Genomic DNA, 115,343 nt, shown 5'->3' with positions numbered 1-115,343 from the left:
TTCCCGGCAACCTCAACCTGGCTCAGCTCCATGAGGTGATACAGGCCTCGTTCGAATGGACCGACAGCCACCTTCATCAGTTCGATATCGGCGGCCTGACTTATGGTGCTCCCGAGTTCGACGAAGGAGACTGGTCTGATCGTCGCACCTTCGAAGCAAGCGACGTCCGCCTGTGTGACTTTGCAACCTATGGTCCAGCGCCGCTCATCATCTTCTACGAATATGATTTCGGCGACAGCTGGATGCATGTCATCGAACTCACCCGCAAAGCAAAAGAACCAGGCGTCAAATATCCGCGCTGTGTCGCCGGATCGCGCCGCGCGCCGCCCGAGGACGTCGGAGGCCCCTCTGGCTACTTCGATTTTCTCGAAGCTTGGCACGACACCCGCCACCAAGACCATAAAGATATGCGTCGATGGGCTGGAAGGACCTTCAACCCCGAACGCTTCAACCTCGACGTCAACAATAAGGCCATCGCCAAAGCCATCAGGCATTCAAAAGGCAGCTATCGCTTTCGTTTCGAACCATGAAATCCGGCCATCTCGTTTGTCGTCACCCGGCTACCGAATTTGTCGTTGCACAGACGGACGAGTTCAAGGCCGACTGCCTTGTGTGGATGTTGTTCGCGGGCAAGAATCTCACCGCAGGGGCAGACGGGTTGCGCTGGAATGATCGGGACTGGTCGCTGGTCAATCACTTCATCCCGTTCTCCGAGGCCGAAGTAGGGGCAAAGGCGCGGTTCGAGAGCGATTTCATGGTGCGCTATATGGCGGGCATGGCGTTCTCGCCGGAAGCCCGCGCGGTGCTGGATGAAGGGCGCAAGCTGTGGGCGCGGTTTCATGCCACGCAGTTCCCCAACCGCATCCGCGAGGAATACAAGCTGAACCGCGCCGATGCCGGATGGTATCAGGTGCGCCGCGCACTAGAGGCTTATGGCGATATCGCTCTAACCGATTTCGATCCATTCAAGGCCGCTTACGCTGCACTCGGCAATAAAGTGCGCCCGGATGTCTATGAATTGGGCTTCCTGCCGAAGTGATGAACTTCTGTGGTCGAAGATCACTTTCACTTTCTCGTTGGCGGAATGACGGCTTTTTAGCAGCCAACATGTAGAGGCAGACAGTGGGCAATCGGCCTAGTTCCTTTCGCTGTTTCTGGCCAAGCGAGCGAAACCACATTGTCGGCTCTTGGCAAAACCTACATACCGACAAATCGTTAACAGACTGCTGCCTAGTCCCAAACCTCGTCTTCCCTGGAAGCCAGTCTAGCACCTCTTGGAATGTCTGTTGCCAAGCAAAACGAAATCGCAGTCGAACGGCGTTAAGTGGCGCAAATGCGCGCTAAGCTTCATCCGCCCAGACCAAGTTCGAAGCCTGCGCCAGCGTTCCGTAGTCGGTTGACCAATACAAGCGAAGCTTGATGCGCCGCGAGTGCCTGTTCGCGCGTGCAGGACTCCTCACCGTAGCGGATCTTCGGCGAGCACTGAATGTCGACGACGAGCTGAGCTTGGTCGAAGGCGACGCCTAGTCCGGCAAGCTGATGGCATAGCTGCTCAAGGTCGTGCACCGGCTTGAAGCGAGCGCCTTTCAGCGCGATCGCCGCCTTCAGAACCTTTTCAGCTGACTGAAGCGATGCCCATTTCGAAGCGCCGAAGTGATCGTGTCTTTCCATCAGGTTCGATACCGCCATCTTTACGTCGTTGCGCGCAATGGCCACCAACTCGCTCTGTGTGCTCACAAGGGTATAGCAGGCAGGCAGGCCGATCTCGAACGCGGACCAAATCGCCAGCAGCGCCTCGTCGGATAGGCTTTTAGCCATCCCCGGTGTCATGCCGTCCACAAGCTGCACGACGTTGGTGGTTGCGGGACCGGGACCGGGACCGATTTGTGCCTTCTGAATCCATTCTCTCTGCGCAGTGAAATTTACACTGCCGAAGAACTGAGGAATCCGCAGAGCGTACAGGTCTCCCTCAAGCAGTAGGACGATCTTTCCCACCGACATGTCAATCTTGATCCGGTTGCCATACGTGTCGTCGTACCATTTGCGGATAGCTCTCGCGAGCGGTCGGTAGCGCTCGAGCTCTGGCGGTCCCCTGACGATCCCATCACCGAGCGGGATCGGGATGTCCCCGTAGCGGATGCTGACCTCGCCAACGGCTGAGATTGGTCGGCTCGGAATGCCCACACCCTCAGCCTTTAGCTTCGCATCGATCCCGCGCATCATTGCTTCGAACGCGGGTCCTTCGGTCGGTACGTCTGTCATGGGCCGAGCTATAGCACGCCCGTGGAATACGGGGAGGCGACTTTCCGCTCACCACCCCATCTCCACCTGGGACGAAACTGGCGGGCAACAGATACCGGACCGGCAGGTTTCGGGAAGTTCCAGTCAGGTCAGGAACGCCTAACAAGGGGCGCGTAGCCGACTGGCGGAAGTTCAATTTCTGAAGGACCGGTTTCGGCATGAGCCGACGCTCCAGACGCCACAGCGGAACGGCTCATTCTGGTCGCGAACTGCCCCAAGGCCGCGTCGAAGCAATGGTGCTATGCAAATTCACGTTCGTCATGTGCAGATTGCCGTGGATTATGGTAGACGCAGATAGATAGAAAAAAATTGTTAGATCGGCGAAAATGGGCATCGCACCGCGCTGCTTTTTTGCTTGCGGGTACAATTGAGGGTATCCACACAAATCATTTTCGACGACTAAGATGTTAAAACAATTGAGTAAATTCTCAATTCGAGTCCTCTTCTGGCACCAATACTGGCTCTGGATACGTCCAGATAAGTCCAGTAAGCGGCTGGTTTCACAGCATTTCTAGACCGAAAATCGCAGACACCGTCCGGCGAAATCCGGCTAAGAGCACCAGCAGCAGCAACAAATGTTGCTCTTTTTGGGGCTCTCGGATCGACCCGGCTTTGCTGGGAAAACGACCATGCTGACCTACATCCTGTTGATTTGCACTGAGAAGTGACCCGGGATTTTCATTGAGAAGTGACCCGGGTGGGCGTGGATGATGTGCTACCTGCGACGAGCAGGGTCAAGCGGGTGATTTGTCCTTTCTGGATTTTGGGGCGGCGGAACTGGCCCTGAAGCGGAAGCTGTCATTGCCTGTTTCAAGGATGTGGCAATGATGCGTGAGGCGATCCAACAGGGCAGTGGTCATTTTGGCATCGCCAAAGATACTGGACCACTCGCTGAAGCTCAGGTTGGTGGTGATAACGACGCTGGTCCGCTCATAGAGTTTGCTGAGCAGATGGAACAGCATGGCCCCGCCTGAAGGGCTGAAGGGTAGATATCCCAGCTCATCAAGGATGACGAGGTCGAGGCGCAACAGACGCTCGGCCAACTGGCCTGCCCTGTTTGCGGCCTTTTCCTGCTCCAACGCATTGACCAGATCGACGGTGGAGAAGAAGCGGATCTTTTTGCGGTGATGCTCAACCGCCTGGACGCCCAAAGCCGTCGCGATGTGGCTTTTGCCGGTGCCTGGTCCGCCGATCAGTACGACGTTGTCGGCGCTATCCATAAAGTCACCACGGTGAAGTTGACGCACGAGCGCCTCGTTGACCTCACTGACGGCAAAGTCGAAGCCTGCCAGATCCTTGTAGGCCGGGAACCGGGCTGCCTTGATCTGATAAGCAATGGACCTGACCTCCCGCTCGGACATCTCCGCCTTGAGAAGCTGGGAGAGGATCGGAACGGCGGCGTCAAAGGCTGGTGCGCCCTGCTCGATCAGATCGCCGGCGGCTTGCGCCATGCCATACATTTTGAGACCGCGGAGCATGACAACCACTGCGGCGCTGGCGGGATCATGACGCATGGCGTAACGTCCTCAGCGTGTCGTAGCGTTCGACATCGGCCACAGGCTCCTGGGTGAGGCGCAGGGCCTGCGGGGCATCGATTGGGGATGCCGGTGGAGCCTTGCCATCGATCAGGCGGTGCAGAACATTGAGGACGTGGGTTTTGGTCGGCACCCCAGCTTCAAGGGCCAGTTCGACGGCGCTGAGCACAGCCTGTTCGTTATGATGTAGAACAAGGGCGAGGATTTCGACCATCTCCCTGTCACCACCAAGCCGCTTGAGCAGATGCCCCTGCAATTGCCGGAAGGCTTCGGGCATTTCGAGAAATGGCGCCCCATTGCGCAAAGCGCCAGGCTTGCGCTGAACAACTGCCAGATAGTGCCGCCAGTCATAGATCGTCTGCCCCGGCTTCTGGTGAGAGCGGTCGATAATCCGGTTGTACTCGCACAAGATCTGCCCCTCGGCCGCGATGACCAAGCGATCAGGATAGACCCGCAGGCTCACTGGCCGGTTCGCAAAGGAGGCAGGCACGCTATAGCCTGTCTCTTATACACATCTAGATGTGTATAAGAGACAGCGACAAAGCCATCGAAGCCTCTTCCCATCGGCATCAGGCTGATGATCTCAGCAGCGTGCACATCGGCAACTGTGCCGGGCAGGACGCCATGCTGGATTTCTCCCCATTGTGCGATGCACCGCTCTTCCAACTAGGCATTGAGGGCGTCAAGATCCGGGAAGTTGGGCATTGGCTGCCATAACCGTCGACGCGCATCCTGAACGTTTTTCTCGATCTGGCCTTTCTCCCAGCCTGAGGCCGGATTGCAAAAATCCGTCTCGAACAGGTAGTGGCTGGCCATGGCAGCGAACCGCGCATTGACCTGTCGGACTTTACCTTGGCCGATCCGGTCTACAGCCGTCTTCATATTGTCGAATATTCCACGCTGAGGCACGCCGCCCAGCACCCGGAAGGCCTGTGTCAGCGCGTCGAACAACATCTCGTGGGTTTGCAACAGGTAGGCTCGCGTGATGAACGCCCGACTGTGGGAAAGCTTGGTATGGGCTACCTGCAGCTTGACGGGCCGGCCATTGAGAAGGGCGTAATCTTCACTCCAATCGAACTGAAAGGCCTCACCGGGCTGGAAGATCAGCGGTACGAATGTGCCGCGCCCACTGGTTTGCTTTTCATATTGGCGTTCGGCCTTCCACGCTCGAGCAAAGGCGGCAACACGGCCGTAGGATCCCTCGTAGCCCAGTTTAACCAGATCTGCATGTAGCTGCTTGGCTGTTCGCTTTTGCTTGCGCGACTTGCCCGATTCCATCCGCAGCCACGTCGTCAATTTTTCGGCAAACTGATCAAGCTTGCTCGGTCGTTTGGGAACCTTGAACGTCGGCTCCACCGCGTCATCGCGCAGATATTTGCGGATCGTGTTGCGCGATAATCCAGTCCGTCGCCTGATCTCGCGAATGGGAATGCCTTGCCGAAAATGCCAGCGGCGGATCACACTGAGTAAGTCCATGTCGATCACTCCGATGCCTCCTGACTGTCAGCCAGGGGCGAGGAAAACATGGGTCAAATCTCAGTGAAAACTTATAACCCTCCCGGGTCACTTCTCAGTGCAAATCAACAGTCAGTGCGTCCTAAGGCTGAAGACACGCCGACAGTTTTATCCTCGCCCGGCGTGGCTCAATATCCAAAGCGCTTCGATCCTCATCGCCCATACCAAAGCATATTGATGTATTGCCGGCAGACAGTTTATGGTACCGCTATCAGAATCAATAAGCTGCTTGATCGAGGGGATGATAATGAAAAGATTTTTGGCGTTCGCGCTGAGTCTGGTGTGCGGCGTGTCTGCGGCGTCGGCAAATGAATGGCCCAATGGGGCCAAGGCGGCCATCGTGCTGACATATGACGATGCGCTGGATTCCCAACTCGACAACGCCGTGCCGGTACTGGACGAGGCCGGGTTCAAGGCCACCTTCTTCCTCGCCAGCGTAAAACCCTCCGCGCTGTCGCGTTGGCGGGATGTGGCGAACGAGGGGCACGAACTTGGTAACCACACCAAATATCATGCCTGCCCAGCTTCCAGCAACGCCACCGATCTCAGCCACACATCCAACGTCTATACAACCGAGCAGATGCTGAAGGAGATTGAGGAACAGAATGTGTTTCTGACCTCGCTGGATGGCAAGTCGACCCATGGGTTCGCGTCGCCATGCGGTCAAACCCTGGCAGGCGGCGTGAATTATCTGGAGGCGTTGCGGGACGCAAAGCTGGTGACATATGTGCGCGGCGTCTACACTTCGCCTGAGAATTTGCGCGCCGACGTCGCAAAGATGGACCCGATGCGCATGCCCTCGCGCGGGTTCGAAGAGGGCGTCACGGGCGCAAAGCTGATCGAGTTCGCCAAAGAGGCGGAAGCCGGTGGCGGCATGGCCGTCTATCTGTTCCATGGTGTCGGCGGCGATTATCTTCAGGTTTCCAAAGCGGCACACCGCGAACTGATCGACTGGCTCGCCGCCCATCGCAGCGATGTCTGGGTGACCACCCTGCAGGGCGCACTGGACTGGGCCAAGGCGCATCCAAACCCCTGAAATAGAGCGCCCCATCAACGGCTCGCGGGGGACGGAGGCAACATAATTGGGTGCGCAAGAGGCTACCATAGCAGCCGTTATCACGGGAAGGCATGTGATTGGCCGGAACGGTTCAAACTCCGCCCCCCTCCCGACTGTGCGACGCAATGACATATGGCAGCGTGGTACGCTGGACTGTGCCGTCCATCGACCTGCCTGGACACACCAAATGAAACGGAGATGCCGATGATCAGGCTCACCGCCCTTGCGACCATCGCATTCACCACCGTTCTGCCTCAGAGCGCCGCCGCCGGGAACGCACGCTTTGACTATTTCAGTTATGCCGGTCGCAGTCAGGAAAGAATTACTCTGGGGCCAAGGCAATATCGCAACCCGATCTTGTCAGGCTATGCACCGGATCCAAGCATCGTCCGCGTGGGGCAGGACTATTATCTGGTCAATTCCAGCTTCACCAACTTTCCCGGCCTACCGATCTATCACTCTCGCGATCTGGTGACGTGGCGCCAGATTGGTAACGCCATAAGCCGTTTCGGCCAGTTCGATTTTTCAAATCAATGGGTTTCGGGCGGCATCATGGCGCCTGACATCTCCTATCATAACGGCACCTTCTACATCGTCTCGACAAATATCCGCAATTTCGTGATCACGGCAAAGTCTCCCCAAGGGCCCTGGTCGGATCCGGTGTGGCTGGATTTTGACGGGATCGACCCGTCATTATTCTGGGATGAGGACGGAACGGCCTACATCGTAAACAATGGCCCGCCCGACGGCCCTGCAAAATTTCCCGGACACCGGGTTCTATGGCTCCAGGCATTCGACCCGGTTGCCAAAACGACGGTCGGGCCGCGCATCCCCCTGGTAGGGGGCGGGGAAAATCCGCCGCATCTGTTCTGGCCAGAGGGGCCGCACATTTTCAAGAAAGATGGATGGTATTATCTGATTGCTGCCGAGGGCGGCACAGGCCCGGACGAGAAACATTCCCAAATCGTTTTCCGCAGTCGCATGATCGGCGGGCCTTATGAGGCCTTCGAGGGCAATCCGATCCTGACGCAGGCCGATCTGCCGGCGACGCGGCCCTACCCGGTCGAAGCTGCCGGTCATGCAAAGTTCGTTACCACGCCGTCAGGTGACTGGTGGGCAGTCTTTCTGGCAGCCCGCGCCTACGCGCCAACCTTCTATAATATCGGGCGGGAAACCTATCTGTTGCCCGTCAGCTGGTCGGCCGACGGATGGCCCACCATATTGCAACATGGGACAGCGATCCCTTTCGCTCTGGACAAGCCAGCATCGGCGGGCGTGACTGAACCCGGCGCACCGCAGAATGGCGATTTCTCCTTTGTCGACAATTTCGACGAAAAGCGTCTGGGTCTGGGCTGGATGGGCATTCGCGTACCGGCCAAGTCCTTTTACGACCTTAGTGAAGGCCGCCTGATCCTGGCGCCGGGTCATCGCTTCGGCGATCTTTCCGCAGCGCCAGCCTTCATTGCGCGCAAACAGGCACACGCGACGGCAGAAGTATCGACTGCGCTGGACTATGAGCCTGACCATGAAGGCGACCGTGCAGGCCTCGTCGCGCTGCAAAGCGATAATGCCTATCTCTTTCTCGGCGTGATCAAAAGTCAGGGCAAGCGGCAGATTGCCGTCATGCGCCGCGAAACGGCGGGCGATCCGCAGGCCGGGAAGGCCGTTTCGTTGGTGGCCCTGCCACGCGGGGCACGGACAGTCCGGCTCAAGCTGACAATCGACGGTGGAGCGCTCAGCGCATCCTATGCCTGGGGCAGGTCGGGATGGAGGCCTTTGCAGACAGGTGGGGACGCAACGTTCCTCAGCACGAAAAAGGCGGGAGGCTTTGTTGGCACGATGATCGGATTGGCGAACGAAACCAATCGGTCGAACCACCCTGCCCCCGCCGCACCTTAGCTGGACACCCGCAAAAACCGGCTAAATGAAGGGAAGGTTGCGCTGATGGCGCAATGACCAAGGTGCAGCGTGCTTTACTTGGCCCTTTTGGTCATCGGATGGGCCATTTTACGGGCGTCTACGGGTTTCAGGGCAGACTCATGCTGTGACGGCACGTCGTTCGTGGAAGATCAGGCGGTCGAAGTTGTAGGCGAGATTGGCCAAAGTGAGTTTCGCCTCAGCGCGCTTGATGCCGATGGTACGGATGAACAGCCCGAACCGGTTTTTCTGATGCGCAAACACATGCTCGACCCTGGCCCGGATCGCAGACTTTGCCGCATTGGCGCGAGCGGTGGCCTTGGGCATCGGCTTTCCCTTTGGCTTGCGACGGTGGATGCGACTGGTCAGCATGCGATCAGCCAGCCATGTTTCGTTGGCCTTGGAGCGGTATGCTGTGTCGGCCCAGACCTCGCTGCTGCTATTTTCCGCGATCACATGGCGCAACATGCGCCCATCGGCATGGGCCGCCGAAGTGACCTCACCGGCACGAATGAACCCATAGCGGCGATCTATGCTGATATGGCTTTTATAGCCGAATACCGGCAAGGCGATCATCGGTAGCGGCTTACCATCCTTGTAGCGGACCTTCCCGCCGATCTTGAGTGTCCAGCGCGCATCTGTGTCCTTCTGTGCCGCCTTGGCCGGGTCGTCGGGCCAGATATCCTGTGCCGATTTGCCATCCTTGATGGCCTGCCGCTCATCATCGGTATTGCGCTGCTTGGGCGCGGGCACCAGGCTGGCATCAATGATCTGGCCGGACATGGGGATGTAGCCCTTCTTGTGCAGTTGCCAGTCGAAGGCCTTCATCACCCGTTTGAGCGTTCCGGTTTCCGTCATCCGGTTGCGAAAATGTCGGATGGTGCTTTCGTCGGGGGTGCGATCGCCGAGTGCAAAACCCAGAAACCGCATCCAACTCAGCCGGTCGCGGATCATATACTCCATCCGCGCATCCGACAGATTGTGCTGGGCCTGCAAAATCAGGATCTTGAACATGGCGACAGGATCAAACGGCGGACGGCCACCCTTGCCCCCATCGCCATAACCCAGCCCCTCGACCAGCCAGTCCCGAAAATACTCAAAATCTACCGTCCGTTCCAGCATCTCAAGCGGATCACCGTGACGGCTCAGCATCTCAAGGTGGTCGTTCAGACTGAAAAGGGACTTCGGATCCATCACAGATCGCCTCCAATGGCTACCCGCTCAATGAATCATCAATGCACCAAATCCGCCAGAGTTTTTGCGGGTGTCCAGCTATATCGCTCGCGGCCGTCACTCTCTGTCCATCCGTCGCCTGTTGGCCATTTCACGCAGAATATGCGCGGGGTCGTCGTCTCGGCCGGCGACATAGACCCATCCTGATGCGGACAGGTTTTGAACTTTCGCAGTCCAAACCTGTCCGAGCCTCATGACGGCCGCGCAAATCTGCGCTGTCACCCGAAAACGTCTGATCGAGGCCGATAGCCCATGCGCCCTTGTCGGGGACGTCCTAATACGGGTGCCGGATCAAAGCCGCGATGGTCAGCTCCCGGCTCTCTCAAGTTTCACCAGCAATACATCATTGCTTCGGAGCGGAATGCTGCGGCGCATGCCGCCATCTGCGCCCACCTTGACAGTCTGGTCAATCTCCGGCGCGTCACTGGTCAGACCCTGCAAAGTGCTGATCTGGTCCGACGTCAATTTGTCAGGGCGGCCCCATTCCATATATTGCGTATAGGGGTCATTGGCCTTGTAACCAGTGCGATAGACCCGCAACCTGTAGCTGCCCGGCTTGAGCGAAGAGAGTTTCAGGTCAACCGGCGCCAGATTCGTCGCTGGATGGACCTTGGTGAAATAGGGGCGGTTGCTCTCTTTCTGGTCGGGGATCGTATAATTCCAGATCACCCCGGCGAAATTGTCTCCATCGCGCGTCAGCCAGGATTCCTGGTCGCTGTTCCGCAACTCCTGCGAACCCAGCGCATGCAGATATTTATAGGCGAAGAAGGCAGATTTGCGGATGCCTTCCCGGTTGACGAGGCCAAAGCCACCATGGAATGGCGTCGGCGGCGGACCGGCTTCCTCGAACAAGTCGGAATAGACCCAGTAGCTCATCGACTGGGCGTCCTTTTCCGTCCCTTTCAGCTTGTTGAGGATGAAGGGGGCGCTCAGATAAGCATCGTGAATGGGGTCACGCGGATTATAGCTGGTGCTCCATTCCGTAATGTAGAGCGGCAGACCCGGCTTGGATGACGCATCAATCTGGCTGCGCGCCCTGCGTATATCGCCGATCACGGCATTTCGATCTGGCACCAGCTTGTTGTCGCCCTGGCCCTTTTCGTCGAGGAAGCCCCCCGCGACACCATAGGTATGGGTGGCGATGAAATCGACGGGGAGCCTGTTCGCTTCGGCATAGGCGATGAATTCGGGAATCCATGCAACGCCTGCGGTAGCCGGACCGCCAACTTTCAGCGCGGGGTTTACGCCCCTTATGGCCTTCACCGTTTCCCCGTAGAGACGGAAATAGGCCTGCTGGTCGGCATTGACCCAGAACCCGTCGAGATTAGGCTCGTTCCACATTTCGAAGCGCCAGCTTTCGACCTCTTTCCTGCCGAAATTGGCCTCCAGATTCTGGACGAAGGCCGTGATGAAGTCGGACCATTTCTTCCAGTCCTTGGGCGGCGACACATTGCCCCGCCAGTAGAAGATGGTGCGGTCCTGCGACGCCAGATCCTTGGGCATGAAGCTTACTTCGATCATCGGCTTGAAACCGGCCTTCAGCACCTCGCGGTACACCTGGTTGACCCGATCGAAATTATAATAGGGCCGTCCGTCAATCTCGCGATAAGCATCCGTATATTCGGTAAAAATGCCGTGGAAGCGGATATATTCGAAACCAGTCTCGTCATGCACCAGGCGCATCTGGTCCTGATTTTCCTTGCGCAGCAACAGCCCTGCATGACCGGACCCCACGCAATCCCGCCAGACCGTGCTCATAGGCCCGGAAATCGACTTCATGTTGGCAGAAATTATGCGCGTGCCCTGTGCCGACGCCTGCGCGGACGTTAGCGAGACTATTGCCGCCATCGTCACGATCGTTATTTTCCCGGCGAGAGATTTCATTGGAAAGTGCCTTTCATTCATTCTGAACTGAAAGAGAAAATCTCTCTTCCATGTTGCCAAGCCTACATCGCGCCGATGATGCGGATGTCGGCAACACCCGCAGCAGCGCCAGCCGGCGCCATGATTTTCATCCGCAGGCGCGATCCGACGACCCGTTTCACATCGATGATCCGCTTCTGCGCGGTCTCAGTGGTTGCCGATTGATCGGCCACGACGACCCACTGTCCATTCTGATCTTCCACCTCAGCAACGAAGCGATAATTGCCGGGCTGTGGGAAAGTGATTTCCAGCTTTCGGAACTGCAGAATCTTTTCCGGACTGACCGAAACCCATGGCGCATCATCGCCCTTCGCCGCCATCCACGACGTTCCCGGATCGCCGTCATTGACCAGTCGGGATGAATGCCCCTGTTCACTGGAACTCGCGCCTGTCGGGTTATCCTTCCCAAAACTGGCATCGGGTGCGAACATGAATTCAGCGTCGGTTCGCTTGGCTTCGGTATAAGGTCGATCGGGCGCAATCGGCGTTACTCCGGGGACGAATGCCGGTCCGCCGATCGTTTCGATCGTCAGTATTGCGTCCTTGAGGCCGGGCGAACGGGCGCGCAAAATACTCTTCCCGGATTGCCAGCTCCGCATCGTGATGGCCGCTTGCCCATCGCGGATGGGAATGTCGCTGTCAGGCGCAAAGCGGATCGTCCGGCCGGTGGGCAATTCGCCCGGCCCCGATTCGATCGACAGCGTTACAGGCGGGCTGTTGCTCAGCGCGCGGCCCTGCGCGTCGAGCACGGTGACCACCACATGCACGTCATCGGTCCCATCGGCCCGTTCGATTACTGCGCTGTTAGACGTCAGGCGCAGCGCCGCTGGCTCACCTTGTACAGGCCATTGGGGCGGCGCGACGCCGCGATAGGCCTGACGGTACCAATAATAGCTGCGTTTGGGCAGGCGGGCATAGTCGACCACCCCCATGGATCCGAATTTGCGTCCCACGATGGAGCCGTGATCAAACCCGGCCCAGACAGCTTCACCCGACCGCCACCCTAGGCGCCAGGGGTAATCCCCTTCCCCCTCCGCCGCGCCGGGCGTTCTGGGCAAATCGCCCCAGCCTGGATCGAATTCGCCGGGCCTATCCAGCATGGTGGAGCCATATTCCGACACCATGTTGGGAATGCCCGGATTGGGGAAAAGCGCAGCCCCGTCGCCATTATAACCGGCCACATCGCCCAGCTTGTCGATCTCACCGCGCTGCGCGCCACCGATTGCGGCGGGCCTTGCCGGATCGAGCTTATGGCTCAATGCGACCAGATCTTTCAGGAAATGCCGCACCTCCGGCATGACCTCGCCCGCCGAGAAGAATGGCTCGTTACTCACGCTCCAGGCGATGACCGACGGATGATTGCGGGATATGCGGATCATCTCCCTCAACTGCTGCTTGACGCTCTCTTCAAAACCCGCCTTGTATCTGGGATCGACCGGGTAGGCGCTGGACATCCAGCTTCCGTCAGGCCCGAAACCGCCAATCCCCCAGAACGACGCTTCGGACCAGAACAACATGCCGATCTGGTCGGTTGCCTCGGCGAAATGTGGATCGTGGGGATAGTGCGAACCGCGGATGAAATCGAAACCGGCATCCTTCATCATTTGCACGTCGCGTTCCATGGCGCGGTTGGACACGGCATCGCCCCAACCAGCCTGGTCCTGATGCACATTGGCGCCCTTCAAATAGCGGTGTTTCCCGTTCAGGAAAAAACCGCGATCGGCGGTCCATTCAAACCAGCGGAACCCGAATGGCGTTTCGTATCGATCCACCGACCGGCCATTGGCCAGCACCGTGGTCACCGCCTTGTAGAGGATGGGTGTTTCCGGGCTCCAAAGTGCTGGAGCCATGATCGGCCCGGACGACTGGCTCAACGTGGCGAGCGCACCGGCTTCAAGCCGCCGTCTGCGATCGTTCATCGTTGCAACGATCTTGCCCGTCTGATCGTGAATATCGGTGCGCAGCGATACGGTCACGGCCTTGCCGCTATCATTGCGCACTTCGGTATCGATCGCAACGCTGCCGCTTCGTTCAGACAGTGCAGGCGTCGTCACTCTGGTTCCATACCAGGCGACGTGCACCGGATCGGTCGTCACCAGCCAGACGTCGCGATAAATGCCACCCTGAAACACATGCTCGCCCGCTCGTGGGGCGAGGGTCGGATCCCATAGATTGTTGACGCGCACCGCGATGCTATTCTCGCCGGTCCTCACGGCCGATGTTATGTCGACGGAAAAGCCTGTATAACCGCCGCGATGACGCCCGACAGGGGTGCCGTTGACGAAGATTTCAGCGTCCTGAAAGGCACCCTCAAACTCCAGGGCGATCCGTCGGCCGCGCCATGCGGCGGGCACGGTCAGACGTTTCCGATACCAACCATAGCCGGTGTAGAACTGAGACGCCTGGAAATATGGGATGCCAAAGCTGTGCGGCAGGCCGATAGGCTGCCACGCTCGATCGTCATATCCCGCCTCCTTGGCACCGGGCGCATCGCCAATTTGGAAGCGCCAGTCGGCGTTGAAATTGCTGCGCTGGCGCGTGATCGACGCCGGTCTTTCTTCACCGGGGCGACTGGCGGCCTGCACCGACATGACCGTAGCCATGCCAAGAAGCGCCGCTGCTGGCGGCGTCAACCATTTCCTTAATCGATTCATCGGCCTCTCCGCCGCGGATAGCAGAACGCCTGAAGAATCGGGCGCAGCCAACCAGAGTGTAGACCGCTTTACGGCGCAGGCGTTTCTCGCTGGGTTTCGAGCACCTGGGGATCGCTGGCCAATTGGTGGATATAGTTCCGACGCGCATCGGCGCCGCCCTTCATACTGCTATATTCGTTGCGCTGATCCGCGGTCAGGACGATTTTGTTGTAACCCAACTTAAGCATGCATTTGCGCACGACCGTAAACATCATTTCCTTGTTTCGCGCATATTGCTGCTCCGGCTGGGCAGTCGCAATAACAGTCTGCTGGTCGGCAGCCTTGCGTGCAGCAACATCCAGCCCGTTCTGAACTCGTACACTGTCCAAATCAGGTCGGCCAAACTGACTGGAGCCATCGGTCAATGCGGCCATTGCGGAAGCGTCGATTGCCTCCAGTTGCTCCGACGCCCGCGCCAGTGTTTTGACTTCCTCCGTATTATCGATGTTCACCGCCAGACCCTGCATGCCGCATTCCAACGCATCGGCGCTGAACTGTTCACGACCGACACCGGCTTTGGCCCATATGGTGCTTGGAGCTGATACCTTGGCGCTAACACCGGTGACCGGCACGGCAAGCACAGTGACGCATGCCAGAAGTCTCAAGTTTAGAGACCCGGCGCGATTTCTGAGACGATGGTTCACAATATCTCCATTAAGATCAGTGAAACTCCGCTGCGACAAGGAGGTCGCGGAACGGTGCTGCAGGCAGGGTAATCGCCACAAGGTCATATCAATCAAACTCCAATTGAGCCGCCTTGCAGTGGCCATCAATGAAATCCCGATGCGACGTGACCGCTCGCGCCGAACGCACAATCTCCTCACGACGCAGTTTCATACCGTTACGGATCTGGTCGAGCGGGTGCTTGTCGGCCGATACGGAGTAGCGAGATGGCACGAGGTTGTTGCCCAACAAGATGGCGACCCAACTCGGCTCCATGTAAGATTCCAAATCTCCCAACGGAATTTGCCCGCTTGCTTTCCAGATTTCGATCTTGTGCCGAAGACTGTCGGGAATTTCGATATTGCGGCACGCGGCCCATAACGGCTCGGGACGGCGCGAAAGGTAATAATGAGCAATGATAAAATCGCGTATCCGTTCGATCTCAATGGTAGAGAGTCGGTTATATTCGTTGCGCAAAACGGGGTCGATGACCCGTTGGGGGAAGTATCTGAGCAACTTCAAAACACCCATAACGATCAATTGTATTCCCGTGGACTCCAAAGGCTCAAGAAAACTGGAGGCAAAGCCGATCCCCACACAATTGCGGTTCCAGAACTGCTTGCGATGCCCGGAGGTAAAGCGGAACAGCCGCGGCTCGGCAAGCGGTTCGCCGCAGATGCTACCCAGCAAGTCATCCCGCGCCGCGTCGTCGCTCCAGTAATCCGAACTATAGACCATGCCATTGCCGTTGCGATGCTGCAGCGGGATGGTCCAGCGCCACCCGCCGGCGTGCGCGGTAGACCGGGTAAACGGCATGGGGGTGTCAATGCGGGTTGACGGCACAGCAATGGCGCTGTTGCATAGCAACCAGTGCGACCAGTCAACAAAAGGCGTGTCCAATGCTTTTCCCAGCAATTCGGACGCAAATCCGGTGCAGTCCAGAAAGAAGTCGCCGGGAATCGTTTGGCCATCGGCAAGATGGATAGCGGAGATGTTGCCGGATTCGGGGTCCAGGTCGAAATGCGTCATCTTGCCTTCGATACGCTGCACACCCAGTTCGGTCGCGACGTCACGCAGATAACGGGCATATAGTCCGGCATCAAAATGATAGGCGTAGTGATAGCGTTCGTTGTGCGGGGCGAAATTGTTGTTTTTCCCGACGGCATAGGCAAATGAATAATCCTCGATCGGATAATCTTCACCTGATTGGCGCAATCTCAGCCAATAGTGGTGGGTCGAAATTCCTTCGACAGGGTGACCAAAATCGCTGAATGCGTGGAAATGGCGGTTTCCGGCAGTACCCCAGTCGCAAAATTCAATGCCCAGCTTGAAGGTTCCCTGGGTGCTGCGAACAAAATCGAATTCATCAATGCCGACCATGGCGTTGTACTGCGCCAGGATAGGGACCGTTGCTTCGCCAACGCCGATAGTACCGATCTGCTCCGATTCGACCAGAGTGATGCGCGTTTGTTCGCAATCAATTTTCTTGGCCAGCAACGCGGCCGCTATCCACCCCGCCGCACCACCACCCAGAATGACAATATCCCGAAGATGACCACTATTCATAAACATGCCTTACCATGAATATCTCAGTGCCTTTATCGAACAGGTATCAAGGGTATGCGGCATTCGAAATATCGGTCAATGTACATGCCATGCGGCTATGCTTACGAGTCGATATACCTAAACAAACCAATATACGAAACTGAGGAGGGCGCCCTATCAAGAAGCGCCCTCCTCCTCTTCAAGCCGTTAGAACCTCACTCTTATGGTGAGATCATATCGCTGATCGCTAACATTATAGTCGTACGGTACGAGAACGCCCGGTACAGGCTCCTGATATGTTCTCGAAATCGTGTTAAGAATGTTGTTCGCGCGGAACGACAACGACACCTTGTCACTCACCTTGTAATCCACGCCCAGATCCAGATAACCGGCCGCCGCAGTCCACGCTGGAACCATGTTGTACACAGGCCACGAATGATCGGCATCGAAGTTGGTCGGGCTTGTATTGAGCGTGTAGGGGTTGTTGCCGCTCGTCGCATAAGACAACGGATTAACATTAGTCGACAGCAATGCCTTGTCACGCCAGTTATACGCCAGACGGACATTGAGTTTGTTACGGCTGTACAACAACTGGATGTTGTAAGCCCATTTCGACAATCCGGCATAAGGCAGGTTGGGATAGGTCTGCGGCACCGTGCCGTCCGGATTGAGACCGCCGTTGGGCGTGGCAGGGCTCAACATATTGTTAGCCTGTTGGGCCGGGTTCTTGCTGTCAATGTAAGTCAGGTTTGCCTCAATGCCAAACCCGCTAAGCAATCCTGGCAGCTTGTCGAAGAATGTCCGTCCGCCAATCTCAAAACCCTTGATATAGGCTTTTTCCGTCGCGGTTCTGTTTTGCAGATAGACCCACGGAACGTCCAAAGTCGTATCCGTTTCCACCCCGCTTGGGCCACCTTCTATTGCCGTCGCCGGAATGGGAAGATTGTTGGCAATGAACGAATAGAACTGCGGGTGGTCCTTGATCTGCTTGGCGAACACATCGAGATAGATGAGGCTGGATGATGACGGATAGTATTCGAACACCAGATCCTGGCTCGTGATCATGGTCGGCTTCAGCGTTGCACCACCGCTGTTGACTACAACACCCGTGAGAATGTTGGGCGCTTGCGAATTCAAGGGATTCTCGAGTGAGCGGGCAGTGATCGAGCCGCCCGCACGAATGTCATTGAGATTCGGCGGAGCAGACGCCAGCGACGCCGCACCGCGAACAATGAATTTGTCAGTCACGTCAAACTTAATATTGAACGAAGGCAGAACGCGGGTGTAATCATAGCTGCGTGTCTGCATGCTATAAGCTTCGGTTAGCTTATAGAGCGTCGGGAATGTCGTCGCACCCTGAATACCTTTTGATGCGTTAAAATATGCTGTACTGTCTTCTTCGGTCAAAGCAAGATTAGCTGTTAGCGGTGTGTGCAGAAGACCACTCGCTCGTATTGAATCACGGAATATACGAACGCCGATATTGCCCGAGAATCGCGGAATAATTCCGATACGATCATGCGCGAAACTGGCCTGGACATAGGCAGCCATATTTTTGACGCGGGTATTGGTCTTATTAAGACCTTGATCGATATATTTTGTCCAATAATTCTCTGGCGTGTCTTCTGTTACATTGCCGTTAGCGTCCGTCTCAGGCAACTGGCCATTATACTTCTGGAGTAAATAGTACCAATCGTAACTCTGCATGAGCGACTTGCTGGGAACCAATAGCTGTGCCGGAACGGCCCCTCTGCCGCCGAAGTAGTTCGGGAATCGTGAAATATTATAGTCCGACGGTGAGACATTTGGGTTGTTGAGAAATTGAATGTTACCCGGCCCCGCCTCAGCCCATTCCGGCCCCAGCGGTTTCCTCAACCACGGCTGACTGAGGGGTGCATAATATGTCCCTATGAAGTTGTCGTTTTCGTTGCGCCTGGAGGCACGAACACCAACCCCGATCTTGCGCAGAAATCCACCATCGCTGACCCTGTATTCAAGGTCGAGATTGCCCGCCAGCATCGTTCCTTTATTATGGGGTTCACGATAAGACATACTGCTGAGATATGCCGTGCTCGGATCGAGCAAACCGTCAGTGGACAAACCGGATACGGCTGGCAGCGATCCCGTCAGGTCAACATCCATCGAACCAACCAAGGGGCTGTCCTGGGAAATGCCGACAGACATGCTCTTCCCAATCGAGGTGGAACGGACATATTGCACGCCGCCACGCACCGCCAGCCGGTCAGCAGGGGTCCAGACGAAACTTTCCGAAATATCCAGTGTGGAATTCTTGGTATGCGATGTCGACGTCCTGCCGCTGGGCTGCAGTGATGTGTTGGGGGGGGTGCACTGGGCCAGAATCCTCCCATCCCATCCTTCGGTAGGATTCGACGGATCGATACCTGCATTAGCCGTCCAGTCCCACAGGACCGACGATGCGGGAGTGCCATAGGTAGCGCCGCAATCTATCTGATAATGGGCGGGCAGCCAGCTACCGAACGTCGTGTTGTCGAACAGCTTTGCCTTGCCAGTAGATAGCGCGGCGAGCGTTCCCTTCCTGAAGGCACCATTGGCATCATATTCGACCGGGCTGCCAGGCACCGGCATAACCGCAATCGTCGCGGATGGTCTTTTGCCCAAGGAACCGCTGATCCCATAACTATCGTCGATATATTGCGAGAAGAATACCGTGTTGGTCAGCGTAAGGTTGGAAGACGGCTTCCACTGAATGGCCTGGTAGGCACCGTAACGGTCGCGCTTGCTCCGGTTGTAGTTCCAGTTAAACGAACCAGGAATAAAGGCCAGACCATCCTCACGCACGGAAGTCGGCGCATATTCGCCAAACATGGCGCCTACCTGGAGATTGCTGCTCTGCTGATACAGACGGCTGAATGCCAAATCCCACAGCACGCCAATTTCGCCAATCCCGGTATCGAAACGCTTGGAATACATTGCGGAAATGCGGGGCGAGTTCTTTTTCACCTGAGTACCGTAGCTGCCGCCCAAGGTGAGGTTGAACTGGGTGTCCTTGAAATCGAACGGCACATGCGTGCGAAGATTGATCAAGGATGCGCCACCTTCGATCAGATCGGCGCGTGCCGCCTTGTAAACGTCAACCCCCGCCATCAACTCGGGCGTGACCTCGTTCCAACTGATGGAGCTTGCACCGTTGGCGCTGAACACCTGCCGTCCGTTAAGCATGCTCGAATTGAAGGGCAGGCCGCGCACGGTAATTCCCGACCCCTCGATCTGGAATGCGGTATTACCGCCGTTTGCCCCCGCGAAGCGAGAGATCGAGACACCCGACACGCGCTGAAGAACTTCGGTGACCGAATTGTCGGGCAGTTGGCCCGCGTCGTCGGCAACGACGGAATCAACGATCGTGTTGGAGTCCCTCTTGATGCTGATTGCGTCTTTCAATGCTTGCCGGCGCGCCGTGACGATGATCGATTCATCGGTCGCCCCGGCGTCGGATGCCTTGGTCGCACCAGCATCTTGCGCATAAGCGGGCAACACGAGCCCGGCTCCGCATATCGCGAGCGCTACGCTGCTGACACCAACCGAAAATTTCTTCGCAAACATCGCCGCCTGCCCCTCCCAGAGTGTGATCTTTATTGTCCCGTTTTTACGCTGAACCATTCTCTGATCCTGCTATTTGTCTGACTAGTCAAGATAGAATCTGATAGCGGTACCAAAACATTTCCAAATTGTTCCAGAAAATGTCGATTTCTACGCGCAAGTCGCTGAATTTCGCCCGCCAGCCTTCAATCTGACTGCCTGTCACCCGCGCGAGTCGCGCGGCGTCGACATGGCGACGGATCAGTTTCCCTGCCCCGCCGGTCGCCCCACAATCACGCCGCGGCCATGCGGCGCGAGATAGACCGTCCCCGGTTCGACCATGTCACCTGCAATCGCCCTCAATTCGCCATAACGGTGCGCGTCGTCATTGATGCGGACCCAGTTTGCGCCCGTATCGTCCGACCGCCACAATCCCTCGGCGCCCTTAACCTTGCCCCACAGATAAATGGCAGGGTAATTGCCCTTGACCATTGGCGCGCCGAATGAAATTGCCCAGGGTTCATCTACATTGCGGATCTGGGCCATTTTCGACTTGCTGTCTGGCGAATGGAACAGGCCGATCGACGTTGCCAGCCACAGGTCGCGGACGCGGCCCGGTACTACGGCAAGCTTCGCCTGCTGCCAGGGCTCAAGCTTGGGGAACCCTTCGACAAGGACGTTGAATTGCGCGCCGCCGTCGCCGCTCGCGAGGATGCGCGAGGTCGACCGGTCAAATACATAGAAAATGCGATCATATGTTTTGTCGGCAACGGGTTTGAGCGATTGTTCCTTGTCCACCGGCCATCCAGCGGAACGCTGCCAGCTTTTCCCGCCATCACCCGAATAATAGGCGCCGTCCTTTTCCGGTGCCCAGACCAGCGCGGTTCCACCTGCGGAAATCGCGATGCTGCCGGGGTTGCGCCAACCTTCCCCCTGCGCGGGTTTCCGGTAGGGAGTCGATGCAAAGGATTCCCACGTCACGCCACCGTCGCGCGAATGAAAACCGTTATTCGGCGAGTTGGCGGTCGTCCGCACAACCATATCGGGCTTCAATCCTGCATAATCGACGCTGAAAACATTCTCCCTGTTCGGAGTGAACAGGCGCTTCGATGGTGTTTGCGTCAGGTCATCCCACGCCCCGCCAGCGATGTCGCCCATCGCGGCCATCACCCGCGCACCGCGGGTCGGCGCAACCAGCTGCAATGTCGCGGTTTCTTCAAGATTGTTGACCGCGAAGTCGAAATCGACCTTCTGGTCCCCCTTTGCCGATGCAAAGTTGCGGCTCATCCAGACGCCGTAACCCGTGCCGTACACCATCTCGTCGGGATTGAAGGGGTTGAATTTCAGGTCTGAAATCCAATGGCCCATTTTATCCTCGCCATTGAGGTAATTGACCAGCCAGGGATAGTCGTCGGGCCGGTGTCGCGCCTTTCCCTGCATGCCGGTCCAGCTTTCACCGCCGTCACGAGACACGTAGATGTCGTCACTTGGAAACCAGCGCCCCAGGGTCGAAACAGCGACAGTTCCGTCGCGGGCAACGTCGATGCCGGAAAATCCGCCGGATGCGTTGGAACCCGGCCCCTTGGGCGTCACATCGCGCCACTCGCCGCTCTTGGCATCGCGTTTCCATACCGCACCCTTTTGGGCATTATTGGGGTTGATCGTTCCTTTGCCATCGCCCGTGGAAAAGGCGACGTACAATGATCCATCGGGCGCAAAGGCCAGTCGTTGCGGCACCATCGCCGGCGGCCCCGCCACAGGCTTGAACGATTGCCCCCCATCCTGGCTCAGCATGAGGCCACCCTGGCCATCGGCGGTCCCGGCCCACAGCGACGAGGCGTCAACCGGGTCGGCCGCGACCAGGCTGAACGAGCGCAAGCCGGCACCCGTACGGGCGAAGCTCTGTCTCTTATACACATCTAGATGTGTATAAGAGACAGGCATGAGGCCACCCTGGCCATCGGCGGTCCCGGCCCACAGCGACGCGGCGTCAACCGGGTCGGCCGCGACCAGGCTGAACGAGCGCAAGCCGGCGCCCGTACGGGCGAAGCTCCGCCCGCCGTCGACGCTTTTCCACAACCCGTCTTCGTTTGAACCATAATAGAGGGTGTCGGGATTGCGCGGATCGACGACCAGGCGTTCACCACTGCCGCGTCCGTCTGCATTGCCGCCCACATGAATCGGCAGTTCGGCGACCTGCCACGTTTTGCCGCGATCATTCGAACGCAGGATTGCGCCCTTGCGCGACCATTGGTTTAGCCCGTATAATTCCTGTCTCTTATACACATCTAGATGTGTATAAGAGACAGGGGCCATTGGACGCGGATCAAGGGCTTCATTTCGACGACACGGGCAGCGATCTTGATGAGGTGCAGGCGCCTGTCTCTTATACACATCTAGATGTGTATAAGAGACAGGGGCCATTGGACGCGGATCAAGGGCTTCATTTCGACGACACGGGCAGCGATCTTGATGAGGTGCAGGCGCCTGTCTCTTATACACATCTAGATGTGTATAAGAGACAGGGGCCATTGGACGCGGATCAAGGGCTTCATTTCGACGACACGGGCAGCGATCTTGATGAGGTGCAGGCGCCTGTCTCTTATACACATCTAGATGTGTATAAGAGACAGGGGCCATTGGACGCGGATCAAGGGCTTCATTTCGACGACACGGGCAGCGATCTTGATGAGGTGCAGGCGCCTGTCTCTTATACACATCTAGATGTGTATAAGAGACAGGGGCCATTGGACGCGGATCAAGGGCTTCATTTCGACGACACGGGCAGCGATCTTGATGAGGTGCAGGCGCCTGTCTCTTATACACATCTAGATGTGTATAAGAGACAGCGGTGACATGGCGGCGCAATGTCGAGGTCGGCGCGACGCCCAGGAGATGTGTATAAGAGACAGGCCCAGCAACGCACGCGTATCAGGCAGGTTCTCCAGTCGCGAGATCGTCGGCTGCGAACATAGCGCGCGATCCGAAGGTGCCAGATCAAGGGCCAGCTTGAACATCGGGTCGACGCGCAGACTGGAGGCGTCATTGCCATCCTCGTAACCCGCCGCAATCATCATCAGCCGGAAGCGGATAATGTCGGTAAGGCTGTGGGTGATCAGATCCGGCGCGCGGGGATCTTTGATGCAGGCCGCCATGCGATCCGCAACGCCAACGCGCTGCTCCACCTCGCGCAACAGCAAAATCCCGCCGTCTGACGATAGCCGACCGCCGTCAAATCTGACGTCCAACCGCTTGCCCGAAACAGGTGACAGACCACGTAGCGGCAGCGTAGGATCGTCCATGGCGGGTGTAGCTTTCTTGAAATGACGTTGATCGGATTAGACAACCAAATCATACGTTAAATCAGATGCTTACGCTCCATCCGCCAACCCCCGATGAATTATACGGGTTAGATAGAGGCCGCAGGCGGCATAGACACGGTCGGGATTTGCGGGATCAAGCGCAATGCCGAGCACGCCCATAAGATCGCCGTCCTGGCGGCTCAGATGATCCAGCAGCGGCAACCAGCGCTTTGCTTCATAATCATAACGATAAAGTCCGCCGATATCGGTGCGCGTATAGAGAATATCCTTGGCACGCGGATGGTACACGAACCCGTCGACATAGCCGCCGCCGCCAAAGGGCACCGTCTGCCAGGCATAGGGTGTTGCCTTCTGCGCCGATGACGGCGCGGCGGTGAGCATGCTGGGCAGCAGGACAGCACATCCCAGCAAAACCTTGCCTGACCAACGGCGTGTACCTTCGATTTTCATTGCATGCTCTCCCCAATCATTATGTCACTCTGTTTATTCCGGATCATTCTTGCGGCCGGTCGAGCTTTGAAAACGGATGCGTCTTTTTATAGGTTGTTGGAAAGGCACCGGTATCGCGCGTCGGCCTGAATGCCCTCCCGCCCACATCGCGATGCCAGCGCCGATGGTCATTCGATCGGCATGGAAAACCCCGTCGCAGGCAATTCCGCTTTGTTATAGAGGTTCACGATCGGGCTGGCCTGCCACAGATAGCGAACCGTGCGAGCGCTGGCATCGGCGGGCAGCAAGATGGTGTCCTCGCTAAGATCGCCATTGACGAACCGGCAACTGGATGTGGCGTCGCATAGCTCAAATCCGATCGCGGACCCGCCGCCGACAAGCTTGAGCGGGCCATGGGCGAAGCGAACGGCGATCCCCTTTGCCGTGCGCGTGACGGAAATCGGCGAGGGGCCCCGATCCTCGACAGCTTCGCCGAGCGCGATATGCCGCGCGGCCAAGGCAAGCCGCTTGCCTACATCCTGCTTGTTGGTCGGGTGGATATCGGTGACCTGGCCGATATCCACCGCGCTCGCCATGCCCACTTTGGGATCGGCATCGGCAACGCGCCGCTGAACATCGCGCAACTGGCCCCATGAATCGTTCGAAGGCGTGGAGGCAAGCGGTCCGAAATTGGCGAGTTGCACCATCAGGAAGGGAGATGTTTCGAACCGCTTGCGCCAGTCGGCGATCAGCAAGGGCATCAACTCCGCATACCCCTTCGCGTCCCCCGCATTGGCTTCGCCCTGATACCAGGCAAAACCCTTCAACGGATAGCCGCCCAGCGGCGCGATCATGCCGTTGAACAGTGTCGTACGACCTGCACCCCCGGTCCACGGCACGCTTGGCGGCGCCTCGCCGTTCTTGAGCGGCCGCCCCTTGGCAAAGGTCCAGTCGGAAAGCGGCAGCACCGTGCCGTCGCCCAGGGTCAGCGTACGCGCCGCATCACCCACCAGGCCGCCACCGCCGCCCGTGTCGACGACCGTCACGTCGATGATATTTTCTCCAGCCTTCAACGCGCCGGCAGGCACCTCATAATCCCGCTTCTTCTGCCAACCCTGGTCGGCACCCACGATCTTGCCGTTGATCCGCGTTACGTCGATGTCGTCGACCGCTCCAATCACGATCCGTGCGGATTTTGCCGCTTGCGCCGCGGTCAGCTTCACACGGGCACGGTAATAACCAATGCCATCGAAGGTCGCGAGCGAGGCGTCACCCCATTGTTCCCACATCTGCTTGTTGGGAACCGTGCGCCAGGCCGCCTTGGCAGGGGCCGTGGCATCGCCACCCAACCACTGCTGCAACAGTTTGGCCCAGCTACTTGCGGCGATACCCGCATCGCGGGCATATTCGTCCATCAGCGCAAGGTCTGCGCGATAGCGCGGCACTGTCTGCAACGCATCGCGACTGATCCATTCCTCGATCGGCGACCCGCCCCAGCTTGCCGCGATCAGACCGACGGCAATTTTCTGCTGTGCCTGGAGTTCACGACCCATGAAGTAGCAGACAGCCGAAAAATCGGCCACGCTCTCCGGCGCTGAACGTTGCCAGCCCGTTGCGGCTGAAAACCTCGGTTGGGGCTTGGCGCTCGACTGGCGCGGCACGTTGAGCAGCCGCAGCATCGGGCGATTGGAATAAGGCACTTCGAAAGCGGCATTGGTTGCATAGCGAACCGCGAATTCCATGTTCGACTGGCCTGAACAGAGCCAGACATCGCCGACCATGAGGTCATCCAGGCGCTGCTCTTCGCCGTTGCTGCTCACATTCATGACATAGGGGCCACCCGCCTCACGGCTGGACAGGGAGACCTGCCACCGGCCTTTACTGTCGGCCTTGGCGGTATGTGCCTCGCCATCGAATGTGACACTGACGGTGCTCCCCGGCTCGGCGGTGCCGCTGACCGGGACTGCCCGGCCGCGTTGCAAAACGGCGTGGGACGAATAGACCGGGTCAAGGACAAGCGGCGCCGCATGGGCGGCTGCCGGCAGTGCGGCCAGAAGGATTGCCGGAACGATCTTCATAACGTGCCTTTCATGCAAAGAGCGGTTGCCGGCGCACATCAAGGTCGTGCGATTGCGATCCATCCGCGCCCTATGTCCTCTTCCTATGCCCTAGCTTATATGGTAGCGGTACCAACAATAGCCGTCTGCACGCAAGCGGAAATTGAAGGGAGCGGGTCTGAAATGTGGAAGATTGGTCGGCGCGATTTGATCGCTGGCGCTGTTGCGATGAGCGGCGCTGCATCGGCGCATGCCGCAACGTTTAAGCCGAACTGGTCGTCTCTTGTCGCGGGTTGGGACACCCCGGAATGGTTCCGCGATGCCAAATTCGGAATCTGGGCGCATTGGGGGCCGCAGTGCCAGCCGGAAGCGGGCGATTGGTATGGCCGCCTGATGTATGTGCCCGGAAGTCCCGCCTACAAGCATCATGTCGCCAATTATGGGCATCCGGCCGATACCGGCTTCATGGACATTATCGGCAAATGGAAGGCCCAAGCATGGGATCCGGCGGCATTGTTGCGGCGCTACAAGCAGGTTGGCGCGAAATATTTCATGGCTATGGCGGGCCATCATGACAATTTCGACCTGTACGACAGCGCGCATCACGCGTGGAACGCAACGCGGGTCGGTCCAAAGCGGGACATCGTAGGGGGTTGGGAAAAGGCGACCAGAGCCGAAGGCCTGCCCTTTGGCGTCAGCAACCATATCAGTCATGCCTGGCACTGGTATCAGACCGGCTATGGCTATGATGCGGAGGGCGCCAGGGCAGGAGAGCGCTACGACGCGTTCAAGCTGCGACGCGAACAAGGCCATGGCAAATGGTGGGATGGACTCGATCCCCAGGATCTCTATACCGGCCCCAGCTTCGTGGCACCCGACGGGATCGCCAGCAATGCCTCGATGGAGGCGTGGCATGAGGTGCACGACGGGCGCTGGTTGGAACATGCTGCCTCGCGGAACCCGGCGTTCATCCAGAAATGGCTCCTGCGCCAGAATGACCTGGTCGATAAATATCGACCCGACATGATCTATTTCGACGACACCAGAATTCCGTTCGGAACCGTGGGGCTGGAGGCGATCGCGCATTATTACAACCGCGCCATCGAATGGCATGGCAGTCCCAACGTCGTCCTGACGTCGAAACTGCTGACCGACTATATGCAGGGCGGGTTGATGAATGACGTCGAACGCGGCTTTTCGCCCGTGATGCGCGCGCAGCCATGGCAGACCTGCACCTGCATCGGCGACTGGCATTATAATCGCGCGCGCTACGACCATAAATATTATGTTCCGGCGCAAAAGGTCATCCAGCGCCTGTGCGACATCGTCTCGAAAAACGGCAATCTCCTCCTTTCGGTCCCGCTCCGGGGTGAAGGCACGCTCGACGGTGAAGAGGAAAAGATTCTCGACGGTATCGCTGCATGGCTGCAGATCAATGGCGACGCCGCGATTTTCGGCAGTCGCCCCTGGCGCATCTTCGGCGAAGGGCCGACAGACTTGCCCGGTGGCAAGATGGAGGAAGACAAGGCCAGCGACTTCACCCAGCAGGATGTGCGCTATACCGTCAACAAGGGCGCGCTCTACACCGTGTTGATGCTCTGGCCCAAGAGCACGCTGCGTATCGCGTCGCTGGGTCGTCGTGCCTTGGGTGGTGCCTCGATCGCAAAGGCAGAACTGGTAGGCGGCGGCAACCTTTCCTGGAAGCAGGAGGAGGATGCACTGGTGCTGACGCTCCCGCCGGCCAAGCCCGGCCAGATGGTTCCCGTCGTCCGGTTGCGCGGCGAGGGGCTCACCAGTCTGGCCTGAGCACGGATTTTGAGGAACACATGAAAGAGCCGGGCGCGACAGCATCGCACCCGGCTCTTTCACTATATGCCGTTATGCAAGGATGGCGGGATGGTGTCGAAGCAACGTCCCGCCAGCACCCGCCATCAGGGCTTGCGCACCGTGACCGCGCTTCCGTCATAGACGATTGCGCTTTTCCCATTTTCCGCGAAGTCGACTGGCCGGGACGTGCCCTTGTCATAAAACCGGACGGAAATGGCACGCTTGGAGGTCATGCCGCCATGACCGCCTTCGCGCTTGCCGATGGTCAGTTCGCCCTTAGCCTCGTTCCACTGGATGGGAATGCGCGTATATTCGCCGCGCTTATACCCTTCGCTGGTGCCATCATCTTCATAGAGCGAGAAACTGCCGTCAGCGCCGGTGAATATGTGCAGCACGATGGGACCATCGGGCTCTTCGCGGGTATATTCGATCTCTGGCCCGGTGGGCACGATCGAACCGGAGCGCACGAACAGCGGCATGCGTTCATAGGGCGCTTCAGCACTGATTTCCTGACCGCCCTTGTAATAGGCGCCGCTGTTGAAATCATACCAGTCGGCACCGGCTGGCAGATAAACCTTGCGGCTGCGGGCCTTGAACTCCGTCACCGGCGCCACCAGGAACGCACCGCCGAACATATATTCGTCGTTGATGTTGCGGGCCTTGAGGTCGGCAGGGAAATCCATGACCAGGCCGCGCATGATCGTGCCGTCCTTCTGCCATGTATCGCCCGCCAGCGTGTAGATATAGGGCATCAGCCGGTACCGCAGCTTCAGATACCATTCCATCGAAGAGTACATGGGCGAGCCGGCGGGCGCGATTTCGTATATCTCGCGCTTGGGGGCTTCGCCGTGGCTGCGGAACAGCGGCGTAAAGGCGCCGAACTGGAACCATCGCAGATTGAGCTCCCGCCATTCGTCAATATGGGCGGGATCCTGCTTGGTATAGCGATCCTCCAGCGCGAAACCGCCTATATCGTGCGTCCAGTTGGGAATGCCCGACATCGACAGATTGACGCCCGCGGATATCTGGTCCCTGAGGTCGTCCCAGCGCGATGCGACGTCGCCGGACCAGACCGCTGTTCCAGCACGCTGGATGCCCCCGAAGCCGGACCTGGACAGAATGAACGGACGCACATTGGGTTTCGAGATCAACTGCCGCTGATAGACGCCTTCGCTATGCACCAGCGGGAAGCTGTTGAAGAGCGCTGCCCCCGGTCCTTTCGCAGTCGGGCTCATGCGGTAGGCGCGTTCCTCGATCGAAAGGTTCGAGTGGAAATCCGGCTCGTCCGCGTCGAGCCACCAGGCATCGAAGCCCAGATCGCCCAGATTTTCGCGGATTTGCCGCCAGTAAATGTCCTGCGCCTTGGGATTATAGGGATCGTAAAAGGCGTTAGCGTAACCCGGCCCGACCCAGTCGCGGTACATTTTCGATATATATTTCGGATCCTTTGATTCGCCGGGCCGCTGCTCGACCATGCGGCGGTAGATGCCGCCGATCTTGTCGAGTTCCTTGTAATTGTCCGTCGTCGGATAGAATTTCGGCCAGACCGAAATCATGATCCGCGCGTTGAGCGCATGGACCTCATCCACCATGCCCTTGGCATCGGCAAAGCGCGTCTTGTCGAAACAATGGCAACCCCAATTAGGATCCTCCCAATAGCGCCAGTCCAGGACGATATTGTCGAGCGGCAGGTTGCGGCGGCGGAACTCGCGCACGACGTCCAGCAGTTGATCCTGCGTTTCGTAGCGCTGGCGGCTCTGCCAGAAGCCATAGGCCCATTCCGGCAGCATCGCAGACTTGCCGGTGAGCTTGCGATAGCCAGCGATCGCGCCGTCCATGTCCTTGGCCGCGGTCACAAAATAATCGACCGCCTGTCCCAGTTCGGACGTAAAGGAGAGCGAGTAACGATCCGCATCGGGGATCGGATCATTGTGGACGAGCGCGATATAACCCGCATTGGGCTCCCATTCGACCCGGATGTCGGCGGCCTTGCCCGCCGTCAGCGGCACGTCGAAATTATGATACCAGGGGTTCCAGTTCTGGCGCCAGCGTTCCAGCACCTCCTTCCCGTTGACGAACACCTTTACATAGCTCGACGAATAGAGGCGGAAGCGGTGGAGGCCGCTCTTGCCGGGCGTGACCTTGCCGGACCAGATCACCCGCTGCGTCTGGACCGCGTTGCCGGCGGTGTTCTGCCCCGCGGTCGAGGCGACGGTCTGCGCCTTGGCGGCTTCGGGCCAGCGCATATTGTCGCGGATATACTGGTAATTGATGACCTTCTCGCTCTGCGTGACGGCCAGCCTGTCGCCCAGATAATATTGGGCGGTCCAGCCGGGCTTGCCATCGGTGCCCACGATCTTCAGGCCGTCGCCTTCGCTGCCTGCCAGGGCGTAGGACTTGGGGTTGCCGAAACGGGTGATCGAATTATTGTTCCAGAGCAGGCCATAGTTGCGCGTCGAAACGACGAATGGAACCGCAATGTCCATATTGTGCTGGGCAAGTTCGACGTCCTCGCCACGATAGTTCATCTGCCCGTTCTGGTGCTGGCCAAGGCCGTAAAAGCCTTCGTCCGTCCCCCGGTTGAACTGCTGGCGAACGGCGAGAAACTTCTGCCCCTCGACCGTCTTGGGCTCGAATGCGGCGCGGGACGATTCACTCAGAATGGCCTTGCCGCTACCGTCCAGAAAGCTGACCTGACCGCTGGTCAGATTGACGCGCGCGGTCGCCGAAGGGAGCTTGAGCGTAACCGTGCCTCTGTCCTCGCTGACCACAGGGTTGCCGTCCGGCTTGGCCGTGACCATCACACCATCGGACACGGCCTCGAAATTCTCGTTAGGAATAGCGGTGACGCGAAAAGCCTCATCGCCGAACGCAAGAATACGGACCCGCTTGGCGGGGCCCTTGTCGGGCGATACGATGATGCCGTGATCGACCTTCTGGAAACTGCCCGCGAGTGCGGCGGTGCTCGACGTCGCAAGCAGCGCGCAAAGGGCGAGGCGGGAAAGCGTTTTCATTATCCTGCTCCGGTTCTTCAATTGGGATTCCCGACGGGGATAGGCGGCGTGCCCTTGTAGGTTGCGAGGGTGACACGAAGGACTTGCTCGCGGTCTGTGAAATTCAGGCCATAGTCGGTGGAATCGCCGTTCCACACGCGACGGAAAACCCATTTGCCCTTGTCGAAATAGCCTTCCTCCACGCGCAGCGTCATCATCGATTCAAGCGGCGCGGGCTTGGCGAGGCCGAAATAGACGCGGGAGTGGAAACCGGTGACAAGGAATTCATTCTCGCCCAGTTGCGCCACCGCCACGCCGCCCGAAGGCTGCGGATTGCCGGTGGGCTTGTCGGTGCCGAACTGCCACTGACCGAAGGTGACGGTCATATTATATTTGCCCATGGCGATATGCTGGGTGTGCTCGGCCTTGGGATCGGTAGGCTCTGCGACGCCCCAGGTCTTGCCCTGAGCCGCCCAGGCAGCCCATTCCCGCTGCATCGGCCCAAACAGGCGATAATTGCGCGCAAAGGGTTCGATCGTCTCGTCGTCTAGCTTTTTCGCGCCCAACGGGAAATTTTGATAGCCCGTATAATCCATGCCGAAGGGTGCGAAACCGATCGCCCCCTTGCCTACGGTCGGGAAGAAGAAGCGGGCGAAGTCCTTGTCATTGCCGGTTTCCGGCACGAACAGTGCATTGTCGGGCCGGTCATAAAAGTTGAGATACGCCATATAGTCGGCATGATCGCGCGCGTAGATGTCCGGCGCTACGATATCGATCGCCGGAGCGGCGGCCTTGTAGACATCAATGACATGATGCACCGGCCCGCCGCTGGCATAGGTCATCGCCGGCTGGCGGCCAGAAGCTGCGGCCAGCGCAGCGTTCATATACATGGGCAGCGCTTTCACCGCCTTGCCTGCGGCGGCGATCTCGCTGGTATAGCTGGCGATCGACCAGGCATGGAAATATTCGTCTGCATCCGCGCCGAACACATTGCGCCATGTGCCGGGCTTTTTCTTCATCTGCTTGACCAGCGGCGCGGGAACCGGTCCGTCAAACAGCTTCTGAGCGACAGGCGAGAAGTCGCGCACGCTACCATAGCTGCCTGCTTCATTTTCCGGCTGCACCATGATCACGGTGTTTTGCGGGTCGTTCTGCTTGAGATATTCCATCAGCTTGACGAAGGCGCGCTTGTCCGCCTCCAACGTCGTGCGATAGTGCGGCGAGAGCGCGTAATGCACCTCTCCCTTGGCGTTAATCATGCGCGGAAAGCGTTTCTGGTTCAGCTTCACCCATGAAGGCGCGTAGCTGGGCGCCGTGTTCTTCCATGTGCCGAACCACAACAGCACCAGTCGCACATTATGCTCGCGTGCCTGGGGCAACAGGGCGTCGAGGAAGGAGAAATCGAATTTGCCCTCTTCCGGTTCGATCTGTTCCCAGCCGACAGGCACTTCGACCGTATTGGCATGCATTTTTTCGATCGCAGGCCACACTTCGGGCAGCATGGCGGGATAGTTGGCGCTGTTGTTGACTTGCGCGCCCAGCATCAGGAAAGGCGCACCGTCTACGATCAGCGCATGCTGGCCGTTGCGGCTTTCCAGGCGCGGCAGCGCATTGCCCTCGGCGGCCATCGCAGCGACCGGCACGCATGTGGCGGCAATCGGCAGCAGCCAGCTGGTCCATCGGCGCATGGGAAATCTCCGTTCCATGATCTTACGGCTGTGACGGGCAGACGCCGCCAGGCGCTTGGGTGGCAAGTTCGATTTCGGAGAAGGAAATCGTCAGGGGACCGGCAGAAGACAGCGTCCACACAGGCTGGAGATGCGCCATGTCGGCCCCCCTTTCAGCGAAGCATTTCAGCGGAATCCGAACCGTGCGCCAGCCCGCCCCGGCCTTGAAGATCTCATCCGCATTCACCATGCCCTGACCCATGCCCAGCTTGATGCTGCCGCCCGCGGGGGTGTCGACGCGATAGGTCATCTTGAGCATCATTTCCGCGCTGGATTCAAAACGAAGGTCGACGCCCTCGCCGTCGATGCTTGCCTTGGCCATGGCACCCGCGTTCCAGCTGAGCTGAATCGCGCCCTCCTGCCGACTGGCGGAATCGACCGGACGCTGGGTAATGCCGGCGCCCAGAGCGAGCGAGAAGGGCGCATGCACCCGACCGTCCGCGAAATAGCGGCTCTTGTTGGCAGGCGTCGCGTCGATGCCTGCCACTTCACTTAGCTGACCGACCTTGCCAGGCGCCGCATAGCTGAGGCCATGGTTCAGCGGGAACAGCGGATCATAGCCTGCCTGTCCCTTGTTCAGCGTGAACTGCGCGGCGGTCTTGGGCCAGCTGTAGGACAGTCGACCGGTGAAATCAGCCCTCGGCTTGCCCTTGGCATCGCCGATCAGCACGTCCGCAATGCCGCCGCCTTCGCTGCCAGGCAGCCAGGCCGCGACGAAGGCGTCGGACTGGTTCAGTTCGGGATTGACCCATAGCGGCCGCCCGGACAGGAACACCGACACCACCGGGATACCCGCCGATTTCAGCTTCTTGAGCAGCGCTAGCGATTGTTTGTCGCCCGCCTCGAACTCCAGGCTGCGTAGGTCGCCCAGGCCCTCGGCATAGGGCTTTTCGCCGAACACGACGATGGCAAGGTCGGGTTTTTGAGTGAAGCTTCCGTCAACGCTCAGGGTTGCGCTGCCGCCACCGGCCTTCATCGCTTCGGCAATGCCCGCATAGATGGACTGCGCGTTGGGGAAATCGGCGTTCGTATTGCCATCACCCTGCCACGACAGCGACCAGCCGCCCGATTGCTGCGAAATATCGTCTGCCGCGCTGCCTGCGACCATGATGCGGGCAGAAGCCTTGACCGGCAAAACGCCGTCATTCTTGAGCAGGACCAGCGATTTGCGCACCGCCTCGCGAGCGATCGCCCGATGCGCGGGCGAACCGATGACATCGGTACGCGCTTCATAGGGGCGCGCAGGATCGAACAATCCGGACTTGAACTTCACGCGCAGGATACGGCGCACCGCATCGTCCACCCGCGTCATGGGGATCACGCCATCACGGACCTGCTTGACCGTGGTTTCGAACAGACCCTTCCAACTGTCCGGAGCCATCGCCATGTCCAGACCGGCATTGAAGGATTGCGGGCAATCCGTCGCGGTGCAGCCTGGCACTTGCGCATGGCCGTTCCAGTCGCCGATGATGAACCCGTCAAAACCCATGCGCTGTTTCAGCACGTCGGTCAGCAGGCTTTTGTTGCCATGCATCTTGACGCCCTGCCAACTGTTGAAACTGGCCATGATCGTGCGGGTCCCGGCCTTGATCGCGGGTGGATAGCCAACGGAATGAATGGCGATCAATTCGCTTTCAGGAATATCGGTATTGCCCTGATCCACCCCGTTCAGGGTGCCGCCGTCGCCCAGAAAATGCTTGGCGCTCGCGGACACATAGCCGTTTTGAAGCTTGCCCTTCCCCGGCGCGCCCTGAAGCCCCTCAATCATCTTGGCGGAGTAAGCGCGGACAAGCGCCGGATCTTCCGAATAGCCTTCATAGGTCCGCCCCCAACGATCGTTCTGGGGGACCGCCAGCGTCGGAGCAAAGGCCCAATCCATGCCGGCGGCAGCGGTTTCCCGGGCGGTGGCTTCACCGATTCGGCGAATCAGGTCAGGGTCATGTGCGGCGCCAAGAGCGCTGTTATGCGGAAACAAGGTGGCACCGACGACATTATTATTGCCATGCACCGCATCGATCCCGAACATGATCGGAATGGGCTCATGCCCCGGCCGCTTTTCCATCGCGATCGCGTTGAATGCCTGGGCGGTCTTGATCCACGGTCCGGCCGCCGAACGGTCCGGCGCGTTGATCGGCGGCGAACTGCCACCCGCCAGGATCGAACCTAGCGGATATCGACGCAGATCCTCGGGCTTTATCGATGCCGTGTCAGCCTGGATCATCTGCCCCACCTTTTCCTCGAGCGACATGCGCTTCAACAGGGTGGTGATGCGGGATTCGGTTTTTGCGTCGATCAGACCCTGGCTCTTGGCCTGGGGCCAAAGTGCCGGGTGGGCTTTACCCGGCTCGGCTGACTGCGCACCGGCGGACGCCGCCCAAAGCGCAAGACTCGCCGCGGACAAGGAGACGCCAAGCAAGGCGGTTTGCGCACGATTCAATAGCATTTCACTCACTCTCCCTTGAGCGCCATTCTGCAATTCTTATTACTCATACTTATTAAATGATAGCGCTATCAAGTAAAAATCTGGATTTGCCGCTTCTGTCCGACCTGGATCAGGCCCCATCAGATGGATTTGTGCGGCGTGTTTCGTCCCGACAACCGCTCGGAGCGGATACCGTGCGCAGCGCATTGGGTATGGATGAAGCTCTGGTCGGCAAACAATGTCCGTGCAGCTTTTGGCCCAACGGCTTACGATCGCTTCACTTTTTCGCTGATCCGGACTGCGGCGCCTCCCCTGAGTGGACTTCTTGATTATCGAATGATACCGATACCATTAATGGCGTCCGGGTCAACGACCTATACGATTGCCCTCATATCCTTCGCCATCACAGGCCTTGTTCAGAGAAAAAAGCCCGCGAAGTGGGTTTGGGGAGATAATTATCGCTATGTCCTGCAGCATCGGCAACGTCATCGCCCGGCATCTCAAGCTTCTGCTGTCGATTTTTCTCGGTCTTTCTGGCTTGTTGGCAATGGACGAAGCCTTGGCGACGGAGCGCGGAAGGACGCCAATTGACGCCGTCTGGTCCTTCCTGCGCGCAGATGCGCCCGACGCTGCGTCGCCAGATTTTGACGATTCAGGCTGGTCGCGGGTAACCCTGCCCCACAGCTTCAATGGCAGCGATGGCGATGATGGCGGCAGCTATTATCGGGGTCCGGCCTGGTATCGCACGAATGTAGTGATGCCGATAAAGGCGTCCGATCGCCGTTACTTCCTGGAATTTGACGGCGCTGCGCTGGCCACCGACCTATGGGTCAACGGTCACCGGATCGGTCGGCACGAAGGCGGCTATGCCCGCTTCCGTTTCGATGTCACCGATGCGTTGCAGGCTGGCCGCAACAGCGTCGCCGTCCGCGTGGATAGCACCCGCCTGCCCGATATCGCTCCGCTGGGTGGGGATTTCACGGTTTTCGGGGGGCTATACCGCCGCGTCTGGCTGGTATCGGCCGATGCGCTGCATTTCGACATGAAGGATAGCGGCGGTCCCGGCGTCTATGTCTCCACACCCGACGTAACCGCGGGCGCCGCCCGGATTCGCGCGCGGTTGCGGCTGGCCAATGATATGAAGGCCGACGCAGGCGTGCGCTTTCATATAAGCCTGCACGATGCCGATGGCCGCGAAGTCGCGCGTGCGGAAGACCGGACCCGCTTGCGATCGGGCCGCACGAGCGAGGTGACAGCAGACATGGCGCTGTCAAACCCGCACCTCTGGAACGGCATCGCCGATCCCTATCTCTACACGGTCGTGGCGACCCTGTCCGACGCCAGGGGCAAGGTCCGCGACCGTATCGAACTGCCGCTCGGCATCCGCTCGATCGAGGTGACCGCCGACAAGGGGCTGTTGCTGAACGGCAAGCCCTATCGCCTCCATGGCTTGAACTATTTCCACGCCCAGCGGCCCGGCCGGGGAACAGCCGTCACTGACGAGGAAATATCCGATGACATGCAGATCATCGCCGATATGGGCGCGACCGCGGTCAGGTTCGTGCATTACCAACACCCTCAGCGCGCCTATGAAGAGGCCGATCGCCGGGGCTTGCTGGTGTGGACGGAAATTCCCCTGAACGGCGTGATCGATACGGGCGAATCTTTCGAACGCAATGTGGTTCAGCAGATGCGCGAACTGATCGCTCAGAATGCCCAACATCCGTCCATCGCAGTCTGGGGGCTTGGCAACGAAGTTTATGAAGTGAGCGACGATGTGCTGCGCCTGCTGCGCGCTGCGCAGGCGACGGCGCAAGCCGCCGATCCGTCGCGTCCGACCAGCTATGCGCATTGCTGCCAGAATGACGACAACCCCAAGGCGCTCGTCGCCGACCTCAGCGCCTTCAACCGCTATTTCGGCTGGTATCCCGACCAGAAGGGCTCACTGGGCGAATGGGCGCGGAAATTCCATGCCGCTTTCCCCGACCGTCCTTTTGCAATTGGCGAATATGGCGCGGGTGGCGGTATTCGTGCGCAGGAAAGCGACCCCGCCCCACCTGTCACGACCAGCGCCTGGCATCCCGAACAATATCAGGCGCTTTCCCATGAACAGAGCTGGCGCGGAATCCGGGATCTTCCCTATCTGTGGGGCTCCTTCATCTGGGTCGCCTTCGATCTGGCCTCCGATGGGCGAAGCGAAGGGGATCGTAGCGGCATCAATGACAAGGGGTTGGTGACATATGACCGCGCGGTCAAAAAGGACGCCTATTACTGGTATCAGGCAAACTGGTCCGACCGACCGATGCTGCACCTGACCGAACGCCGCCACAGCTACCGGACGCGGGATCGGGTGACCGTCCGCGCGTACAGCAATCAGCCGTCGGTTCGCCTGACCGTGAATGGTCGATCCTATCCCGAAGTCCCCGTGGTCGATCATGTGGCGACCTGGACCGACGTGGCCATGACGCCGGGAAGCAACCGGATCGCTCTGTCGTCGGGTGACCTGCGGGACGAGGCCCTCTGGACCTATGACCCTAACGCCCCGCTCCCCAATCTGCCGGTCGGGAATGTCGATCCTCCGGCCAGGCAATGATGGCGGGCGGCGGCCGGATCGCCGCATGGCACGGCGAACGGTCCGCATCTGCGAGGATGGGAAATCATACCCGCGGATAATCGTACCAAATGACAGGAAGGCCGCCATGCTGACTGAGCATGGCGGCCTATTTTGTTGCGTCGGAATGGTTCAGGAAACGGGCCTGATGTGGATGGCAGCACCGCCCCCAGCGCTCATCTGGACCGACAGCGTATCGCCGCTGGTGACCTGCCGCGTCGTGCGATCCACCATGTTGGGCGAGGCGCCGTCCTGCCAGACCGTCGCTTCAAAACGTCCCGATCCCAGCAGGGAGAGCGGAATGTCGACGCGCCGCGCGGTTCCGTTCGTCATGGCCCCGATATACCAATCCCTCCCCTTGCGCCGGGCGAGGACGATATGGCTTTCCGGCGTGCCTTCGATGAAGCGGGTTTCGTCCCACGCGGTCGGCACTTGCTTGATGAAATCGAAGCCGCTGGCATTCACATAGGCTTCGGGCGCATCCGACACCATTTGCAGCGGACTGTCATAGACCACATACATTGCCAGCGCCTGGCCGCGACTGTGCTGCGATGTCGGCATGGAGCCGTCGCGCGGTCCTGGCGCTGTTGCGCCATTGCGGAACCCGCCCGGCGTGTAGTCCATCGGACCCAGCAGCATGCGCGTATAAGCGAGCCTCACATTATGGGCCGGGTTTACGCGGCCCCAGGCGAACTTGTCATGTTCCGCACCCATCACGCCCTCTTGCGTGATATAATTTGGATAGGTGCGCTGAAGTCCCGAAGGCGGGAATGCGCCGTGCATGTCTAGCAGCATATGTCGCTTCGCCGTGGCCTCCGCGACCCGCACATAGAAATCGACCATCTCCTGATCGTCGCGGTCCATGAAATCGACCTTGATGCCCTTGATCCCCCAGCGCTGATAGAGGTCGAGCGCCTCGTCGAGCCGCGCATCGAGGGGGAGCCAGTGCACCCACAGCAGCAGGTCTACGCCCTTGCCCCGCGCATATTGCACAAGGGCAGGAATATCGATGCCCGCCTCCGCGCGGGTGATGTCATTTTCAGGATGGGGCCACAGATCGCAACACTGGCCGGTCTTATAGGCCCAACCGGCGTCGATCAAAAAATAGGGAAAGCCCGATTGCGCGGCGAAATCAATGAAATGCCGATAGCGATCCATGGTAGGGGGCGGTGTTTCCATCGGGCCCGACCACCAGTCCCACGCCGCCTTGCCCGGCTTGACCCAGGAAAAATCTCCACTGGCCTGTTGCGACAGATTGCCCACGATCGGGGAGGCGATCAGGTCGCCTGCGCGGTCGCCCGCCATGATGACACGCCAGGCGCTGTGCAGGCCGTCAGGCGATTGCACCGCCACATAGGGGCGTCCCTTGCGCGGGAACAGGCGAACGTCGAGGCCGCCTGCGACCGGCTTCAGAGCAAAGCCGGCATAGCCGCCTATGCCGGCCTGGGTAAGCGCGAAATGCGTCTTGCCCGATGCGGACGCACAAAGCATGGGAAGATCGTAGAGCTTCGAGCGATCCAGCGCGGACACCGCCTTCAATTGCCACGGCCGTTCGTGCGAGCCTGTCAGTTCCGAGACTTCGCATTGCGGATCGCCGACCAGGCGGAACCCGGTTTCCTCACCGGCAATTTCCACAGGCTTGCCGCCGGGCAAGACATAACGGAAGGCCACCCCTTCATTATAGGCGCGCGCTTCGATCGACAGCGTCCGGCCGCCTGCCGCACGTTCGCGAAAGCGAATGACCGCACCATTATAATGATCCCTGGCCTCGCTCGCTTTCGTGGCGACGAGGGGAATGGTGCGGTCCACCCGTTGCTTCGCGACATCGACGAGCGTCAGCGGCCCAAAGTCCGGTTCATTGGCGATGTCCAGGCCCAGCGGCGCGTCCTTGACGATCATCTCGCCCTTGCGCGTCACCGAATAGCTTTTGCCATCCGGTGATACGCTGATGGCAATGCTATGATCGGGCGACAGGATGGCGACGGGCGCTGCTGCCGCCAGTAGAAGGGGAATCATCACGATTGTCCTTTGGTGGAGCTCAGGCTGGCGTGTCGCACCAGTTAGCGAATGGGCCTGATGTGGATGGCAGCACCGCCCCCAGCGCTCATCTGGACCGACAGCGTATCGCCGCTGGTAACCTGCCGCGTCGTGCGCGCCACATCGTTGGCCGAAGCACCATCCTGCCAGAGCGTCGCTTCAAAGCGACCGGCCCCCAACAAAGACAGCGGGATTTCGACGCGCCGCGCAGTTTCGTTGGTCATGGCTCCGATATACCAGTCCTTCGCCTTGCGACGGGCAAGGACAATATGGCTCTCCGGCGTGCCATCGATGAAGCGCGTTTCGTCCCAGGCAGTCGGCACCTGCTCGATGAAATCGAAGCCGCTGGCGTTTGCATAGGCTTCCGGCTTGTCCGACACCATCTGGAGCGGGCTGTCATACACCACATATTGGGCCAGCGCCTGTCCGCGCGTATGCAGCGTCGTCGGCATGGACCCATCGCCCGGTCCTGCGGCCTTCGCGCCGTTGCGGAACCCGCCAGGCGTGTAATCCATCGGCCCCAGCAGCATCCGCGTGTAGGCCAGCTTCACATTATGGGTTGGCGTTATGCGACCCCAGCCGAACTTGTTCCATTCAGCGCCCATCACGCCTTCCTGCGTGATATAGTTGGGATAGGTGCGCTGAAGCCCCGAAGGCGGGAAGGCGCCGTGCATGTTGAGCAGCAAATGCCGCTTTGCCGTCGCTTCCGCCGCGCGCACATAGAAAGCGACCATCTCCTGGTCGTCGCGCTCCATGAAATCGACCTTCACGCCCTTGACCCCCCAGCGCTGGTAGAGGTCGAGCGCCTGCTCCATGCGGGAATTGAGATGCGCCCAATGCACCCACAGCAGCAGGTCCACGCCCTTGCTCCTGGCATATTGCACCAGAGCGGGGATATCGATGCCGGGTTCGGCGCGGGTGATGTCGGTATCCGGGTTCGGTTCGACCCCGCAGCACTCGCCCGAATTATAGGCCCAGCCAGCATCGACCATGAAATATTGAAAGCCCGATTGCGCCGCGAAATCGATGAAGCGGCGATACCGATCCATGCTCGGCTTTTCCGACGTCGACGGACCGGACCACCAGTCCCACGCCGCCTTGCCCGGCTTTACCCAGGAAAAGTCACCAGTGGCCTGCCGCGACAGATTGCCGATGATGGGGGAGGCGATCAGGTCGCCTGCACGGTCGCCGGCCATGATGACGCGCCACGCGCTATGAAGACCATCAGCAGAGCGGACAGCCACATTCGGGCGATCCTTGGGCGAAAACAGATGAACGTCTAACCCGCCCTCGACCGGCTGCAACGCCGAGCTTGCATAGCCTGCAATCCCCGACTGGGCGAAAGCGAAATGGGTCCGTCCGGTGGATGAGGCGCAGACCATGGGCAGGTCATAAAGCTTGGCCCGATCAAGCGCCGCGATCGTCATCGAATTCCATGGCAACTCGTGCGAACTGGCAAATTCGGTCACCTCGCAGCGCGTGTCGCCAGCCAGGCGAAAGCCGGTTTTTTCGCCAGCGATGGCAACCGGCTTGCCGCCGGGCACGACGTAACGGAAGGCGACACCCTCATTATAGGCGCGCGCCTCGATCGACATGGTCCGCCCGCTGCCGCCCTTTTCGCGAAAACGGATGACAGCGCCGTTATAATGATCCCTGGCTTCGCTCGCCTTCGTGGCGGTTAGCGGAATGGTGCGATTGACCGCCTGCTTACTGGCATCGACGAACTTGAGGTTGGAGAATTGCGACTCATTCGCCATCTCTAGGCCCAGCGGCGCATTGCGGATGATGATTTCACCCTTGCGAGTCACCGAATAGCTTTTGCCGTCGGGGGCGACGCTGATGACGATGCTCTTGTCGGGCGACGCTACGGCCACCGGCGCAGTCGCGGCTGCCAGCAAAATGGGGATCACGTCCGTCTTCCTTTCCTTATTCGTTTATCACTGCCGCCGCGGGATATTGACTTGCGCCGACGCGGTTTCGGGCATGTCCTTCTCTCCCCCTGGCGCGCACCATTCCGTCGGAACATTGCGCAACGATTTTGATCTAGCTGGCGGTCAGGGCGACCTTGGGTGCCGGAAGGCCCGGCACATCCACACGGAAACTGAAAAGGTCGCCCGCACCAGGCTGCTGCGCACGTTGGGCCGCCGACAAACCCTTGTGCGCCGTCGTTGCATAGGCCGTGCAAAGATCCGCACCGCCGAACGCGATCTTCGTCACATTGGCCACGGGGAAGCTGACGGTGTCCAGCAATTCTCCTGTCGGGGCATAGCGATGGGCTTTCCATCCACCGAAAAGGCCGATCCAGATGCAGCCTTCGGAATCGACGGACGGCCCGTCGGGATACCCTTGTGCGGGGTCGATGGTGACAAGACGGCGTTGAGAAATAGGCAAGCCGTCATCGCCCAGCGTACAGGCGTAGATGGATCCACCCAGCGTATCCACATGATAGAGGGTGCTGCCGTCAGGGGACAATGCAGGGCCGTTCGTGATCGCGCAGGGCGCGATGGTCGTGGCGACGACTTTCCCGTCAGCGAAGCGGTAAACGCGGCCCGTCGCCCGCGTCTCGCCATCATCCATGCTGCCGAACCAGATGGCGCCAAAACGATCGATGACTGCGTCGTTCAGCCGGTTGCCGGGCTCGGACGCTTCTGGCGCGGCGAGCAATTCAAAGCTGCCACTTGCCGGATCGAACATATGGATGCCGCTTTGCAGGCCCGCCACCATCCGTCCGCTGTCGGTCGGAAAAATCCAGCCGGGCTGGGCAGGGGCATTCCAGCTTTCGAGCCGATCCGTCCCCGGATCGAAACAATGGATTTTTTGTTCCTTGATATCGACGAACCAGAGCTTGCCTTCACCCTCGGACCAATAGGGTCCTTCGCCCAGCGTCGCGCCGACCTTGCAAGCCTGTTCGACAGGGCCAGGCATCAACGCCAGCCCGCGTCGACAAAATATTCATGGCCCGTGCACATGCGCGCATCGTCAGAGGCAAGGAACAGGGCGAGCGCGGCGACATCATCGGGCTGGATTCGATCCTTGAGGCACTGGGCTGCAACGATCTCCTTTTCGCCCTCCGGCGTGTACCATTGCATCTGGCGCGGAGTCTGGACATTGCCGGGAACGATCGTGTTGACGCGGATATTGTCCGGCCCAAGATCGCGCGCCAGTGCGCGGGTCAAACCCTCGATCCCCGCCTTGGCGGTCTGGTAGAGTACAAGGTCGGCCAGCGCGAGATGCCAGCTGATCGAACCAAGGTTGATGATGGCCCCGCCACCCGAACGCCGCATTCCCGGAACAACCGCCTGCGCCGCGAAGAACTGGTGTCGCAGGTTCACGGCAATGCGGTCGTCCCAATATTCGGGGGTAACATCGTCAATGCTGTGGCGGTCGTCATTGGCAGCGTTGTTGACCAGAATGTCGATTGCGCCCTGTTCCCGTTCAACATCAGCAATCGTCTGCCGGATCGCTTCGATGTCGCGCAGGTCGCAGTAGCGGTACAGGGGGGCGTGCGCCACGTCGCCGCTCAGCCGTTCGACAAGATCGTGTGAAGGGGAATCGAGAATGTCGATGAACAAGACCCTGGTACCTTGACGGGCAAAGGCTTCCACCAGCGCCTCTCCGATACCGGCGCCGCCGCCGGTCACAAGCACATGCTTGTCCGTCAGGCTGGGATAGACAGCGCGCACAGCTGTCGGGGTCTTGAGCTTCAACAATGATGGTCTCCGGCAGAAACGGGGAATTGGATTGGACGGGCCGGGCGCATGTCAGGCATGGTCCTGCATGACATGCGGCTGCAACAACCCACGGCCAGCAAGGTTAGCCATCAACGTGGCGATACCCGTCGTCCAGGGCGGCGCGCTCTTCGACGTCGTGACGCGATTGACCAGGGTACCGAGGCGCTCGGAGGAAATACGCACGACGTCGCCGGTCCTGTGGGTAAAACCGCGGCCGGGCACGTCGCGGTCCTGCGTCGGCGCGAACAATGTGCCGAGCATCAGCGCGAAGCCGTCGGGATATTGATGTTCGCTAAGCGCCTGACGGACGAGTTCTTCGGGATCGCGGCTGATTTCGCACATGGAAGAAACACCGGCCAGATGATAGCCGTCGCTGCCCGTGATCGTCAGTTCCACCACCGCATCGCGCACATCATCCATCGTAAAGTCCTGATCGAACAACCGGATGAACGGACCAAGCGAGCATGACGCATTATTGTCCTTTGCCTTGCCCAGAAGCAGCGCGCTGCGTCCCTCGAAATCGCGCAGGTTGACATCGTTACCCAGCGTCGCGCCCATGATACGCCCGCGCGGATCGACGATCAGGACGATTTCAGGTTCTGGATTGTTCCATGATGAATCCGAACGCACGCCGATGTCATCACCCCAACCGACGGTCGAAAGGACGGGAGCCTTCGTGAAAATTTCCGAATCCGGGCCGATCGCGACTTCCAGATATTGCGACCAGAGGCCCTCATCCGCCAATGCGGTCTTGAGCGCAGCCGCCTCTGCCGAGCCCGGTACGACGGAACGGATGCTACCCCCGATCCGGTCTTCCAGCTTGGCGCGCACCGCCGCTGCGGCATCGGCGTCGCCACGGGCCCGTTCTTCGATCACCCGCTCCACCGCCGAGACGGCGAAGGTCACACCTGCGGCCTTCACGCATTGCAGATCGACGGGCGAAAGGATTTTCAAGCCGGGCAGCAAGTCGTCAAGCGCGCCCAGATGGTCGCCCGTTGCGGCGGCGGGATCAGGCATGGCCAGCAGCGCGGAGACGGTCGGTGCCGTGGTCGCCACATCATAGACCTGGCCATCGCGGATGAGGATCGGTGACGGTCCCGCAACTGTCGCAATTCGCCCGACAAATACCGCCGACCGCCAGTCGGCGCACAGCAAATCTGCCGCTGTGGAAGCGTCCTTCACCTACTGTTCCTCCCGCTAGACATTATGATAACGCTACCATTTCCTGTGTGTACGTCTTTTGTCAAGAGAATTTCAATTTCGGCCTTGGACAGGCCGATCCGTTCAGCATCATCGGTGCGGCCTGACGGTGCGTTGGATTCATCGATGCCGGTTCGCTTCGGCCGGTTCCCGCGCAGCCCCCGGATCGGCCATCAAGAGCCGAAGCTTCGGCGCCGCCAGCGGGATGCTCAGCATCGTGCTGGCAATTGCCATCAAAAGCAGGGCGGTAAAGCTTTCCGGCGAAATGATCTGCCGGTCCAACAGGATGTTGGCGAAGATGATCATGATCAGCGCCTTGGTCTGGAGCAGCCAGCCGATAAGAGTGGCTTCGCCCTTGCGCCATTTCAGGACGCGGCCCGCGCACCACAAACCCAGCAGCTTGCCGCCAACGGAAGCGATCAGCAGCAGCGCCGCCGCGCCGAAAACGGCGATGCCCCCGACGTCCCACTGCGTCTTCAACCCCGTGCTGAGGAAAAAGACCGGCATGACCGCCAGCAGGACATGATCGCGGAAGAGGTCCATTCGTTCCCGATCGAACCATTCCGCATCGAGCACGGCGCCGGCCAGGAAAGCCCCGACCATGAAATGCAGTCCGCACCAATCCGCCGCGAACCCGCAGGCGGCGAGCCAGACAAGCGCGCCATACCAGCGATCGCGCTCAGCCAGTCGCGGGACCACCCGACGAACCAGCCATGCCGCAGCAACGAAGGCCATGATGAACATCGCTTGCCGACCGATGCGATCCCAGTCGAGAAGGATCAGCGCCAGCACGCCCCAGATAGCGATATCATCCAGGCTGGCATAGCGCAGGATCCGCTGGCCCAGGGGCTCTCTCAAAATTGCGAGCTTTTCCAGAAACAGGACGAGGATAGGAAGCGCCGTCACCGCACAAGCCATGCCGATGCCGAGCACAACCTGCCAATCTTCGCCAAGTGGGCCGCGCCAACCGTCGTCAAGCGCCAGCAGCACCAAGGCTGCCACGCATCCCAACACAAGCGGTACCATCAGCGCCAGGCCGGACGTCACACCCGTTTCATAACGATGCCGCCACGCATGTCTCAAATCTAGCTCAAGGCCGGCAATCCATACGAATATCATCACCCCCCACCAGGCAATGCCGTTCAACGCCGCTACCACTTCGGGCCGAAATACGAAGCTGTAATAATCAGGGAAGGCCGCACCGATGACACCGGGGCCAAGCACCACACCGCCGATGATCTGCATGACGACCAAGGGCACATAATAGTCGATACAGGCGATGCGCCAGACGAGATAGGGGATCGAGAAAATGATCAGCAACGCGATGAGAAAGACCTCCGTCGTGGACATGGTTCCGTGCATGCGTGCTGCCCCTCCCAGGACGCCGGTCAACAGGGAGTCCCACGGATCGGCGCGCCAATCGCCCGTCCTCGACTCGGTGTTTATTTCTCGTACAAAATGTCAGGCAAAATGCATCAGTTTTTTGCTGTGGTAAGGGATCGAGATGACGTGAAAGGATGCTGCATGATCCACATACTTCGTCGAGAGCTTTGACCAGGGGATCATAAAGCCTTGGCGGGGATCAGGGTGCTGACTCAAACTCGTCTGGCCATGTTCAATCCTGTCCAGCTACAAATTCATTTTGTGCGCCAGTTCGTCCAAATTGCGCCGTAATGTCGGAGTTATCATCCAACTATGGAGGAGTCGAATGGTCGGTGGTAATCATCGGGATGTCATAGTCGCCCTCTTCCGAAGGAGCTGATGCCTGCCACATGGGTGAGCAAAGTGAATTGGGACATCGCGCTGCGCAGGCCAGCGGGGGTATCAGTGATTGGCGACCGCGACCGGCTGGACCAGCCCCCCCGGCTTGGCGGCTTCATTTTCCACCAGCAGCGTCACAATCCGTTCGCCATTCCCCGGTGGTAGCGGAATGGCCAGCGCAGCCTCGTCATATCCCGGTTTGGTCGCGACCTGCCTGCCGTCCAGCCAGATTTCCGCGCGACCGATGATCCCGCCGAATTTCAGCGTGCCGCCACGCGCCTGCACCCTGCGGCGCGGCGTGAAGCTTGTGCGCAGCACGATCCAGCGCTTGTCTTCCGGGGCGGCCTGAAGCTCGCCCGCGCCCAGCCAAAGCCAGCTGTTCATGTCGGTTTCGGCAGGCTTCATGTTCGGATCAGGCTTTTCGGGGAAAGTGGGCGACTGGCGCCAGCCCTCTATCACCTGCACCGACGCCGTCGGCGGAACCTGAGCGCGTGGGGTCGCTGGAAGGCGGCCTATGCTAGTCCGCGCTGGGCGCAGACCTGGCGCGTTCACCGTCACCACCAGTGGCCCCGCGCCCGCCTGCGTCTGCACGATCAGCTGCGCCAGCCCGTTGAACAGACGGCGGCTCTTACCCTTTTCCGCCTCATGACTGTTGGGATCACCATTGCCGTGCCCGATAATCTCCCCGCCCGAAATCGTGAAGCTGACCGCCAGGTTCGCGGTGGCGACGTGGCGTCCCTTGGCATCGATCGCGTCGATCGTGATCGGCTGCACGTCCTCGCCGTCGCCGGCCATCAGCATCCGGTCTGGCGTCACGCGCAATGCCACGGGCGCACCTGTCGTCTCCACCACCGCGCGCGTGACCTCCCGCCCGCCGCGATAGCCGATCGCCTCGATCCGCCCCGGCGCATAGGGCACTTGCCAGCGCGGCATCTCGAACCGATCGACGTCCTGCTCGCCTATAGTCTTGCCGTTAAGGACGAGCCGCACCCGATCCATATTGGTCAGCACCATTACCGTGACAGGCTGTCCCTCGCGCCCCGGCCAGTTCCAGTGCGGCACGATGTCGATCAGCGGCTGGTCGTCCACCCATTGCGCGCGATGGAGCAGGAAAGCCGTCTTGGGAAAGCCGCACAGATCCATGATCCCGAAGAAACTCGACGCCGACGGCCATTCATAGGGGGAGGGCTCGCCGCGATAGTCGAACCCGGTCCACACAAACGCGCCCGCGACGAAGGGGCGGGTGGCGATCGCCTTCCACGCCTCGCGATGCGTGTTGCCCCAGCTTGACTGCACATCGTCATAGGAAGCAAAGATATGCGCCGCCGGGTCGCTTTCATAGGCGCCGCGCGTCATGAAGGCGCTAGTATCCTCCGAACTGATCATTGGCAGGTGCGGATTGGCGGCATGGAACCGGTCATATTCGCCGGGCTGGTAGTTGAACCCCACCACATCGACCGCCTGACTGACATTTTTCGGCGCATAGAGGCCCGCGTTCATTGCCGCCGTGACGGGCCGGCTGTCGTCCAGCGCCTTCACCTCGGCGACCATGCGGCGGACCATTTCGTAGCCCGCTTCGCTGCCCTGCATCGGTTCTTCGTTGAACACCGACCAGATGAAGACGCTCGGCCGGTTGCGGTCGCGCCGGATCAGCCAGCGGAGTTGCTCGATATAGTCAGGGCTGGTGTTGAAATTGCGATTCTCGTCCATGACGAGCATCCCCAGCCGGTCGCACGCATCGAGCAGCTCGGTCGGCGGCGCGTTGTGCGAGCAGCGAATCGCGTTCGACCCCATCGCCTTCAGCCGCCCAATCCGCCATTCCCACAGCGCATCGGGAACGGCGACGCCCACGCCCGCATGATCCTGATGATTGCAAGTGCCCTTGATCTTGAGCGGCTCCCCGTTGAGGAAAAAGCCCCTGTCGGCGTCAAAGTGGAAGGTGCGAAAGCCGATGCGCAGGGTGCGCCGGTCGTCCGGCTGACCCTCGCGCGTCAGACGGGCGCGCAGCGTGTAGAGGTTGGGCGCATCGGCGGACCAGAGCTTGGGATCTGGTACCGCCAGAGCAAAATGGGCTTCCCGCCTGGCCAGGGGCGGCACCGTCACCCCGGTGCTTCCCCTGTCTCTTATACACATCTAGATGTGTATAAGAGACAGGTGTAGAGGTTGGGCGCATCGACGGACCAGAGCCTGGGATCTGGTACCGCCAGATCAAACTGGGCTTCCCGCCTGGCCAGTGGCGGCACCGTCACCCCGGTGCTTCCCTGTGCGACCACGCGGCCTCCGGCGTCGGTCAGTTCGACCGAGACAGTCGCATTTGCCTCTGCCTTCAATATGTTGCCCAGCGTCGCCGTGACGGGCACGCTCCAGCGACCGTCCGGCCCCAGCCGTGGATCGGCATGAATGCCATCGGTCTCGATATAGACGGGCGGACGCTTCGCCAGCCACACATGGCGATAGATGCCCGCGCCTTCATACCACCAGCCTTCCATCTTTTCCGCATCGACGCGCACGACGATGGTATTCAGATGATCGCCAAAGCGCGCGGTGGGAGTCAGGTCGAGATAGAGGGAATTATAGCCGCTCCAGTTATGCGCGATGACCGAACCGTTGAACCAGATCGTGGCGTTGGTCGCGATCGCGGCGAACTGCAACTCGATATATTTGCCCCGGTCCTCCGGCTCCAGCCGCAGGGTGCGCCGATACCAGGCATAGCCGCGTCGACGGTATCCCTGCGACGGGTTGGCGTCTCTGTCGAACGGCATAGCCACCGCCCAATCATGCGGCAGGTCGACATTCGGCCAGTCCGAATCGTCGAAATTGGTTGCCGCCGCGCCTTGCGCCTGCCCTGCCTTGGCGTTGGAATAGCTCCAGCCATGGCCTTTGATCTCAGGAGCGGGGATGTCGCCCTGATGGAATTGCCAGGCGCGATCCAGCAGCAGGCGTCCCGGCTCATCAGGCTCCGGACGGGGGGGCAGGACCGTTCGTGACGCTGGCATCGGCAGGCCCGGATGCGGACCGGTCCTGACACTGGCCGCCTCGACTCCCGCCACAGGAGCCATCGCGGCGACCGATCCCGCAGCCACCATGAATTCCCTGCGTTTGAGGACAATCGGCGACTGGCTGCCCGACACGGACTTTCCTCTCAAACCTGTTATTTCCTGTCTGGCACGGCGAAGGATCAAAGCTGCTGTGGCGGGAAAATGCCGTGCCGGGCGGCGAAGGCCGCAAATAATGTGGGCCATATGGACGCGGGTTCGCTTGCCGGTAAACGCACGCCGAATCCGTGCCCGCCATGTTCGAAGACATGCAGCGCGACTGGCCGTGCCTTGGCTTGCATCGCCTGAAACAGGGCGATGCTGTTGGCTACCGGCACCGCTCCATCGTCGGCGGCATGCATCAGGAAGACCGGTGACGTGTCATCCGTGACCCGCAGTTCGACCGATCGCGCCTTGCGGGACGCTTCCGTCGGGTTCTGACCAAGCAGGGCCGCGCGCGACCCTTCATGCGTGAACGGCGCATCGACGCTGATCACCGGGTAGATGAGGCCGGCAACATCGGGCCGCGCCGAAAGGCCATCGGCGGCATCGACCGGAGCATAGACGGGCTCGGCATGGCATGTGGCGAGCGATCCTGCCAGATGACCGCCAGCCGAAAAACCAAGCACCCCCACGCGCTCCGGCATGATGCCGAACTGCTGCGCCCGCGACCGGATCAGGCGGATGGCCCGCTGCGCGTCCTGCAAGGGCACATTTTCCCGCTGCCGCCAGCCTTCGCCCGGCAGACGATACATCAGGATGAACGCGGTCACCCCTTGCGCATTGAGCCAGTCGGCCTGGCTGACCCCTTCATTGTCGTAGGACAAGAACCAGTAGCTTCCGCCTGGAACGACCAGCATCGCAGTACCGTTGGGATGTTTCGGGCGGCGCACGACCAGGAAGGGCCGATCGATCCCGCTGATCCAGCGGTCAGGTTTGGCGGGATCACGCGATTGATCCTCAACCTTGCGGGCGATCTTGTTTCCGGATGCACTGGGTGGGGAAGCGGGCCACAGGTCGATCACTTCGTCGGCGGGTGCCGAGGTCGCGTCCGTCAATGTGGTGTAAATTCGGGTGTGGCCAGCGGGCTGCATTTTCAGGCGGCCTTGGGTGTAATCTGTAGCGGCTGAACCTCCTCGATTGTTGGTGTGGTAAGGGCGGCCATGCCCTCGATTTGCATGTAGCGGTGCTGGAGCTGGTATTCGTCGTTCTGCTCAAGGAGGACGGCGCCGACGAGGCGGATGATGCTGTCCTCGTTGGGGAAGATGCCGACGACGTCGGCGCGGCGCTTCACTTCCTTGTTCAGCCTTTCCAGCGGATTGGTGCTGTGGAGTTTGACCCGGTGCTGCTCGGGGAAGGTCATGTATGCGAGGACGTCATGCTCGGCATCGTCCATGCACGCGCCCAGCTTTGGCCAGCGGGCGCGCAACTGATCAGCGACCTGNGTGCTGACGCCGGCGATCCATGCCTCCTGGATGACCGCGACCAACGCCTTCTCGACGGTCTTCCTGGGCTCCAGAAAGCCGGGAAAGTAGGCGCCGGTCCTCAACTTGGGGATCTTCAGGTTAAGCGTGCCGAGCCGGGTATCAAGGCTGCGGTCACGGTAGCCATTGCGCCAGGTCGTGCGCTCGCCGGAGCGTTCGTGCCGGCCAGCGCCAACGAGACCGTCGACATCGGCCTCCATAATGATCTGCAGCACGCTCTCGGCGATCGTGCGCAGGAAATCTCCATCTCCGGTCTTCGCCATCAGTTCAGCAAGCGGTAGTCTGTCGTCGGTCATCGGGATCAACTCCTCGGTGGGCGTGTGAAGTGTGGTAACTCCACCTTACCGATGAGCCCGGTGGCCACCGAGATCGAAATCGCATGGGGTGGGGCATGCCCCACCCCATGCGACAACCTCAATCTACACCGGAAATTACACCACGAGCGCGGACGCTAACGGTGCCGACTGCGCCAACGCCCGTACGGGCACCGTCGCCAGAGCCGCACCGGCACCTATCACCATACGTCGGGTGATCGTCATACTATCCTCTCTGTCGGGTGGCTAACGGTGATGACCGCGCCCGTCCGATCCAGCGCCCATCACATTTACGGGCGAATATATTTGTATGAGTATAACTGGATGGCAAGTTCGTCAATATGAAAGCCGACCGGTTGGCATGCATTTGGTCTCATACCGGGTCGATGATTGCACGCGCCATATCAGCGGGATGTGGCAACCCGCTCCCCACAGGCGTATGGCTAATATGCGTCAATTAAGATCCCTTGAATGCCTATGTCTCCATTATTCAACCGTCGCTCAACAGCGTGTTGCCCTCGGCCCTGCGGTTTTTGCTCTCACCTTGAACTGACGTCTCAGTCATGACATAGCCGGAAAAACTACTCATACAATTTGAGGGTCAGGATGCGGTATCGGTTACGCTTGTCTGTGGCGATTGTTGGTCTAGCGCTTGCGCTGCCAGCAGCGGCCGAAGAGGTCCATAGCGGGCTTACCGCGACCGGCGAGATCGCCAATGTCGCGATTGCGTCCTCGCCCGCCTTCCATTTCGTCCAGTTGCGCAACGGCGTTCAGTTTCAACTGAACGGAACGGTCAAGACGGTCCTTTTCTACGGGCCGGACGTCGTGCGCGTGAATGCAGGCCTTGGCCAGTCACACTGGGGCCAGCCAAGCCTGGTCGTCACCCAAGCGCCCCAGCCAGTCCGCTTTGCCGTGGCGGAAACGGACGCAACGCTGAGCCTGACTGGCGACAAGGTGCGGGTGGCGATCGACAAGCGCGACGGGGCGATCAGCTTCTTCGACGCAAAGGGCCGGCTGCTGACGCGCGAAAAAGCCGGCGCGCCGCAGTCCATCACCGCACGCACCGTCGCTGACTCACCGACCTATGAGGTCGAGAATCGCTTCACCTTGAAACCCGGCGAGGGCATCTACGGCTTCGGCTTTACCGACGATGCAGAGGTGAACCGGCGCGGCAAGGATCTGCTGCTCGTCCAGACCAATATCGGCATCATCATCCCCGTCATGCTGTCGACCGAAGGCTATGGCGTCCTATGGGACACCTATTCGCAAATGCGCTTTACCGACAATGCGCAGGGCGCGCGCTTGTGGGCCGAGGACGCGCCGGGCGGCGTCGACTATTATCTGATGGCGGGCGACAGCATGGACGATGTGGTCGGCGCCTATCGCCGGCTGACGGGTCAGGCGCCCATGTATCCCAAACAGGCGTTCGGCCTGTTCATGAGCAAGGAGCGCTACCCGACGCAAGACCGCCTGGTCGAGGTCGCCCGCACTTTTCGCAAGGAAGGCTTCCCGCTCGATTACATCGTGCAGGATTGGCAATATTGGGGCAGCGACAAGGATGGCACCTGGTCGGGCATGATCTGGAACCCGGAACGCTATCCGGACCCCGAAGGGATGACGCGGGCGATCCACGATCTCCACATGAAATTCATGATCTCGATCTGGCCGTCAGTGGGCAATGACACGGCGCTGGCGAAGGAGTTGGACCAATATGGCCTGCGCTTCGCCCCGCTGCACTGGATTTCGAAGAAGGCGCGCGTCTATGACGCCTACAGCGCCAAGGGACGCGAAATCTATTTCAAGCACATCAAATCGGGCCTGCTCGACAAGGGCGTCGACGCCCTGTGGATGGACGGAACGGAAGTGGAGACAAGCTCCGCCATGTGGGACCCCCACTCCAACGTCGTCGATACCAAGGCGCTGGGCCGCAACGCCATGGGCGATTTTTCGCGATACCTGAACCCATATACGCTGCTGACGACGCAGGGCACCTATGACGGCCAACGCGCGACAAGTGACAAGCGCGTACTGACGCTGACGCGATCCGCCTGGGCGGGCGCACAGCGGACGGCGGCGGCATCCTGGTCCGGCGATACAAAGGCAAGCTGGGATACGCTCAGGAAGCAGGTCGCGGGCGGCGTCAACGTCACCGTTACCGGCAACCCTTATTGGACGCAGGATATTGGCGGCTTTTTCGTCGATGATTTCCCCGGCGGCGAAAAGAACCCGGCCTACCGCGAACTGTTCGCGCGCTGGTTCCAATATGGCGCCTTCAATCCGTTGATGCGCGTGCACGGCACCAGCATCGAGCGGGAACCCTATATCTTCAAGGATATGGACCCGGCGATGTACAAGTCGCTGCTGGACACCGTCCATCTGCGCTACCGCCTGCTACCCTATATATACAGCCTAAGCGCCAGAGTGACGTCGGATGGCTATACGCTGATGCGACCGTTGCCGATGGACTTTGCGAACGACCCGGCAACCTACGACATCAACGACAGTTTCATGTTCGGATCGTCGCTGCTGGTCCACCCCGTCACGCGGGCCATCTATCATATCCAGCCGCCACCACCCCCGACGATCCCCGCGGCCTATCTGCGCACCGGGGACGGCAAACAGGGTTTGAACCTGCAATATTTCCAGGGTCGCAACTTCGACGCGCCCAGGGGGACCGGGCAGGTCGACGAGCGGGTCGACCATATCTGGCCGGGACCGCCGCTTGCGGAAATGCCCGCCGGACTTACCGCCCTGACCGACTTTTCGGCGCGTTGGGAAGGGGAGTTGGTCGCGCCAGAGGACGGCGAATATGAAATCGGCCTGTCGGGCGATGATGGCTATCGCCTGTTTCTGGACGGCAAAAAGGTCTTGGATGACTGGAACGACGGGCCCAATCGCTATGCTGGCGTGAACCGCGTGCTGCGCAAGGGGCAGCGCGTCCCCATCCGCATCGACTATTATCAGGGCGGGGGCGGTCGATCGCTGCGGCTGGCATGGCGCACGCCGGGCGAGCTGCGGACCATGGCGGCGACCAAGCCGGCGCAAGACCTGTCGATGACCACCTACCTGCCCAAGGGCAGCGACTGGTATGATTTCTGGACGAACCAGCGCCAGGCGGGCGGGCAAAGGGTAACGCGCGACGCACCGTTGGACGTCATTCCCTTGTACGTCCGCGCCGGGTCGATCATCCCGATGGGGCCGATCGTGCAATATGCGACCGAAAAGCCGGACGCTCCGCTGGAAATACGGGTCTATCCCGGCGCAGACGGCCGCTTCACCATCTATGAAGACGATAATGAGACCTACGCCTATGAGCATGGTCAGTCCGCCCGTTACGATTTGCACTGGAACGATGCGAAGCGGACGCTGTCCATCGGCGCACGGCAAGGCAGCTTTCCGGGCATGATCCGGCGGCGACAACTTAATATCGTCATCGTCGATCCTGCCAATGCGACGGCCATAGCCCCCGCCCGCGCTGACCGCAGCGTCACCTATGACGGGCACGCGATGACGTTGCGGTTCGGCCATTGAGGGCAACCGCACAGATCCAGGCGCCCATTCAGCAATGAAGGAGATGGGGGCGAACTCGGCTTGCGCTACGATGGCGTGGTCCACGGGGTAAAACTGGCAGAAAATGGCACTAGTCGGCTCACGCTGTCGCAATAGCGCAATTTCATGTTCAAAGATTTTGTCTGAGTATTTACAGACCACCCTCGCGCAGATAGACTCGGCATGATCTCGACAATGCATGGCAGAGGATTTGGATGAGCAGCTTTTCGCGGCGCGGGGTCCTTGCAGGGATGACCGGCCTGACCACCATGGCCAGCGCCGGACTGGCGGCGGAGGAGGTTGGCCAGTTGGCTGCGGCCAACGGGCCCGCCAAGCCCTTTCCCCTGTCGCAGGTCCGCCTGAGGCCATCCATTTTTCTTGATTCGGTCGAAGCCAACAAACGTTATCTGCTCTCGCTCGATCCAGACCGTTTGCTCCATAATTTCCATCTGTTCGCCGGTATCGCGCCCAAGGGTGCGAAATATGGCGGCTGGGAAGCGCAGGGAATCGCCGGACACAGCCTGGGCCATTATCAATCCGCGCTCAGCCTCGTCTTTGCACAGACGGGCGACAGCCGCTTTCGCGACCGTTCTCTCGCCATCTCGGGCGAACTGGCGGCGGTGCAGGCGGGACATGGCGACGGCTATGCCGGGGCAACCACGGTCGATCGCGATGGCAAGACGGTGGACGGCAAGGCTGTGTTCGAAGAGCTTCGACGCGGAGACATTCGCACATCCGGGTTCGGGCTTAATGATGGCTGGGTGCCCATCTACACCTATCACAAGGTCTTTGCGGGCGCGCTCGACTCCTATCTGCATTGCCAGGACAGTGTCGCACTTGATGTCGCGATTGGCCTCGCCGACTATCTCGGCACTATTATCGAAGGGCTGAGCGATGATCAGGTTCAGCAGATACTGGTCGCCGAACATGGCGGTATCAATGAAAGCTATGCCGAACTTTATGCGCGCACTGGCAACGCGCGCTGGCTGAAGATTGCGGAACGCCTCCGCCATCGCGCGGTGCTCGATCCGCTGGCGCAAGGGCGCGACGAACTGAACGGAAAGCATGCCAATACCCAAATTCCCAAGCTGATCGGCCTGGCACGCCTGTACGAAGTCGCGCCATCGGAACAGCATCGCCATGACAGCGCGGGGGCGGCCATGTTCTTCTGGGACACGGTGACGCGCGACCACAGCTATGTGATCGGCGGCAATTCCAACTATGAACATTTCGGGGAGCCGCGCAAACTTGCGGGACGATTGGGCCAGCAAACCTGCGAGGCCTGCAACAGCTACAATATGCTCAAGCTCAGCCGTCATCTTTACGGCTGGACCGGGGATGCGCGCTATTTCGACTTTTACGAGCGCGCCCATCTCAATCACATCATGTCGCAGCAGCATCCTGCGACGGGGATGTACAGCTATTTCACCCCGCTTGCGTCCGGTTTCGGTCGCGTCCGTTCCACGCCCGACAATTCCTTCTGGTGCTGTGTCGGCTCCGGCATGGAAAGCCATTCCAAGCATGGCGACAGCATCTGGTGGCATCGGGACGACAGGGTGCTGGTCAACCTTTACTACCCTTCCTCGCTCGACTGGACGGAAAAGGGCGTCCAGATCGAAATGGACACGGGCTTCCCCTTCAAGGACAGGGTGCGCATCCGTCTGGTCAAAGCGAATGCCGCCGTCGACCTGGGCCTGCGCGTGCCGCTCTGGTGCGCAGCGCCCCGGATCAGGATCAATGGCAAGCCCGCGCGGGCGAAGATCGCGAACCGCTATCTGATGCTGGACCAATTGGCAGCGGGCGATGTCATCGACCTGACGCTGCCAATGAGCCTTCATCATCAAACAATGCCCGACGACGACCGCATCCTGGCCTATCTCTACGGGCCGATGGTCCTTGCCGCCGACCTTGGCCCGTCCGACAAGCCCCGCGATCAATATTTCGATCCCGTGGTCGTTTCCGGTAGCGCCAAAGACGGTGTGCGCCAGGTCGGCGGGGAGCCCGTATTTGCGCTTGGCGGCCAGAGCAGGCCGGAAGAGTTGATGCTCAAGCCCTTTTTCAATCAGCACGACAACCGCACTGCCGTCTATTTCCGCCACTTCACCCCGACGCAATGGACGACGGCGGAGGCCGGCTATCTGGCGAACGCGCGAGAGCAGGCCGAAGCGCTGGCGCGAACCATCGACACGATCCGCTTAGGGGAAATGCAGCCAGAGCGCGACCACGCCTTTTCCGGCACGCCCAACACAGGGACGGTCGAGCATCTCGCCGAGCGCGGCCGCGTCGTCATGAAAGGCTTTTTCCAGTTCAAGCTGGCGATCCGGCCTGGGCCGGTCGAACTGCGCGTGGTCTATGCCGGGCCGGATCGCCACAGAGACTTCGCCATCCTAGTCAACGGCGAACCGCTCGTCAGGGAGAGGCTGGCCGGGCAGCCGACCGTTCAGCGAAACATCGTCAGCTATTCCCTGCCCGATCATCTGCTGAGCGGCCGCGACATCACCGTCCGTTTCGAGGCGAGCAGCGACCAGTGGGTGACCGTCTATGAATGCAGGACCGTTGCCGGCGGGAAAGCGCCATCAACCTGACATGCCACGGCGGTCTGAAGCGATTGCCAAGCGTTGGGCCGCAAAGCCGGAAACCATCATGAGAGGATTTAGGACATTGAGAAACAGGCGTTATTCCGGATCGATCCTGACAGCCATTGCCGCACTGGGCGCAATAGCATCGGCAAGCGCATGGGCCGGTTCTTCGCAACCGGCCGGGTTTCGCTGGGAATCCTCTCTTCCGCTGATTACGCCCCCGGCGGATGGCGCGCCGGGCTTTCACGGCGTGAAAGACCCGTCGATCGTCTATCATGGCGGCAAATATCATGTCTTTCTGACAACAGCGACGAGCAATGGCTGGGGGGTCTCCTATACCTCGTTCGCAGACTGGAAAGACGCACCGAAAGCGCCAATCGTCGGGCTGGAAAAGGCACCGATGGGGCCGGGCTATCGCGCCGCGCCGCAGGTCTTCTACTTCGCGCCACAAAAGCTGTGGTACCTGGTCTATCAGGGTGGGGATCCGCTCTATTCGACCAGCAGCGACATCAGCGACCCCACTTCGTGGAGCGCGCCCAAGCCCTTTTACGATACAGTGCCCGAAATCGTGAAGCAGCCGAACGGCAAGCCGGGATGGCTTGATTTCTGGACGATCTGCGACGACCAGAACTGCTATCTCTTCTTCACGAACGACAATGGCAGCTTCTACCGCGCCGAAACATCGCTGGCGGAATTTCCCAAGGGATTCCACAACACCACCCGCGTCATGGAAGGCAGGAAGGAAGATATATTCGAAGCCAGCAATACCTATAAGATCGCCGGCACGAACAACTATCTGACGCTGATCGAAGCAATTGGTCCCAAGGGCCGCTATTTCCGCGCGTGGACCAGCGACAGTCTGGCCGGCGAATGGAAGCCGCTAACCCCGGACCCGATGAATATATTCGCCAGTGCCGACAATGTGCGCTTCAAGGGCCGGGTCTGGTCAGAAGGCGTTTCCCACGGTGAAATGATCCGCTCGACGAGCGATCAGACCATGGCGATCGATCCCTGCAAGCCTCTCCAGTTTCTCTACCAGGGGCTCGATATGGAGAAGGGCAAGACATATGAATATATCCAGTTGCCCTACAGGCTCGGCGTGATCACTGCCAAGGGTCCCAATCCGATAAGCAGAATGTGCCCTAAATAACCTGCACCTCACCGCGCCTGCCGTAAGAGATTGTAGCAGGATAGGGTTCGGAGCGTAATAACATCGTCACATCGTCTTGGGACGCATGGAGCCTCAATTAGAGGCTCCATGCGATCGACAATATTGGCAGGTCAATCACGTCGCCTGGCACAGCGCCTCTATCGCGGGGTCGCCAGCAGGATCGAGGCAGGCGTGGTGACGTCGATTGTGCAGTCGCCAGTCAGCAGCAGGCAATCGCCCTTCGCCCATACCTCCCCATTGACCGTCCCTGCCCCGCTTAGCGGCGTGAACCACATCTGCTTGCTATCGGGCAGGCTTGCCGACTTTTCGCCGTGCCAATGCACCAGGTCGAGCGTGAACGGCGCCTTAGTATCGGCGATAATTTGGCGTTCAGTGCCTAACGGCGCTTCGATTAGGTCGCGCGCATATGGCGCAAGGTGGCTCACGGCAGCACCATCCTCAAGATGCAACGCACGCGGCCTGCCATAATCATAAAGCCGGTAGGTGATGTCTGCATTTTGCTGAATTTCAACCAAGGTAATGCCTGCCCCGATCGCATGAACCGTCCCTGCAGGAATGAAATAGCAATCGCCCGGTTTCACCGGCTTCCAGTCGATAAGCTGTTCGATCGATCCATCCGTCGCGGCCGCGCGAAACGCCTCGGTCGTCATGGGGCGGATCAAACCGATCCCCAATACTGCACCCGGCTCGCAATCCAATATATACCAGATTTCCTCCTTCCCCCGACGCAAGCCCTTGGCCATGGCCTGCGCATCATTGGGGTGAACCTGGATCGACAGCCTTTCACTGGTAAAGATATATTTCACCAGTAGCGGCAAATCCTGTCCATCTGGACCTTCAAACCACACTTCCCCGATCTGCCGGCCTTCGGTCGCTGAGAAAATGGAAGGGCTGTCTCTTATACACATCTGTGTATAAGAGACAGACCTTGCGCCATATGCGCTGTCTCTTATACACATCTGTGTATAAGAGACAGACCTTGCGCCATATGCGCTGTCTCTTATACACATCTGTGTATAAGAGACAGATCTGGACCTTCAAACCACGCTTCCCCGATCTGCCAGCCTTCGGTCGCTGAGATAATGGAAGGGAGGTCCGTCCGACCCCACGGCTTTTCGACATAATGTGTGCGAAGCTTCAGCATCAATATCCTGTCGGGCTTTAGTCCCGATTTCCAACATGGTGCGACAATAGGAGATGCCCGTTTCGCTATCAACAAATGACGGGATTAAACCCGTTGGGCAGAGGGCGTCGTCATTTCTCACCCAAACGGCATGGTGCACGACAGGTCCAGCGGCCGGTCGTGCATCATCTCAGACGGTGTGATGCAATCGTCGGGCGGAGGATCAATCCGATCCGAACAGGTCCCGGGTGAAGATCTTGTCCGCCACATCGGCAACGTCCGGCGTCATGCGGTTGGCAATGATGATGTCGCAATCTTCCTTGAAGGCAGCCAGATCGCGTACCACCTTTGAGCCGAAAAATTGATCGTCTGCCATCGCGGGTTCGAAAATCACCACTTCGATACCCTTTGCCTTGATCCGCTTCATGATGCCCTGGATCGAAGACTGGCGGAAATTGTCCGAACCCGCCTTCATGACGAGACGGAAAACACCGACTTTCCTCGGCCCCTTGGCGATGATCTGGTCGGCCAGGAAATCTTTGCGGGTGCGGTTGGCGTCAACGATCGCGCGGATCAGATTCTGCGGCACTTCGGAATAATTGGCGAGCAACTGCTTGGTATCCTTGGGCAGGCAATAGCCGCCATAACCGAAGCTGGGATTGTTATAGTGCGACCCTATGCGCGGATCGAGGCCAACGCCCTGAATGATCTGGCGCGAATCCATGCCGTGCGCGATGGCATAGCTGTCCAGTTCGTTGAAGAAGGCGACGCGCATGGCAAGATAGGTGTTGGCGAACAGCTTGATCGCCTCAGCCTCGCGGGGATCAGTGAACAGGATTTCGACGTCGGTTTTTTCCGCGCCCTGCAACAGCATATCGGCAAAGATGCGCGCCCGTTCTGACCGTTCGCCCACGATAATGCGCGAGGGATGAAGATTATCATGCAACGCCCGGCCTTCACGCAGGAATTCCGGGCTGAAGATGACTTGTTCGGTCGCCAGGCGCTTGCGCACATCTTCGACGAAACCGACCGGGATCGTCGATTTTATGACGACCGTGGCAGCGGGGCTGCCGACCTTGGCTGTCTCGATCACGGCTTCGACCGAGGATGTATCGAATTTGTCGCTGCTCACATCATAATTGGTGGGCGTAGCGACGATCACATAATCGGCGCCGTCCAGAGCCTCCTGCGGATCAAGCGTCGCGGTAAGGTTGAGCGGACGAGTGGCAAGGAATTCTTCGAGTTCAGCGTCGATGATCGGCGACTTGCGCGCATTGAGCATGTCGACCCGTTCAGGCGTGATATCGACGGCGACCACCTCATTATGCTGCGCCAGCAACACTGCATTGGAGAGACCCACATATCCAAGCCCAAAAACCGCGATTTTCATCTGTCGTCGCTTCCTCGCATTGCTCAAACCCGGTGAAACCTACGTCGTCACCCAAATAATGATTCATGTCCTGCATAGGCATTTTACATCAAAAAAAATACGCAAGCGTTACTGCGCTGCACAATATCCAGCCAAAAGCACTTTGATCAGACAATATGCCTTGGCTGAGACGGGTGTAGGATGAACCGAGGGCCGTCCGCCATTTGCTATTTCAAGTCGGGATCACAGCGCGATGTGGGAACGTCACTCCATTCACAGCGCGCAAGCCATGCGCGACCACATACAAATATCATGCAGTTGAAATGCCCTCCGTCTCGAATCTTAACGATGTCCGGCAATATCGCTATCAACTTCACGACCACCAGCGAGTCGACGGACGATCGAACACGCCGCCTGGGCGTCAAACAATCTCCATGGCATCACCAGGTTCCAGCAGCGGCAGCAATTGCACCATGTCACCGCGTTCCATCGCAACACAGCCGGCGGTCGGCCGTCCTTCCGACAAATGGAAGAAGATCGCGCTGCCCTGCCCTGGTATCGGCGGCCTGTCATTATGGCCCAGAATGACGATCACATCATAGGCGTCGTCGGCGCGGATCAGATTTTCGGCCGAAAAGCCGCGCGGCAAGCGAACCGGGCGGTTATAGGCGGGATCGGCCGGGTCATCCGACCAGCCATCGCCTGCCCGCACCCAGCGCCATGGCAAGCGGATGCCCGCCGGATCGATCCTGCCGGGTCGCAGCAATATGCCCCGGATCGGCCAGACGCCCAGCGGGGTGCAACCATCGCCCTCCCGCTTGTCACTCGCGGCACAAGCGCCGCTCCGGCCGATGGCGCAGGGCATGGCGATCGTGCCGAAGCTCAGGCGGCCCGCGCCGCTATCGACGCGGATCAGCCTCATAGCTGGTGGCCGGTCCGGTCGCGCTTGGTGGCAAGATAGCGTTCATTATGCGGGTTGGTCGGCAGGATGATCGACAGTCGTTCGGCCACGCTGATCCCCGCCGCCTCCAGCCCCGCCACCTTTTGCGGATTGTTGGTGAGCAGGCGGACGGTATGAACTCCGATCAGGTCCAGCATGCGCGCCGCGACCGAAAAATCGCGCGCATCAATGGCAAAGCCCAGGCGGACATTGGCATCCACAGTGTCAAAGCCCTGATCCTGCATCGCATAGGCGCGCAATTTGTTGACGAGGCCAATGCCGCGCCCTTCCTGCCGCAGATAGAGCAGCACGCCCCAGGGCGCGTCGGCGATCTGGTGAAGCGCCTCTTGCAGTTGCGGGCCGCAATCGCATTTCAGGCTGCCAAGCACATCGCCGGTCAGACATTCGCTGTGGAGGCGAACGACGGGGGGCGAGGAGTCCCGTTTGCCGACAATCAGTGCGACATGTTCGCGCGGTTCATCTGGACTGCGAAAGGCAATGATTTCCGCGCTTTCGCTGGCCGACACCGGCAGTCTGGCACGGGTGGCGATGGCAAGGTGGATGGCATTGTCATAGGCGTCGATCGCATCGACGCTGACGTCGATGTCCCCGTCGCCGTCGCCATCCAGCGCGAAATAGGCAGGGAGGATGCCCGCAAGCCTGTCTCTTATACACATCTAGATGTGTATAAGAGACAGGTCGGACGGCTTGCCCCCGTTGCGCGCGGGTTCGACGACGCGGTGGGAGATGTGTATAAGAGACAGGTCGGACGGCTTGCCCCCGTTGCGCGCGGGTTCGACGACGCGGTGGGAGATGTGTATAAGAGACAGGTCGGACGGCTTGCCCCCGTTGCGCGCGGGTTCGACGACGCGGTGGGAGATGTGTATAAGAGACAGGCCTGAAACGGTCCCTTGAGCGGCGACGCAAGGTCCAGCACGGGATCGGATATGGCGGTCGCGACATCGGCGTCGATCCATGGCGCGCGGGCGATCATCACGGGCATGTCGGGATCGGCCGCCGCGATCTGGTTGGCGAGTTTGAGCGTCTGGCCACGCGCGGCGGAGATCAAAATGTCGGCTTTGCCCGCCGGATCGAAATCGGCCAGCGTTACCGCGTCAGCGCCCTCCACTGCCATCAGCCGCAGCGCACCGTCGGCGGCCGACACCCGCACCGCCCAGCCACGGCGCAGCGCGTCGATAGCGCGCGCCGCGTCACGCCCTGTCGCCCGCACACCCATCAGAAGGCGAAGTCGGTGATGATGGGAATATGGTCGGACGGCTTGCCCCAGTTGCGCGCGGGTTCGACGACGCGGTGGGCGACCGCCTTGTCGGCGACGTCGCGGGTCATCCACATATGGTCCAGCCGCCGACCGCGATCGGATTCGGCCCAGTCCTTCGCGCGATAGCTCCACCATGTATAGAGCCGCGCCGGCGCGGGATGGAAATGGCGGCCAATGTCGACCCAGTCGTTCGATGCCTGAAGGCGGGCGAGCGTTTCGCATTCGATCGGCGTGTGGCTGACGACATTGATGAGTTGCTTGTGGCTCCATACGTCGCATTCCAGCGGCGCGATGTTGAAATCGCCGGTCAGGATGGTGGGCTTGTCAGCCAGCGTCGACGACCATTGGATCATGCGTTCGAGAAAATCGAGTTTCTGGCCGAATTTGGGATTCTGATCCCGGTCGGCAATGTCGCCGCCAGCGGGGACATAGACATTTTCGATCCGCACCCCATTGTCGAGCCGGACGCCGACATGACGGGCTTCGCCATTGGCCTGCCAGTCGAGCCGGTCATCCTCGTAAATCGGCACCCGGCTCATGATTGCGACGCCATGGTGCATTTTCTGCCCGTTCAGCACCTGATGGACATAGCCCAGCCGGCGGAACATATCGGCCGGAAAAGTCTCGTTCACCACCTTGGTTTCCTGAAGGCACAATATGTCGGGCGCTTCCTGGGTCAGGAATTGTTCGACAATGTCGATACGCGCGCGAACGCTATTGATGTTCCAGGATGCGATGGAAAGAGTGTCGGCCATGGTCCGGCACTAGGGGCGTAATCCGCAGCTTGCAAGATCGCTGCTCGGCCATGGGCTGCATGGATCGCGGACAAAGTAAGACCCCCGCTCCGGGGGCATGGAACGGGGGTCTCGATCGCGCCCTTGAAGCGCTATGCGACGGGAGGAGTATGCCGGGTAACAGGGGGGAAATCCCGGTTGGCCTCTCGCCGTGGAGTTCTAGATAGCGCTCCGGATATGAGCGGCAGATGAACGGAAAGCCAAGTTTTTCCGTCCATCGTGCAGGGCGCTCGTTTCAGCCGCCTGCGGAGCGGCCCTTTGGCCGGGGATCGGTCCAGCGGAACGCGGAATCAGCGACCGGTACGCCATAGCGCTGGTTCGAAAGGCGGATGGCCGTGCGATTATTCTGCGAATCGAGCGCAACCCAGCCATAAAGTTGCAGGCCAGCCGGGCTGGCCGCGTCCCGCCGGAAAATCATGGTGATCGTGCCATATTCGGGCCGCTTGGGATCGCGCGCCTCCACGCTCAGGATCGACGGGTCGCCGGTCGGCACGACCTTGCCATATTTGGACAGATCCTTGTTCGGATCGAGCAGCGCGCCCAGCGGAGAGTTGCCGATCGGCCAGCGCTGCACCTGCCGCACTTCATAATCGATCATGGTCAGCGCCTTGCCGTCGCCAACGATCAGCAGCGGCACGCCCTTCTGATATTGAAAACGGATCTTTCCCGGTTGCTTGAGCGTCAGCTGGCCGGTCAGCGTCTGGCCGTTGCGATCGGTCTGGCTGAAATCGGCAGTCATGCTGGTGACCGCGCGGATATAGGCGTTGACCCGGCTCAATTCGGATTGGTCCTGCTGCGCAAGCAGCGGCGCAGCGAGCGGGACGGCAAGCAGGACAGGCGCGACGGCCAGCGCGAGACTGATGCGCTTCATGGAATATTCTCCGGTTGTTACGGATGCCGTGTAGAACGAAGCGATTGAACGACCTGTGAACTCCCCCGTTCCCTGCCGTTCAGCCAGACAGTCCGGTCAGGCTATAGCGGATTGCCATTTTCATCGCGGAGAACTTCGCGGCGGCCGACATGGTTGGGGGGACCGACCAGTCCTTCTTCCTCCATCTTCTCGATCAGGCGCGCGGCGCTGTTATAGCCGACGCGGAGCTGGCGTTGCAGCCAGCTGGTCGAGGCTTTCTGGTTTTCGAACACCAGCTGGCACGCCTTGCGGAAGAGTTGCGCGTCGGGGCTGTCGTCGCCCAAGTCCACGCCATCGAGTGCGAAGCTGCCTTCTTCCGGTTCCTCTGTAACGGCCTGGATATAGTCGGGCTGGCCCTGCGCGCGCCAGTGATCGGCGACGACGCGGACTTCATCGTCGGACACGAACGGGCCGTGGACACGCATCAACCCCTTGCCGCCGTGCATGTAGAGCATGTCGCCCTTGCCCAGCAATTGTTCGGCGCCCTGTTCGCCCAGAATCGTGCGGCTGTCGATCTTCGACGTTACAAAGAAGCTGATCCGGGTCGGCAGGTTGGCCTTGATGACGCCGGTAATGACGTCGACCGAAGGGCGCTGGGTCGCAAGGATCAGGTGGATACCGGCCGCGCGCGCTTTCTGCGCCAGACGCTGGATCAGGAATTCGACTTCCTTGCCCGCGGTCATCATGAGGTCCGCCAGTTCGTCCACCACGACCACGATCTGGGGCAATGGCTGGAAATCGAGCTGTTCTTCCTCATAGATCGGCTTGCCCGTTTCGGGGTCATAGCCGGTCTGGACCCGTCGGCCGAGCGGCTTGCCCTTGGCCTTCGCCGCGCGGACCTTTTCGTTGTAATTGGCCAGGTTGCGGACGGAGATGGACGCCATCATGCGATAGCGGTCCTCCATCTGCTCGACCGCCCATTTGAGCGCGCGGATCGCCTTTTGCGGTTCCGTCACGACCGGGGAGAGGAGATGCGGAATATCGTCATAGGTCGACAGTTCCAGCATCTTGGGGTCGATCATGATCAGGCGCAGCTGATCCGGGGTCATGCGGTAAAGCAGCGACAGGATCATGGCGTTGAGGCCGACCGACTTGCCCGACCCGGTGGTGCCCGCGATCAGCAGATGGGGCATGGGGGCAAGGTCGGCGATGATCGGTTCGCCGGAGATATTCTTGCCCAATATGATCGGCAGCGTGCCTTCGCCGCCAAATTGTTCGCTGGTGATCAGTTCGCGGAAGGACACGCCTTCGCGATGGGCGTTCGGCAGTTCGATGCCGATGACGGTGCGGCCCGGAATCGTCGCGACGCGGGCGGAGAGCGCCGACATGTTGCGGGCGATGTCGTCGGCCAGCGCGATCACCCGGCTGGCCTTGATACCGGGGGCTGGTTCCAGTTCATACATGGTGACGACGGGGCCGGGGCGAACCTCGACGATATTGCCCTTCACATGGAAGTCGTCGAGCACGGATTCGAGCAACCGGGCATTGCGCTCCAGCGCCGCCTTGTCGATCTTGCCGCCCTGGCTGACCGGAACCGAGTTGAGCAGGTCGGGCGACGGCAGCGAGCTGTGGCCGAACAGGTCGTCCTGGCTGACCGGGGCCATGGGCCGCTGGGCCGGTGCGGGCTTGGGCGTCTGGATGGTGATGGGCGGCTTGGGTTCGTTCGACACGGTCTTGCGCGGGGCGATGACCCGTTCGCCGATCACTTCGTCCTCATCGTCATCCTCAGCACTGCTGCCGGCAAGGCCGAGGCTGGGCCGGGGCAGGCTAAGCTTGGGCAGGGTCGGGCGACGGAGCGCCAGGATCGGCTTTTCCAGCGCCAGGCTGCGATAGCAGGCGAACAGGCCGCCGATCATGGCGAGGATGACGATAGCGCCGATGATCCACGGCTGCGCCACCGGCACCTGCGTGGTCAGGCTGATGATCCCCTTGGCCGTGACGAGCGCGATCACCCCGCCCCAGCCAGCGGGCAAGCCAACCAGCGGATTGCTCTGAAACAGGGCCAGCGCGATCCCGATCAGGATGATGCCAAACAGGCACTGGCCAAACTGGCCCTTCCACGCGCTCATATCCTGATCGCCCCACAAGCGGCGCGCGGTGATCGCCATCAGCGGCAGGATCAGCGCGATGGGCACGCCCAGCAGCCAGAGCAGGAAATCCGCGGTCCAGGCACCGGGCGCCTGCATGACATTGGCGACATGATCGCCCGCCACGGTGTTCATCGACGGGTCGCTGGGCGTATAGCTGAGCAGTGCCAGCGCCAGGAACAGGGTCGCCAGCATCAGCGCGATCGCCCCGATCAGCGCACCGCTGCGAAGCAGGCTGCGCTTGAGCATTTCGCGCCATTCGGGCGTGCGCTTCACTGTGCGGCTGACAGCCATCTTAACCCCATGTCCCCCAAATGTTCCGTTTGCGCACATTGCGCCGAGCGGGGAGTCGGCGTCAAGGGTGCGCGCCCACGGCTCGTCCCGCCCGATCCGTAACATTCCGTATGGCGAACGGGGTTCGCGGCAGGGCAGGAACAGGCCCGAAAGGAATGTGCCATGATCGCCGAATATTTCCCCACCGTGGTTGCCCTGTCGCTGGGCGCCTTTGCCGCCATGCTGATTTTCGTCAGCGTCGAGGACGCGATCAAACGCTGATCGCTGCCGTGGCGGCAAGCGCGCGCAGGGCTTCCCCATCGAGCCGCTGGACCGTCCATTCATCCATCGGCTGCGCGCCGATCGCGCGGTAGACCGCGATGGCTGGCGCGTTCCAGTCCAGCACCGACCATTCCAGCCGGGCGCAGCCGCGCTCCAGCGCGATCTGCGCCAGCCGCGCGAGCAACGCCCTGCCCGCGCCGACGCCGCGCGATTCCGGCTGGACAAACAACTCCTCCAGATAGAGTCCCGGTCGCCCTTCAAAGGGCGAGAAATTGTGGAAGAAAAGCGCGAAGCCGATGGCTGCGCCGCCCGATTCCGCCATCAGCACTTCGGCCATGGGACGCGGGCCGAACAGATAATGCGCCAGCGTCGCCGGGTCCGCCTTCACCGCATGGGACAGCCTTTCATAGTCCGCCAGCGCGCGGATGAAGCCGATGATCATGTCGATGTCGTCCGGCATGGCGGGGCGGATGGTCAGGGTCATTCAGGCAGTTCCCGGTTCGACATGGGCGATGGCGGCCCGCTTGCCGCGCGCGGTGATCAGGCAGGCGGCGATGATAAGGGCCGCGCCCGCCACTGTGGTCAGGGTCAACCGCTCGCCAAAGGCCAGCCAGCCGACGACGGCGGCCCAGAGAAAGGCGCTATATTCGACCGGGATTAGCCGCTGCGCCTCCGCGCGCGCATAGGCCCAGGCCAGTGCGGCGAGCGAGGTGAAGGCAAGACCCGCCGCCAGCAGGATCAGCGGTATGGCTGACGGAACTGGCAGTCGCGCGTAAAAAGGCGCGCCGATGGCGAACACGCCCAGCATGACAAGATGCTGGAAGAAGGCGACCTCGATCGGCGAGGCGCGCTGCGCCTGCTGGCGTTGCAGGATGAGGTTCCAGGCGAAGAGCACCGCCGACGCCAGCACCGCCAGCGCGCCAAGCAAGGCGTCGCGATCATAGCTGCCCTGCAAACGCCCCGACAGGATCACCCCTACCCCCAAAAGCCCCAGCAGCGACGCGAAGATCGCCTGTCGTCCAATGGTTTCGCCCAGCAGCAGGGCAGCAAGATACAGCGCGATCAGCGGCGCGATGAAGGATAGAGCGATCGCTTCGGCCAGCGGCATCCGCATGAGCGCCCAGAAGAACAAGCCGGCCATCAGCGCCACGGCCGACCCGCGCAGCAGGTGCAGGCGCAATACCATGGCGTCGGGCCAGCGCTGGCGGGTCATCAGCATCAGGCCAAGCCCCAGCAGCGTCCCGGTCAGCGCTCGCCAGAACAGGGCGTTATAGAGGCCGATGGCGAGGCTGAGGCCCTTCATCGCCGCATCCATCACGGAAAACAGCGCGACGCCCATGCAGCAGACGGCAAAGGGAATGAGAAATGCGCGCGATGACGACATGGCGGCTGCGATGCCCGGCGCTATTCCGCCGCCTCCGCCTTGCCTGCGTCGGTCATGTCGGATTCGGCGCTGGCCGCCTCGATCTCGGCGGCCTTGGTCTCGACCAGCCGGACGATATGATCGATCATATTTTCGTCCTGGATGGTGTGGTCGGTGACGCCCGACAGATAGACCATATGCTTGCCATTGCCGCCGCCGGTGAGGCCAATGTCGGTCTCGCGGGCTTCGCCGGGACCGTTGACGACGCAGCCCAGGACCGAAAGCGAGAGCGGCGTGTGAATATGCTGGAGCCGTTCCTCAAGCGCCTGGACCGTGCGGATGACGTCGAATCCCTGTCGCGCGCAGGAGGGGCAGGAGATCACCTTGACCCCACGGGTGCGGATGCCGAGCGATTTGAGAATCTCATAGCCGACCCGCACTTCCTCTTCCGGTTCGGCGGACAGCGAGACGCGGATCGTGTCGCCGACCCCGGCCCAGAGCAGGTTGCCGATGCCGATCGCGCTCTTGACCGTACCGCCGATCAGCCCGCCGGCTTCGGTGATGCCAAGGTGCAGCGGACAATCGACCGCATCGGCCAGTTGCATATAGGCAGCGACCGCCAGGAACACGTCGCTGGCCTTCACCGCGACCTTATATTCATGAAAATCCTGGTCCTGCAGCAGCTTGATATGGTCGAGCGCACTTTCGACCAGCGCTTCGGGGCAGGGTTCACCATATTTTTCGAGGAGGTCGCGCTCCAGGCTTCCTGCGTTGACGCCGATGCGAATGGCGCAATTGTTCGCCTTTGCCGCGTCCACCACTTCCTTGACCCGCGCGGACGAACCAATGTTGCCGGGGTTGATGCGCAGGCAGGCCGCGCCCGCATCGGCGGCTTCAAGCGCGCGCTTATAGTGGAAATGAATGTCGGCAACGATCGGCACGCGCGCGGCGCGGACGATCTGCTTGAGCGCTGCGGTCGATTCCTCGTCGGGGCAGGACACGCGGATGATGTCGACGCCCGCCTCCTCGCAACGGCGGATTTGGTCGATCGTGCCCTTGATGTCGTGGGTCAGCGTGTTGGTCATGGTCTGGACCGTGACCGGCGCGCCGCCACCGACGGGCACATTGCCGACCATGATCTGGCGGCTGTTGCGCCGCGCAATGTCGCGCCAGGGGCGCAGGCCGGGATTATGGTCGGACATCTGTAAGCGGCTCCATCAATATGGAGCCGCTATAGGGATGTTTGGTGACGGTTAAAACCGTTGCTGTTTTTTGTTTCAGCCAAGCCGAAACGCGCAGCGCTGACTCGCTGGTGCGGCCCGTCAAAAACGGACCGTCAGGGACGCGGCCAACTGGTCCGCATTGCCGCTGGCGCTCGACAGGGTCGTGGTCGTCACCGTGGCAGGCGCGGGATAATAATGATCCGGGCGAATGATATTCGCCTTTTCCACGAAGGTATGCGCGTAGCTGAGGTTCAGCGCCATTGCGGACGACATGTTCCAGGTCGCGCCACCGCTCAGCCAGACGCGGTCGCCATCGGGAACGCGGGTGGTGAGAAATTGCGGATTGGTCGGCGTGCGGTCGAACATCGTCCCCGCACGCAGGGTCAGCCGGTCGCTGACATCATATTCGCCGCCAGCGCTGACGCTGTAGCTGTCATGATAATGCATTTCCTTGACCGAAGCGCCGGTGGCGGTGTTGATGGTGATCGCCCGGAACACCGACCAGTTATACCAGCGCGCGGTCAGCATCGCCCGCAATTTCGGGGTCAGCCGGTGCATCATGCTGACGGTCACGATGTCGGGCAGTTCCAGCGGGGCATTGGCGTCGAACGTGCCGTTGGCGGCGGCAAGCGGCCCCACCAGTCCCGAAATCGTCTGGTCGCCCTTCAGATTGTGGGTCATGCGCGAACGATAATGGACGCCGAAATTGGTATCGCCGGTCGTGTAGAACAGGCCCGCATTCCAGCCGACCGACAGATCGTCCCCCTCGACCGAGGCATGGCCGTCGGCGAGCAGCGGGGACAGCTGGGGCAGCGCGTTGGTGAGCTTCACCTTGACATATTGCACGTCGACGCCGCCGCCGATGGAGAGGTTGTCGGTCAGCTTATAGGCGGCAGAGGGCTGTATATTATAGGTTTTCAGGTCGGTGTGCAGAGAATCATAACGGCCGAAATAGCTTTCGTCATAATCCAGCTTCAGGCCGAAGGGGGCGTTGACGCCCAGGCCAAGCCAGAGCCGGTCGCTGACCTGTGCGGTGGCATAGAAGCTGGGAATGGGAATGACTTTGGCAAACGGGTTGCCGCCATCATTGCCGGTGACCGGCACCGATACAGGCAGGCCCGGCACGGAACGGCTCGACCCGCGATTGCTCTGCTGCGCGCTCGCCGACAGGATGACGCCGCCTACCGACGTCTGGATGCCCGGCAATTGAGTCATGGCCGATGGGTTGAAATAGATGGTCGATGGATCATCGCCCGCCGCCGCACCGCCCGACAGGGCACGCCCGGTTTCCTTGGGCGATTGTTCCTGAAGATAGAAGCCGCCCGCCAGCGCCGGGACCGGGGCTGCCAGCATGCCTGACAGGAGGAAGGGAAGAAGGCGACGGCTAAACGACATGGGCGATCCTCTTTTGACTATCATGCCGACGCCGTCACGCTGATGCGCGCACAGGTCGACTTTGCGCAGCGCGGATAGCAGCATCATGGTTAATTTCCAGTATCAGGCCTGTCCGATTCATCGCATTTACAGGTGGTTGCGTGGGTTGGGGGCGGCCGGACGCTACGGCAGGCCCGCGCGGCGACTGGACAAAAAAAGCCGCCCCGAAGGACGGCTGTATAAGTTTTAGGAGAGGATGCCTGAAAGGCGAGTTTCTTTTGCGGCGCAGCGACGATTGTTGCAAATGCGAAATATGATGGAGTGATTGCATAAAATGCAACGACGACTGCGTTGTCAGCTTTCCGTAAGGGAAAGGCTCAGGATGATATGATAGCGATATCGAATTTTTCGGTGTCGGCTCACGCCCCCAAGCCGACGTAAGGCCGGCTGATCCCCGATTCGTGCAACTGGGCGTCGATCTGGGCGACAAGCCGCGCCAGCCCCGCCTGATCATGCGATTCGGCGCGGGCGACCAATGCCGCCTGCGTATTGGAGGCGCGCAGCAACCACCAGCCATCGGCCGTGCGGACGCGGGCACCGTCGATCGCGTTCACATCGGCGCCCGCCCCGCGCAGCCGGGCCAATATCTCGTCGATCACGGCGAATTTGCGATCCTCCGCCACGGGAAAGCGCAGCTCCGGCGTATTGGCAAGCTCGGGCATCGCGCCGCGCAAATCAGTGACGCTGCGACCGGGGCGAGCGGCACGGATCAGGCGGACAGCGGCATAGAGACCGTCGTCATAGCCATAATAATCGTCGGCGAAGAAGAGATGCCCGGTCATCTCGCCGCCCAGCGGGCTGCCAATCTGCTTCATTCTGGACTTGATATGGCTGTGGCCAGTTTTCCACATATCGGGGCGACCGCCCAGCGTGGCGATGCCGTCGAACAGTGCCTGGCTAGCCTTCACATCAGCGACAATCGCGGCGCCGGGCCGCTTTTCCAGCACCGCCGGAACGAACAGGCCCAATAGCTGATCGCCCGCAATCACCCTGCCCTGCCCGTCTATCACGCCAAGCCGGTCGCCATCGCCATCGAAAGCCACACCGAAATCGAGTTGCTTGGCAAGGACAAGGGCGCGCAGGTCGGCCAGATTCCGTTCCTCGGAAGGATCGGGATGATGGTTGGGAAAATGGCCGTCTATGTGGGTGAAGAGCAGATGATGCTCACCGGGCAGGCGCTGCACCAGCTGCTCGACCACCTGCCCGGCCGCGCCATTGCCCGCGTCCCAGCCGATGCGCCAGCCGCAGCCGTCAAAACCATCGACCAGCCGATCGACATAGCGGTCGATGATCGACAGGCTCCGGCTCTGGCCAAAACCGTCGTCCCAGTCGCCCGCCCCCGCCATGACGCCCAGTTGCCGGATGGCCTCGCCGAAAAAGGGCGCATGGCCCTGCACCAGCTTGAAGCCATTTTGATCGCCGGGATTATGGCTGCCGGTTATCTGAATGGCGCCGTCCACCTGGCCGACCATTTCGGCATAATAGAGCATCGGGGTCGGTCCCACCCCGATGCGCAGCACGTCGATGCCGCTGGCGCACAGCCCGTCGACCAGCGCCTCTTCCAGCATGGGTGAACTCAGCCGCCCGTCATAGCCCACGGCGATGCGCGATCCCCCTGCCCGCGCGATGACCGTGCCGAAGCTGCGCCCCAGCGCCCAGGCGTCGGCAGCGTCCAGCGTTTCGCCGACCGTGCCGCGCATATCATAGTCGCGCAGCAGCGTCGGATCGAACCGGTGAGTCAACGCTCCGCCTGATGACGCAGCAACAGGTCGCGGGCAGCGTTGATCTGGGCCGCCAATGCCTCCGTCCCGCCCTTGTCGGGATGGACCGAGGCGATCAGGCGGCGATGGGCGGCGCGGATCATGTCCGCATCGGCATCGGGCGCGACGCCCAGCAGGGCGCGGGCCTGGGCAATATCCTGCGGCGGCAGGGGCTTGGGCGTGGCGGTCCTGCCCTTGCGGCGCAGCTTGCCCTGCCCTGCGAAAAACAGCGCCGCACCGATCAGCATGGGCGCGCCGATGACCGGCTTGCCCTTGGCCGACAGCACTGCGCCCACCAGCGCCGCCCCCAGCGCCATTCCGTCCTTTGCGCTCATGCGTTGCAGCCTTCCTGTCCAGATCAGCCAGCCCGCAAGGCCCGCCAGCAACAGCGCAAGCCAGCCCATCAGGCCGCGCCGATCAAGTCCATGGAGCCGACGCCGCTGCGTTCGGGAAGCGCCAGGCCCGCTACCATTTCGCGCAACTCCTGCCGCGCGGCGATGTGGCTGACGCCCAGTTCGCCCAGATGCCCCTTGTCCAGCAAGGTCAGGCCGGACGGGAACAGTTCGCGGAAGATCACGCGTTCCGACAGGCCCGGAATGACGCGGAAACCGACGCGGCGGGACAATTCCATCAGCGCGTCGCCGACCCGCTTCTTGTTGCGGGCATCCTGATGTTGGACGCGGTTGCGCAGCACGACCCAGTCGATCGACACGCCATCGGCCTTGGCCCTGGTCTTGCGCGCTTCAAAGATGAGTTCGGAATAGAAGGACAGGCGCTTGACCTTGAAACTTTCCGCATCGACCTGCCCGATCAGGTCGAAATCGACGAAACTGTCGTTCATCGGCGTGACCAGCGTGTTGGCGCGGGCGGCCATGTGGCGGGCGAACAGATCGTCGCGGCCCGGCGTGTCGACGATCAGGAAATCTGCGTCCTGCGACACGGCGGCGGCTTCGGATTCCAGCGCGTCGATACTGTCGCCCTTCAACACCGTAAAGCTGGGCGCGACCAGTTCGATGCCGCGACGGCGCGCGGTTTCGGCGCGGTTTTCCAGATAGCGGGTGACGGTGCGCTGGCGCGGATCAAGGTCGATCATGCTGACGCGATGGCCCAGCGCCGTCAGCGCGATCGCGGTGTGGACGGCCGTGGTCGATTTGCCGGTTCCGCCCTTTTCATTGGCGAACACGATGAGATGTGGCTGCGAATTGGCCATTGGACCCCTGATAACCCCGTTATTGTCGCAATGATTCTTGACCGTCCAGCGACTGCGCGCCTAGCAGGACGTCCTTGTCACCCCTGCCCTTATCGGAGCCGTTCCTCCCGTGCAAACTCTGTCTGACCTGCCAGCGCTGCGCGCTGCCATCGCCGCGCTGAAAAGCGACGGAAAGCCGCTGGCGCTGGTGCCGACCATGGGCGCATTGCATGACGGGCATATGGCATTGGTCGAGGAAGCGCGGCGGCACGGGCGGCATGTCGTCGTGTCGATCTTCGTCAATCCCAAGCAGTTCGGCCCGAACGAGGATCTGGCCGCCTATCCGCGGCGCGAGGCGAAGGACGCGCAGATGCTGTCCGCCGCCGGGGTGGACATTTTATGGGCGCCAACGGTTGACGTCATGTATCCGGCAGGCTTTGCCACCAATATCAGCGTCAGCGGCGTCAGCGAAGGATTGGACGGCGCGGCGCGGCCGGGTCATTTCGATGGCGTGGCGACGGTGGTGACCAAATTGTTCAACCAGGTCCGGCCCGACGTCGCGATATTCGGCGAGAAGGATTATCAGCAACTGGCGGTCATCCGGCAGATGGTGGCCGATCTGGATCTGGGCATAGAGATTATCGGGCTGCCAACCCAGCGGGCGCAGGACGGCCTGGCCCTGTCATCGCGCAACGCCTATCTGAACGATGAGGAACGCAAGGCGGCGCTGGCCTTGCCACGGGCGCTGGGCGAGGCGAAGCGGCAGATGGAAAAGGGCGGATCGGTCGAGGAAGCTCTGACCAGAGCCGGCGCGACGCTGATCGCCCAGGGCTTTGATCCGGTCGACTATGTGATGCTGTGCGATGCGGTGACGCTGGAGCCGATGCATGTACTGGATCGCCCGGCCCGGCTGCTGGGCGCGGCGAAACTGGGCAGGACGCGGCTCATCGACAATATCGCCGTCGATCCAGCCTAGATACTATCTCAACCGGATCAAAGTGAAGTCATTCCGCTTAACTTCGCACTTTTCCCGGTGAATCGGACATTTTATTGCGCCGGGCCGATCCTATCGGAAAGCGACCGGGGGATGATAGCAGGGCGGCAGAGTGTAGGACAGTTTGCCCCTCCCCTGCCCCAAAGCCCGTTAGAAGGGCTTGACGATCACAGCGATGACGATGACCGCGGCGGCGATGCCGGGGACTTCGTTGAACAGGCGCAGCTGGCGGTCGGTCAGGGTGCGCTGTCCCTTGGCCAGTTTCCTGGCATAGCCAGCGATCCAGCCATGATAGGCCGACAGGCCCAGCACGAAGAGCAGTTTGAGGTGGAACCAGCCAAAGCTCCACGCGCCAATCTCCACCATCAGCATCAGCCCGAAAATCCAGGTCAGCACCAGCGAGGGGTTGAGGATGATCTTGAGCAACCGCTTTTCCCGATCGATCCATTTGCGATCCTCGTCCGATCCCGGCGCGCTTTCCTGATGATAGACGAAGAAGCGCGGCATCATGAACAATCCCGCCATCAGGAAGATGACGAAAATCACATGGGCAGCCTTCACCCAGAGATAAGCGGCACCAAGATAAGCCATCAGACGCCCTTTCCGTTGCGGACATAGGCGATCAGCGCCTCGACATGCGCGATCGGCGTGTCGGGGAGGATGCCATGGCCCAGATTCATGATGTGCGGCCGGTCGGCGAAGGCCGCGCGGATATTGTCCACCGCCTGTTCGACGGCCTGCCCGCCTGCGATCAGCGCCAGCGGATCGAGATTGCCCTGCACCGCCAGCCCCTTTGGCAGGACGCGGTTGGCCCAGTGGGGATCGACCGTTTCATCCACACCGATCGCATCGACCCCGGTGCCAGCGGCATAATCGGCGAGCTTCGCGCCTGCGCCCTTGGGAAAGCCAATGATCGGGATAGCAGGATGCAGCGCCTTCAACTTGCGCACGATCGCGGCATTGGGCTGGATCACCCAGCGGTCGAACTGAAGCGGGGCCAGGCTGCCGGCCCAGCTGTCGAACAATTGCACCGCTTCGACTCCGGCATCGATCTGGCCCGACAGATAGGTGACCGTCGCATCGACAATGGCATCGATCAGCGCGCCAAAGCGGACAGGATCGCCATAGGCGAGGCGACGGGCCGCGCCCTGATCCTTGCTGCCCTGCCCTGCGACCATATAGGTGGCGATGGTCCAGGGGCTGCCTGCAAAGCCCAGGAAGGTGACGGAAGGGTCGAGCGCTGCCTTGACCTGCCGGACCGTCTCATAGACCGCGTCGAAGCGGCTGAAATCGGGTTTGAGGGCGGCAAGGTCGGTTTCAGCGAGGATGGGCGCGAGACGCGGGCCTTCGCCAGCCTCGAACCACAAATCTTGTCCCATGGCGTAGGGGACGATCAGAATATCGGAAAAGAGGATCGCCCCGTCAAAGCCGAACCGGCGCAGGGGTTGCAGCGTCACTTCGGCAGCGGCGGCGCTGTCATAGACGAGTTCGAGGAATCCGCCCTTGTCGGCCCTAAGCGCGCGATATTCGGGCAGGTAGCGCCCGGCCTGGCGCATGAGCCACATGGGCGGCACGGCCGGACGGTCGCCAGAAAGGACGCCAAGCAGAGGCTTGGTAGCAAGGACCGGCGGCGCGTCGAGGCTCATCTATTCTCTCTTAATATAGGATTCAGAAGGATGATGGAGATAGTAGGGACGTTGGCAGCGGGGTTTATGCGCTGTGCCCGGATTTGCCAACAGCTTGACTCCCCTGCCTGACGCTTTGCCGTCCGAGTCAGTCGCTCTATCCCCGTTATCCACAGCCTGTGGATGAAATTATCGGTCTGTTGGGGGTCTGTGGATAAGATTCCGGGCTTCGTGGACGGAGCGAAAGGCGGGATTTTGTCCCCAACTCCTCCCTTGCTTTATCCACAGCCTGCCCACACAGATATGGGCCATGTCGCGCATCCACCTGCACCTTCTGTCGGACTCCACCGGTGAAACGCTGGAGAATATAGCCAAGGCCGCGATCGGCCTGTTCGAAAATGTGGAAGCGATCCGGCATTTCTGGCCGATGGTGCGATCCGAAGTCCATCTCGACCGGATCATGCAGGAAATCGCGGCCAATCCGGGGCTGGTGCTGTTCACGCTGACCAACCATATGTTGCGGCGGCGGCTGGAAACGCGCTGCCGGGCGCTGGGCCTGCCCCATGTCGCCGCATTGGACAGCGTGGCGGACGCGCTGTCCAACATATTGGGGCAGGAAACGCGGACCCGGCCGGGGCGCAAACATATATTGGACGAAGCCTATTTCGCCCGGATCGAGGCGATCCAGTTCACCATCGCCCATGATGACGGCGTGGGCCATGAAAATTGGGAGGAGGCCGACATCGTGCTGGCGGGCGTGTCGCGCGCGTCCAAGACGCCGACGTCGATCTATCTTGCCAATCGCGGTTACAAGACCGCCAACATCCCGCTGGTGCCGGAATCCCCGCCGCCCAAAAGCCTCTATAGCCTGAAACATCCGATGATCGTCGGCTTGACGGTCAGCCCGGATCGGCTGATCCAGATACGGCGTAATCGCCTGCTCTCGCTCAATCAGGCGCCGGAAACCGCCTATGTCGATAATGAGAAGGTGCAGGAGGAACTGGCCTTTGCCCGGCGCATGTTCGCCGACAATGGCTGGCCGGTGATCGACATGACGCGCCGGTCGATCGAGGAAGCGGCTGCGGCGATCATCAACCTGTTCAACGACCATGTTCTGGATGAAGGGGCGGCATCATGATCGTGCTGGCGTCGCAAAGCGCAAGCCGCCGGGCGCTGCTGGAGGCGGCGAAGATAGAGTTCGAGGCGCTCTCGCCAGGCGTGGACGAGGAGGCGGCCAAGGAGGCGTTGCGCGCCGACGGGCTGGACGCGCGGGCGCTGGCCGATGCGCTGGCGGAGTTGAAGGCGCTCAAGGTTTCGCGCCGGGTGCCGGGCGGGCTGGTGCTGGGGTGCGACCAGACTTTGAGTCTGGACGACGGGTCGATGATCGACAAGGCGGTCGACCGGGCGGACGCGGCGCGGATACTGCGCCTGCTGTCGGGGCGGGTGCATCATCTGCACAGCGCAGCGGTGATCGTGCTGAATAGCGAACCGATCTGGCGGCATGTCGAGCGGGTGCGGATGACGGTGCGGCCATTGTCCGACGCTTTCATCGACGCCTATCTGGAGAGCGATTGGGAGGAATGCCGCTGGTGCGTGGGTTGTTACCGGATCGAGGGGCCGGGGGCGCAGCTGTTCAGCAAGGTAGAGGGCAGCCAGTTTGCGATTCAGGGCTTGCCGTTGCTGCCCCTGCTTGACTTTCTGCGCGTGCGCGGCGTTCTGGCGGCATGACCGACACGCTCCCCTATGCCGAAGTGATTGGCGACCCGATCACGCACAGCAAATCGCCGCTGATCCATAATTTCTGGCTGAAGGCGCTGGATATAGAGGCGGAGTATCGCAAGACGCATGTGACGCCCGACGGGCTGGCCGCCTATTTCCTGCAACGGCGCGCCGATCCCGACTGGCTGGGTTGCAATGTCACCCTTCCGCACAAGATTGCGGTGATGGACTATACCGACGATCCGGGCGGGGTGCGCGCGCGGATCGGGGCGATGAATACGATCGCCAGCGAAACCGGCGGGCCGCTGATCGGCACCAATACCGATGCGGGCGGCTTCCTCCAGCCCCTGCTGCGCGACAAATGGAAAGGGCAGAGCGCCGTGCTGATCGGCGCGGGCGGCGCGGCGCGGGCGATCCTGTTTGCGCTGTCGAGCCTGGGCGTGGCCGACCTGACCGTCATGGTGCGCGATGTCGCCAAGGGGCAGGCCTTGTTCGACCGGGCGGGGCTGAAAGGTCGTGTCATCGGCATGACCGATCCGCTGCCCGCCTGCGACCTGCTGGTCAACAGCACGTCGCTGGGGATGGTCGGCCAGCCGGTGCTGGACCTGGACCTCACCCCCCTGCCCGCCAGCGCGACCGTTTACGACATTGTCTATGCGCCGCTCGAAACGGATTTGCTGAAGGCGGCGCGGGCGCAGGGTCTCAAGACACTCGACGGGCTGGAAATGCTGATCGGGCAGGCGGCGCTGGCCTTTGACATCTTCTTCGATGCGCAGGCACCGCGCGAGCTGGACGAGCAATTGCGCGCGTTGCTGCTGGCGGCGGACTGACGGATAGCGTCATGAAGATTTACGGCCTGACCGGATCGATCGGCATGGGCAAGTCCGCGGTCGCCGCGATGTTCCGGCGAGAGGGCGTGCCCCTGTTCGATGCCGATGCGGAAGTCCATCGGCTGCAAGGGCCGGGCGGCGCGCTGATTCCCGCGATCGAGGCGCGCTTTCCCGGCACGACCGGACCCGATGGCGTGGACCGGGCGAAACTGGGCGCGGCGGTCTTTGGCCACCCCCATGAACTCAGGGCGCTGGAAGCGATCGTCCATCCGGCGGTGCAGGCGGCGCGGCGCAGGTTCCTGCAACGGCACCGCTCGCGCCGTTTCGTGATTCTCGATGTACCTCTGCTGTTCGAGACCCATGGGCACAAGCGGCTGGCCGGTGTCATCGTCGTCACCGCGCCGGCGTGGAAACAGCGCAAGCGGGTGCTGGCGCGGCCGGGCATGACGCCCGCCAAATTCCGCCGGATCGTCCATCTCCAGACCCCCGACGCGGAAAAAAGGCGGCGGGCCGATCATATCATCCACACCGGCACGACCTTTACCCAGACTCGCGCGCAGGTGCGGCGTCTGGTCGCTTGCCTTGGGGCAAAGATAGGCCGATAAGGGTTTGCCCAAGAGTCGATATGAAGAGGGCGATGCGCGAGATTATTTTCGATACCGAAACGACCGGATTCGATCCGGCCTCCGGCGACCGACTGGTCGAGATCGGCTGCATCGAACTGATCAATCGCGTGCCAAGCGGGCGGACCTTCCATGCCTATTACAACCCGCAGCGCGACATGCCTGCGGCGGCCGAGGCGGTGCATGGCCTGTCGTCGATTTTCCTGAAGGACAAGCCGCTGTTCGCCAGCGGCGTGGACGAACTGCTCGCCTTTCTGGAGGATAGCCCGCTGGTCGCGCATAATGCGCGCTTCGATTTCGGCTTCCTGAACCATGAATTGCGGCTGTGCGGGCGGCCCGACGTGTCGATGACGCGGATGATCGACACGGTGGCGATCGCCCGGACGCTGCATCCGGGCGCCAAGCACAGCCTGGACGCGCTCTGCACCCGCTACGGCATCGATCGCAGCCATCGCATCAAGCATGGCGCGCTGCTGGACGCCGAATTGCTGGCGCAGCTTTACATCGAACTGACCGGCGGCCGTCAGATCGGCCTGGGTCTTGCACAGGAGGAGGAAAAAGCAGCCATCGACGGGGAACTTGGCGCTGGCGCCATGGTTCGCCCTGTTCGTCCCGCGCGCGTTTTTGCAGCGAGCGCGGCGGAGCTGGAACGGCATGGCAGGTTCATCGCGACCCTGGACAAGCCGATCTGGCTGGAGGAGGCGCAGGCGGGCTGACACAAAAGCCCGTGCCCGTGCCTCCAGTTTATCCGGGCCGCTTCCTGCGACCCGGCAAGAATAAGGAGAAGGCATATGGATATTCGTGTTTCCGGGCATCAGGTCGACACGGGCGATGCGCTCAAGCAGCATGTCGCAGACCGCATGGAGGCGATGGCCGAGAAATATTTTTCCCGCACGATTTCGGCCCATGTGACCTTTCGACCCGCGCCGCACGGCGCCTTCCACTGCGACATCATCTGTCATGTGATGACCGGCCTGATCCTGAAGGGAGCAGGCGAGGCGCAGGAGGCGCATCCGTCCTTTGACCAGGCGGCGGACCGGATCGAAAAGCAGCTGCGCCGCTATATGCGCCGCCTGAAGGACCGGCACAGCCAGGCCAGTGCGGCCGAAGCGCAGCGGGTCAGCAGCTTGAGCGTCGATGATATTGACGGGGCGGGCTACACCATCTTCGCCTCGCCCGCGGACGAGCAGGAGGAGGTCGAGGATTCCCCGCTGATCGTTGCGGAAACGCGCGTCGATATTCCCGAAGCCAGCGTGTCCGACGCGGTGATGATGCTGGACCTGCGCAACACCAATGCGCTGCTGTTCGTCAATGCCGGCACCGCGGCCTACAACATGGTCTATCGTCGCCATGACGGGACCATCGGTTGGGTCGAACCGCGCATGACGGCGCGCTGAACCAGCCAGTCGCCATGGGCCGCCTGTTGACCTGATGGTGCAGGCGGCTTATGGGGCCGGGCTTTCTATTCCCCGATCACCGCGCATCTAGACCCCAGGCTGAGCGCGGCTCGGCTGGTTCGGACAGACCATGGTTGATTTCCACGACATCGTTTCAGCGGACGCGCTCGCCACCGGCCTGACGGTAAACGGCAAGAAGCAGTTGTTCCAGAAGATCGCGACGCTCGCGGCCTGCGCCTATGGGTTGGACGCCGACGAGGTTGGCGACGCCCTGTTCGAGCGGGAGCGGCTGGGTTCGACCGGATTTGGCGGCGGTGTCGCCATTCCCCATGCCAAGATTGCCGGGTTGGACCGGATGTGCGGGCTGGTCGTGCTGCTTGATCCGCCAGTGCCGTTCGATGCGGTCGACGATGCGCCGGTCGATATCGTCTTTGCGCTGCTGTCGCCGGTCGATAGCGGAGCGGAACATCTCAAGACGCTGGCGCGGGTCTCGCGCTATCTGCGTGACGACAATCAGGTCGCGCGGTTGCGCGGGGCCAAGTCGGACGCGGCGCTGCATGCGCTGCTGGCCGGTGGCGGGGCGCGTGACGCTGCCTGAGTCAGGCACGCCCGCAAGCGGCGAGACCGCGCATTTCCGTGCGCTGGAAAATCTCTATCGCTCTGCGCCGATCAACCGGCTGTTCCGGTCGGATATCGCGATTCAGGAACCGGGGCGTTGCATCATCGATTTCGATGTCGATGAAAGCCAGTTTCATGCCGCCGGGGCGGTCCACGGCACCGTCTATTTCAAGATGCTGGACGATGCGGCCTTTTACGCGGCCAACAGCCTGGTCAGTGACCGATTCCTGCTGACCACCGCGTTCAACCTGCTGTTCACCAGGCCGATCGCGCCCGGTCGGATTCGGGCCGAGGGACGGTGGATCAGTGGCAAGCGCCGCGTCTATGTGGCCGAGGCCAGCCTGATCGATTCCGATGGCGAGGAGGTCGGGCGCGGCACTGGCACCTTCATGCGGTCGCAATTCCCGCTGTCATCGCTGCCGGGATATGGTGGCTGAGTCGCAGGGTGGCGCGCGGCTGACCAGCGCGATCCTGGTCAATGCGCTGGTGCGGCGCACCAATGCGGCTGGCGGCTTTGCCACGATCATCGTCAAGGGCGACGAAACGAGCGGCGTCATATTGGTTCAAGCCCTTGAAAAGGGAAAAGAAACTGGTTTGTTCGAGCGTGTATCGAACTTTGCCGGCGGCTATGCGTTGATGCGCTGTGGACCGTCCCCGGAGGATGGCCCGGAGGCGCTCGCCACCTATGTGGCGCGTCGGCGCAGGTCGGACCCCGACCTGTGGATAATCGAACTCGATATCCCGGAAGCAGAACGGTTCGCCGCTGAAACGATCTGCTGATCGTTGACTTAGTGCAATGGTCCGTGCAGAGGCCCCGCCAACGCTGAACGCGCAGGTTGCTGCATTCGTCCAAGGGGGGCGGATTTGGTAAACACGCAGACGGGGGGCGGCCAGACGTCAAGGAATATGGGTATAAGACGACGTCCAAGGCCAAGAACCGCACGTTTTTGAGTCATAATGAGTTTTCGATTGAGGGCCGCGATCATCGTGGCATTTGCGCTGTCCGCTACAGCGGCGGTGACCGCTTCCGACATGTCGATCGCCGGTGAGTCGATCCATTCGGTAGCCTCCCTGTCCAGCGGCGACGCGCCGACGACAGCGCCTGCGGCCGCACAGAAGCCCGCAATCACTTTTGCCGCGCCGCGCGAAATCGTGCAGCCGCTGGCTTCGGCCTCCAAGGCCGATCTGACCTATTCCACCGAATCCGACATGCAGGCGAGCAGCCTGGCCGCGCTGGTCGACGCCCATGGCGACGCCGAAGCCGTGGACGGCGACATGAAATGCCTGGCCGGAGCGGTCTATTTCGAATCCAAGGGCGAAAGCCTGGAAGGCCAGCTGGCCGTGGCACGGGTGATCATCAACCGCGCCAAATCGGGCCGCTTTGCCGACAGCCTGTGCGGCGTCGTCTATCAGCCCAGCCAGTTCAGCTTCGTGCGCGGGCATGGGATGCCGCCGATCCGCATGGAAAGCAACGCCTGGCGCGAGGCCGTCGCCATCGCCCAGATCGCCATGGACGACAGCTGGAACAGCCGGGCCGAAGGCGCCCTGTTCTTCCACGCCCGCCGCGTTTCGCCGGGCTGGGGCAAGGCCAAGCTGGCGATGATCGACAATCATATCTTCTATCGTTGAGCGACGGCGCGCGATTGGCGCGCTTCCTTTGGGGTGGATCATGAAAAGAAGGCCGGTTCGGGTTCTACCGAATCGGCCTTTTCTTTTGTTCCTGACTTGTTCTAAAGTCGCGCCATGAGTAGCGCCCCGATCGAAAGCTGTTCCCCCCTGACCGACGGCACCGCGCTGGCGGTGGCGCGGGGGACGTTGCGGCTGTTTTTCCGCCACGACATGAGCGGCATAATGGAAGTGCCGCTGCCCAACGGGCGGCGCGCCGACATCATGGCGATCGACGGGGCGGGGCGGCTGACGATCGTGGAGATCAAGTGCAGCCGGGCGGATTTGCTGGGCGACATGAAATGGCCCGATTATTTCGACTATTGCGACCGCTATTATTGGGCAGTGCCTATGGGGTTCGACCTGTCGCTGTTCGACAGTGAATCGCTGTGGCCCGCGCGCACCGGCCTGATCGTCGCGGATCAATATGACGCCGAACTGGTCCGTCCCGCGCCGATCGAGCCATTGGCCGCGGCCCGGCGCAAGGCGGAGACATTACGCTTCGCCCGGCGGGCGGCGCGGCGGCTGACGGCGATCAACGATCCCGATCATGCGGCGGAGATCGGCTGGTAGGCCGGGCTTTAGCTCAGAATACCGGACCCTGCACCGGGCCTTTGGGCGTCGTGCTGGTCTTGGCGGCGGCGAGCGCTTCGGCAAGGCCGGGCGTGCGGTTGTCCCGGTTGGCATAGTCGCGGGCGGACATGCCGGCGATGGAATCGCGCTTGTCGGGATCGGCCCCCTGCGCTACGAGCAGCCGGACCAGCCCCAGATCGCGCAGTTGCACCGCGCGGATCAGCGGGGTTTCGCCGCTACCATTGGTCTTGTCCACCTGCGCGCCGCGCGCGATCAGCGTGCGGGCGCCCTCTTCGAACCGGCCCTGCACCGCCTTCATCAGCGGGGTGTTGCCTTCATTGTCGGTCAGATTGGGGTTCGCCCCCTTGGCCAGCATGAAGGCGAGCCAGGTGGCGTCGCGCCGGGCGATGATGATGTGCAGCGCGGTCTCACCCGATGTGACGTCGCGGCTGTTGACCACGGTGGAGCCGGGCTTTTGCAGCAAGTCTGTGACCTTCTGCCCGTCGGCATCCTTCACGGCCTTCAGGAAATTATAATTGTCGGAAAATTGTGCCTGCGCGGCGACCGGGGACAGCAGCGCCAGCGTCAATGCGGCGGCGCGCCCCAGACCCATCCATGCGCTCAACCCGGTCTTGCTCATCATCTGCCCCGTATCATTTGCAAATCGGCCCATAGCAAGGCATGGCTGGCGGCACCATGAACAAAGCAAAGATTGCGATCGCCCTGCCGCTGCTGGCCCTGCTGGCTGCGTGCAATATGGGGACGGACGGGAACGCATCAAGCGGCGATAGCGCGCAGGGCGAACTGGCGGGCGCGCGGATCGGCGCGCCTTTCACCCTGACCGATCAGGATGGCAAGCCCAGAAGCTGGGACGATTTCAAGGGCCAGTATCGCCTGGTCTATTTCGGTTACACCTATTGCCCGGATGTCTGCCCGGTCGACCTGCAACGCATCATGCAGGCGTTCAGCCAGTTCGAAAAGGCGCAGCCGGCGCTGGCGGCGAAGGTCCAGCCGATCTTCATCAGCGTCGATCCGGCGCGCGATACCCCCGCGGTCCTCAAACCCTATGTCGCGGCTTTCCACCCGCGCCTCATCGGCCTGACCGGCACGCCGGAGCAGATCGCCAGGGTCGCCAAGGATTTCGTCGTCCTCTACAATGTGGAGGGTAAGCCGGGGGACAAGGATTATCTGGTCAGCCACAGCCGCACGCCATATCTGTTCGATCCCGACGGCAAGCCGGTTGCGCTGGTCCCGGTCGATGATCCGGGCACGCCGGACGTGGACGAAGGCGCGCCGGACAAGGTGCTGGCTGCCCTCAGGAAATGGGTGAAATAGGGCTTGGACTTCTGGGAAAAGCCTCTCCACACGCTGGATGCCGCCCAGTGGGAGGCATTGTGCGACGGGTGCGGAAAATGCTGCCTGCACAAGGCGGAGGATGAGGATACGGGGCATATCTACCCCACCAATGTCGCCTGCCGCCTGCTCGACCGCCATAGCGGCCAATGCACCAGCTACAGGAACCGCCGCAAATTCGTGCCCGATTGCGTGCGGCTGACCCCGGCCAAGGTGAAGCAGATCAGCTGGCTGCCGCGCACCTGCGCCTATCGCCTGCGCGAGGCGGGCGAGCCGTTGCCCGACTGGCATTATCTGGTCTGCGGCGATCGGGAAGCGGTGCATCGCGCGCAGGAATCGGTGCGCGGCTGGACCGTGGCGGAGGCGGAAGCGGGCGACCTGGAGAATCATCTTGTCGACCGGGACATCTGATCCCGACGTCGCGATCCTGATCGACGGCGTGGCGATGCCGGTGCGGGTGCGCCGGTCCGCACGGGCGCGCGCCTACCGGCTGACGATCGACGGCGCGCGCGGCGAATTGCGCCTGTCGATGCCGGTGCGGGCGAACCTGAAGCGCGCGCTGGGCTGGGCGCAGCAGCATGAAGGCTGGGTGCGCACGCAAATGGCGGCGCAACCGGCGATCACCCTGCTGGACGATGGCGCGACATTTCCGCTTGAGGGACGGGACGTCCGCATCTGCTGGATCGAGGGTGCGTCGCGTACGATCCGGCTGGCGGACGACCGGCTGATGCTGGGCGGGGCGGCGGAGTCGGTCAGCGCGCGGGTGCAGCGCTGGCTGGTGGCGCGGGCGCGGGCGGTGCTGGAGACCGAAACGACGGAACTGGCGCGCGAACATGGCCTGATCGTCGCGTCGGTGGGCGTGGGCGATCCGCGCAGCCGCTGGGGCAGTTGCACTTCGTCCGGTGCGATCCGCTATAGCTGGCGGCTGATCCTCTGCCCGCCCGATGTACGCCGGTCGACCGTGGCGCATGAACTGGCGCATCTGCTGCATATGGATCATAGCGCGGCCTTTCACGCGGCGCATGCGCGAATCCTTGGGGCGGACCCCCGGCCTGCACGGGCGTGGCTGCGCACCAACGGGGCGGGGCTGCACCGCTATCGGGCCTGAGCCGATGGCGCGCCGGAAACGCTATCTGACCGCCACCATGGCGGACGGCTATGTCAAGACGATCGGGCCGACGGCGGACCCCTTCACCCATTATTGGCGGATCGTCGCGGTGCTGGACAATGGCAAGACGGAAGTGTTCTGGGGCCATGTGCGCTCGCTCGCCGAGGCGAAGAAGAAGCGTGGGGCAGCGGAGGACGGCGCGCGGATGCGGGGCTGGAAAAGCTATGCGTTCGAGATTGCGGAACTGGTGGAGACGGAGACAGCGCCTAAACCCGTTCGTGTCGAGCGAAGTCGAGAAACGTAGCGCACAGGTTTCTCGACTTCGCTCGACACGAACGGGTTTAGGCCTGTCTCTTATACACATCTAGATGTGTATAAGAGACAGGATCCATATGCAGCAGATGCTGTCCCTTATACACATCTAGATGTGTATAAGAGACAGGTGCGCTACGTTTCTCGACTTCGCTCGAAACGAACGGAGTTGGGTGTTTCTATCCCCGATGCGGCCACACCCCTGATCCGTCGGCGGCGCATGCATGGGCCGCGTCGCGGGGATAGGGCAGGCCGCAGGCTCGGCAGGTCACATAGTCGCCAACCTTGAGGCCATGGCCCACCGCCACCCGTTCATCGAACACATAGCAATCCCCCTGCCAGCGGCTATCGCCTTCGGGCATTTCCTCCAGATAGCGCAGGATTCCGCCCTTCAGGTGGAAGACATCGTCGAAACCGCGCGACTTGACCAGGGCGGTGGATTTTTCGCAGCGTATGCCGCCGGTGCAGAACATCGCGATCTTGGGACTGCGCCCCTGTGCCTTCAGGTCGGCGGCGAACGCGTCGAACCAGCCGGGAAAGTCGCGAAAGGCGCGGGTGCCGGGGTCGATGGCGCGATCGAAGGTGCCGACCGCGACTTCATAGGCGTTGCGCGTGTCGATGACGATCGTGTCGGGATCAGCGATCAGCGCGTTCCAGTCGGCGGGGTCAAGATGGGTGCCGGCCTGGTTCGCCGGATCAAGATCGCCCACGCCCAGCGTCACGATCTCCCGCTTTACCTTCACCTTCATCCGGGCGAAGGGCGCGGCCTGCGCGGTTGCATATTTGACGTCCAGATCGGCGCAGCCGGGCAACTGGCGCAGATGATCGATCAAGGCCGTAATCGCGTCCGCACGGCCAGCGACCGTGCCGTTAATCCCTTCGCCCGCGACGATCAGCGTGCCGCGCATGTCGAGCGCCCCACAGAGGGTGCGCAGATCCGCCGCGATGCCCTGGGGATCATCGAAGGTGGCGAAGCGATAGAGGGCGGCGACGGTGAAAGGCGCGGTATCGGACATGGCGGCGCTATAGGCGTTCATCGGCCCTCTTGAAAGCGGGACTGCATCGGCGCATAGCCGGGCCATGGTTCCCCTTTCGTTCGCTGGTGAGGCGTTTCTGGCGCTGCCGCAGGCTGCGCTCTTCTGGCCCGCGCGCGCGGCCTTGCTGGTCGCCGACCTGCATTTCGAGAAAGCGAGCTGGTATGCGCGCTTCGGCCAGTTCCTGCCGCCCCATGACAGCGAGGCGACGCTGGACCTGATCGAGGGGCTGGTGGCGCAGACGGGCGCACGGTCGGTCTGGTCGCTGGGCGACAGTTTTCACGATGCAGATGGCGCCGCGCGGCTGGACCCGCGCGCGCGCGAACGGCTGGTTTCCCTTACGGAAAGGCTGGACTGGACCTGGATTACAGGTAATCATGACGTCGGCGTGGCGGACATGCCGGGAGGACGCAGGCTGGTCGAGGCGGAACTGGGCGGGATCATCCTGCGCCATGAAGCGCAACCGGACGATCCACGGCCTGAAATCTCCGGCCATTTCCACCCGAAATTCCGCCTGTCGGTGCGTGGACGCCATGTCGCGCGCCGCTGCTTCGTGGAGTCGTCGACAAAGCTGATTCTACCCGCGCTGGGCGCGCTGACGGGAGGGCTGGATGCGGGTCATGGAGAGATTCGGCGGGTGGTGGGACCGGGTGCGAGCGCTTTGGTCCCTGTTTCTGACCGATTGTTACGCTTTCCGTTATCGTAAAGAAACGCTACGGAAACCGGATTTTAAGCTGTTGCTGATAGGCAACAGGGTGTGAATATCACGCCACCAGACATCGCAAAAGGCGCAGAAAAGCTAGGCTCTCTTGCCTTCGCCCTGCTGTGGCATCATAAACTAGGGCAGCACCCGATACGTCGAAAAGGCGTGCGGGCAGGAGAGGAACGACCATGATGACAGACAAGAGCCTTTGGCTGACGACCGCCGGCATGATCGCATTGACGATGGCGATGCCCGCCGCCGCACAGGACACGACCGCGCCGCAAGCCGCCGTCGATCAGGACAGTGCGGAAATCATCGTGACCGCCACCCGGCGCGCGAGTCCCCTGTCCGACGTGCCGATCGCGGTGTCCGCCGTCAGCGCGCAGGCGATGCAGAATAGCGGCGCCAGCGACATCCGCACATTGAACCAGCTGGCCCCGTCGCTGCTGGTGTCATCGACCGGATCGGAAGCCAATGCGTCGGCGCGTATTCGCGGCATCGGCACGGTCGGCGACAATCCCGGCCTGGAAAGCTCGGTCGCGGTGTTCATCGATGGCGTGTATCGCTCGCGCACCGGCGCGGGCCTCAACGAACTGGGCGAGATCGAACGGGTCGAGGTGCTGCGCGGGCCGCAGGGGACGCTGTTTGGCCGCAATGCGTCGGCGGGCCTGATCAACATCATCAGCAAGGCGCCGGAAAACACGTTCAGCGCCAAGGGTGAGATCACCTACGGCAATTATGACTATTGGCGGCTGTCGGGCCGTGTCACCGGGCCGGTGGCCGATGGCATCGCGCTCAGCCTGGACGGGGTATGGTCCAAGCGTGACGGTTTCTACAAGCTGGTCGACACGGCCGGGAACAAGGTGGGCGACACCAATGACCGCGACCGTTATTTCCTGCGCGGACAGGCGCTGATCGAGCCGAACGACGATCTGTCGATCCGTCTGATCGGCGATTATACCAATCGCGACGAAAGCTGCTGCGGCGCCGCCTATACCGAGGCGCGCGAACGGACCCCGGCGGCAGGTGGCGGATACAACACCGCGCCGTTCAACCGCATCGCCGCGATTCTGGCTGGGCAGGGCAGCGTGATTGCGGCCGACCCCTATGATCGCGAACTGACGATCACGCCGGGTCGCGACTATGTGAGCAAATTGAAGGACTGGGGCGTGTCGGGCGAGGTCAATTATGACCTGGGCGACGTGAAGCTGACCAGCATCACCGCCTATCGCGATTACAAGTCGAGCGACTATGGCGATTATGACTATAACCGCGCCGACCTGCTCTATCGCGATCCCAATACCTATCGCCAGTTCAAGACCTTCACCCAGGAATTGCGGGCGCAGGGTTCGGCCTTTGGCGACATGCTCGACTGGCTGGTCGGTGGCTATTATGCCAATGAACGGCTGACCTTGCAGGATAATATCCGCTTTGGCGCGGATTATGGTCGCTTTGCCGCCTGCCGCCTGATGGCAGGGGCTGGCGTGAACAGCAATTTCCCGGCGTCGACGCTGGCTGCCTGTGGCAGCGGGCTGGCGACCGGCGCGCTGATCACGGGCACGCAGGCGAACCTGAACGCCGGGCTGAACGCCGCTTTCCTCAACGCCGGCCTGCCAGCGCCGGTCGCTGCGGGGCAGGCGGCCGCGATCTCGACGGGTCTGGGCAACGGTCTGCGCGCGTTGGCGGCGATCCCGTCGGGCACGGGCGACATTGCGTCCATCTATCGCCAGAAGAGCGAGAATTGGGCGCTGTTCACCCACAATATCGTGCACATCACCAAACGGCTCGATCTGACGCTGGGCCTGCGTTACACGCATGAGAGCAAGACATTCTCCGCCGATTTCAACAATAACAACGCGACCTGCGCCGCATTGCAGCCCGGACTGGCGCCGATCGCGACCAATCCGGCGCTGGGCAGCGCGGCGGCACTGGCGGGTGGCATATTGACGCTGGGATGCCTGGGCAACGGATCGACCACGCTCAATGCGCTCGACCTGAACGACAAGATCAGCGACGGCGAATTTTCCGGCACGGCGGTCCTGTCCTGGAAGGCGACCGACGACCTGATGGTCTATGGCAGCTATTCCAAGGGCTATAAGGCGGGCGGCTTCAACCTCGATCGCTTCCAGCTGGGATCGACCGGGCTGAACGTCATCCCCGCCGTGTTCGCGCCGCGCACCAACGCCGACGTGACCAGCCTGCGCTTTGCCGCGGAAAAGGTGGATTCGTTCGAGGTGGGCCTGAAATATAGCGCGCCCAAATGGAGCGTGAACCTGGCCGGCTTCCGGCAGGAGTTCAAGAATTTCCAGCTCAACACCTTCAACGGAACCAGCTTCGTCGTCCAGAATATCAATGGCTGCGACAGTGCGCTGAGCGCGGCGCGGACCTGTGCGGCGGGGGATGTCGGGCCGGGCCTGATCAGCCAGGGTGTCGAACTGGAATGGTCGGTGACCCCGGCGCGCAATTTCCGCGTGGCGGGCGGCGCAACCTATGCCGAAGCGAAGTTCGCCAACCGGCTGGTGGGCAGCGGCAATGGCGCGGTCCCGCTGGACCCCGCCCTGTTCCTGCTGCCCGGCTCCATCAACAGCAACGCGCCCAAGATGGTGACGACCGCCAGCATGGCATGGACGCCCGACATCGGGACGAGCGGCCTGTCAGCGCTCTTCTATGTCGATGGCCGCTTGACCAGCGACTATAATACCGGGTCGGACCTGTTCCCCGAAAAGCGGCAGGATGGCTTTGCCATCGTCAACGCGCGCGTCGGTATCCGCGGTCCCAACCAGCGCTGGGCGGTGGAGTTCTGGGGTCAGAATATCTTCAACCAGGACTATACCCAGGTGTCGTTCAGCAGCCCGCTCCAGTCGAGCAGCCCGGCAACCTCCACCACCGGCCAGTTCGCAGCGGGCGCGCCGATGGCGAACCAGCTGATCTCCTCCTACCTCGCCGAGCCGCGCACCTACGGCATCACGCTCCGGGGGAGTTTCTAAGCATCCCCAGCCCGCTCCGGGGAACGGGGCGGGCTGGCGGGGGACGATCCCCGAACAGGGCGGTGCCGACGCGAATATCGGTCGCCCCCAGCATGATCGCGGTTTCATAATCGCTCGACATGCCCATCGACAGGCGCGGGAGGCTTTCTTCCCGCGCCATTTTTGCGAGCAGCGCGAAATAGGGGGCTGGCTCCACATCGGCGGGCGGGACGGCCATCAGGCCGAGCAGCGGAATGTCGGCGGCGCGGGCGGCGGCGATCAGCGCGGGGGTGTCGGCGATCGCGCAGCCCCCCTTTTGCGGCTCCGCACCGATATTGACCTGAACATAGCAGGGGACGCGCTTGCCCTGCGCGTCCATCGCCTTGGCCAGCGCACTCAGCAGCGAAGGGCGATCAAGGCTGTGGATGACATCGAACAGGGCGACGGCATCGGCGGCCTTGTTGGATTGCAGCTGTCCGACGAGATGCAGGCGAATGTCGGGATGCGCCTGTCGCAGCGCGGGCCATTTCTCCTGCGCTTCCTGCACCCGGTTTTCGCCGAACACGCGCTGCCCCGCATCGATCAGCGGCTGGATGGCGGCGGCATCCTTGGTCTTGGATATGGCGATCAGGGTGATGGCGTCCGCGGTCCGGCCAGTCAGGCGGGCGGCCTTGGCGATCTCATCCTGAATGGTGGCCAGGCGGCTGGCGGCGTCCTGGGTGGCAATGCTGCTGTCTGTCGTCATGCGCGCTGCTATAGGGCAGGGTCATGACCTGTCGCCACCGCAAAAATATGCCGCTGATCTGGCTGATGACCGACGAGCGGATCGGCGAGGCGGCCTTGCTGGCGGCCGCGGCGCGACTGCCCAGGGGGCGGGCGGGAATCATCTTTCGCCATTACAGGACGGCGCCGGGCGCGCGGCGGGCGCTGTTCGATGCGGTGCGGGCGATCGCGCGGCGGCGGCGGCTGACATTGCTGCTGGCGGGGACGGCGCGGCAGGCCGCGGCCTGGGCAGCGGATGGCTGGCACGGGCGCGACGTACGCCGGGCAGGCCGACCGATGCGGCACAGCGCGCCGGTGCATGACGCGCGGGAGATGGCGGCGGCGCGGCGGGGCAGGGCGGACATGGTGCTGCTGTCGCCCTTATTTCCGACACGCTCGCATCCGGGTGGGGCGAGTTTGGGTCGGGTGCGGTTTGCTGCCTTGGCGCAGTGGGCGACGATGCCGGTTGTTGCGCTGGGTGGCGTGACGCGCGAGCATGGCCGGATGTTGCGCGGCATCGGGGCTGCTGGATGGGCGGGGATTGATGGATTGGCTGGGTAAACGGGAGATAGTTGTGGGCTTCGCAACGGATTTGCGCACAATCATCCTTCAGGAACCGCTGCGTCGCCATGCATTGGAACTTGTTGCATCTCTGGCGTTGCCTGATTGCTGGATCGGAGCCGGATTTGTGCGCGATACCATATGGGATCATTTGCACGGGCGTTCCGTTGCGATGCCGACGGGCGACGTGGACATTGTGTGGTTCGATCGCGCGCACAACAATTCGGCCCATGACCGGGCCATAGAGAAAGTGTTGCAGGCGCGGACACCGACCATAGAATGGTCAGTCAAGAATCAGGCGCGTATGCATCTGCGCAATGGCGATGCACCCTATGAAAGTGTGGGCGATGCCATGCGATTCTGGCCGGAAACAGCGACAGCAATTGCCGTGCGTTTGTCGGGAAATGATTTGGAGATCAATGCGCCGCTAGGGCTGAACGACCTGTTTCAACTGCGCTTGCGACCGACGCCATGTTTCGCATCGGTTAAGCGCGGAATTTTCGAGCAGCGGGTGGCAGACAAGGGATGGCTTAGTCGCTATCCGCGCGTGCGGATAGCCGAAACCTCAGCCGATCAGAATTTGAAGACGGTGCCCAGATAGACGGCCTGGCTGTCCTGGCGGTCGTCGGTCATCGGGGTCAGGCGGCCTGCGACGCTGTTGTTGTAGCGCACGCCTGCGGTGACGTTCAGGTTGCGCGTCAGCGAATAGGAGCTGGCGAGATCCAGCGAATAATCCTTGTCGGCCGCCGGATTGCGTGTCGCGGCAACCGCGTCGCGGCGGGTTTCGATCAGCATCTTGGTGCTGAACCGATCCTTCTTGCCGCTATCCAGCGAGAAATTCTTGGCATCGACCATGGTTTCGACCGGCACCGGATCAAGCGCCTTGCGGCCGATCGCTTCGGGCAGGGCGAATTTGCGCCAGCCATGCGCGCCGTTCAGGCTGAAGGCCACGGGCGCGATATTGACCGGGGTCAGGGTGGTGTTGACCGCAACGCGATCATTGTCGCCCGCGCGGACCATCACGGTGATCGCCCGCTGGCCGCTGAGCGAGCCGCTGGTCGGCGTGAAGCGGAAGCCCTGACGGCTGGCCGACGCTGCGATCTTCGCATAGGCGGCGGCAAGGCGCGGGTCTTTGGTCGTGGGCGTGAAAGAAGAGATGCTGCCCAGCGCGCCGAGCGAAACCGGCGATTGCGTGCGCACCAGATCGGTCGCTGCGCCGATGGCAGGAGACAGCATGAAGCCAGCCACGGCAACCGCCGCGCCCGCCAATGCCAAATGTCCCCTATTCACGCGCATGATTCGATTCTTTCCCCGCCACTTATATTGCACAACGCTCTACACGTACAAAGCCGCCACTGGCTAGTGCCACCCCCTTCTTGCACCCCTTTTTGTCAGAGATGTTGCACGGAACACACAGGCGCGCAGAATGATCCGTGCCGGATCGCATGCGCCGTCGCCCGCCGCCCCTTGCTCCTTGGCGCGGGACCACTATAGAAGGCGCGAGCATTTTTCGTCTTTTCAGCTAGGACATGCCTGATGGCCAGCCGCCTTTTTCGTTCCGTTTCCGCAGGTCTGCTGCTGACCGCCCTGTTGCCGCTGGCCGCCTGCGGTGGCGGGGCCAAGGACCGGCCCAAGGCGGATCTGGCCGCGTCCAGGGTCACCACGATCGGCGTCAACGCCTATCTGTGGCGCGCCAGCCTGGACACGCTGTCCTTCATGCCGATGGTGCAGACCGATTCCAACGGCGGCGTCATCGTCACGGACTGGTATGCCAATCCCAACAGCCCCAATGAGCGGATGAAGCTGACCGTGTCGATCCTGGATCAGGATCTGCGCGCCGACGCGCTGCGTGTCGCGGCCAGCCGTCAGGTGAACCAGAATGGCCAGTGGATCGACGCCCCGGTGAAGGCGGCGACGGTGCAGAAGCTGGAAGAGGTCATCCTGACTAAGGCCCGCGACCTGCGCCGCACGGCGATTTCCGGCTGATATTTCTTCGCCCGGGTTTTGCGTGCGCGAAGCCCCGGTTTTTCGACGGTTCGGGGCTGGGCTTGCAAAGGCCCAGCCCCCTCGCATTTGGTAGGACAGGACATGCAAAGGCGCTTCAATCCGCTGGAGGCCGACGCCCGCTGGCAGGCGATCTGGGACGAGAAGCAGAGTTTTCGGGCGGACGATGCTTCGCCCAAGCCGCGATCCTATGTGCTGGAGATGTTCCCCTATCCGTCCGGGCGCATCCATATCGGCCATGTCCGCAACTATTCGATGGGCGACGTGCTGGCCCGGTTCCGCCGGATGACGGGGCATGAGGTACTGCACCCGATGGGCTGGGACGCCTTCGGCATGCCGGCCGAAAATGCCGCGATGGAGAAAAAGGTTCATCCGGGCAAATGGACCTATGAAAATATCGCCAATATGAAGGCGCAGCTCAAGAAACTGGGCTTTGCGCTGGACTGGAGCCGGGAACTGGCCACCTGCCACCCCGATTATTATGGCCATGAACAGGCGCTGTTCCTGGACATGCTGGACGCAGGGCTGGTCTATCGCAAGGAATCGGCGGTCAACTGGGATCCGGTCGACATGACCGTGCTGGCCAATGAGCAGGTGATCGACGGCAAGGGCTGGCGATCGGGCGCGACGGTCGAGAAGCGCAAGCTCAATCAATGGTTCCTGAAAATCACGCAATTTGCCGATGATCTGCTGGAGGGTCTTAAAGGTCTGGACCAGTGGCCTGACAAGGTCCGCACGATGCAGGAAAACTGGATCGGCAAGTCGGTCGGGCTGCAATTCCGCTTTCAGCCGGTCGCGCCGTTCGATAGCGAGATCGAAGTCTATTCGACCCGGCCCGACACGATTTTCGGGGCGAGCTTCGTTGCGATCGCGGCGGACCATCCGGTCGCGCAGCAGCTGGCGGCGGACAATGCGCAGGCGCAGGCCTTTATCGATCTGTGCAAGGCAGGCGGCACCACGGCGGCGGAGCTGGAAACGGCGGAAAAGCTAGGTTTCGACACCGGCCTGACCGTCACCCATCCGTTCGATCCCGAATGGCAACTGCCGGTGTTCATCGCCAATTTCGTGCTGATGGACTATGGCACCGGCGCGGTGATGGGCGTTCCCGCGCATGACCAGCGCGACCTCGACTTCGCGCGCAAATATATGCTGCCGGTCGAGCGCGTGGTCGCAGCCGAGGGGGACGAAGCAGCGCCGATCCACGACGAAGCCTATGTCGGGCCGGGCAGGCTGGTGAACAGCCGCTTCCTCGACGGCATGGCGGTCGAGGAGGCCAAGGCCGCGGTCATCGCGCGGGCCGAATCCGAAGGATGGGGCGCGGGCAAGACGGTGTTTCGCCTGCGCGACTGGGGCGTGTCGCGCCAGCGCTACTGGGGGACGCCGATCCCGGTGATCCATTGCGCCGATTGCGGCGTGGTGCCGGTGCCCAAGGCGCAATTGCCGGTGGTGCTGCCCGACGATGTGACGTTCGACATCCCCGGCAATCCGCTCGATCGCCATCCGACCTGGAAGCATGTGGCGTGCCCATCGTGCGGCAAGCCGGCGGTGCGCGAAACCGACACGCTGGATACGTTCGCCGATTCAAGCTGGTACTTCATCCGCTTCGCCAGCCAGCCCAAGGACAAGCCGTTCGACCGTGCGACGGTGGAGCAGTGGTTGCCGGTCGGCCAATATATTGGCGGGGTCGAACATGCGATCCTGCATTTGCTCTATGCCCGTTTCTGGACGCGTGCGCTGCAACATATGGGGCAATTGGGTTTTGCCGAACCCTTTACTGGCCTGTTCACGCAGGGGATGGTGACGCATGAGACGTATGCAGCCACATATTTTGGCGAGGATGAGCTTGCCCCAGGCGCTTTGATGCGTTGGCTCTCACCTGCTGAGGTGGGGAAAAATCCTGACGGGAAGTGGTACGAAATAGCGACTGGGAAGGATGTTATTCGGGGTCGCGTCGAGAAAATGTCCAAGTCCAAGAAGAATGTCGTCGATCCCGATGACATCATCGCCCAATATGGCGCAGACGCGGTGCGGTGGTTCATGCTGTCGGACAGCCCGCCAGAGCGCGACCTGCCCTGGACCGAAAGCGGGATCGAGGGATCGTGGCGCTTCATCAACCGCTTGTGGCGGTTGTTCGGGCAGATCGAGGCAGGGGCCGAAGGCCAGGACAAGGCGCTCGACCGCAAGCTGCACCAGACGATCGACGGGATCGCGAAGGACATAGAGGCGCTGTCCTTCAACAAGGCGGTCGCCAAGATTTACGAACTGGCCAACGCGGTTGAAAAGGCGGCGCCGTCCGCGTCGCGCAACGCCGCCATTCGTGCGCTGGCGCTGCTGGTCGCGCCGATGACCCCGCATCTGGCGGAAGAAGCCTGGGCGGATATGGGCGAAACCGGCCTGATTGCCGACGCTGCCTGGCCCGCGGTCGATCCGGCGCTGCTGGTGGATGACGAAGTGACCATCGCCTGCCAGGTGATGGGCAAGCTGCGCGACACCATCACCGTGCCCAAGGGGACTGCGAAAGACGAGTTGGAGCGTCTGGCGCTGGCCGCGCCCAATGTCATGCGCATTCTGGACGGGGCGACGCCCAAGAAGGTCATCGTCGTGCCGGATCGTCTGGTGAATCTGGTTATCTAACAATGTCCGTTCGGGCTGAGCCTGTCGAAGCCTTTTCCTTCTTCAGTAGAAGAACGGCCCTTCGACAAGCTCAGGGCGAACGGTTATGGAGGTTGGCATGAAATCTTGGCCCCTGCTCCTGAGCCTTCCGCTCCTCCTCACCGCCTGCGGCCTGCGGCCGGTCTATGGCGGGGGCGCGAACGGGGCGGTGGCGCAGACGCTGGGCCATGTCGATGTTCAGCCGATCGCGGGCAAGAATGGCTGGCTGGTGCGCAATGCGCTCAATGACCGGCTGGCCGCGATGCAGCAGGGCGGGTCCGGGCCGCGCTACAAGCTGGTGGTTAAGCTGGACGACCAGATCAGCGGTTTCGGTCTGCGGTCCGACGCCGCCGTCACCCGCGAACGCCGCACTTTGCGCGCGCGCTATCAACTGGTGGACGAAGCGACCGGCGCGCAATTGCTGGACGACAGCGCCGGATCGGACGCGGGCATCGACGTCACGTCCAGCGAATATGCGACGATCGCGGCGGAGGATACCGCGCTGGAACGCCTGTCGCAGACCGTGGCGGACCAGATCATCGCGCGGCTGGCGCTCTATGCCAGCCGGGACGCCGCCCCTTGAAGGCCAATCGCGGCCAGATTGAAAAGGCGCTCGACGCGCCATCGGCGGCGCTGCGCTTCATCCTGCTCTATGGCCCCGACGAGGCCGCCAGCCAGGTGCTGGTCCGGCGGCTGGAACGGGCGATGGGGCCGGGGGCGGAGCGGGTGGACCTGGACGGGTCGACGCTGCGCGACGATCCGGCCCGGTTGGCGGACGAAGCCGCATCCTTTTCCATGTTCGGCGACAAGCGCTGGATTCGCGTGCATGGCATGGGCGAGGAATCGCTGCCTGCGCTGACCGCCCTGCTGGAGGCGGAGGCGGCGGGCAATCCGGTCATCGCCGTGGCGGGCGCGCTGAAAGCCACGTCCAAGCTGCTCAAGCTGCCGCTCGATCACAAGGGGGCGCTGGCCTTCGTTTCCTACCAGCCCGATGCGCGCGAATCGGAGCAGATCGCGATCGGCATCGCGCGCGAAGGCGGGCTGCGGCTGTCGACCGAACTGGCGCGGCGGATCGTCGACCTGGCCAATGGCGACCGGGCGCTGATGAGCGGCGAGGTGGAAAAGCTGATCCTCTATCTGGATGCCGCGCCCGACCGCCCGCGCGAGGCGACGGCGGAAGCGCTGGACGCATTGTCGGCCGACAATCCCGATACGGAGGTCGCCCCCTTGGTCAATGCCGTGCTGGGCGGTGACCTGAAAGCCATGCACCGCGAACTCACCAGCCTGTCGGAGGTTGGCGCAAGCATGGCGTCGGTCATTCGACCGCTGCTGACCCGCGCCATGTTGCTGGCCAATATCCGCGCCGATTTCGACAGTAGCGGACGGCTGGAAGGCGCGGTCGAGGCGGCGGGCAAAGCGGTATTCTGGAAGGAAAAGGGCGTGGTCACGCGGCAGGTACGGCTGTGGGACGCAACCGGCATCGCCCGTGTCATCCAGAGGCTGGCGCAGGCCGAGCGCGCGACCCGGTCCGGCCGGGGCACGGGCGACCTGCTGGTACGGCACGAATTGTTGACGATCGCGCGGCAGGCGGCACGGGAACGATAGACGCCGACGTGCGCTTTGGCGAATAAGACAGGGTAGAGCGTGGCCATGTGCCAGCGCGCAACAAAGGCAGCGCATCATTTCGTCCACCGCCACCATCCAAGCCATCGGCACAGCCGTCCCCGCCACTGACGTCCACCCGGCCTTTATCGACTGGGCAGGCGCGCGCATAACCGACCCGCGGGAGCGGGCGCTGTTCATGCGAATGGCGCAGCGCAGCGGCATCCATCATCGCTGGTCGGTGCTGGACGGCGGCGGCGGATCGCCGACCGCGCAGGGCGGCTTTTACGGCGACGCCTGGCCGACGACGGCGCAGCGCATGGCCATCTATGCCGATGAAGCGCCGGCCTTGGCCGCGCGGGCTGTGGCGGCGCTGGGGGATCAGGTCGCGATCGACGGCATCACCCATCTGGTGGTCGCCAGCTGCACGGGCTTTACCGCGCCGGGCATCGACCAGCAGTTGATCAGGCTGTTGGGGCTCGATCCTTCGGTCGAGCGGCTGATGGTCGGCTATATGGGTTGCTATGCCGCGATCGTCGCATTGCGATCCGCGCGGCATATCGTGCGGTCCGAACCGGGCGCGCGGGTGCTGGTGGTGTGCGTGGAACTGAGCAGCCTGCATTTGCAGGCGAATGCGGAGGTCGAGCCGTTGCTGGCGATGCTGCAATTTGGCGATGGCGCGGCGGCGGCCTTGGTGAGCGCCGCGCCGGGCGGCATCGCGCTGGACCAGCCCTTTGCCATGACCGTGCCGGATACGGCGGGCCTTATTCGCTGGGATCTGGGCGACCATGGCTTTGCGATGCATCTGTCGGGCGAAGTGCCGGGCGCGATCGCGCAGGCGCTGGCGGGAACGGTGACGCTGCCGGTTCCGGCCGACAGCGTCGACATGTGGGCCGTCCATGCCGGGGGACGATCCATTCTGGACGCGGTGGCGCGCGCGCTGGACCTTGCCCCGGACGCGCTGGACCATAGCCGTGCGGTGCTGCGCGCGTTCGGCAATATGTCGTCGGCGACGCTGATGTTCGTGCTGGCGCGGATATTGGCCGGGCAGGCGACGGGGCAGGGCGTTGCGCTTGCCTTCGGGCCGGGCCTAGCGGCGGAGGGGTTGACCTTTCGCCGCGAAGCGCCATGAAACGGTCGCTTGCCGACGAGCAGATGGACGCAGCCGACCTGCCTGCCAATGTCTATGCGCAGGTGCTGGCCGATCTCGACCGGGTGAACCGGGTGACGATGGCGGCGCGGCCGACGCTGGCCTTTCTGGATCGCGCTGTGACCGGGCCGTTCCGCCTGCTGGACGTCGGCTATGGCGATGGCGGTATGCTGCGGCAGGTCGCGCATTGGGCAAAGCGGCGCGGCATGGCCTGCGAACTGGTGGGCATAGACCTTAATCCGCGCAGTCAGGCCGTGGCGCAGGCGCGGACCGATCCGGCCATGGCGATCGACTATCGCACCGGCGACTATGCCGCGCTGGCGCATGAACCATGGGACATACTGATTTCCAGCCTGGTGACGCACCATATGGACGATGCGGAGCGGCTGGCGTTCCTGCGCTTCATGGAGGATCAGGCGCGCATGGGCTGGTTCGTCAACGACCTGCACCGCCATGGCTTTGCCTATCATGGCTATCCCTGGCTGGCCCGGCTGTTGCGGGTGCATCCGATCGTGCGGGCGGACGGCCAACTTTCCATCGCGCGAAGCTTCGTCGCCGCCGAATGGCGGGCGATGCTGGATGCGGCGCATATCGGCGACGCGCGGATCGCGCGCGTTTTTCCGTTCCGGCTGTGCGTATCCCGGCGCCGATAATCGTCGGCGCGGGGCCGGCAGGCGCGGCGGCGGCCATGCGGCTGGCGCGGGCAGGCGCGGCGCCGTTGCTGATCGACCGGCAGACTGTGCCGGGCGATGCGCTGTGCGGCGGGTTCCTGAGTTGGGCGACAATCGCGCAGATCGAGGCGCTGGGAATAGACACGGCGGCGCTGGGCGGCCACAGGGTCGATAGGCTGGCGCTGTTTGCGGGCGGTCAGGAGATCGTCCTGCCGCTCCCTGCCGCGGGCATGGGCCTGTCGCGCCACCGGCTCGACACGATGTTGCGGGCTGCGGCGCAGGAAGCGGGCGTTGCGTTCCGCCTGGGTCGCGCGGTGCGGACGCTGACGCCCAGCACGATCACGCTGGACGATGGCGACGCGATCGACTGGGACAGCTTATTCCTGGCGACGGGCAAGCATGACCTGCGCGGCGCGGCGCGGCCCCATGGCGGCGCGGACCCGGAACTCGGCCTGCGCCTGCGCCTGCCGTCCAGTCCTGCGCGGCACCGGCTGATCGGCAGCCGGATCGAACTTCATTGGATCGATGGTGGCTATGTCGGGCTGTTGTTGCAGGAGGATGGCAGCGCCAATCTGTGCATGGCGGTACGCAAGAGCGCGCTGGCGGCGGCGGGCGGGCGTCCGATCGCCCTGATTGCGCGGCTGGCCGACCTCTCGCCCGCATTGGCCGACCGGCTGGGCGCAGTGCCGGACGATGCGCAGGTCGATGCGATTGGCGATGTGCCCTATGGCTGGCGCGCGACGACAAGCTGGCCGGGGCTTTACCGGCTGGGCGATCAGGCAGCGGTGATCCCGTCGCTGGCGGGGGAGGGGATCGGCATCGCGCTGGCCAGCGCGGCGGCGGCGGTGGCGCGCTGGCAGGGGGAGGGGCGCGATGGCGCGGTCCGCTATCAGAGGGATTTTTCCCGTCGCGCGATACTGCCGCTGCGCGCGGCGGCCGGGTTTCGCGCGCTGGGACGCTCGCCGGGGCTGCTGCGACTGCTGACGGCGACGCCGGGTGCGGCACGCCTGGCGATGCGGCTCACCCGGATCGCGGATGCTTGATCGGCGCGCTGCCAGCGCCCATATTGCGGCCATGGACAAGATCAATCTGACCGATGCCGAATGGCGCGAGCGCCTTTCCCCCGACCGCTATCATGTGTTGCGTGAGGGCGGGACGGAGCGGGCCTTTACCGGCAAGCTCAACAGCAACAAGGCCGACGGCGTCTATTATTGCGCCGGCTGCGGCGCGGAACTGTTCGACGCGGAAGAAAAATATGACAGCGGGTCGGGCTGGCCCAGCTTTACAGCGCCCGTGGATATCGACGCGGTCGAGGAAATCCGCGACACCAGCCATGGCATGATCCGTACCGAGGTGCGCTGCGCGAAGTGCGAGGGGCATCTGGGCCATGTGTTTCCCGATGGTCCGGGCGTCAACGGTCTGCGCTACTGCATGAACAGCGCTTCGCTGGACTTCAAGCCGCGCGACGGCGACGCGTAGCCGTTCGGCACGAAATGCGCTTTGGCGCGCAATTTCATGGATGGATCGTTCATCGCCCGTAAAGCGGCCATCGTCATGGAGACGATCTTGGCAATTTTCCGGGCGGGACGCATGAAACATGCTGGCCGGGGCCGGGATTAGCAGGTATCCGGGGCGCACAGATGGCAGGATCAGGCAAGAGCAAGGGCACGCCGGGCAAGGCGAAGCGATGGCTGGTTCGCGGCCTGAAGATCAGCGTCGCGGCGGGTGTCGCCGGGCTGCTGGCGGTGGTGATCGCCGTCGTCATCGCGATGCAGTCGCTGCCCGACTATAATAGTCTGAAATCCTCCCCCAATGGCCAGATGATCCGCGTGCATGCCGCCGACGGTAGCGTCATCGTATCGCTGGGGCCAAGTTTCGGGCGCTGGATGGATTATGACCAGATCCCCAAGGTCATGGTCGACGCGATGATCTCTACCGAAGACAGGCGTTTCTACCTTCATCCCGGCGTCGACCCGATCGGCATGGCGCGCGCGGCCTGGGTTGCGGTGGAAAATCGCGGCAAGGGCCGCCGCTGGCAGGGCGCATCGACCATCACCCAGCAGGTGACGCGCAACATCTTCCTGAACAACAGCTATAGCTGGGGCCGCAAGGTGCGGGAAATGGTGCTGGCGATGGCGCTGGAGCGCAAATTTTCCAAGCGCCAGATCCTGGAACTCTATCTGAACAAGGTCTATTTCGGCGGCGGCGCCTATGGCATCGACGCGGCCAGCCGCAAATTTTTCGGTCACTCCGCCACGACGCTCGACCTGCCCGAAGCCGCGATCATCGCGGGGCTGGTCAAGGCGCCGTCCAGCTATTCGCCCACCGCCGACGCCGAAGCCGCGATTGGCCGTGCGGGCGTGGTGCTGGACCTGATGCGCGACAATGGCGTGATCAGCGCGTCGGAACGGGCGGCGGTCGACATGCAGGGGGTGAAGCTGGCCCCCGAACCGCCGCAGAACAGCGTGCGCTACTTTACCGACTGGGCGCTGCCCCAGCTCGACGTGCTGATCGACGAGCCGAACGAGCCGCTGGAAGTCTATACCACCATTGACCTCAACATGCAGAAGGCGGCGACCGCCGCGATCCAGGCCAATGTGCCCGCGGGCACGCAGGGTGCGCTCGTGTCGCTCGACCGGGACGGGGCGGTGCGGGCTATGGTCGGCGGCCTCGATTATGTGACGTCCAATTACAACCGCGCGACCACTGCGACGCGCCAGCCCGGATCGGCGTGGAAAATCTTTGTCTACATGGCCGCGCTGGAGGCGGGCTATACCCCCGACACCGGGATCACGGACGAACCTGTCGACATTAACGGCTGGAAGCCGCGCAACAGTTCGGGGCGTTTTTCCGGCGATATCGATATCCGCACCGCCTTTGCCTATTCCATCAACACGGTCGCGGCGAAGCTGGGCGTTGAAGTCGGCTTTCCGACCGTCGCCGACATGGCGCGCCGTTTTGGCATCACCACGCCGATCAACACCCATCCGTCGATGGTGCTGGGCACGTCGGACGTGCGCCTGATCGATATGACCCGCGCCTTCGCCTCGATCGCGCGCAAGGGGATTGCAGTGACGCCCTATGGCATCACCAAGGTGACGACCGCCGACGGGCGGCTGTTGTACGAGCATCAGGACGATACCAGCCGCGTGCTGGTCGCGCCCTGGGTCGCGGCGGGGATGACGGATCTGATGCAGACCGCCGTCAGCACCGGCACCGGCAAGGCGGCGCAGATCGGACGGCCCGTGGCGGGCAAGACCGGCACGACCACCAGCAACAAGGATGGCTGGTTCCTGGGCTTTTCCAGCGGCGTCACCACCGGCGTATGGATGGGCCGCGACGATGCCCGCGCGGTCGGCGGGTTGCAGGGGGGCGCGCCCCGGCCCGCGCCTTTGCCGACTATATGAAGGTCGCGGTCGCCAAACGTCCGGTCGAACCGTTCGAAACCGAAGTGACCTTGCCCGAATGGCAATTGGAGCCGGACGCCGAAGCCTATTATGGCAGCCCCGACAATGGCGTCGATGACGGCATGATGGTGGATGAGAATGGCTTGCCGATCGAGCGCGCCCGTCCCGCGCAGCCTGATCCGCGCGACGATCAGGACATGGAGGTCGATCCGCAGGACCGGCTGTCGTCGCAGCGGATCGACCAGCAATGGATCGACAATGTGCTGGGCCGCGACCGTCAGCGCCAGCCGCCTCCCCGGCCAGCGCCTGGACCGTAGGGTTTGATCACGTCACCTTGAACGGAGGTTTTTGCTCCGCTCGCTCGATTACTGACCGGGCAGCTTATCCGGCGGGACTGCCGCCGCCAGCTGCGTCTGGCTGATCGCGCTGGCGTCGGGCAGCAGGAAATCCACCTTGCCCCGGCCAAAGTCGATCGCCACCCGGTCGAATATCCGCAGCGCGCTGATCCCCAGCAGCAAGGCAGGCTTGTCCTTCATGCCCAGTTCGGCAAAGGGGCTGGCGTCGGCGAACAGCACGGGCACCTGGATCAGGTTGACCCGGCCCATCCGCACCGATTTGATCCGCCCGACCTGGCCCGTCAATTGCCCGCCGGTAACGCTGGTCAGCACGGCCTCCGCCATGTCCGGCGCGCGCTTCTTGGCGATCAGCCGGTCGCGCAGCGCCAGATTGCCGATGCTGAAATGACTGCCTGTGTCCAGCATGACGGCGACCGTCATACCGTTGACTTCGGAATCGAGCAGGATCAGCTGGCCACGCCGCCGCCGCGCCTCCACCACGATGGCGTCGGGGTCTATGGCGATGCGGCGGCGTGCTCCGCCGCTGGCGCTGATTTCCATCCGCCCGGTGCGGAAATTGAGCAGCAGCCGCTTGGCGTGCAGGCTGTCCAGCCCCAGCAGGCCCGGCGCGCCGAGATTCTCGCCCTCCAGCACCGGCGCCTCGATATCGTCGATCGTCCCGCCGCCAAAGCCCAGCTTGGGCACCGCGACCGTCTCCGCTTCCGTCCGGCCGGTCATGCTCAGGATCGTCACATTGGCGCGGGGCGGCAGCGCCAGTTGCTCGGCCAGATCGCGGGCTATGACGGTGCGCTGCGATCCGGTGTCGATGATGAAGTTCCACGGCCCCTTGCCGTCGATATGAATGGGGATGGTCACCCGTTCGTCAGGCGACGGGCCGGTACGGACGATGGCTGGCGGCACGGCGGGATCGAGCGCCGGCGCGTCCTGCGCGGCCAGCGGCGCTCCGGCGGTCATCAGGCCGACCATCGCCAGGCCGATGGCCAGCGCCCCCAGGCCCATGGCCCCTGACCCTGTGAGCCGGTGCCGTCCCATTGCCGCATCCTTTCCCGATTTTATCGGCCCGTTATAGCATGAAGCCGCGTGGTCGCACCAGCGACACTCTTTGACCCGAAACCGCGCTGAAAAGCCATTTTCTCTGGTCCCTGCCCATAGTCCCGCCTTGACTTGGCCCGGCCCGCTTCGCTAAATGCGCGCATTATCGACCCTGTCCGTCCTGGGCAGGCGTCTGGCGGCGTCCTGCTTGCCTGTATCTCGCCGTTTCCGGCACAATTCTCCTCTCGTCATCGGACCGACTCGCAATGCATCTCAAGGACCTCAAGAAAACCGCGCCAGCCGACCTCGTGCAACTTGCAGAGGAACTGGGCGTCGAGGGCGCGTCGACCTTGCGCAAGCAGGATCTGATGTTCGCGATCCTGAAGGCCGAGGCCGAAAATGGCGAGCAGATCATGGGCGAGGGCACGATCGAGGTGCTGCCCGATGGCTTTGGCTTCCTGCGCAGCCCGGAAGCCAATTTCCTGGCCGGTCCCGACGACATCTATGTCTCGCCCAATCAGGTGCGCCGCTTTGGCCTGCGCACGGGTGACACGGTGGACGGCGAAATCCGCGCGCCCAAGGACGGCGAACGCTATTTCGCGCTGGTGAAGCTCAACACCGTCAATTTCGACGATCCCGATGTGGTCCGCCACCGCGTCAATTTCGACAATCTGACGCCGCTCTATCCCGAACAGAAGCTGACGCTCGATCCGGGCGACCCGACCCAGAAGGACAAGTCGGCACGCGTCATCGACATCGTGTCGCCGCAGGGCAAGGGCCAGCGGACGCTGATCGTCGCGCCGCCGCGCGTCGGCAAGACGGTGATGCTCCAGAACATCGCCAAGGCCATTACCGACAATCATCCCGAAGTGTTCCTGATCGTCCTGCTGATCGACGAGCGCCCGGAAGAAGTGACCGACATGCAGCGCAGCGTGAAGGGCGAGGTCGTGTCCTCCACCTTCGACGAACCCGCCACCCGCCACGTCCAGGTCGCCGAAATGGTGATCGAGAAGGCCAAGCGCCTCGTGGAGCACAAGAAGGATGTGGTGATCCTGCTCGATTCGATCACCCGCCTGGGCCGCGCCTACAACACGGTCGTTCCCTCGTCCGGCAAGGTGCTGACCGGCGGTGTGGACGCCAACGCGCTCCAGCGGCCCAAGCGCTTCTTCGGCGCGGCCCGCAATATCGAGGAGGGCGGTTCGCTCTCGATCATCGCCACCGCCCTGATCGATACCGGCAGCCGGATGGACGAAGTCATCTTTGAAGAATTCAAGGGCACCGGCAATTCCGAAATCGTGCTGGACCGCAAGGTCGCCGACAAGCGCATCTTCCCGGCGCTGGACGTCGGCAAGTCCGGCACCCGCAAGGAAGAATTGCTGGTCGACAAGGCCAAGCTTTCCAAAATGTGGGTGCTGCGCCGCATCCTGATGCAGATGGGCACGATCGACGCGATGGAGTTCCTGCTGGACAAGATGAAGGACAGCAAGACCAACGAAGATTTCTTCGATTCGATGAACCAGTAAGCGGGACTGCGCCGACATGTTCGACCTTCTCACCACCGCAGCCGCCGCCGCTCAGGGGCTGGGTTCGCCCGCTGATATCTGGGCGCATATCGTCAACGATTTCAGCAATATAACATCACCCAGCGCATTGGCCGCCTTTGGCCAGGTGCTGATGATCGACATTTTGCTGGCGGGCGACAATGCGATCGTCGTCGGCGCGCTGGCGGCAGGCCTGCCCGCCGCCCAGCGCAAGAAGGTCATCCTGATCGGCATCATCGCCGCGCTGGTGCTGCGCATCGCCTTTGCGCTGGTGGTCAGCCAGTTGATGCAGATTGTCGGCCTGATCCTGGCTGGCGGCCTGCTGCTGCTGTGGGTCAGCTTCAAAATGTGGCGTGAACTGCATCCCAAGCGGGGCGGCGAAACGCCCGGCGACACCAGCTACGATGATATATCGGGCCTGCGCCCGGCCAAGAGCTTCGCCGCCGCCGCCTGGGCCGTTGCCGTCGCCGATGTCAGCATGAGCCTGGACAATGTGCTGGCGGTCGCTGGCGCGGCCAAGGATCATCCCGGCATCCTGATCATCGGGCTGATCCTGTCGGTGGCGCTGATGGGCATCGCGGCGAACATCATCGCCAAATATATCGAGCGTTTCCGCTGGATCGCCTATCTCGGCCTGGCGGTGATCGTCTATGTCGCGGTCAAGATGATCTACGAAGGCTTTGTCGATCATCAGGTCGGAATTTTGACGCTGTTCGCCTGAGGCGGAACGCAGCGACGCCACAAGAAGGGGGGCGGAACCACACAGGTTCCGCCCCCTTTCTGTTGCGTTTATGGCCCCAATGAGGCTGTCGCATATGGAGCCATCCCCACTATACTCGTCACCCTGAACTTGTTTCAGGGTCCATTTCTCGCCCCAAACGGTGGCTCTTGGGGCACAATGGATGCTGAAATAAATTCAGCATGACGAAGTAAAATGAGGTCCGTTCCGTACGCGATGGCGGTGCTTCCCCATCGGGGGAGGATCACACCACCAGCACCGTCGCCCCGGTCGTCTGCCGCGCTTCCAGTGCGCGGTGCGCCTGCGCGGCATCGCTCAGCGCGAAACGCTGGCCGATCACCGCCTTCACCACGCCGCGCTGCATCCGGTCAAACAATCGCTCGGCGGTGTGGGCCAGTTCCTGTGGCGTCGCGATATAATCGAACAGGGTAGGGCGGGTGACATAGAGCGATCCGCCACGGCTCAGTTCCAGAAGGCTGACCGGCGGCACCGCGCCCGACGCATTGCCATAGCTGACCATCAGTCCGCGCCGCTTGAGGCTGGCGAGCGATGCGGCCCAGCTATCCTTGCCCACGCCATCATAGACGACATCGACGCCCTTGCCGCCCGTCAAGTCGCGCACCGTCGCGGCCAACTCGTCAAAGGGACCGTGCAGGCTATGATCGGCATCGACCTGCGCCGCCTTTTCGGCGGACCCGCAATGGGCGATGACGGTCACGCCCTTGTCGCGCAGCCAGGGGACCAGCACCGATCCGACACCGCCAGCCGCCGCATGGACCAGCGCCACCTGCCCGGCGTGCAGGTCGATACTGTCCTCGGCAAGGTAGCAGGCGGTCATGCCCTTCAGCATCATCGCGGCCGCATCTTCGTTCGACACGCCATCGGGAATCCTGACAGCCTTGTCGGCGGCGATGATGCGGTGGCTGGCATAGGCGCCCAGCCCGCTGACGCAGCCGACCCGATCGCCCACGGCAAAGCCCGCGACGCCCGCGCCAATAGCCACCACGCGGCCCGCGCCTTCCGACCCCAGGGGGGTGGGAAGGGGCGCGGGATAGAGGCCGGTGCGATAATAGGTGTCGATGAAGTTGAGGCCGACGGCGTCCTGCGCAACCAGCAGTTCGCCTTCACCCGGTGCGCCAGGATCGAAATCCTCGCGCACGATCACCTCCGGCCCGCCATGGCTGCGCGCGACCATGCGCCACGCTCCCGTCATCAGGCGAGATGCTCGGCAAAGAAATCCGCCGTCCGCTTGTCCGCCAGTTGGGCCGCATCCTCGTCCCGGCGATTGCCCATTTCAGCGGCAAAGCCATGGTCCAGACCGTCATAGTCGTGCAGCGTGACATGGCGATTATCGTCCAGCCCGGCATGCATCGCGGCCTGCGCCTCGGCGGGGACGAAGCCGTCCGCGGTTGGAATATGCAGCATGGTCGGCTTGCCGATCGCATGTTGCTCACCCAGCAAGCCGTCGATGCCCACGCCATAATAAGCGACGAACGCATCGCCATCGGTCCGGCACGCGGCCATGAAAGCCAGTCGCCCGCCCAGGCAATAGCCGACCAGCCCGACCTTGCCACCGCCGACAGCTGTCCGCGCCGCCCGGATCGTCGCCTCGATGTCGCGGATCGCCTGGTCTTGATTCAGCTTTTGCATATGGCCCAGCGCCGCCTGGAAATCCTCCGGCACGTCGGCGTCCAGTTCGACATGCGGCTTTTCGCGCCAGAACAGGTCGGGGGCATAGGCGACATAGCCCGCCTTGGCCCAACTGTCGCACTTGCGGCGTATGCCTTCATTCACGCCGAAAATTTCCTGAATGACGATGATCGCGGCGGTGGCGTCCTCTGCCGGCTTGGCGACATAGGCGTCGAATGCGCCGTCCTCTTCCAGCGTGGGGACGGAAATAAAGCCTGCCATGGGAATCCCTTCCAACTGTTGTGCCCGGCCCATATTGGCCTGATCGACAGGCAGCGCAACGGGCGTATCGCCCAAAATATTTGCCATGACCGCCCCACTTGCGGCATGACGGGCGCAACGGAATTTTCCGCGCTGGAAGGGCTTTGAACATGAAAGTGACCGTCGATGTCGATTGCAGCCCGGCCGAAGCGCGCGCTTTCCTGGGCCTGCCGGACGTGACCCCGATTCACGACAAATATATCAAGACGATGCTGGAAGGGTTTGAAGGCGTCGGCAGCGCCGAACAGATGGAAACATTGTTCAAAAGCTTCTCCCCCATGGGCGATGCGGGCGTGCGCCTGTTCCAGCAGATGATGAATATCGGCCTGTCGGGCATGTCCGGTACCGAGAAGAAATAAGCCACGCCACCGACCGTGACCGACACGATTTTCGCCCTGTCGAGCGGCGCGCCGCCCGCAGGGATTGCGGTGATCCGCGTCAGTGGTCCCGCCGCCCGCGCTGCGCTGGAACGATTGGCCCGCCGCGTCCCGCCGCCGCGTACCGCCAGTCTTGCGCTGCTGGTCGACCCGCGGGACGATGCGCCGCTCGACCGGGCCTTGACCCTATGGCTCCCCGGTCCGGCAACCGTCACCGGCGAAGATCTGGTCGAACTGCACTGCCATGGCGGCCGCGCCGTCGTGGCGGCAGTAGAAGCGGCGCTCGCGGCGATGGCGGGGCTGCGCCGCGCCGAAGCGGGCGAGTTTACCCGTCGCGCCTTCGCCAATGGCCGGATGGACCTGAATGCGGTGGAAGGGCTGGCGGACCTGCTGGCCGCCGAAACCCAGCAACAGCGCCGCGCCGCGCTGATGATGGCGGAGGGGCATTTTTCCCGACGGATAGAGGGCTGGCGCTCGACCCTGCTCGACCTGTCGGCGATGGCCGAAGCTGCGCTCGATTTCTCCGATGAGGATGATGTGCCCGACGCCGCGATCGAGGCGCGGATCGGCGCGGGCATCACCGCCCTTGCGCAAGATGTCGCCGCCATGCTCGCCGCGCCGTCTGCCGAGCGGTTGCGTGACGGTGTGCGAGTGGTGCTGGCCGGGCCGCCCAATGCGGGCAAGTCGACCCTTCTCAATGCGCTGGTCGGACGGGATGCAGCGATCGTATCCGACATTGCCGGGACGACGCGCGACCGGATCGAGGTGCCTGCGGCGATCGGCGGCGTCGCTTTCCTGTTCACCGACACGGCGGGATTGCGGGACGAGACAGGCGACGCGATCGAGGCGATCGGCATCGACCGGGCGCGATCGGCGCTGGCGGCGGCGGATATCATCCTGTGGCTGGGCGATGAGGCAGAGGCACCGCGCGACGATGCGATATTGATCGCGGCGCAATGCGACCGCGACGGGCAGGCGGCGCATCCGGGCCTGCGCCTGTCCGCGCGCACGGGTGAAGGGATGGACGGATTGGTGGCGTTGCTGCTGGAGCGCGCCGCGCACATGCTGCCGGGCGAGGGCGATTATGCGCTGCACGCGCGACAGCGCCAGCGCGTTGGACAGATTGCGGCGTTTCTTGATTCCGCCGCTGGCGCGTCTGACCTGCTGATCCTGGCCGAGGAGTTGCGACAGGCCCGACGCGAGATCGATGCGCTGACGGGGCAGGCCGGAACCGAGGATATGTTAGACCGGCTGTTTGCGGGCTTCTGTATCGGCAAATGAGCGGCATGTTCCACGTGGAACGCTTTTGCTCCGCGCGCCCCTTTCTGATAAGGGCGGCACCATGCGAACAAGCTATGATGTGATCGTGGTCGGCGGCGGCCATGCCGGGTGTGAGGCGGCCGCTGCCGCAGCGCGCAAAGGCGCGACGGTGGCGCTGCTCACCTTTGAACGGACGACCGTGGGCGCGATGTCCTGCAACCCGGCCATCGGTGGTCTGGGCAAGGGCCATCTGGTGCGCGAAGTCGACGCGCTGGACGGACTGATCGCCCGCGCCGCCGATGCCGCTGCAATCCATTATCGCATGCTGAACAGCAGCAAAGGCGCTGCGGTTCAGGGGCCGCGCGTTCAGGCCGACCGCAAGCGGTATCGCGCGGCGATCCATCAGATGCTCGACGCGCAGCCGGGACTGACGATCGTGGAGGGTGAGGCGGATGCGTTGCTGCTCGACGGGGAGGCTGTTGCCGGGCTGAAGCTGGCGGACGGGCGGCTCTTGTCCGCCCCCGCCATCGTACTGGCGACCGGGACGTTTCTGGGCGGCAGGCTGTTCCGGGGTGACGAACGCGAGACCGGCGGTCGCGTAGGGGAGCGCGCGGCAACGACGCTCGGCCTTCAACTGCGCAAGATCGGCTTGCCGATCGGGCGGCTCAAGACCGGCACACCGCCGCGCATCGATGGTCGCACGATCGATTGGGCGCGACTGGAGGCGCAACCTTCCGACGGTGCGAACTGGACCATGTCCCCACTATCGGATGGCCGCGTCCTGCCGCAACTCGCCTGCGCCATCACCCGCACCAATGAACGCACCCATCAGATCATCCGCGACGGGCTGGGGCGTTCGCCTCTGTTCAGCGGTGCGATCGAGGGGCGGGGGCCACGCTATTGCCCGTCGATCGAGGACAAGATCCAGCGCTTCGGCGATCGTGACGGGCACCAGATTTTTCTGGAGCCGGAAGGGCTGGACGATCCGCTGGTCTATCCCAATGGCATCAGCACGTCGCTGCCGACCGATGTGCAGGTCGCGATGGTCCGCTCCATGCGCGGGTTGGAGCAGGCCGAGATCGTCGTGCCAGGCTATGCCGTCGAATATGATCATGTCGATCCGCGCGCGCTGGACTCTTCGCTTGAAGTGCGCGCCATCTCCGGCCTGTTCTGCGCCGGACAGATTAACGGCACCACTGGCTATGAGGAAGCGGCGGCCCAGGGGCTGATCGCCGGTGCCAATGCCGCGGCACGGGCGCGCGGGGAGGCGGCTTTGGTCCTTGATCGCGCGAGCAGTTATATTGGCGTGATGATCGACGATCTGGTTTTGCAGGGTGTGACGGAACCCTATCGCATGCTGACGGCGCGCGCCGAATATCGGCTACGCCTCCGCGCCGATAATGCCGAAACGCGATTGGGTGCGATCGGCCTGGCGCATGGACTGATCGGCTCGGTGCGAGAGTCGCGGTTGGGGAGTCGCGCGGCGCAACGTCTGGCCATCGAAACCGAACTGGCGCGCATGATGACCGCCACGGAAATCGCCCGTGCGGGGGCATCGGTTCGGCAGGATGGCGCGCGGCGGAGCCTGTTCGAATGGGCGCGCTTCCCCGAAGTGAACGAGGCGCTGTTGCTCGAACTGGTGCCCGGTCTGCGCAATGCGCCGGACGATCTGCGCGCCGAGATTTTGGAGGACGCCCATTACGCCCCCTATCTCGAACGGCAGAATGCCGAGATTGCCGACATGCGCCGCAACGAGCGGGTGATGATTCCCGCCGATTTCGACTTTGCACGGATCGGCGGTCTGTCGACGGAGATGATTGAACGGCTCGATGCGGCGCGACCCGATACGCTCGCAGCGGCTGGCCGGATCAGGGGCATCACCCCGGCAGCACTGGCAGCAATCCTTGTTCATGTCCGCCGGGTGGCCGCGTGACGGAGGATGAAGCGCGGACCTGGCTCGATACACAGTTCGATGTTTCACGTGAAACATGGGATCGATTGGAGCGCTATGTCGCGATCCTGCTGGTCGCGATGGACGAGCAGAATCTGATCGCCCAATCGACCCGCCCCCATGTCTGGGCGCGGCATATCGTGGATTCCGCGCAATTGCTACGCCATGCGGAGGATGCAGGGGAGGGGTATTGGTATGATCTTGGCTCGGGTGCGGGGCTGCCCGGCATCGTCATCGCCTGCCTTTCTACGCGGCCAGTTATGATGGTGGAATCGCGGCGCAAGCGGATCGAATTTCTGGACGGCGTGATCGACGAACTGGGGCTCAAGCGCGCGCATGTGTTCGGTGGCCGGGTCGAAGCGGTTCCGCCAACGGCAGCGGCGGTCATCAGCGCGCGTGCCTATGCGCCCTTGCCCAAACTTCTGTCGTCCGCGGCGCATCTGGCGAATGAAAAAACGCTGTGGGTGCTGCCGAAGGGACGAAATGCGCAAAATGAACTGGAGGCCGTGCGCCCATCGTGGCAAGGTGACTTTCACATGGAAGCCAGCGTAACGGATGCCGATAGCGCCATCCTGATCGCCCGATCCGTCAAACCCGTCGCCAGGAGGAAAGGCCGCGCATGATCTGCATCGCCATCGCCAATCAGAAGGGCGGCGTGGGCAAAACCACCACCGCCATCAATCTGGCCACGGGATTGGCGGCCACGGGGTTGCGCGTGTTGCTGGTCGATCTCGATCCGCAGGGTAATGCGTCGACTGGTCTGGGCGTCATGCAGGCGGATCGGGCGCAGTCCAGCTACGACCTTCTGGTCGGTAACTGCGCGCTGGAGGACGCCATTGTCGCGACCCGCGTGCCCAAGCTGGACATCGTACCCGCGACGCAGGATCTGTCCGGCTGCGAGATTGAGCTGATCGAATATGAAGAGCGTACGCACCGACTGGAACGGGTCTTGTCCGAAGCCCCGGCAGGTCGATGGGACATTTGCCTGATCGATTGCCCGCCGTCGCTCGGCCTGCTGACGATCAATGCGATGGTGGCGGCGCAATCGCTGCTGGTGCCGTTGCAGTGCGAATTTTTCGCGCTGGAAGGTCTGTCGCAACTGCTCCAGACGGTCGAGCGCATCCGGGGCCGGTTCAATCCTAGCCTGTCGATCATGGGCGTGGCGCTGACCATGTATGACCGGCGCAACCGGCTGACCGATCAGGTTGCCGACGATGTGCGCGCCTGCCTGGGCGATCTGGTATTTTCCACCGTCATCCCGCGCAATGTGCGCCTGTCCGAAGCGCCCAGCCATGGCGTCCCGGCATTGATCTATGACTTCCGCTGTTCGGGGTCGGAAGCCTATATGCGACTGGCGCGCGAACTGATCGCGCGCCTGCCCCGGCAGGAGGTAGCGGCTTGAGCGACGAAACCAGCGAAAAGCCCAAAATGGCCAAGCGCCCGCACGGGCTGGGCCGGGGCCTGTCCGCGCTGCTCGGCGATGTCGCGCGCGAAGAACCTGTCGCGGCGGTTGCGCCATCGCCATCGGGCAAGGCGATCCAGTCCATCGAGGTCGCGCTGATCCAGCCGCACCCGGAACAGCCGCGTCGCCA

93 protein-coding genes and 4 pseudogenes (2 of these 97 cut by a window edge) are annotated in these 115,343 nt (G+C 61.9%); 47 read left to right on the top strand and 50 right to left on the bottom strand.

Annotated features, from left to right (window positions below; genetic code table 11):
* A protein-coding gene (locus FE851_RS15185; RefSeq protein WP_145202334.1) for a plasmid pRiA4b ORF-3 family protein crosses the window boundary here: on the top strand, nucleotides 1–530 show its 3' portion. 82 nt of this gene lie to the left of the window's left edge; 530 of the gene's 612 nt are visible here — the last part of the coding sequence; the start codon falls outside the window, past its left edge; the stop codon is at nucleotides 528–530.
* Between the two features lie 86 nt (nucleotides 531–616).
* Nucleotides 617–1,039 (top strand): hypothetical protein, encoded by a 423-nt coding sequence (locus FE851_RS15180; RefSeq protein WP_222422950.1) that lies wholly within the window; start codon nucleotides 617–619, stop codon nucleotides 1,037–1,039.
* 308 nt (nucleotides 1,040–1,347) lie between these two features.
* On the opposite strand, the gene FE851_RS15175 is transcribed toward FE851_RS15180, so the two are convergent.
* The 3 genes and pseudogenes from FE851_RS15175 to istA form a co-directional block, all read right to left on the bottom strand.
* Nucleotides 1,348–2,262, bottom strand: coding sequence for a HEPN domain-containing protein (locus FE851_RS15175; RefSeq protein ID WP_145203690.1), 915 nt, complete (start codon nucleotides 2,260–2,262; stop codon nucleotides 1,348–1,350).
* Nucleotides 2,263–3,035: 773 nt separating this feature from the next.
* Nucleotides 3,036–3,815, bottom strand: a complete 780-nt coding sequence (gene istB, locus FE851_RS15170) for an IS21-like element ISRsp3 family helper ATPase IstB (protein ID WP_006955904.1) — start codon at nucleotides 3,813–3,815, stop codon at nucleotides 3,036–3,038.
* Nucleotides 3,805–5,312 (bottom strand): annotated as a pseudogene (gene istA, locus FE851_RS15165) (IS21 family transposase). The gene istB and the pseudogene istA overlap by 11 nt, the downstream one beginning before the upstream one ends.
* 286 nt (nucleotides 5,313–5,598) lie before the next feature.
* On the opposite strand from istA, the gene FE851_RS15160 reads away from it, so the two are divergent.
* Nucleotides 5,599–6,387 (top strand): polysaccharide deacetylase family protein, encoded by a 789-nt coding sequence (locus FE851_RS15160; protein WP_145203687.1) that lies wholly within the window; start codon nucleotides 5,599–5,601, stop codon nucleotides 6,385–6,387.
* A gap of 225 nt (nucleotides 6,388–6,612) precedes the next feature.
* On the top strand, nucleotides 6,613–8,307 hold the full coding sequence (locus tag FE851_RS15155) for a glycoside hydrolase family 43 protein (RefSeq protein ID WP_145203684.1): 1,695 nt from the start codon (nucleotides 6,613–6,615) through the stop codon (nucleotides 8,305–8,307).
* 138 nt (nucleotides 8,308–8,445) lie between these two features.
* Here the strand turns inward: FE851_RS15155 and FE851_RS15150 are convergent, their stop codons facing one another.
* From FE851_RS15150 to FE851_RS15120, 7 genes are all read right to left on the bottom strand, one after another.
* Nucleotides 8,446–9,519 (bottom strand): IS5 family transposase, encoded by a 1,074-nt coding sequence (locus FE851_RS15150; protein ID WP_107125142.1) that lies wholly within the window; start codon nucleotides 9,517–9,519, stop codon nucleotides 8,446–8,448.
* Nucleotides 9,520–9,864: 345 nt separating this feature from the next.
* Nucleotides 9,865–11,337, bottom strand: coding sequence for a GH39 family glycosyl hydrolase (locus FE851_RS15145; RefSeq protein WP_145204488.1), 1,473 nt, complete (start codon nucleotides 11,335–11,337; stop codon nucleotides 9,865–9,867).
* Between the two features lie 167 nt (nucleotides 11,338–11,504).
* Nucleotides 11,505–14,135 (bottom strand): glycoside hydrolase family 2 protein, encoded by a 2,631-nt coding sequence (locus FE851_RS15140; protein WP_261370952.1) that lies wholly within the window; start codon nucleotides 14,133–14,135, stop codon nucleotides 11,505–11,507.
* 68 nt (nucleotides 14,136–14,203) lie between these two features.
* On the bottom strand, nucleotides 14,204–14,818 hold the full coding sequence (locus FE851_RS15135) for a hypothetical protein (protein WP_145203681.1): 615 nt from the start codon (nucleotides 14,816–14,818) through the stop codon (nucleotides 14,204–14,206).
* Between the two features lie 88 nt (nucleotides 14,819–14,906).
* On the bottom strand, nucleotides 14,907–16,409 hold the full coding sequence (locus FE851_RS15130; protein WP_222422949.1) for a tryptophan halogenase family protein: 1,503 nt from the start codon (nucleotides 16,407–16,409) through the stop codon (nucleotides 14,907–14,909).
* A 180-nt stretch (nucleotides 16,410–16,589) separates the two neighbouring features.
* A complete protein-coding gene (locus tag FE851_RS15125) occupies nucleotides 16,590–20,021 on the bottom strand; it encodes a TonB-dependent receptor (protein ID WP_222422948.1) in 3,432 nt (1,143 codons plus the stop codon).
* 180 nt (nucleotides 20,022–20,201) lie between these two features.
* The gene (locus FE851_RS15120) at nucleotides 20,202–22,256 is read right to left on the bottom strand and encodes an exo-alpha-sialidase (RefSeq protein ID WP_145203679.1); all 2,055 of its coding nucleotides are present in this window, start codon (nucleotides 22,254–22,256) and stop codon (nucleotides 20,202–20,204) included.
* Between FE851_RS15120 and FE851_RS15115 the strand changes: the two genes are divergently transcribed.
* Nucleotides 22,256–22,795, top strand: a complete 540-nt coding sequence (locus FE851_RS15115; RefSeq protein ID WP_145203676.1) for a hypothetical protein — start codon at nucleotides 22,256–22,258, stop codon at nucleotides 22,793–22,795. The two genes, FE851_RS15120 and FE851_RS15115, sit on opposite strands and share 1 nt — an antisense overlap.
* Nucleotides 22,796–22,816: 21 nt before the next feature.
* Here FE851_RS15115 and FE851_RS15110 read toward each other — a convergent pair.
* The 3 genes and pseudogenes from FE851_RS15110 to FE851_RS15100 all read right to left on the bottom strand — a co-directional run.
* Nucleotides 22,817–23,242 (bottom strand): annotated as a pseudogene (locus FE851_RS15110) (transposase); the annotation flags it as partial.
* 69 nt (nucleotides 23,243–23,311) lie between these two features.
* Entirely contained in the window at nucleotides 23,312–23,713 is a 402-nt protein-coding gene (locus FE851_RS26195) for a hypothetical protein (RefSeq protein ID WP_186378831.1), read from the bottom strand.
* Nucleotides 23,714–23,880: 167 nt separating this feature from the next.
* Complete coding sequence (locus FE851_RS15100) at nucleotides 23,881–25,770, bottom strand: sialate O-acetylesterase (RefSeq protein ID WP_186378830.1); 1,890 nt, start codon at nucleotides 25,768–25,770, stop codon at nucleotides 23,881–23,883.
* Between the two features lie 162 nt (nucleotides 25,771–25,932).
* On the opposite strand from FE851_RS15100, the gene FE851_RS15095 reads away from it, so the two are divergent.
* Nucleotides 25,933–27,555 (top strand): alpha-L-fucosidase, encoded by a 1,623-nt coding sequence (locus FE851_RS15095; RefSeq protein WP_145203668.1) that lies wholly within the window; start codon nucleotides 25,933–25,935, stop codon nucleotides 27,553–27,555.
* Between the two features lie 125 nt (nucleotides 27,556–27,680).
* On the opposite strand, the gene FE851_RS15090 is transcribed toward FE851_RS15095, so the two are convergent.
* Genes FE851_RS15090 through FE851_RS15080 form a run of 3 tightly spaced genes read right to left on the bottom strand, consistent with a single transcriptional unit; the run spans nucleotide 27,681 to nucleotide 34,739 of the window.
* Nucleotides 27,681–30,590, bottom strand: a complete 2,910-nt coding sequence (locus FE851_RS15090) for a TIM-barrel domain-containing protein (protein WP_145203665.1) — start codon at nucleotides 30,588–30,590, stop codon at nucleotides 27,681–27,683.
* 17 nt (nucleotides 30,591–30,607) lie between these two features.
* Entirely contained in the window at nucleotides 30,608–32,257 is a 1,650-nt protein-coding gene (locus FE851_RS15085; protein ID WP_222422947.1) for a DUF5597 domain-containing protein, read from the bottom strand.
* 22 nt (nucleotides 32,258–32,279) lie between these two features.
* Nucleotides 32,280–34,739, bottom strand: coding sequence for a glycoside hydrolase family 3 protein (locus tag FE851_RS15080; RefSeq protein ID WP_145203658.1), 2,460 nt, complete (start codon nucleotides 34,737–34,739; stop codon nucleotides 32,280–32,282).
* 442 nt (nucleotides 34,740–35,181) lie between these two features.
* Between FE851_RS15080 and FE851_RS15075 the strand changes: the two genes are divergently transcribed.
* On the top strand, nucleotides 35,182–37,311 hold the full coding sequence (locus tag FE851_RS15075; protein ID WP_261370951.1) for a glycoside hydrolase family 2 protein: 2,130 nt from the start codon (nucleotides 35,182–35,184) through the stop codon (nucleotides 37,309–37,311).
* A gap of 150 nt (nucleotides 37,312–37,461) precedes the next feature.
* Here FE851_RS15075 and FE851_RS15070 read toward each other — a convergent pair whose 3' ends face one another.
* The 10 genes from FE851_RS15070 to FE851_RS15025 form a co-directional block, all read right to left on the bottom strand.
* Nucleotides 37,462–39,345 carry a glycoside hydrolase family 97 protein gene (locus FE851_RS15070; protein WP_145203655.1) on the bottom strand — a complete coding sequence of 628 codons (1,884 nt, stop codon included), beginning with the start codon at nucleotides 39,343–39,345 and terminating at the stop codon, nucleotides 37,462–37,464.
* A gap of 44 nt (nucleotides 39,346–39,389) precedes the next feature.
* Nucleotides 39,390–41,276, bottom strand: a complete 1,887-nt coding sequence (locus FE851_RS15065; RefSeq protein WP_186378829.1) for a glycoside hydrolase family 97 protein — start codon at nucleotides 41,274–41,276, stop codon at nucleotides 39,390–39,392.
* Nucleotides 41,277–41,409: 133 nt separating this feature from the next.
* A complete protein-coding gene (locus tag FE851_RS15060; RefSeq protein ID WP_145203652.1) occupies nucleotides 41,410–42,291 on the bottom strand; it encodes an SMP-30/gluconolactonase/LRE family protein in 882 nt (293 codons plus the stop codon).
* Nucleotides 42,291–43,073: an SDR family NAD(P)-dependent oxidoreductase gene (locus tag FE851_RS15055; protein WP_145203649.1), complete on the bottom strand. Its 783-nt coding sequence runs from the start codon at nucleotides 43,071–43,073 to the stop codon at nucleotides 42,291–42,293. Before FE851_RS15055 ends, FE851_RS15060 begins: the two co-directional genes overlap by 1 nt.
* A gap of 54 nt (nucleotides 43,074–43,127) precedes the next feature.
* Nucleotides 43,128–44,279: a fumarylacetoacetate hydrolase family protein gene (locus FE851_RS15050; RefSeq protein ID WP_145203646.1), complete on the bottom strand. Its 1,152-nt coding sequence runs from the start codon at nucleotides 44,277–44,279 to the stop codon at nucleotides 43,128–43,130.
* Between the two features lie 138 nt (nucleotides 44,280–44,417).
* Nucleotides 44,418–45,659, bottom strand: coding sequence for a cation:proton antiporter (locus FE851_RS15045; protein WP_145203642.1), 1,242 nt, complete (start codon nucleotides 45,657–45,659; stop codon nucleotides 44,418–44,420).
* Between the two features lie 462 nt (nucleotides 45,660–46,121).
* The gene (locus FE851_RS15040; RefSeq protein ID WP_261370950.1) at nucleotides 46,122–48,191 is read right to left on the bottom strand and encodes a glycoside hydrolase family 2 TIM barrel-domain containing protein; all 2,070 of its coding nucleotides are present in this window, start codon (nucleotides 48,189–48,191) and stop codon (nucleotides 46,122–46,124) included.
* Nucleotides 48,182–49,204, bottom strand: coding sequence for a sugar-binding domain-containing protein (locus FE851_RS15035; protein WP_261370949.1), 1,023 nt, complete (start codon nucleotides 49,202–49,204; stop codon nucleotides 48,182–48,184). Before FE851_RS15035 ends, FE851_RS15040 begins: the two co-directional genes overlap by 10 nt.
* A 32-nt stretch (nucleotides 49,205–49,236) precedes the next feature.
* Nucleotides 49,237–50,187, bottom strand: a complete 951-nt coding sequence (locus FE851_RS15030; RefSeq protein ID WP_145203639.1) for an alpha/beta hydrolase — start codon at nucleotides 50,185–50,187, stop codon at nucleotides 49,237–49,239.
* A 2-nt stretch (nucleotides 50,188–50,189) separates the two neighbouring features.
* On the bottom strand, nucleotides 50,190–50,873 hold the full coding sequence (locus tag FE851_RS15025) for a transposase (RefSeq protein WP_145203636.1): 684 nt from the start codon (nucleotides 50,871–50,873) through the stop codon (nucleotides 50,190–50,192).
* Nucleotides 50,874–51,521: 648 nt separating this feature from the next.
* Between FE851_RS15025 and FE851_RS15020 the strand changes: the two genes are divergently transcribed.
* The 3 genes from FE851_RS15020 (at nucleotide 51,522) to FE851_RS15010 (ending at nucleotide 58,169) form a co-directional block, all read left to right on the top strand.
* Nucleotides 51,522–54,422 carry a TIM-barrel domain-containing protein gene (locus tag FE851_RS15020; protein ID WP_145203633.1) on the top strand — a complete coding sequence of 967 codons (2,901 nt, stop codon included), beginning with the start codon at nucleotides 51,522–51,524 and terminating at the stop codon, nucleotides 54,420–54,422.
* 233 nt (nucleotides 54,423–54,655) lie between these two features.
* Complete coding sequence (locus FE851_RS15015) at nucleotides 54,656–57,025, top strand: glycoside hydrolase family 127 protein (RefSeq protein WP_145203630.1); 2,370 nt, start codon at nucleotides 54,656–54,658, stop codon at nucleotides 57,023–57,025.
* A gap of 58 nt (nucleotides 57,026–57,083) precedes the next feature.
* A complete protein-coding gene (locus tag FE851_RS15010) occupies nucleotides 57,084–58,169 on the top strand; it encodes a non-reducing end alpha-L-arabinofuranosidase family hydrolase (protein WP_261370948.1) in 1,086 nt (361 codons plus the stop codon).
* A 158-nt stretch (nucleotides 58,170–58,327) separates the two neighbouring features.
* Here the strand turns inward: FE851_RS15010 and FE851_RS15005 are convergent, their stop codons facing one another.
* The 15 genes and pseudogenes from FE851_RS15005 to FE851_RS14930 all read right to left on the bottom strand — a co-directional run bounded on the left by FE851_RS15005 (nucleotide 58,328) and on the right by FE851_RS14930 (nucleotide 74,237).
* On the bottom strand, nucleotides 58,328–59,098 hold the full coding sequence (locus FE851_RS15005; RefSeq protein ID WP_145204467.1) for a class I mannose-6-phosphate isomerase: 771 nt from the start codon (nucleotides 59,096–59,098) through the stop codon (nucleotides 58,328–58,330).
* A gap of 92 nt (nucleotides 59,099–59,190) precedes the next feature.
* On the bottom strand, nucleotides 59,191–59,334 hold the full coding sequence (locus FE851_RS15000; protein ID WP_186378827.1) for a hypothetical protein: 144 nt from the start codon (nucleotides 59,332–59,334) through the stop codon (nucleotides 59,191–59,193).
* A gap of 202 nt (nucleotides 59,335–59,536) precedes the next feature.
* Complete coding sequence (locus FE851_RS14995) at nucleotides 59,537–60,703, bottom strand: nucleotide sugar dehydrogenase (protein ID WP_145203627.1); 1,167 nt, start codon at nucleotides 60,701–60,703, stop codon at nucleotides 59,537–59,539.
* 400 nt (nucleotides 60,704–61,103) lie between these two features.
* A complete protein-coding gene (locus tag FE851_RS14990) occupies nucleotides 61,104–61,604 on the bottom strand; it encodes a L,D-transpeptidase (protein WP_145203624.1) in 501 nt (166 codons plus the stop codon).
* Nucleotides 61,601–62,859, bottom strand: a pseudogene (gene ribA / locus FE851_RS27315) (GTP cyclohydrolase II). The gene FE851_RS14990 and the pseudogene ribA overlap by 4 nt, the downstream one beginning before the upstream one ends.
* Nucleotides 62,859–63,656 (bottom strand): exodeoxyribonuclease III, encoded by a 798-nt coding sequence (xth, locus tag FE851_RS14975; protein WP_017183147.1) that lies wholly within the window; start codon nucleotides 63,654–63,656, stop codon nucleotides 62,859–62,861. Before xth ends, ribA begins: the two are co-directional and overlap by 1 nt.
* Before the next feature lie 274 nt (nucleotides 63,657–63,930).
* Entirely contained in the window at nucleotides 63,931–64,566 is a 636-nt protein-coding gene (locus FE851_RS14970) for a LolA family protein (RefSeq protein ID WP_145203622.1), read from the bottom strand.
* Between the two features lie 101 nt (nucleotides 64,567–64,667).
* Nucleotides 64,668–66,986, bottom strand: a complete 2,319-nt coding sequence (locus tag FE851_RS14965) for an FtsK/SpoIIIE family DNA translocase (protein ID WP_145203619.1) — start codon at nucleotides 66,984–66,986, stop codon at nucleotides 64,668–64,670.
* A gap of 250 nt (nucleotides 66,987–67,236) precedes the next feature.
* On the bottom strand, nucleotides 67,237–67,731 hold the full coding sequence (locus FE851_RS14960; protein WP_145203616.1) for a GNAT family N-acetyltransferase: 495 nt from the start codon (nucleotides 67,729–67,731) through the stop codon (nucleotides 67,237–67,239).
* Nucleotides 67,732–68,631: a DMT family transporter gene (locus FE851_RS14955; RefSeq protein WP_145203613.1), complete on the bottom strand. Its 900-nt coding sequence runs from the start codon at nucleotides 68,629–68,631 to the stop codon at nucleotides 67,732–67,734.
* Between the two features lie 20 nt (nucleotides 68,632–68,651).
* On the bottom strand, nucleotides 68,652–69,812 hold the full coding sequence (ispG, locus tag FE851_RS14950) for a flavodoxin-dependent (E)-4-hydroxy-3-methylbut-2-enyl-diphosphate synthase (protein ID WP_017183155.1): 1,161 nt from the start codon (nucleotides 69,810–69,812) through the stop codon (nucleotides 68,652–68,654).
* A gap of 120 nt (nucleotides 69,813–69,932) precedes the next feature.
* Entirely contained in the window at nucleotides 69,933–71,228 is a 1,296-nt protein-coding gene (locus FE851_RS14945) for an OmpP1/FadL family transporter (protein WP_145204464.1), read from the bottom strand.
* A 398-nt stretch (nucleotides 71,229–71,626) separates the two neighbouring features.
* The gene (gene pgmG, locus FE851_RS14940) at nucleotides 71,627–73,009 is read right to left on the bottom strand and encodes a phosphoglucomutase/phosphomannomutase PgmG (RefSeq protein WP_145203610.1); all 1,383 of its coding nucleotides are present in this window, start codon (nucleotides 73,007–73,009) and stop codon (nucleotides 71,627–71,629) included.
* Entirely contained in the window at nucleotides 73,006–73,431 is a 426-nt protein-coding gene (locus FE851_RS14935) for a J domain-containing protein (protein WP_019054474.1), read from the bottom strand. The genes pgmG and FE851_RS14935 overlap by 4 nt, the downstream gene beginning before the upstream one ends.
* Nucleotides 73,431–74,237, bottom strand: coding sequence for a division plane positioning ATPase MipZ (locus tag FE851_RS14930; RefSeq protein WP_017183159.1), 807 nt, complete (start codon nucleotides 74,235–74,237; stop codon nucleotides 73,431–73,433). The genes FE851_RS14935 and FE851_RS14930 overlap by 1 nt, the downstream gene beginning before the upstream one ends.
* A 109-nt stretch (nucleotides 74,238–74,346) precedes the next feature.
* Between FE851_RS14930 and panC the strand changes: the two genes are divergently transcribed.
* Nucleotides 74,347–75,192: a pantoate--beta-alanine ligase gene (panC, locus tag FE851_RS14925; RefSeq protein WP_017183160.1), complete on the top strand. Its 846-nt coding sequence runs from the start codon at nucleotides 74,347–74,349 to the stop codon at nucleotides 75,190–75,192.
* A 168-nt stretch (nucleotides 75,193–75,360) separates the two neighbouring features.
* On the opposite strand, the gene FE851_RS14920 is transcribed toward panC, so the two are convergent.
* Together FE851_RS14920 and hemE are read right to left on the bottom strand one after the other, a co-directional pair.
* Entirely contained in the window at nucleotides 75,361–75,801 is a 441-nt protein-coding gene (locus tag FE851_RS14920) for a CopD family protein (protein ID WP_145203607.1), read from the bottom strand.
* On the bottom strand, nucleotides 75,801–76,856 hold the full coding sequence (gene hemE, locus FE851_RS14915; RefSeq protein WP_017183162.1) for a uroporphyrinogen decarboxylase: 1,056 nt from the start codon (nucleotides 76,854–76,856) through the stop codon (nucleotides 75,801–75,803). The genes FE851_RS14920 and hemE overlap by 1 nt, the downstream gene beginning before the upstream one ends.
* Before the next feature lie 289 nt (nucleotides 76,857–77,145).
* Between hemE and FE851_RS14910 the strand changes: the two genes are divergently transcribed.
* The 11 genes from FE851_RS14910 (at nucleotide 77,146) to FE851_RS14860 (ending at nucleotide 84,260) form a co-directional block, all read left to right on the top strand.
* Nucleotides 77,146–77,973, top strand: a complete 828-nt coding sequence (locus FE851_RS14910) for a pyruvate, water dikinase regulatory protein (protein ID WP_017183163.1) — start codon at nucleotides 77,146–77,148, stop codon at nucleotides 77,971–77,973.
* Nucleotides 77,970–78,563 (top strand): Maf family protein, encoded by a 594-nt coding sequence (locus tag FE851_RS14905; protein WP_145203604.1) that lies wholly within the window; start codon nucleotides 77,970–77,972, stop codon nucleotides 78,561–78,563. Before FE851_RS14910 ends, FE851_RS14905 begins: the two co-directional genes overlap by 4 nt.
* Complete coding sequence (gene aroE / locus FE851_RS14900) at nucleotides 78,560–79,384, top strand: shikimate dehydrogenase (protein WP_145203601.1); 825 nt, start codon at nucleotides 78,560–78,562, stop codon at nucleotides 79,382–79,384. Before FE851_RS14905 ends, aroE begins: the two co-directional genes overlap by 4 nt.
* Nucleotides 79,385–79,395: 11 nt before the next feature.
* Nucleotides 79,396–79,989, top strand: coding sequence for a dephospho-CoA kinase (coaE, locus tag FE851_RS14895; protein ID WP_107124937.1), 594 nt, complete (start codon nucleotides 79,396–79,398; stop codon nucleotides 79,987–79,989).
* Nucleotides 79,990–80,021: 32 nt separating this feature from the next.
* Entirely contained in the window at nucleotides 80,022–80,723 is a 702-nt protein-coding gene (gene dnaQ, locus FE851_RS14890; RefSeq protein WP_145203598.1) for a DNA polymerase III subunit epsilon, read from the top strand.
* A 75-nt stretch (nucleotides 80,724–80,798) separates the two neighbouring features.
* Nucleotides 80,799–81,404, top strand: a complete 606-nt coding sequence (gene hpf, locus FE851_RS14885; protein ID WP_017183168.1) for a ribosome hibernation-promoting factor, HPF/YfiA family — start codon at nucleotides 80,799–80,801, stop codon at nucleotides 81,402–81,404.
* A gap of 130 nt (nucleotides 81,405–81,534) precedes the next feature.
* A complete protein-coding gene (locus tag FE851_RS14880; RefSeq protein ID WP_017183169.1) occupies nucleotides 81,535–82,002 on the top strand; it encodes a PTS sugar transporter subunit IIA in 468 nt (155 codons plus the stop codon).
* Nucleotides 81,962–82,459: a PaaI family thioesterase gene (locus FE851_RS14875; protein ID WP_145203594.1), complete on the top strand. Its 498-nt coding sequence runs from the start codon at nucleotides 81,962–81,964 to the stop codon at nucleotides 82,457–82,459. Before FE851_RS14880 ends, FE851_RS14875 begins: the two co-directional genes overlap by 41 nt.
* Nucleotides 82,449–82,802 carry a DUF1491 family protein gene (locus FE851_RS14870; protein ID WP_145203591.1) on the top strand — a complete coding sequence of 118 codons (354 nt, stop codon included), beginning with the start codon at nucleotides 82,449–82,451 and terminating at the stop codon, nucleotides 82,800–82,802. Before FE851_RS14875 ends, FE851_RS14870 begins: the two co-directional genes overlap by 11 nt.
* Nucleotides 82,803–82,979: 177 nt before the next feature.
* Nucleotides 82,980–83,651 (top strand): cell wall hydrolase, encoded by a 672-nt coding sequence (locus FE851_RS14865; protein WP_145203588.1) that lies wholly within the window; start codon nucleotides 82,980–82,982, stop codon nucleotides 83,649–83,651.
* Nucleotides 83,652–83,765: 114 nt separating this feature from the next.
* A complete protein-coding gene (locus tag FE851_RS14860) occupies nucleotides 83,766–84,260 on the top strand; it encodes an MmcB family DNA repair protein (protein WP_026002392.1) in 495 nt (164 codons plus the stop codon).
* A gap of 13 nt (nucleotides 84,261–84,273) precedes the next feature.
* On the opposite strand, the gene FE851_RS14855 is transcribed toward FE851_RS14860, so the two are convergent.
* Complete coding sequence (locus FE851_RS14855; RefSeq protein WP_229380651.1) at nucleotides 84,274–84,900, bottom strand: ankyrin repeat domain-containing protein; 627 nt, start codon at nucleotides 84,898–84,900, stop codon at nucleotides 84,274–84,276.
* Nucleotides 84,901–84,941: 41 nt separating this feature from the next.
* Here FE851_RS14855 and FE851_RS14850 point away from each other — a divergent pair, with 41 nt between their 5' ends.
* The 4 genes from FE851_RS14850 to FE851_RS14835 are packed head-to-tail and all read left to right on the top strand — an operon-like array spanning nucleotide 84,942 to nucleotide 87,025.
* Nucleotides 84,942–85,595, top strand: a complete 654-nt coding sequence (locus tag FE851_RS14850) for an SCO family protein (protein WP_145203585.1) — start codon at nucleotides 84,942–84,944, stop codon at nucleotides 85,593–85,595.
* 3 nt (nucleotides 85,596–85,598) lie between these two features.
* Entirely contained in the window at nucleotides 85,599–86,024 is a 426-nt protein-coding gene (locus FE851_RS14845) for a YcgN family cysteine cluster protein (RefSeq protein ID WP_017183176.1), read from the top strand.
* Nucleotides 86,005–86,721: a M48 family metallopeptidase gene (locus FE851_RS14840; protein WP_145203582.1), complete on the top strand. Its 717-nt coding sequence runs from the start codon at nucleotides 86,005–86,007 to the stop codon at nucleotides 86,719–86,721. The genes FE851_RS14845 and FE851_RS14840 overlap by 20 nt, the downstream gene beginning before the upstream one ends.
* 4 nt (nucleotides 86,722–86,725) lie before the next feature.
* Complete coding sequence (locus tag FE851_RS14835; RefSeq protein WP_145203579.1) at nucleotides 86,726–87,025, top strand: hypothetical protein; 300 nt, start codon at nucleotides 86,726–86,728, stop codon at nucleotides 87,023–87,025.
* Between the two features lie 187 nt (nucleotides 87,026–87,212).
* Here FE851_RS14835 and FE851_RS14830 read toward each other — a convergent pair whose 3' ends face one another.
* A complete protein-coding gene (locus tag FE851_RS14830) occupies nucleotides 87,213–88,070 on the bottom strand; it encodes a rhodanese-related sulfurtransferase (RefSeq protein ID WP_145203577.1) in 858 nt (285 codons plus the stop codon).
* A 43-nt stretch (nucleotides 88,071–88,113) separates the two neighbouring features.
* Between FE851_RS14830 and pdeM the strand changes: the two genes are divergently transcribed.
* Both pdeM and FE851_RS14820 read left to right on the top strand, forming a co-directional pair.
* Nucleotides 88,114–88,773, top strand: coding sequence for a ligase-associated DNA damage response endonuclease PdeM (gene pdeM, locus FE851_RS14825; protein WP_019054490.1), 660 nt, complete (start codon nucleotides 88,114–88,116; stop codon nucleotides 88,771–88,773).
* A gap of 188 nt (nucleotides 88,774–88,961) precedes the next feature.
* Nucleotides 88,962–91,757, top strand: a complete 2,796-nt coding sequence (locus FE851_RS14820; RefSeq protein ID WP_145204461.1) for a TonB-dependent receptor — start codon at nucleotides 88,962–88,964, stop codon at nucleotides 91,755–91,757.
* Here the strand turns inward: FE851_RS14820 and FE851_RS14815 are convergent.
* Nucleotides 91,735–92,481: a YggS family pyridoxal phosphate-dependent enzyme gene (locus tag FE851_RS14815; RefSeq protein ID WP_019053126.1), complete on the bottom strand. Its 747-nt coding sequence runs from the start codon at nucleotides 92,479–92,481 to the stop codon at nucleotides 91,735–91,737. The two genes, FE851_RS14820 and FE851_RS14815, sit on opposite strands and share 23 nt — an antisense overlap.
* A gap of 23 nt (nucleotides 92,482–92,504) precedes the next feature.
* Between FE851_RS14815 and FE851_RS14810 the strand changes: the two genes are divergently transcribed.
* Together FE851_RS14810 and FE851_RS14805 are read left to right on the top strand one after the other, a co-directional pair.
* Nucleotides 92,505–93,059 (top strand): thiamine phosphate synthase, encoded by a 555-nt coding sequence (locus tag FE851_RS14810; protein ID WP_145203574.1) that lies wholly within the window; start codon nucleotides 92,505–92,507, stop codon nucleotides 93,057–93,059.
* Complete coding sequence (locus FE851_RS14805) at nucleotides 93,043–93,660, top strand: nucleotidyltransferase family protein (RefSeq protein ID WP_145203571.1); 618 nt, start codon at nucleotides 93,043–93,045, stop codon at nucleotides 93,658–93,660. Before FE851_RS14810 ends, FE851_RS14805 begins: the two co-directional genes overlap by 17 nt.
* On the opposite strand, the gene FE851_RS14800 is transcribed toward FE851_RS14805, so the two are convergent.
* Nucleotides 93,633–94,355 (bottom strand): hypothetical protein, encoded by a 723-nt coding sequence (locus FE851_RS14800; RefSeq protein ID WP_026002396.1) that lies wholly within the window; start codon nucleotides 94,353–94,355, stop codon nucleotides 93,633–93,635. The two genes, FE851_RS14805 and FE851_RS14800, sit on opposite strands and share 28 nt — an antisense overlap.
* Nucleotides 94,356–94,595: 240 nt before the next feature.
* Here FE851_RS14800 and FE851_RS14795 point away from each other — a divergent pair, with 240 nt between their 5' ends.
* The 9 genes and pseudogenes from FE851_RS14795 (at nucleotide 94,596) to FE851_RS14755 (ending at nucleotide 104,862) form a co-directional block, all read left to right on the top strand.
* Nucleotides 94,596–95,045, top strand: a complete 450-nt coding sequence (locus FE851_RS14795) for a DUF3576 domain-containing protein (RefSeq protein WP_019053130.1) — start codon at nucleotides 94,596–94,598, stop codon at nucleotides 95,043–95,045.
* A 102-nt stretch (nucleotides 95,046–95,147) separates the two neighbouring features.
* Nucleotides 95,148–97,697 (top strand): leucine--tRNA ligase, encoded by a 2,550-nt coding sequence (gene leuS, locus FE851_RS14790; RefSeq protein ID WP_145203568.1) that lies wholly within the window; start codon nucleotides 95,148–95,150, stop codon nucleotides 97,695–97,697.
* Nucleotides 97,698–97,794: 97 nt separating this feature from the next.
* Nucleotides 97,795–98,298, top strand: a complete 504-nt coding sequence (gene lptE, locus FE851_RS14785) for an LPS assembly lipoprotein LptE (RefSeq protein WP_145203565.1) — start codon at nucleotides 97,795–97,797, stop codon at nucleotides 98,296–98,298.
* Nucleotides 98,295–99,320 (top strand): DNA polymerase III subunit delta, encoded by a 1,026-nt coding sequence (gene holA, locus FE851_RS14780; RefSeq protein ID WP_145203562.1) that lies wholly within the window; start codon nucleotides 98,295–98,297, stop codon nucleotides 99,318–99,320. Before lptE ends, holA begins: the two co-directional genes overlap by 4 nt.
* 73 nt (nucleotides 99,321–99,393) lie before the next feature.
* Nucleotides 99,394–100,449, top strand: coding sequence for a type III polyketide synthase (locus FE851_RS14775; protein WP_086012010.1), 1,056 nt, complete (start codon nucleotides 99,394–99,396; stop codon nucleotides 100,447–100,449).
* Nucleotides 100,446–101,120, top strand: a complete 675-nt coding sequence (locus FE851_RS14770; RefSeq protein ID WP_130751673.1) for a methyltransferase domain-containing protein — start codon at nucleotides 100,446–100,448, stop codon at nucleotides 101,118–101,120. The genes FE851_RS14775 and FE851_RS14770 overlap by 4 nt, the downstream gene beginning before the upstream one ends.
* On the top strand, nucleotides 101,099–102,181 hold the full coding sequence (locus FE851_RS14765; RefSeq protein ID WP_145203559.1) for an NAD(P)/FAD-dependent oxidoreductase: 1,083 nt from the start codon (nucleotides 101,099–101,101) through the stop codon (nucleotides 102,179–102,181). Before FE851_RS14770 ends, FE851_RS14765 begins: the two co-directional genes overlap by 22 nt.
* Nucleotides 102,174–102,617 carry a peptide-methionine (R)-S-oxide reductase MsrB gene (msrB, locus tag FE851_RS14760; RefSeq protein WP_017183193.1) on the top strand — a complete coding sequence of 148 codons (444 nt, stop codon included), beginning with the start codon at nucleotides 102,174–102,176 and terminating at the stop codon, nucleotides 102,615–102,617. The genes FE851_RS14765 and msrB overlap by 8 nt, the downstream gene beginning before the upstream one ends.
* Nucleotides 102,618–102,778: 161 nt before the next feature.
* Nucleotides 102,779–104,862 (top strand): annotated as a pseudogene (locus FE851_RS14755) (transglycosylase domain-containing protein).
* Nucleotides 104,863–104,910: 48 nt separating this feature from the next.
* Here FE851_RS14755 and FE851_RS14750 read toward each other — a convergent pair.
* The gene (locus FE851_RS14750) at nucleotides 104,911–105,900 is read right to left on the bottom strand and encodes a retroviral-like aspartic protease family protein (RefSeq protein ID WP_145203556.1); all 990 of its coding nucleotides are present in this window, start codon (nucleotides 105,898–105,900) and stop codon (nucleotides 104,911–104,913) included.
* A gap of 299 nt (nucleotides 105,901–106,199) precedes the next feature.
* Here FE851_RS14750 and rho point away from each other — a divergent pair, with 299 nt between their 5' ends.
* Both rho and FE851_RS14740 read left to right on the top strand, forming a co-directional pair.
* The gene (rho, locus tag FE851_RS14745; protein WP_017183196.1) at nucleotides 106,200–107,456 is read left to right on the top strand and encodes a transcription termination factor Rho; all 1,257 of its coding nucleotides are present in this window, start codon (nucleotides 106,200–106,202) and stop codon (nucleotides 107,454–107,456) included.
* Nucleotides 107,457–107,472: 16 nt separating this feature from the next.
* Nucleotides 107,473–108,195 (top strand): YjbE family putative metal transport protein, encoded by a 723-nt coding sequence (locus tag FE851_RS14740; RefSeq protein WP_145203552.1) that lies wholly within the window; start codon nucleotides 107,473–107,475, stop codon nucleotides 108,193–108,195.
* Nucleotides 108,196–108,457: 262 nt separating this feature from the next.
* On the opposite strand, the gene FE851_RS14735 is transcribed toward FE851_RS14740, so the two are convergent.
* Together FE851_RS14735 and FE851_RS14730 are read right to left on the bottom strand one after the other, a co-directional pair.
* Nucleotides 108,458–109,426 (bottom strand): quinone oxidoreductase family protein, encoded by a 969-nt coding sequence (locus FE851_RS14735; protein ID WP_186378826.1) that lies wholly within the window; start codon nucleotides 109,424–109,426, stop codon nucleotides 108,458–108,460.
* Nucleotides 109,426–110,124 (bottom strand): dienelactone hydrolase family protein, encoded by a 699-nt coding sequence (locus tag FE851_RS14730; RefSeq protein WP_145204455.1) that lies wholly within the window; start codon nucleotides 110,122–110,124, stop codon nucleotides 109,426–109,428. Before FE851_RS14730 ends, FE851_RS14735 begins: the two co-directional genes overlap by 1 nt.
* Nucleotides 110,125–110,273: 149 nt before the next feature.
* Between FE851_RS14730 and FE851_RS14725 the strand changes: the two genes are divergently transcribed.
* From FE851_RS14725 to FE851_RS14700, 6 genes are all read left to right on the top strand, one after another.
* Nucleotides 110,274–110,522 (top strand): DUF6489 family protein, encoded by a 249-nt coding sequence (locus FE851_RS14725; RefSeq protein WP_017183200.1) that lies wholly within the window; start codon nucleotides 110,274–110,276, stop codon nucleotides 110,520–110,522.
* A 15-nt stretch (nucleotides 110,523–110,537) separates the two neighbouring features.
* The gene (mnmE, locus tag FE851_RS14720) at nucleotides 110,538–111,821 is read left to right on the top strand and encodes a tRNA uridine-5-carboxymethylaminomethyl(34) synthesis GTPase MnmE (RefSeq protein ID WP_145203549.1); all 1,284 of its coding nucleotides are present in this window, start codon (nucleotides 110,538–110,540) and stop codon (nucleotides 111,819–111,821) included.
* 61 nt (nucleotides 111,822–111,882) lie between these two features.
* Entirely contained in the window at nucleotides 111,883–113,733 is a 1,851-nt protein-coding gene (mnmG, locus tag FE851_RS14715; RefSeq protein WP_145203546.1) for a tRNA uridine-5-carboxymethylaminomethyl(34) synthesis enzyme MnmG, read from the top strand.
* The gene (rsmG, locus tag FE851_RS14710; RefSeq protein ID WP_145203543.1) at nucleotides 113,730–114,374 is read left to right on the top strand and encodes a 16S rRNA (guanine(527)-N(7))-methyltransferase RsmG; all 645 of its coding nucleotides are present in this window, start codon (nucleotides 113,730–113,732) and stop codon (nucleotides 114,372–114,374) included. The genes mnmG and rsmG overlap by 4 nt, the downstream gene beginning before the upstream one ends.
* Nucleotides 114,371–115,153, top strand: a complete 783-nt coding sequence (locus FE851_RS14705; protein ID WP_017183204.1) for a ParA family protein — start codon at nucleotides 114,371–114,373, stop codon at nucleotides 115,151–115,153. Before rsmG ends, FE851_RS14705 begins: the two co-directional genes overlap by 4 nt.
* Nucleotides 115,150–115,343: the 5' portion of a ParB/RepB/Spo0J family partition protein gene (locus FE851_RS14700; RefSeq protein WP_145203540.1), read on the top strand. 730 nt of this gene lie beyond the right edge of the window; the window shows 194 of its 924 coding nt (coding positions 1–194); its start codon is at nucleotides 115,150–115,152; its stop codon lies off the right edge, out of view. Before FE851_RS14705 ends, FE851_RS14700 begins: the two co-directional genes overlap by 4 nt.

Origin of the sequence: Sphingobium sp. B2 (assembly GCF_007693735.1) — a bacterium.
GTDB lineage: Bacteria > Pseudomonadota > Alphaproteobacteria > Sphingomonadales > Sphingomonadaceae > Sphingobium > Sphingobium xenophagum.
Note: the sequence above shows the minus strand (reverse complement) of the source record. Positions and strands in the feature narration are given on the sequence as shown.

Bases quoted from the DNA above. Each gene is read 5' to 3' on its own strand.
- FE851_RS15180 (WP_222422950.1), top strand. From the start codon at position 617: ATGTTGTTCGCGGGCAAGAATCTCACCGCAGGGGCAGACGGGTTGCGC.
- FE851_RS15175 (WP_145203690.1), bottom strand. From the start codon at position 2,262: ATGACAGACGTACCGACCGAAGGACCCGCGTTCGAAGCAATGATGCGC.
- istB (WP_006955904.1), bottom strand. From the start codon at position 3,815: ATGCGTCATGATCCCGCCAGCGCCGCAGTGGTTGTCATGCTCCGCGGT.
- FE851_RS15160 (WP_145203687.1), top strand. From the start codon at position 5,599: ATGAAAAGATTTTTGGCGTTCGCGCTGAGTCTGGTGTGCGGCGTGTCT.
- FE851_RS15155 (WP_145203684.1), top strand. From the start codon at position 6,613: ATGATCAGGCTCACCGCCCTTGCGACCATCGCATTCACCACCGTTCTG.
- FE851_RS15150 (WP_107125142.1), bottom strand. From the start codon at position 9,519: ATGGATCCGAAGTCCCTTTTCAGTCTGAACGACCACCTTGAGATGCTG.
- FE851_RS15145 (WP_145204488.1), bottom strand. From the start codon at position 11,337: ATGAAGTCGATTTCCGGGCCTATGAGCACGGTCTGGCGGGATTGCGTG.
- FE851_RS15140 (WP_261370952.1), bottom strand. From the start codon at position 14,135: ATGAATCGATTAAGGAAATGGTTGACGCCGCCAGCAGCGGCGCTTCTT.
- FE851_RS15130 (WP_222422949.1), bottom strand. From the start codon at position 16,409: ATGTTTATGAATAGTGGTCATCTTCGGGATATTGTCATTCTGGGTGGT.
- FE851_RS15125 (WP_222422948.1), bottom strand. From the start codon at position 20,021: ATGGTTCAGCGTAAAAACGGGACAATAAAGATCACACTCTGGGAGGGG.
- FE851_RS15120 (WP_145203679.1), bottom strand. From the start codon at position 22,256: ATGGCCCCTGTCTCTTATACACATCTAGATGTGTATAAGAGACAGGAA.
- FE851_RS26195 (WP_186378831.1), bottom strand. From the start codon at position 23,713: ATGAAAATCGAAGGTACACGCCGTTGGTCAGGCAAGGTTTTGCTGGGA.
- FE851_RS15100 (WP_186378830.1), bottom strand. From the start codon at position 25,770: ATGAAGATCGTTCCGGCAATCCTTCTGGCCGCACTGCCGGCAGCCGCC.
- FE851_RS15095 (WP_145203668.1), top strand. From the start codon at position 25,933: ATGTGGAAGATTGGTCGGCGCGATTTGATCGCTGGCGCTGTTGCGATG.
- FE851_RS15090 (WP_145203665.1), bottom strand. From the start codon at position 30,590: ATGAAAACGCTTTCCCGCCTCGCCCTTTGCGCGCTGCTTGCGACGTCG.
- FE851_RS15085 (WP_222422947.1), bottom strand. From the start codon at position 32,257: ATGCGCCGATGGACCAGCTGGCTGCTGCCGATTGCCGCCACATGCGTG.
- FE851_RS15080 (WP_145203658.1), bottom strand. From the start codon at position 34,739: ATGCTATTGAATCGTGCGCAAACCGCCTTGCTTGGCGTCTCCTTGTCC.
- FE851_RS15075 (WP_261370951.1), top strand. From the start codon at position 35,182: ATGTCCTGCAGCATCGGCAACGTCATCGCCCGGCATCTCAAGCTTCTG.
- FE851_RS15070 (WP_145203655.1), bottom strand. From the start codon at position 39,345: ATGATTCCCCTTCTACTGGCGGCAGCAGCGCCCGTCGCCATCCTGTCG.
- FE851_RS15060 (WP_145203652.1), bottom strand. From the start codon at position 42,291: ATGCCTGGCCCTGTCGAACAGGCTTGCAAGGTCGGCGCGACGCTGGGC.
- FE851_RS15045 (WP_145203642.1), bottom strand. From the start codon at position 45,659: ATGCACGGAACCATGTCCACGACGGAGGTCTTTCTCATCGCGTTGCTG.
- FE851_RS15040 (WP_261370950.1), bottom strand. From the start codon at position 48,191: ATGTGTATAAGAGACAGGGGAAGCACCGGGGTGACGGTGCCGCCCCTG.
- FE851_RS15030 (WP_145203639.1), bottom strand. From the start codon at position 50,187: ATGCAGCCCGCTGGCCACACCCGAATTTACACCACATTGACGGACGCG.
- FE851_RS15015 (WP_145203630.1), top strand. From the start codon at position 54,656: ATGAGCAGCTTTTCGCGGCGCGGGGTCCTTGCAGGGATGACCGGCCTG.
- FE851_RS15010 (WP_261370948.1), top strand. From the start codon at position 57,084: ATGAGAGGATTTAGGACATTGAGAAACAGGCGTTATTCCGGATCGATC.
- FE851_RS15005 (WP_145204467.1), bottom strand. From the start codon at position 59,098: ATGTGTATAAGAGACAGCCCTTCCATTTTCTCAGCGACCGAAGGCCGG.
- FE851_RS15000 (WP_186378827.1), bottom strand. From the start codon at position 59,334: ATGCTGAAGCTTCGCACACATTATGTCGAAAAGCCGTGGGGTCGGACG.
- FE851_RS14995 (WP_145203627.1), bottom strand. From the start codon at position 60,703: ATGAAAATCGCGGTTTTTGGGCTTGGATATGTGGGTCTCTCCAATGCA.
- FE851_RS14990 (WP_145203624.1), bottom strand. From the start codon at position 61,604: ATGAGGCTGATCCGCGTCGATAGCGGCGCGGGCCGCCTGAGCTTCGGC.
- xth (WP_017183147.1), bottom strand. From the start codon at position 63,656: ATGGCCGACACTCTTTCCATCGCATCCTGGAACATCAATAGCGTTCGC.
- FE851_RS14970 (WP_145203622.1), bottom strand. From the start codon at position 64,566: ATGAAGCGCATCAGTCTCGCGCTGGCCGTCGCGCCTGTCCTGCTTGCC.
- FE851_RS14965 (WP_145203619.1), bottom strand. From the start codon at position 66,986: ATGGCTGTCAGCCGCACAGTGAAGCGCACGCCCGAATGGCGCGAAATG.
- FE851_RS14960 (WP_145203616.1), bottom strand. From the start codon at position 67,731: ATGACCCTGACCATCCGCCCCGCCATGCCGGACGACATCGACATGATC.
- FE851_RS14955 (WP_145203613.1), bottom strand. From the start codon at position 68,631: ATGTCGTCATCGCGCGCATTTCTCATTCCCTTTGCCGTCTGCTGCATG.
- ispG (WP_017183155.1), bottom strand. From the start codon at position 69,812: ATGTCCGACCATAATCCCGGCCTGCGCCCCTGGCGCGACATTGCGCGG.
- FE851_RS14945 (WP_145204464.1), bottom strand. From the start codon at position 71,228: ATGTCGTTTAGCCGTCGCCTTCTTCCCTTCCTCCTGTCAGGCATGCTG.
- FE851_RS14935 (WP_019054474.1), bottom strand. From the start codon at position 73,431: ATGGGCTGGCTTGCGCTGTTGCTGGCGGGCCTTGCGGGCTGGCTGATC.
- FE851_RS14930 (WP_017183159.1), bottom strand. From the start codon at position 74,237: ATGGCCAATTCGCAGCCACATCTCATCGTGTTCGCCAATGAAAAGGGC.
- FE851_RS14920 (WP_145203607.1), bottom strand. From the start codon at position 75,801: ATGGCTTATCTTGGTGCCGCTTATCTCTGGGTGAAGGCTGCCCATGTG.
- hemE (WP_017183162.1), bottom strand. From the start codon at position 76,856: ATGAGCCTCGACGCGCCGCCGGTCCTTGCTACCAAGCCTCTGCTTGGC.
- FE851_RS14910 (WP_017183163.1), top strand. From the start codon at position 77,146: ATGTCGCGCATCCACCTGCACCTTCTGTCGGACTCCACCGGTGAAACG.
- FE851_RS14905 (WP_145203604.1), top strand. From the start codon at position 77,970: ATGATCGTGCTGGCGTCGCAAAGCGCAAGCCGCCGGGCGCTGCTGGAG.
- aroE (WP_145203601.1), top strand. From the start codon at position 78,560: ATGACCGACACGCTCCCCTATGCCGAAGTGATTGGCGACCCGATCACG.
- coaE (WP_107124937.1), top strand. From the start codon at position 79,396: ATGAAGATTTACGGCCTGACCGGATCGATCGGCATGGGCAAGTCCGCG.
- dnaQ (WP_145203598.1), top strand. From the start codon at position 80,022: ATGCGCGAGATTATTTTCGATACCGAAACGACCGGATTCGATCCGGCC.
- hpf (WP_017183168.1), top strand. From the start codon at position 80,799: ATGGATATTCGTGTTTCCGGGCATCAGGTCGACACGGGCGATGCGCTC.
- FE851_RS14880 (WP_017183169.1), top strand. From the start codon at position 81,535: ATGGTTGATTTCCACGACATCGTTTCAGCGGACGCGCTCGCCACCGGC.
- FE851_RS14875 (WP_145203594.1), top strand. From the start codon at position 81,962: ATGCGCTGCTGGCCGGTGGCGGGGCGCGTGACGCTGCCTGAGTCAGGC.
- FE851_RS14870 (WP_145203591.1), top strand. From the start codon at position 82,449: ATGGTGGCTGAGTCGCAGGGTGGCGCGCGGCTGACCAGCGCGATCCTG.
- FE851_RS14865 (WP_145203588.1), top strand. From the start codon at position 82,980: ATGAGTTTTCGATTGAGGGCCGCGATCATCGTGGCATTTGCGCTGTCC.
- FE851_RS14860 (WP_026002392.1), top strand. From the start codon at position 83,766: ATGAGTAGCGCCCCGATCGAAAGCTGTTCCCCCCTGACCGACGGCACC.
- FE851_RS14855 (WP_229380651.1), bottom strand. From the start codon at position 84,900: ATGAGCAAGACCGGGTTGAGCGCATGGATGGGTCTGGGGCGCGCCGCC.
- FE851_RS14850 (WP_145203585.1), top strand. From the start codon at position 84,942: ATGGCTGGCGGCACCATGAACAAAGCAAAGATTGCGATCGCCCTGCCG.
- FE851_RS14835 (WP_145203579.1), top strand. From the start codon at position 86,726: ATGGCGCGCCGGAAACGCTATCTGACCGCCACCATGGCGGACGGCTAT.
- FE851_RS14830 (WP_145203577.1), bottom strand. From the start codon at position 88,070: ATGAACGCCTATAGCGCCGCCATGTCCGATACCGCGCCTTTCACCGTC.
- pdeM (WP_019054490.1), top strand. From the start codon at position 88,114: ATGGTTCCCCTTTCGTTCGCTGGTGAGGCGTTTCTGGCGCTGCCGCAG.
- FE851_RS14820 (WP_145204461.1), top strand. From the start codon at position 88,962: ATGACAGACAAGAGCCTTTGGCTGACGACCGCCGGCATGATCGCATTG.
- FE851_RS14815 (WP_019053126.1), bottom strand. From the start codon at position 92,481: ATGACGACAGACAGCAGCATTGCCACCCAGGACGCCGCCAGCCGCCTG.
- FE851_RS14810 (WP_145203574.1), top strand. From the start codon at position 92,505: ATGACCTGTCGCCACCGCAAAAATATGCCGCTGATCTGGCTGATGACC.
- FE851_RS14805 (WP_145203571.1), top strand. From the start codon at position 93,043: ATGGATTGGCTGGGTAAACGGGAGATAGTTGTGGGCTTCGCAACGGAT.
- FE851_RS14800 (WP_026002396.1), bottom strand. From the start codon at position 94,355: ATGCGCGTGAATAGGGGACATTTGGCATTGGCGGGCGCGGCGGTTGCC.
- FE851_RS14795 (WP_019053130.1), top strand. From the start codon at position 94,596: ATGGCCAGCCGCCTTTTTCGTTCCGTTTCCGCAGGTCTGCTGCTGACC.
- leuS (WP_145203568.1), top strand. From the start codon at position 95,148: ATGCAAAGGCGCTTCAATCCGCTGGAGGCCGACGCCCGCTGGCAGGCG.
- lptE (WP_145203565.1), top strand. From the start codon at position 97,795: ATGAAATCTTGGCCCCTGCTCCTGAGCCTTCCGCTCCTCCTCACCGCC.
- FE851_RS14770 (WP_130751673.1), top strand. From the start codon at position 100,446: ATGAAACGGTCGCTTGCCGACGAGCAGATGGACGCAGCCGACCTGCCT.
- msrB (WP_017183193.1), top strand. From the start codon at position 102,174: ATGCTTGATCGGCGCGCTGCCAGCGCCCATATTGCGGCCATGGACAAG.
- FE851_RS14750 (WP_145203556.1), bottom strand. From the start codon at position 105,900: ATGGGCCTGGGGGCGCTGGCCATCGGCCTGGCGATGGTCGGCCTGATG.
- rho (WP_017183196.1), top strand. From the start codon at position 106,200: ATGCATCTCAAGGACCTCAAGAAAACCGCGCCAGCCGACCTCGTGCAA.
- FE851_RS14740 (WP_145203552.1), top strand. From the start codon at position 107,473: ATGTTCGACCTTCTCACCACCGCAGCCGCCGCCGCTCAGGGGCTGGGT.
- FE851_RS14735 (WP_186378826.1), bottom strand. From the start codon at position 109,426: ATGACGGGAGCGTGGCGCATGGTCGCGCGCAGCCATGGCGGGCCGGAG.
- FE851_RS14730 (WP_145204455.1), bottom strand. From the start codon at position 110,124: ATGGCAGGCTTTATTTCCGTCCCCACGCTGGAAGAGGACGGCGCATTC.
- FE851_RS14725 (WP_017183200.1), top strand. From the start codon at position 110,274: ATGAAAGTGACCGTCGATGTCGATTGCAGCCCGGCCGAAGCGCGCGCT.
- mnmG (WP_145203546.1), top strand. From the start codon at position 111,883: ATGCGAACAAGCTATGATGTGATCGTGGTCGGCGGCGGCCATGCCGGG.
- FE851_RS14705 (WP_017183204.1), top strand. From the start codon at position 114,371: ATGATCTGCATCGCCATCGCCAATCAGAAGGGCGGCGTGGGCAAAACC.